Here is a 115,343-nt window from a genome sequence, read left to right as displayed (position 1 = left end):
AAGACCAAGATGTATATTTTAGTAATATTGATAAAAATGACAAATGGACGAAAGCCCAGAATATAGGCTTGCCCATCAATACAAAAGACAAAAATGCTATTTTGGCTATTTCGACGGATGGCACAGAAATTTTGTTAATGAATAAATACCATGAAAATGGGAAGCTTTCTTCAGGAATATCTCGTTCGTTGAAAACGGCTGAAGGGTGGGCTTTCCCAGAAGAAGTAAAAATAGATAATTTCTACAACCAAAGTCCCAATGCTGAGTTTACAGTATCTGCCGATGGAAGAATAATGGTGATGTCTATTCAAAGAAAAAATACAGTTGGGAAAAGAGATTTGTATGTTTCGTTCAAGAAAGCCAATGAGACATGGACAGAACCCAAGAGCTTAGGGAAAACTATCAATAGCATCGAACATGAAATGACGCCCTTTATTGCGGCAGATACCAAGACCTTGTATTTTTCTACACGTGGATTACCGGGATATGGCGATAACGATATTTTTAAAAGTAAGCGATTGGATGATACTTGGACGAACTGGACAGAACCAGAAAATCTGGGTACAGGCGTGAACACTCCTTACTGGGACGGGTATTTCACCTTACCCGCATCAGGTGAATATGCTTATGTATGTTCCTTTAATGGGAGTAACAAGGAAGATATTTTTAAATTGACCCTCCCCAAAACAGTACAGCCAGACCCCGTAGCGCTATTTACAGGCAGGGTGTTGACAAGTACCGACAAACAGCCTGTAACAGCAAAAATTATGATGATTCCGAGGAATAAGTTGCTGAAAAAAGAAGAGAAAGTATATGAACCAGCCAATGGAAATTTCAAATTTGTGTTGCCTTTGAACGAAATAATAGATTTTATACCCAATGCGAGTGGTTATTTAGCCATTAATGAAACAATAGATTTGACAAAGGCAAATTCTTACCAAGAAATCAAAAAAGACTTGTATTTATTACCTTTGGAAGTGGGAAACAAAGGAGTATTAAATAGCCTGACGTTTGAACAAGGTGAGGCTAAATTATTACCTATGGCGATGAAAGAATTAGATAAAATTGTTCAGGCAATGATAGAAATACCGACCTTAGAAGTCCTATTTGAAGGGCATACCGACAATCAGGGAGACTTCCAATTGAACCTTCAGTTATCAGAAAGTAGAGTGGCAGAAGTAAAGAAATACATTACTAGCAAAGGTATTTCGGCCAACAGAATTACTACGAAAGGATGGGGGCAAACGCGCCCAATAGCTAGCAATGCTACAGAAGAACGGCGTCGTTTAAATAGGAGAGTAGAATTTACGATAACCAAGAAATAATGTATTTCTTTGGGTATGCTTAAAAAACCAACTATTTTTGTGTAAACTTAGTCTGACTTTTTTAGATTAAAGTTTATACAGCTAAATACTCAAAAGGTTCTAATGACAACTATCATCAATAATAGCGTTGAATTATTACAAGACTTCAAGAAAATGCAGGGGAGTCTTAGGCTTAAAATTTTAAAAATGTATTTCAATGCGAATGCTGGTCATATTGGTTGTTCGCTTTCTTGTATAGACTTAATGATTGCGTCATTATTGTCTCATAAAGAAGAAAATGAAACATTTATTCTTTCAAAAGGCCACGCAGCGGCTGCTCTTTATGCCTGTTTGCATGAAATCGGTGATATTTCAGACGAGAAGCTTGAGAGTTATTATAAAAACGGTACTGATCTCCCAGCACATCCAGCCCCTAATAAAGTAAAAGGAATCCCTTTTGCTACAGGCTCTTTAGGGCATGGCTTTCCCATAGCTACAGGAATAGCACAAGCGAATAAAATATTAGAAAACAATGACTTTACCTATGTGTTGATGTCGGATGGTGAAACCAATGAAGGCACAACTTGGGAAGCAGGACATTATGCTGTGGCCAATCAGTTGGATAATCTGATAGTAATGATTGACAAAAATGGGCTACAAGGGTTTGGCAATACCAATGCGATTTTAGGCGTTTCGGCTGATGCTGAAAAGTGGAAATCGATAGGTTTTGATGTCATAGATTGCGACGGGCATGATGTTGAATTACTTTATCAGCAGATTGAATATTTAAAGAATCGAAAAAATGGGCTTCCCAAAGTGATAATAGCCAATACTGTGAAAGGAAAGGGCGTATCGTATATGGAAAACAAATTGGAGTGGCATTATTTACCCATGAATGTAGAACAATACGAAAGGGCGCAAGTGGATATTCAAACAAAGTATTTTGATTAACATCATATTACCAAATAATATACATACAAACTTACCATTTCAAAGAAGCTTCTTGGAAATTGAAAATTATTAATAATGACCTACTCAGTAAAAGAAAAAATTTTAGCCCTCAAAGGACCAATTTTTGTTTATGGTGCAAGTGGATTTATTGGAGCTAATCTCTTCAACGAAATTTTTAAACTTAGAAACGATTGTTATGCCTTAACGCATGGTGCACAAAAAGCTTGGCGTTTGAAATTATTGAATGTGCCAGCAGCAAATATTGTTCATTGTGATATCGTTTCTAATTATTCCATTCAAGAAGTATTTAATATCTATAAACCTAAAACAATATTCAATTTAGCTGCTTACGGGGCTTACTCTAAACAAAATAACGTTGGACTTACCTATGAAACCAATGTAATCGGTACGGTTAATTTATTGGAGAATTTAACTCCCGACATGGTGTATGTTCATGCGGGGAGTAGCTCGGAATATGGCTTTAATTGTACTGCACCCAAAGAAAGTGACGCTTTAGAACCCAACAGCCATTATTCTGTATCAAAAATTTCTGCGGCGTATGCTATTCAGTTTTATGCAAATGTTTTTCAGAAAAATGCTATCAATTTAAGGCTATACTCTATTTACGGAGATTGGGAAGAGCCCGATAGACTCGTCCCAAAATTGATTGAACAAATCAGGTTTGGGAAACTCCCTAATTTTGTTTCACCAGAAATTTCTAGAGACTTTGTTTATATCACCGACTGTTTGGAGGCTTTTCTAGACGGAGCATTGAAAATGTCTGATGCAATCAGAGGCAAATCATACAATATAGCTAGTAGTATAAAAACAACCATTGGAGATTTAGTGGAAATCTCAAGAAAAGAGTTTGACATCCTTGAAGAGCCATCATGGGGAAGCATGGAAAAACGCCAGTGGGATTTAGCAGAGTGGTATGGCGACCCTACGGAAGCCGAAAAAGATTTAGGCTGGACTGCCAAAACGCCTTTAAATGTAGGCTTGCGTAAATACTTTGAATGGCAAGAGATGGTCAGGTATGAAGAGAAAGTATTACCAGCCTTTCAAAACCCATATTTGAATCCTGTCATTACGGCGATTATTGCTTGTTATAGAGATGCTCAAGCTATTCCGTTTATGTATGAGCGATTGGTGAAAACCTTTAATGATATGAAGGTTCGTTATGAAATAATCTTTGTAAACGACTGTTCGCCTGATAATACAGAAGAAGTATTGGAGGGAATCTGTAATAAAGACCCTAATGTAATCGGTATTACCCATTCAAGAAACTTTGGGTCACAAGCAGCATTTTTGTCGGGCATGGAAATATCAACGGGTGATGCTGTAGTGCTGATGGATGGCGATTTGCAAGACCCACCTGAGGTAATTCCAAGCTTTTATGAAAAATGGATTAAAGGGTATGAAGTAACCTATGGAGTAAGGGTACAGCGTGAAATGCCAGATTGGTTACATTTCTTTTATAAGACCTTCTACAGAATCTTTAAAAATATGTCTTACATCAACATTCCAAATGATGCTGGCGATTTTTCAATGATTGACCGTAAAGTGGTAAAAGAATTAGTCAACTTGCCTGAAACTGAACAATTCCTGAGAGGTTTGAGGGCATGGGTAGGCTTTAAACAAATAGGTGTTGACTATATACGTCCCGAAAGAATGTTTGGTGTATCCACCAACAATTGGCGTAAGAATATCTGGTGGGCCAAAAAAGCGATTTTCTCTTTTAGCTTTGTGCCATTAGAAATCATGTCTTACGGAGGTGTAATCATGACGTTACTATCCATCTTAGGCATTATTTGGCAGATATTAGCCAAGTATGTATTCTTTCCAGATACCCCTTCAGGTATTTCTACCGTTATTGTGTTAGTGATGTTTTTCGGAGGAATCAACCTGCTTGGTATAAGCTTTTTAGGGGAATATATTGCGAAGATTTTTGAAGAGACCAAAAAGAGACCAAAATTCATCAGAACGCGTGTGCGTAAAGGCGTAAAAAGGTATAATACCTCAGAAGAAATAAAGAGACTAGTAGAAGAACAAAGAAAATAATTAAGCGATTGAACAAATTGCTTTATCAATAATGAGAAGAGAATTTTCAGATGCCATAGAAAAGATAGCCCTCGAAGACGAGAAAGTGGTGTTTATTACAGGTGATTTAGGGTATAATGCTTTAGAAAACCTACAAAAAAAGATGGGCAAACGTTTTATCAATGCTGGAGTAGCCGAACAAAATATGGTTGGTCTGGCAGCGGGAATGGCTTACAAAGGCTTCAAAGTTTTTTGTTATTCAATCGCCCCTTTCGTAGTGTACCGTTGTTGGGAGCAATTTAGGAATGACGTTTGTTTGCATAATTTACCTGTATTTTTAGTAGGCAATGGCGGAGGCTACGGCTACGGAATTATGGGAAGTAGCCACCATGCGATTGAGGATTTGGCAGGACTAAGTAGCTTGCAAAACGTAAAATGCTGGATTCCTGCGTTTTCAGATGAAGTAGAGCCTTTTGTGAATCAGATTATTTCCGAAGGTCGCCCTGCTTATTTACGTTTAGGTGCTGGAAAACAAACGCCTTCACTAGAGAAAGACTTTGATTCAATAAAATTATTGGCAAAGCCAAACAATGCCAAGTCAAGTATTATTGCATTAGGACCAGTTGTAGGGAATGTCATCAAGGTGTTAGAGAACGAGGAATTTAAAGATAAGTTCAACTTATTTACTGCCTATCAATTGCCTTTGAAAGTAGAATCGGAAGCTTTTGCAATCATTCAACAAGCTAAAAATGTACTTGTAGTAGAAGAACACGTAAGTATCGGTGGATTAGCACAACAGCTTTCTATTCAGTTGTTAGAAAACGGGATTTCGTTAAATAAATTTATTAGCCTACGGGCACAAGGATACCCCGATGGTTTATATGGAGACCAAGGTTTTCATCAGGCGCAATCTGGACTAGACGAAAAAAATATTGCTGAAAAGCTTAGATTATTGTTAGCTTAATCGCATGATGCTTGCATGTGAGTCGTCACTCACAAGTCAGAACTCTTACTTAATATGTCAGAAATAAAAAAAGAAACATATTTTTCTCAACTCGATGGTATTCGTTTTTTGGCAGTTATGTTGGTGTTGATTGACCATTGGATGGCAGAAAGAAATCCCCTTCCATTAGGGCATCTTGGGGTAACGATGTTTTTTGTATTAAGTGGGTTTTTAATTACCAGAATTTTAATACAAAGTAAATTAAAAGATGACCGAACAGGGCGAAGCCATTGGTTTTCTGTAAAACAATTTATTGTTAGACGAAGCATCAGAATTTTCCCTATTTACTTTCTCTCAATTTTTGCTTTATATTATTTTAATATTCCCCCTGTTCGTGAAACCCTGATTTGGTGCTTAACCTACAGCACGAATTTATACATTGCTATTAATCAACATTGGATGGGTACGATAGACCACCTGTGGTCGTTGGCTGTGGAAGAGCAGTATTATTTAGTATTCCCTTATCTGATACTTTTTCTACCTACCCGCTACTACCTGAAATTATTGGGTGCAATGATTGTCATTTCTATTGCTACACGGCTGTGGCTGTACTTCAACGGAACGCCTTGGTTAGTGCAATATGTACTGATGCCTACTGCTCTTGATTGTTTTGGTTTAGGGGGATTGATGGCATACTATTTTACCTTCAAAAAGAATGAGGTGTTTGATAAATTAGCCAATACTAAATTTATCGTATTTAGCTTTATTGCTTATGCTATCTGTGTAAGCTTAATTATCATGCAACAAAAGGCAACAGGCGAAGTAGAGAATTTTGGAAAGCTAGTAGTCGAACGTTTTTTAGGGGCAACTTTCTGTTTTTTCCTGATTGCCAAAGCCATTGCTGAATACAAAGGCTTTTTGAAATGGTTTTTTGAGCAACCTATCATTCAATATTTGGGACGCATAAGTTATGGTATTTATTTGTATCACAACTTTGTTTACAATTTTTATCATACCCCTCAGACAAGTATTGTGTTGAGAGGGCTTCATAAAATCCAAAGAATGTTTCCACTGTTTACCCTCAATATAGGTTTTGAATTTCTATATTTTTTAGGGATAACAGTCTTTATTGCAACACTGTCTTGGTTCATTATCGAGAAGCCCATTAACCATTTAAAGAAATATTTTACCTATTAAGCACAAAATATTAAGTTGTTAACGATAAAGTATTATGCTAAAATCGGTTTTGTACCGATGTTTCGATATTTTTGTAGTTTGAACGCTAGCCCTAATTTTCAATCCTATGCTTTTTTTGCTATTATAAATCAATTTATTAAATCTATTTTTACCGAAATACTGAATGAGTATCAAATTAGCCATCGTCATGCCTGCCTACAATGAACAAGATTGTATGGCTGAAGTAGTTAAAATCTGGTCGGATTTTTTAGATAGTGAATTCACTTTAGAAGAAACTAGGCTTATCGTGGTAAATGACGGTTCAAAAGATAATACTGGTGCAATTTTAGATGGATTGCAACCACTATATCCTAAACTTATTGTTGTTCATCAAAAAAATGGAGGGCATGGTAATGCAGTAGTGCATGCCTATCAAAAAGCAGTTGAACTGAATGCCGAATATGTATTCCAAACTGATTCGGATGATCAATTCATTCCACAAGATTTGAAATTACTTTGGGAAAAACGCAATCAGTCTGATTTTATTTTAGGGCATAGAGAAGTAAGACACGACGACCCTTTCAGATTATTTATTACCCGTATCTTGAGATATAGTATGTTTTTTGTGTATGGTACTTTTATCATGGACTCTAACATTCCTTTTAGATTAATCAAAGGTGATTTTCTTAAAAAATTGTTGTCTCAATTGCCTAATCCTGTACCTTTTGCTCCAAATATTTTTCTGGCAATTATGGCAAAAAAGGCTGGGCAAGAGTTGTTCAATATTCCGATAGTCCATAAAGAGAGAGCTACAGGGGAAGTATCTATCCGAAAAATGAAGTTATTAAAAGTATGTTGGCAATCATTCAATGAATTATTGAATTTCAGAATTACTTTAAATAATAATATCAAAAATTTGAAATAGAACCAACAGAAGAATTATGAAACAATACGATTTTGTGATAGTTGGTGCTGGATTGTTTGGTGCAGTGTTTGCTCATGAAGCTAACAAAAGAGGTAAGAAATGCCTTGTAATAGATAAAAGGCCACATCTAGGAGGTAATATATATTGTGAAGAAGTAGAAGGTATTAATGTTCATAAATATGGAGCTCATATTTTCCATACCAATGATAAAGCTATTTGGGACTATGTAAACTCATTTGTTGAATTTAACAGGTATACCAATTCCCCATTGGCCAATTTTGAAGGTGAATTATTTAATTTACCCTTCAATATGAATACTTTTTATCAATTATGGAAAGTAAAAACCCCTGAGGAAGCACAGAATAAAATCAATGAACAGGTAAAAGCTTCGGGCATTACTGACCCACAAAATCTTGAAGAACAAGCAATCTCTTTGGTAGGAACCGATATTTATCATAAATTGATTAAAGGTTATACTGAAAAACAATGGGGGAGAAAGGCGACAGAACTTCCTGCGTTTATTATAAAAAGATTACCGCTTAGATTTACCTTTGATAATAATTATTTCAACGATAAATATCAGGGTATCCCGATTGGTGGGTATAACAAACTTACAGAGGGGTTATTGAAAGATATTGAAGTAAGAACTTCAACAGATTATTTCGCAGACCGTGAGGCTTTTAAGGCAATTGCTGATAAAATTGTTTTTACAGGGCATATCGACGAGTATTATGATTATTGTTTTGGTAAGTTAGAATATCGCAGCCTGCGTTTTGATAATGAGGTAATTGATCAAGAAAATTATCAGGGTAATGCCGTTGTAAATTATACCGAAGCCCATATCCCTTACACAAGGATTATAGAACACAAGCATTTTGAGTTTGGGAAACAGCCCAAAACAGTTATTACTAAAGAATATCCATGTGAATGGACTTCGGGCATGGAGGCTTATTATCCAATTAATGATGATAAGAATACAGAGATGTTTAAACGTTATCGTACATTAGCCTCTGAGGAAAAAGATGTAATTTTTGGTGGTCGCTTGGCTGAATATAAATATTATGATATGCACCAAGTGGTGGCGTCTGCATTAGTGAGAGTAAAAACAGTTTTTGGATAAATCTTTTTATCCATTAAAATGACAACATTATGAAAAATAAGGTAATACTTTTCCTTGCAATAGCCATTTTAGGAATTGGTAGCTATCTTTTTTTTCAAAAGAAAAATCCTTATTTAAGTACCCTAAAACGTTTTGTTCCTGATAATACATTGCTATTATTGGAAACCAACGAACTTTCGGGCTATCCTGAGTCAATCGTTTTTGCTGAAATACCTTTGCTTTCTAGGGTTGAAAACCAGTTTAGCTTGTTGAAGAAAATGGGACTTTCAACAGAAGAAGTAAAAGACTTGTTGAAAGGTAAAATGCTATATTTTGCCTTATTACCAGAAGTAAAAGCAGACTTGAATTATATTACTTATCTGCCTCTTACCCAAAATGATGCTGTTTTAGTCAATAAAATCTCTAAGCTTCAAGAAAATATTTCTGGCAGTAGAATCATTTATCATACCACCCGTGGCTACAGAATAGCAGAAGTAATAGATTCTACCACAAAATCAGTCCTGTCGTTTATCATCCAAAATGATATTTTGATTTTTAGTTCGTCAAGTATCTTGATTGAAGAATCTATCTTGCCTAGCGAAAATACTTGGATTAAAGAAATATCAAATGTGCTAAGCATTAATAATGAGGTAGCAACCACGGCTACACATTTGAATAAGAATGCGATAAGTAAATTTATCAATAAAATATCTATCCATAAAGATAAAGGTGCATCACAGTTTACGCAGTTATTCTCTGATTATTTCTCTGGTTTTGAATCTGATAAATCTACGATTAGTGCAATAGGTATCAATCCCAATGATATTTTTTTTGAAGGACAAACTCCTAAGAAGATAGAGACCTTGAGCATGATTCCCAATACTTCATCATTTTTGTTGCATATCCCGATAGACAATCAAACAAATTTTGAAGAAAACCTCAGAAAATATTTTAGCGATCACAAAGAATTAAATACCTTAAGGAATACCGTTAAGGCTGTATTCAAGGTTAATTATAGTGATATTTATCAAAATTTGGAAAGTGAAATTGTATTTACTGGTTTTGATGAAGGCGATGAAAAATTCAACGGAAAAGCATTAATCCTAAGAAATAATAAGCTGCTAGACATCTTAAAAAATACCTCTGTTGAAGTATCCAAAGAGAAAAATGCCAATGTAGTCAGTGTTGAATACGGTGGTTATTCCATAAAATCTTTGGGAATCAGAGAATTCCCAAGCATGCTTTTTGGGGAATATTTTGCCGGTTTTGAGGAATGCTACTTTACTGAATACAAAAGCAATGTCATCCTGACTAATAGTTTGTTGGCCATGCAAAGCTATTTACTTACTTTGAGCAAAGGCGATGTTTGGAGTAATTCATCCAAGAATCAAGCCTTTATTAAAAAGTGTAAACCTGCCAACTTGACGCTTATTACAGAAACTAATAAAGCATTGCTAGGCTTTAATAAATCATTGGTAAATGCATGGGCTAGTAAATTTGCTGAGAATGAAAGTGTTTTAAATCGTATTCAAGTATGTATTTTTGAAGTCAATCAGCAAAAAACTTCGCTCAGTTTTTTCAAAAATTTATCTTTATCACAACCATCCAAGAAATATTCCAATAAATGGTTGAAACTATCAAGCATTAAGATAGATTCAGCAGCAAAACCATTTTATATTATCAATCCTTCCACTAAAAAACAAGAGGTTTTCGTACAGGATGATGATAATCAAATTCATTATATTAAAGGAGGAAAGCCAGTTTGGTCGTATCAGTTGGCTGGTAAATTAGTAGGAGAAATAAAAAACGTAAAAATATTGCCAAATGTTCAACAGCAATTATTGTTGGCTTGCCCTACAAAAATCTATATACTTACTAAAAACGAAGGAGGTTTTGAGGTACACCCTATTACCAATAATACTGGTACGAGAATAAGCGATTTTATTCTTTTTGATAAAGAAACTGATAGAAAGTTTAATACAACACTTTTTACGGCCAATGCGGCGTCCTTTAAAATAGATAAATCTTCGCTGAGCTTAAAACTTCATTATAAGCCTGTAAGCGGATTACAATATATTTTACCCATCTCTACGGTTATCCTAAGAGGCATTGAATATGCTATTTTATTAGATAAAAAAGGCAAACTTACCTTGCAAGATGCAGATGGCAATGTACCTAATGGTTTTCCGCTTGCCCTAAACCGTACGTTCAATGGGCCAGCGATATTAGAAGGTTCTGGAGAGAAGATTTCAGTAAAGGCTTTGAGCGAAAATGGAGAATTATTTAGCGTGAGTTTGTCTGGAAAAATTATGGAGAAAAAACAGTTGTTAAGACCGAGCATTGAGATTAAATTCTTTTTATGTGCCGACCAACGCAATGCCGATTGGGTCATTATGAAAACGGATGGAAAAGATGTAATAGTACTTGATAAAACAGAACGTGAGATATTTACCATTAAAGAAGAAACCTATGGTGTAAAACGGTTGAAATATTATAATCTGGGCATTGGAGGAAAATACTTTGCTTTGACTAACAGCTATACAAATTATCGTTTTTTTGATGAAAATGGGAGTTACGTAGGAGGGATGCCACTGGTTTCTACGTCTTACCCAGTACTTACTTATTCAGAATCGTATCAAAAATTAATCATTGATATCACAACGCCTACTGCTTTTGAAAATTGGTCGGTGAAACTTCGTTAATATGCTTTTTAATTCTATTCATTTTTTAATTTTCTTTATCATCGTTACGCTTGGCTACTGGTCTTTGGGTTGGAATGGGCGTTGGAGATTACTGCTTTTTGCAAGTTGTTATTTCTACATGGTTTTTCAGCCTATCTATATTTTAATCCTGTTTTTTACCATCATTATCGATTATCTCGCGGGTATTTATATAGAACAATCAAAAGGACATAGCAGGAAACTCCTCCTTATTATCAGTTTGATTTCCAACATTGGCATCTTGGCCATTTTCAAATATTACAACTTTTTTAATACCAATATTACCCATCTCTTACATTTTATTCATGTCAGAAACCCTGCGCCTTATCTGAAAATTCTGTTACCTATTGGCCTATCTTTCCATACTTTTCAGGCAATGAGCTATACGATAGAGGTGTATAGAGGTAATCAAAAGGCTGAAAGACATTTTGGGATTTATGCCCTATATGTGATGTTTTATCCACAGTTGGTAGCTGGCCCCATCGAAAGACCCCAGAATGTGATTCATCAATTTTATGAAAAGCATCAGTATAATTGGGAGAAAGTAAAAAGTGGGCTCATGATGATGGCTTGGGGATTGTTTAAAAAAGTGGTAATTGCCGACCGACTGGCTATGGTGGTAGATGCTGCGTATGGCAATCCTGCTGAAAAAAATGGACTATCGCTTTTGGTCGCTACTTTCTTTTATACCTTTCAGATTTATTGCGATTTCTCGGGCTATTCTGAAATTGCCTTGGGTTCTGCCAGAGTAATGGGCTTTGAATTGATGGAGAACTTTAAAAGTCCCTATTTTTCAAAATCTATTTCAGAATTTTGGCGTAGATGGCATGTTTCTCTTTCTACTTGGTTTCGTGACTACCTCTATATCCCTTTAGGTGGGAATCGTGTAGCCGAATGGCGAAAATATTTCAATCAGTTTGTGGTTTTTATGGTGAGTGGTTTGTGGCACGGTGCTCAGTGGACGTTTGTTATTTGGGGTTCTCTACATGGACTATACTTGGTGATAGCTGCTTTTAGAAATAAATATTTCCCCAAATTAACTTTGCCCCAAAATACGTTAGGGAAAGGCATTAACTTGATTACAACCTTTATATTAGTGATGTTGGCATGGGTTTTCTTTAGAGCAAAAAATACGAAGGATGCCTTGTTGATTCTGAAAAAAATAGTCTTTTCTTCTCCAAACGATTTACTAGAAACGCCTCTGAATGGCGTCGAAATGCTATTTTCTTTGGGGTTGATTATATTATTATTATGGAAAGAATTGAGGTATTTTTATATCAATACACAAAGTAATATCAAGTTTTACAGTTTGGTGTCGGTCATAATGATATTGGTGTATTACTTTGGGGTCTTCAATACCAACAATTTTATCTATTTTCAATTTTGATATGGCTTTCGGTCGTCGGCTATCAGATGTCAGCTTTTATGAGTCCGATAACTGAACTCTGAAGCCCGAAATCCAAAAGCTGAAATCCGACGACTGACAGCCGAAAGCTTCATTCCTATGTTAAAAGGTATTTTAAAATATTCAGTACTCATTTTAGCCATATTTCTATGGCTACAAGCTTACTTTCCAGCCATTTACATGAGTACCAAACTGTTTCCCGACGATTATCGGTTTGGTGATTTGTATCGACTTTCGTATCTGCCTGAGTTTAAACAAAAAGCAGAAAATTGTCATGAAAATTCAAAACCTTTAAATAGCGATACCTCTTATGTACATTTATACATCATTGGAGATAGCTTTTCAGAGGAAGCAAGAGTCAATAAAACAGATTTTAACGCTGGAAAATACACTTATATCCATTGGGCAAAAGATGCCTATATTCAATTAGATAGTACTAAAAGGAATATCTTGATTTTGGAATCAGTAGAAAGGTCAGCGAAAGAACACCTTTCAAAAGATGTAGATAATTTCCGTTGTGAAAAACCTGTAGGAAAAGTGGAAGAACCACACTTAAGTTTCCGTCAAAAAGTAATTAGAGGATGGGATAAAGTTTCCCCTGTAATATTCCCTCCTGGCACAGAAGAACGCCTTGAGCATACCTTATTCAATTATGATATATTTCTCTGGTTCAGAGAATTGAAAGCTAAAATGACATTGGTTTTCTTTGATAGAATAGAGCCTAAAGTAATATTATCGCAAGATAAACAGCATTTATTTTATATGGAGGAGGCCGATAGTACACATGGGCGTTCTGCATTTTTCCCAGTAACCGATGCTCAGATTGATACCTTCGTTACTCATGCTAATAACAGTAAAGAAAAATATTTAAAGGCGGGTTTTGATGAAGTGTATCTATCCATTATTCCCAACAAAGTAAGTGTACAATCTCCCGATTTAGGAAAATATAATCATTTAATAGAGCGTATTCAAAGCAATCCAGCTTTGAGTGTTCCAGTTATCGATACGTATGGAATATTCAGAAAATCCCCTGAAAAGTATTACCTGAAAAGTGATACCCATTGGAATTGCACGGGCAGAAATGTTTGGTTAGGCATTATCAACAAACAGATTATAGGAGAAGGCAAAAAATAAAGAGCCAGCTTGCGCTGACCCTCATCTAGCGGGATAATTAAAAGTGGTATTGCTCAATTACAACAAAGTAATAAAGCTTTTGATAACAGCACCTAAACGAACGGCATCAAATATACGCTGTTCTGTAGCACCGTGAGATTTTACCGATGCTTCGTGCGAAGTAACACACATTTCACAACCATTGATTGCTGAAATTACTAAGCTCAATAATTCAAAGAATTCTTTACCAAGCACAGGGTTCATCATGATTGACATTCTGACACCTGCGGGAATATTATTGTACGTTTCTTTATCCATAAAATGGCGGAAACGATACAATACATTGTTAGCATTCATTAAAGATACGCAAGCAGCAACCTCTAAAAGTTCTTTTTCTTCTGCTCCTTTGCTTTTTGCAAGCTCCTCCAAAGCAGTAATCAAAGTACCTGATTTCTCGTTGATAGCTACTGATAGTGCCAACAAAACAGCTTCTTTCTCTTTCAAAGTCTGTGCTTTCAAAGCGTTAGAAACATTGATTTTAAGGTCTTTGATATAACGGTGGTCGGCTGTGTTTAAGCGATCAAGGAAAAGGCTTTCAAATGTTGAAGGAAGGTTTACTTCTGCCAACAGATTATTTTTAGTTTCACTAACTGTTCCGAACATGATTTTAATTTGAAGAGGTGAAAATTAAGAGGCTTTATGTATTTAAAGCCTCTTAATTAGGAAATTAAACTGATAAAGTTTCTTCGCCTTGTTTCCAGTTACAAGGACAAAGTTCGTCTGTCTGAAGTGCATCTAAAACTCTTAATACTTCGTCAACGTTACGGCCAACAGATAAATCGTTAGCACATACCCAACGGATAATTCCTTGTGGGTCAACGATATAAGTAACACGGTAAGCGATTTTTTCGTTTGCTTCTAAAATACCTAATTCTTCAGCTAAAGATTTAGAAGTATCAGCTAACATTGGGAATTTTAATCCACGAAGATCGTCATGATTGTTTCTCCAAGCTAAGTGAACGAATTCTGAATCTGTAGAAGCACCGATTAAGATAGCATCACGATCAGAGAAATCGTCATATTTTGCATTGAAAGCAGCAATTTCAGTAGGACAAACAAAAGTGAAATCTTTTGGCCACCAGAACATTACTAACCACTTGTCAGCATTCTTGTGATCTTCTGAAGTAATATCGTAAAATTCTTTTCCTTTTTCAAGAGAAACTACTGCTGTTTTTTGGAATTTTGGGAATGTTGAGCCTAATGATAACATGATTTTTTTGTTTTCTGTTTAATTAAAATATTGAAATTGTACAATTTTTAGTTCTTTTAGAAAGAAATTAAGTATTACCGCATTTAAAAAGTAATATTTCTTTTTCTTTTACAAAGTTGCTCACTAATCTCTTTGTAAACAAATTGATAATATTGATATTTACATAGATATTCCTTATAACTTCTTTTAATAACATGACTATTACACAATTAGAATATGTAATTGCCGTCGAAAATCATAGAAATTTTGTGCAAGCTGCTGATAGTTGTTTTGTAACTCAACCAACTTTGAGTATGCAAATTCAAAAACTGGAAGATGAATTGGGTGTGAAAATTTTTGATAGGAGTCGTCAACCAGTAGTAACTACCCAAATTGGATTAGAAATTATTCAACAAGCACGTATTACTATTGCTGAATTTTATAAAATCAAAGATGCTGTCAATTCTGGGAAACACGATGTAACTGGTGAAGTCCGTTTAGGGGTTATTCCTACCATTGCTCCCTATTTGTTACCGCTTTTTCTAGCTAATTTTCTTGAAAAATATCCGAATGTTGAACTAAAGATTAAAGAACTTACTACGGATAGAATTGTACATGGCTTAAAGAATGATGATTTTGATTTGGGGTTAATTGCGACGCCTCTCCAACAGCCCAATATTGTAGAATATCCTATCTTTTATGAAGAGTTAGTTTTATATGTATCAAAAGAAAATGCGATTTATCAGAAAAAATATGCACTTTCAGAAGATATTAACCCCAAGGAATTATGGCTTTTGGAAGAAGGACACTGTTTGCGTTCGCAGATTGAGAATTTATGTGAATTAAAGCGTAAATCTATCGGCAGAAATCAATTTGAATATCAGGCTGGTAGCTTAGAGACCCTCCGCAAGATGGTAGAAAGAAACCAAGGTATTACTATCTTACCCGAATTGGCAACCATGGATTTTGATGATGAAAGATTAAAATTAATACGTCATTTTAAATCACCCGCACCTGTCAGAGAAGTAAGTTTGGTAGCTCACAAAAATTTTGCAAAATTAGGCATCCTAAAAGCCCTAAAAGAATGTATCTTAGCAGCCCTCCCCAAAGAATTGACTGTGGAAAAGAAAAGGAATATAGTGGAGGTAGCTTAGTTTTTCTCTTGGACTTTGGGATTGTAATGTAAGACTTTATGACTAGAGGACTTTATGACTTTAGGATAAAGGACTTTATGACTTTAAGCATGAAAGATTTATGACTTTTCGGATTTAAGGACATGAACAATTTAAGCGTCTCAAAAATTCTAAAGTCCTCTAGTCCTAAAGTCCATTAATCCTAAAGTCTAACAATCCTAAAATACCAAAAATCAACAAACAACAATGAAATTCATTATCACTTTATGCTTCTGTACCCTAAGCTTTTTAGGATTTTCGCAGTTATTCCAACCTAAAAAAGCATATACTCGACAAGACTCGCTTAGAGGAAGCATTACCCCCGAAAGAGCTTGGTGGAATCTTCAATACTATCATCTTAGTGTAAAAGTTCAACCCAATGATAGTACGATCTCTGGGAATAATTTGATTACTTATAAGGTATTAAAGCCCGCACAGGTAATACAAATTGATTTACAAAATCCAATGCAAATCACGAAGGTGATTCAGGATGGACAGTCATTGCATTACAAAAGAGAAGGAAATGCTTTCTTTGTGGAATTACAAAAAAAGCAGGTGACAGGTAAAACAGAATCTATCACAGTGTTTTATGAAGGTAAGCCTAGAGTAGCTCGTCGTCCACCTTGGGATGGAGGTTTTTCTTGGAAGAAAGATGCAGAGGGAAAATGGTTCATTACTACCTCGTGTCAAGGTTTAGGTGCAAGCGTTTGGTGGCCATGCAAAGACCACATGTATGATGAAGCCGACAGTATGCTGATTTCTATTACAGTACCTAAAGGATTACAGGATATTTCAAACGGAAGATTATTGAAAGTTGTGGATAATCCTGACGATACACGTACTTTCGATTGGTTCGTTTCAAATCCAATCAACAATTATGGCGTAAATATCAACATCGGAAATTACGTACATTTCTCGGAAAAATATAAAGGACTAAAAGGCGATTTAGACTGCAATTATTATGTGCTACCGGCAGACTTAGAAAAAGCCAAAGTTCAATTCAAACAAGTGCCTATGATGCTCAAGGCCTTTGAACATTGGTTTGGGCCTTATCCATTTTATGAAGATGGTTATAAATTAGTACAAGTATCCTATTTAGGCATGGAACACCAAAGTTCTGTTACCTATGGTAATCATTTCGCTAATGGCTATTTAGGGAGAGATTTATCGGGAACAGGCTGGGGGCTGAAATGGGATTTTATCATTATTCATGAGTCTGGACATGAATGGTTTGCTAACAATATTACGGATAAAGACATTGCTGATATGTGGATTCATGAAAGCTTTACTAATTATTCAGAAAACCTTTTTACAGAATATTATTACGGCAAAGAAGCTGGAGCGGCTTATGTGAAGGGATGTAGGAAACTAATTGGCAACAAAGAGACAATTATTGGTGACTATGAAGTAAATCAGGGAGGTTCTGGAGATATGTATTACAAAGGAGGAAACATGTTACATACTATCAGACAGGTTATTGATAATGATGAAAAATGGAGGCAAATTTTGATAGGTTTGAACAAAGATTTTTATCACCAAACTGTAGATACCAAGCAAATAGAGACCTACATTTCCAAAAAATCAGGGATTAATTTAAGTAAAGTTTTTGATCAATACCTTAGAAATCCCGAAATCCCGACTTTGGAATATAAAGTAGAGAATGGAGCGGTATCCTACCGCTGGACTACCTGCATTGATGGCTTTAATATGCCCGTCAAGATAGAAAATGCCACAGGTAAGTATCAATTTATTCAGCCAACTACAACGTGGAAAAGCATAAAAGGAATTAAAGACATAAAAATTGATGATAACTTTTATGTGAATTTGAAAAAGGTATAAGCTATTATTTCCCCATCTTTCCTATTAGTAGGTGACTTAAGTCCTACTGATTACCCACAAGTGTATAAATAACTGGTAATCAATAATTTTATCTCTAGCGAGGGACTTAAGTCCCTCGCTAGGAATAAGAGTTTCACGTAGTCAGGCTATGAAATGAGGCGACCAAAGCTCGGTTTGAAAGGCGATTTAAGCTTATTTAAACCAATTTTATCAATAATCTCATCTCTATTTCAACTTTTTAAAAGATGTGTGTAATTGATAGGATTTAAGTCACCTACTAATAGGAATAATTCACGTTAAAAGTTCTTATTATTTCTAATAAACATCTTTTTCAAAGAATTTGTAAATCTTTTGTCGGTTGGATATTTTCTATTAGGGGTAATATTATTAAAAATAATAGCCACTAGAAAGAGAATAAGACAGCCTGAAAGCACAGGCGATAAAACATAAAAATAGCCTAGACTTTTAATCTTATCAGACCCAATCACAGCTAATAATGCCGTTGCTCCGCCCGGAGGATGAAGCGTTTTGGTGATTTGCATCATCACGATAGCACTAGAAACAGCCAAAGGAGCTGTTAGCCAAAGAATATTAGGAAGCAGTTGATAAATAGTTACTCCTATAATAGCGGAAATCAAATGTCCACCAATCAGATTGCGTGGTTGTGCGAGGGGACTCTGAATAGCACCAAAAATCAACACACTTGATGCACCGAATGAACCTATCAGAAAAATGTTGTCATCTGAGGTAAGTTGGAAGGTTTGTAAAAATGAGATGAGTCCAATGCCAATAAAAGCACCAATAAATGACCAGAAATTTTCTTTGTAATCGACTAACGTTTCTTTGTAGATAATGTACCTTGAAATTCTTAAATTTCGTTTTAATTTTTGTCTAACCATTCGTCCATTCTTAATTCTTAGCCTAAGATAGCTTGATAGTTGTGAATTGTTTTGTGAGTTTTGTTTCTTATTTGTAAATCAAAATTAGTATGTAAAAATGATTTTACTATGAGTTAAATAAGTATTTATACTTATTTAACTCTAAATACTAGACAAGACTTTTCGTTAACAAGTTCAATTTTTAGAAATGGTTTTAGTACTACTACTTACTTTTCAAAGCAACTTTCACTAGATTTTCTTTTACCTTAAATTGTATAATTGCTGTCACTAACTCATTGGGAATTGCCTCGTTGAAAGGAAAATGGATGGTTCCTTTAGCAGTCTCATAGTCATCTAATGCCGTTTTAAAAGCTTCGACGGCAGATGCCCCTGGATAAAAGCCTATATGGTTTTTATAAGCAGCAAAATGTGCTAATTTTCCATGAAGTTTAAAAATAGGAATATCATAACTGATTCCTTCCTCAGCATTGGGTGCCGCTTCGGCTATTATTAACCTAAGGGTTTGTAGCTGTTCTTGTATCTTCAAAGGGAAACCTGCGATGTAATCATCAATAGTATTGATTTTAATGATCGAGTTTTTCATGGATTGCTCTGATTATTGGTTTTATCTAACCTGTTAATTTTCAAGAAAATTTAACATAAAAAAAGCCTTTATCCGTCACGGATAAAGGCTTTTTTTATGAAATGAATTGAAGAAAATTAATTCCCCACAATGAATACAGCATTTCCAAACAATAATTTACCATTTTGCCAGAAACCTCTGAAAATAGGGTCATTAGCTAAGTAAACAATTTGTCCACGACCAAAATCTTGTGTCCCGAAAATCATGGAGTTTTTAAGCTTTTCTTGTGCTTTTACACCTACATAGCCCGCTATTAAATCTTTGGTTTTAGTGACACCCACGTTCCAACCATCCGTTAAATATTGGAAATCAGTTGTTTCTAACACCAAACTATAGTAGTTTTTGTCATATCCAAAAGCCAATGGATTGGTATTATCCATTGAAAGTTTGTAAATACTTCCCGGTGTTTCTTCTGAAACAGATTCTCTTTCAGCATTGGCATAAACCTTTAATTTAGCCGATTCGTTTTCTTTGTCTTTATCCTTTTTCTTATCCTCTTCTTTGTGTTTCAACTCAAAACCATCTTTGCCCGCTAAAGCATTCAATGCGCCTTGTATCGCAATCAATTTGCCACCAGCACGTATCCAGTCTTTTACTTTGTTTAAGTTTCTGTCATCCAAAATTTTATTGTATCGACCATCTGCTAAAATCAATACATCATATTTAGATAAATCAACTGTTCCCAACGTGTTTTCACCAATAATTGTAGCAGGATACTCAAGTTGTTTATCAAAGAAATGCCACGTGCCACCAAAACCAGTAGCAGAAACACCTTCACCTGAAACAATAGCCACTCTTGGTGGAGCTAAATACGATACATTATCTGACCCAAAATCTGAACCTTTAGTAGACATACCTGTAGATACCGAATAAAGATTTACTTGGAACTTATCGGCTTCAGCTCTTACAATTTTATCAAAAGAATCACCTAAGCGTTCGTTTCCTGTACGAGTAATTACTAAAGTACCTTCGTTATATGTTTGGTTTTCGATTTCAAAAGGCTTGGCTGCTGAACGAACTTTGATGCCTTTTTTCAATAAAGAAGCCAATAATTTCAATTCACTGAATGCTTGCCATTTTACAATATAAGCATACGGTTTTTCTATTTTTGACGTAGCAGGTACAAACTGAGGCTTGGGTGCTGGCGTAATTTTATCTTTAACAGCAAAGGCACTTAAACCATAAGCATACGGTAACGACCATGACGTAATGTCGTAAGTGACAGAATCTTCAACCATTGTTTTAGGTTCTAATAAAATCTTTAAGAACGTAGAACGAGGTTGGAATAAGTTAATCACAATATCATCGGGGTCGATGGCGAAACCTACATTTTTATCATCCTGATAGCTATAGCCAGCCGCTACTAATGATTTTCCTGCAATACCATATTGGAAGTTCTCACGGTCTAAATAATTCAAGAACTCGCGTGTTCTGCTCTCGTTTCCTTTCGTTTTAAATACAAATGATTTGTATTGACCTACTGGCGTTTTTTGAGCATTATCAAAGAACTTGATAAACTCAGTAACGGTTTTGTCTGCATTCGCTGAAATGGCTTCTAAACAAGAAAAAGAAGTACTTAAGTGGTGGTCGATTCTTTGTTTTAAAGTAAGGGTATCACCATCTCTTTTAGTAACCCCTAAGCCACCTCTACCGCCTCCGCCTTGTTCGTAAGTCATACCGAAGGCACCGTTATAAGTTGGGTAAGTATCACCATAAGAAGGATATAGCAAGTCAAAACGTTCTTTTGAGAAATACAACCATCCATTTTTATCAAAATCACGTTTGTTATAATCACCCAAAATCTTCTGGAATTCTCTTTGCCAGCTAGTAATATCTTCGTGATATGGTTTGGCAGAAGGTGAGAAATAATAAGGGTTTTCTACACCTTGCTCATGAAAGTCGGCATGAAGGTGTGGCATCCATTGACGGTACACTGCCATTCTTTCTTGCGATTCTTTTTGTGTTTGCCATGCCCAGTCACGGTTCAAATCAAATAAATAATGATTAAAACGTCCACCTGGCCAAGGTTCAGCATGTTCAATTGCAGCAGGATTTGGGTTATACACAGCACCTACCTTTTGATTATAAAAGTTTACATAACGGTCGTATCCATCAGGGTTAATGCTAGGGTCTAGGATAACCACAGTATTGGCTAAAATAGCTTTTGAACGCTCGTTAGTAGGGTTCATCAACTCGTATAAGGTAAATGGAGCAGTACTTGTTCCGCATGACTCATTACCATGTACGTTAAAACTCAGCCAAGCAATCGCAGGTTGTTTTTTAGTAGGCTTTCCTTCCAGTAAACCAATTGACTTTAGGTTATTGGTCCTGATTTCTTCTAATTGTGCAAAATTTTCAGTAGATGCTAAAATAGCAATCATCAATGGGCGACCTTCATTAGTTGAGCCATACTGAATCAATTTAACCTGATTAGGACTTTGGCGAGCTACATATTCGTAATAACTCACTACTTGATGATGTCTTAGAAAGCGTTCGCCTTTTTTAAAGTTTAGAAACTCTTCGGGAGACTGGAGCTTGCTTTGTGCTGATGCACAGATACTTAGTAGCAAAAATGCGTAAATTAATAGATTTTTGGGCATGATTTTGAGTTTTGATGAATAGATTCAAACCAAAAATAGAAATAAAAAACTTCCTAAAAAATCAATTGTCCTTTTTTTCACAACAAGATTTTTGTGGTACAGGGTCATAGCCACTACCGCCCCAAGGATGGCAAGAGGCAAAACGTTTCATACCTAAACGAAAGCCTTTTGAAAAACCCCAGATTTGAATGGCTTCAATCATGTATTGCGAACAAGTAGGAGTATAACGACAAGCATTCGGGAAAAAAGGAGAAATGAGTCCTTGATATATACGCACAAAAACAATAAGGATTTTACTAGGGATATTTGCCATTGGTTGGAATGTTTTCTCAAAGGTAAACATCCTTTTTCAAATGCTAAAAAAACAATATAACCTTAGCTTGATATTCTGCTAAAACGCTCTCATAATATGCACAATTCAGATGGGTTTATGCTATTATATGGGGTGTGAATGACCTTGTATTAAAAGATTGGACTATCACATAAGTATCACTAAAATGAGTAAAGTTTGATGTTTCGTTGTGTTTTAAAGGATGAAATATAAATTAGTTTTATATTGCTTTAATATCCAAAACATCTCAACTATTTATCCGTATGAAAAAAAGAACATTTTTAAAAACGTCGTCAATTATGGTAGGAGGAATCGTGCTTTCTCGCTTAGTAGCTTGTAAGTCAGCACCAAAAACGCACCTGAAAAACTGGGCAGAAAATTTAGAATACAGTGCCGAAAATGTCTATTATCCCAAAAATGTAGAAGAAGTACAGGAAATTGTAAAGAAGTGTGATAGTCTCAAAGCGTTAGGGTCGCGTCATTCTTTTAATACCATTGCTGATAGTAGCGAGAATCAGATTTCCTTAAAAGACTTCAATAAAGTAGTCTCATTAGATAAAAAAGCGAATACTGTTACGGTAGAAGGCGGTATAAAATATGGCGAATTAGCCCCTTATTTAGAAGAAAATGGCTATGCCTTACACAACTTGGCTTCCCTGCCCCACATTTCAGTAGTGGGAGCTTGTGCAACCGCTACACATGGCTCTGGCGTTAAAAATGGAAACTTATCTACAGCCGTTACTGCCTTTGAATTTGTAAATGCCGAAGGAGAAGTAATCAATCTTTCAAAAGAAAAAGATGGCGAAAAGTTTAATGGTGCCGTAGTTGGGCTAGGGGCTTTAGGGGTAGTTACTAAAATTACCTTGGCATTGCAACCGAGCTTTAAAATGAAGCAGGTAGTTTATAGAAACCTACCGATGAGTGCCTTAGAAAAGAACTTCGAGACCATCATGTCTAGTGGCTATAGTGTAAGCTTGTTTACCGACTGGAAGAATAAAAATATTAATGAAGTATGGGTAAAAAGTAAAGTAGAAGAAGGGGATACGACGGAAATTCCAGCAGCATTATTTGGCGCAAAATTAGCGACACAAAACCTACATCCGATAGAAGAAATTTCAGCAGAAAACTGCACCGAGCAATTAGGTGTAACTGGCGTATGGTATGAACGAATGCCACATTTTAAAATGGGTTTTACGCCAAGTGCAGGGAAAGAATTACAGTCGGAATACTTTGTTCCTATCGAACACGCTTATGAAGCCATGATGGCAATAGAAAAACTACACGAGAAAGTTAGCCCGCATATTTTTATCTCAGAAATTCGCGCCATTCAGGCAGATGATTTATGGATGAGCCCTTGTTACAATCAAACGTGTGTAGCCATACATACTACTTGGAAACAAGAAATAGATGTAGTAATGGGTCTGCTTCCGCTCTTTGAAGAACAATTAGCACCTTTTAATGCCCGTCCACATTGGGCAAAACTCTTTACGATGGACGCAACGGTTTTACAAGGTCGAATTGGAAAGTTAAATGACTTTAAGGCTTTGGTAAAAGAATATGACCCCAAAGGAAAGTTTCAAAATGAGTTTTTGAAGAAAAATCTTTTTAACAGCTAATGCCGTAAAATGAAACTATAATTCATTTTTCTGAATTTAATCCAAACCAAGAATGCATAGTCTGCGTATATCTGCTAAAATTTCCACATAAAACTATTAGTAGATATGCACTCAAATAAATTTAGACTGTTACTGACAGCCTCCGCTTTTGCTTTGGGTTTCAGTATGTTTTCCTGTAAGGATGACAACGAAAACGTGCCAGCGGTTATTAAACCAGACCAGACGTTCTACGTATTAGCAGATGGTAAGCAATTGATGAAGGTAAATGCCATGAATTCAGAAACTGCTACTGCTACCACCACTATTTCAGGTTTGTTAGCGAGCGATGCTTTGGTATCCATAGATTTTCGCCCTGCCACGGGGGAATTATATGGCGTAAGTACCATGAATAGAATTTATGTAATTAATCAAGAAACAGGTACTGCCAGAGTAATAGGTACTACTGCTCTAAATCCTGTTATCAATGGTACAGCGGTAGGTCTAGACTTTAACCCAACTGTTGATAGAATCAGATTGGTAACCAATACAGGGCAGAATTTACGTTTGCATCCAGAAACGGGTGCAGTTGCAGCGACTGACGGGAGTATTAATGGCGGTGCTAGTCCTGTGATTGAATCAGTAGCTTATACCAACAATGTGGCTGGTGCCAGTAGCACGATTTTATATGACATTGATTCAAAATCTGATAAATTATACAAACAAGACCCCCCTAATAATGGTACTTTAGTTGAAGTAGGTGCTTTAGGTATTGACATAAGTGCTTCGGCAGGTTTTGATATTAATCCAGCAGGTGATGTAGCCCTTACGGCTGTAATGGTTTCGGGTAAATGGGAACTTCATCAAGTAGATATTACAACAGGGAAATTAACAAAATTAGGCAATTTACCTGCTGGAAATATCACTGGTTTGGCTATTCCAACCTCACCAGTGGCTTATGCGGTGGATGAAAGTAATAATTTGATGGTCTTCAATTATATGAATATTGGTACACCCGTTTCAAAAGCAATTACAGGTTTGCAAACAGGCGAAAGTATTGTAGGAATAGATTTCCGCCCTGTTACAGGACAATTATACGCTTTGGGTAGTACCAGTAGATTGTATGTATTAAATACTTCGTCGGGAGTTGCCACAGTAGTTGGTACAGCACCATTTGCTACTGCTTTAGCGGGAACATCCTTTGGCTTTGATTTTAATCCTACCGTAGATAGAATCCGTTGTATCAGTAATACAGGGCAAAACTTACGTTTACATCCAGAAACTGGAGCAATTGCAGCAGTAGATGGTGCTTTGAATCCGGGTACACCGTCTATAACAGCCTCTGCATATACCAATAATTTTGCAGGAGCTACCTCAACGGTTTTGTTTAATATTGATAATGTAACGGATAAATTATACAAGCAAGACCCCCCAAATAATGGTACATTGGTAGAGGTAGGAGCATTGGGGATTAATGTTGAAACCGTGGGAGGATTTGATATTAGTAGTAGAGGAGGAATAGCTTATGCAGCCTTGAAGGTTGGTGATAAATCTTCTATTTACACCATAAATCTTACAACAGGAGCAGCTACAAAATTAGCAGATTTACCAAGCACAGTACGTGCCTTCACGGTAGGAACAGGTTTTTAATATTTGGTGTAGTTTATGATTATGCAAAACCCCAAGGGATTTCTTCTTGGGGTTTTTTGTGTTCATCAATTTATCACAGGTACTGTATCAACCATTCTCTAGCTTCTATATCATTTGAAAATGACTTCATCGGAATAGGAGGTTTCTTAAATTTGAAAAGAATATTCATGATAAATTGAGCCAACCCTGCCTTAGAAACCATCGCCATAGCTTTATAAACATTAGGCAATTGCTCAGTAGAAAACTGACGAGTAGCTTTATCAGGTATAGGCGAATCACACAGATAAATTAATAATGGAACAGTCTTATTATTCGTAATAGACTTCACCAAAGCAATATTATCTGTAATATTTTGAACCGTCCTTTTAATACTCTTTGAATACGAATACAAAATACCGTCACTGTTTAGATAATAGTCAGCGATTTCGCCTTTTATGAGGTCTGCGTTGGGAGGAGGAAGCATAATGTTATTTATCGAATTTAATCTTTATTGCCAATGTTCAACTTAGATTTCGCTTTGTCAACTTTTCAAAAGTTGACAAAGCTCTTAATTTTGTATCATTCCAAATCAACCACTTGTTTCCCCGCTACCAAAGAAATCGTTTTTCCGTTCCAAACAAATCTGCCAGAAAGGTTAGGAGGTAGGGTTATTTCCCCTTGAATACCTGTTTTGCCTTTGCGGTTTAGCTTTACGGTAATGTCTCCATTAGGATGTGGCATTTTGCCTGAGATGTTTTCTAAGGTTCCTAAAGAAGGTTGGATACGTACTTCTTCAAAGCCGGGGGCATCGGGCATGATTCCGCAGATAGTCGCTAGAAAATCATAATTAGGCGATGCCGACCAAGCATGACAGTCGGAGCGAGTAGGGTCGGCTTGTTCTGCAAAAGTGGTTAAACCAATCTTGAGCATATCTCGCCACGGCGTTAGTGTGTCATAATACAAAGAAGCACTTCCTGTTTTTTTGAGGGCTTGTGTTAAATAAAAGCGGAAATAGAAAGTAGCTTGTGTTAAACTTGGGTCATTTAAAATCTTGTCCATAATCGCCTTTTCATTGGCACGTGGCACAGCGTTGGCAAGGATAGCAAAGATATTTCCATGCTGACTAAAAGCCTTTTTATCAGGCGTGTCAGCTACTTCATTTTTGGTAGCATCCCAACATTGCTCGTAGCTTGATTTCGAGAGTAAATCGGCCATTGTACGATAATAAATAGCTTTTTCTTTGTCTCCATAAGTATCAAAAATGGCAGCTGCTTGTCGTAAAGTATAGGCATACTGAAAGCTGATGATAGATGAATTTCCATCTGTTGCTCCATCAGGAATACCACCAATATCCGAAACTGCATTCCATTTCCAAGGCTTAGCCCAATCTACAAACGACCACCAGTTCATCGCTCCCAACATATTTTTTTGAGGGTCTATTTTCCTTTCATACCAACCCAATACTTTTTCTATATTGGGCAAAAGCGTTTTCATAAAGGCATCATCCTTGCGGTGCATCCAATAGTCATACGCCATAGATACCCAAAACAACGAGAAAGTGGGAATGATTTGGGGCGTATTGCATGGGTAACGGCTTTGGGTTAAACCTTCGGATGTCATAGAATTATTGAAATCTGTCAGGGCTTTACGCATCAGACGGTCGTCGCCAGAAACATATAATGATATTAAGGCTTGGATGCGGGTATCACCCGTATATTGCAATTGCTCATAATAAGGGCAATCAAAATAGCTTTCACCTGCACACAAACGTGCCGTTTGCCAGCCTACTTTCCAGATGTCTTGTAGGCTTGGGTCATTACTAGTAAAGTTGGCTTTTTCTTCAAAAGGATAACCCGTTTTTAAGCCATAAAAATCATCGATTGCTAAAGGTTGTTCTTTGGTGATAATCGTAATTTCTATATAACGATAGGTTCTAAACCAAAGAGGTTTGAAACTGCTTTTAGCTTGCCCGTCTGGATGAAAAATATCTTGGATACCAATAATTCTTTTACCTTCAATCTCGTTTCTGTTTCCCTTTACCCATTTATCATCAATCAAAGCCTCCGCATACGTAAAACTAATATCAGCAGATTTACCTCCGCTCACAATTATTTCAGGGTAGGCAACAGTTTCAAATGTTTGGTCTAATAAAATTGTCGTTTTGCTATTGGCAGGAATTGTTAATGAGCCTTTTCCTTTCAACCAATTATCATGCATGGTGATAGTTTTTGTACTCTCAAATCTACGAATGGTATTGATATTTTGATGAATTTCCTCCATTTGTGGAATCGTTCGAGGTACTAAATACCATTCTGCTCCTGAACCTGTTCCCGAAATATAACCATGTTCTAAAGTTCTGGCTGTTAGCCACTGACTATCATCAAATAATGGTTTTTCCCAATTGCTTGGAAACTTTGTGGCATCCACTTCTTCGCCACAGCCTACTACGATATAGGTACGTAACTTTGAACCTTCTACAGGAATAGGTTTATAGGCCTGATTTTGCAATACCTTCCAAGTGTTATTAGTATTGGCAACACTTTCCAGTTCAGTATTCCCTTGGATGATAAAACCCGTTTTATTACTCATCTGTGCGGCAGGCATATATTCGCCAAAATTCCAGACGATGGCAGCAATGGTATTTTTGCCTTGCGTTAAGTATTGAGCAATATCAAAAGTCTCAAAATTCCAGTGCATTAAATCGCTTCGAGCAGGGCCAGCACCAATAAAATGGCCATTGACAAAAAGTCGATAGCGATTATCACCAGAAACATTGATGATAAACTGACTAGGTTTTTCTGTTAAATCGAAATTTTTACGAAAATGATAAACGCCAAAATCTTTAAGACTTACCTGTTGCGGTGCTATCCAATTGGCTTGCCAACGATGATTTAACACCTTAAGACTTGCTTGTTGTGCTGAAAGTGGAAGGGTGAAAATTAAAGAGATGAGCAACGCTTGCAGTACTTTCATTGTCGTTTTTGATTGATTGTGGATAATGAAACTAAAATACAGATTTAGTCTAATATTCCTTGCCTGTTCCTACATGTTATTCCAAATCCTTATCTCTAGTGGAGGTGGAGTTGTTTATGTAAATTTCTTTCTATTAGCGAGTGACTTAAGTCACTCGCTAATAGAAAGAAATTATGAGAGATAGAAAAAGCTTTTATCCCTCATAAAACCCCAGTTTCTTGAGTGAGAGAAGAAAATTTTATTTCTGAGTACAGTTTACAGTAGATAGTATTAAAAAAATAAAGGCTCTTTCCGATAACAGAAAGAGCCTTTATTTCAATCAAAAAACCTACTTTGTACCATATTTCTCAGCATATTTTTTGTACAAACGTTTTTGTTTGTCGTCCAAATCTACCTTGCGACCTTGAATGAATGCTTGTTCTACTTTCGCAGTACGCATATCCAATACATCTCCAGCAGATACGATTAAAGTAGCATGTTTGCCCACTTCTAAAGTACCCACCAATTTATCAATTCCTAAGATTTTTGCATTATTAGCCGTGATAAGCTTCAACGCATCTTCTTTGTCCATACCGTGTCCTGCTACTGTACCAGCCACGAAAGGTAAATTACGCGTTCTCCAGTTTAATCCGATATATGCTAACCCTACTAAAACACCTTTTTGCTGTAATAAGTGAGGCAATTTATAAGGTAAATCCGTATCATCGTCTACTTTATTAGGCAAACGGTGTGTCGTACCGACAATAACAGGTACGTTGTTTTCTTTCAAGAAATCAGCTGCTAATAACGATTCTTCACCACCGATGATTACGATTTTCTTTACACCTTTTGCTTTAGCAAACTGTACCGCTTCGATAATTTCCTTACCATAGTCAGCCGAAATGTATAGATTTTTTGAACCGTCAAAAAGACCCTTCATCGCTTCCATCTTTACATTGATTACCGCAGGATTTTTGATTTGTGCATAAGCAATCGCATCATCAAATGTTTTGTCTAATTCTCTCAACAATTCATCTCTTTTGTCGTTCTTTTTAGTCGTGGCTGTAAAAGTAGAAAAATCAAATTCACGTTTGAAATAGCCAATCCAGTTTACATGCACGCCATCATCTTTCTTCAAAACGGCATCTTCCCAGTTCCAACCGTCTAATTGCATAACAGAAGACATCCCTGTGATAATATCACCTTGTGGTGTTGCTTGTGTCAATAATACGCCGTTGCTTCTTACTGTAGGAATCAACTCTGAGTCTGTATTATAAGCAATCAAAGCACGAACGTGTGGATTGATTGGCCCAATTTCAGCTTGGTCATCTGTTGCTCTTACTGCCTCAATTTCAACCATTCCCAATTGGTTTGCTGGCGAAATTAATCCAGGATAAACGCTTTTGCCTGCTACATCGATTACTTCGGTGTTAGCTTTGTTAAAAGCCGTGTTAGCATCGCCAACAGCCGTAATGATACCTTTATCAAAAACGATTACACCGTTTTGAATTACTTTTCCCGCAGCAGTATGAATCGTTGCACCTGTCAGGGCGATAGCTTTGGTTTGGGGCGAGCCTGCAGCTTGGTTTTGGGCAAACATAGTATTTGCCAACAATAAGCACACTATGCTATATATGTATTTTATGTTTTTCATTGTCTGTTATTTTGAAAAAATGTTTTAAGTCACGTCTATAAGTTCATGAGTTTAAAGTTTATGAGTAAATGTTAAAAACAATTTTAATCACTCATTCACCACTCACTCAATCACAACTATTAATCATGGTCATGACCTTCAGCTTGCGAAACGCCTGTTTCTTTAAATGCACCAGTTTCTTCTGTTAAATCGCCTTCAGAATTACAAACGAATAATCTTGGTCTTCTCACTTCTGGTTTCACGGTAGGAGCACCCCCCGCTTTGGCGTTCAACATCTTCTGTGTAATACGATTGCGTTCAGCAGCAATTTTCAAACGCAATTCTTTGTCTTTTTCAAGGTCGAAATACGTAGCACCGTCGATGATTACTTTTTCTGGTTTGGCATATACCGAAAGTGGATTGTTGTTCCATAATACTACGTCAGCATCTTTCCCAACTTTGATACTTCCCAAACGGTTATCCAAATGCAACATCTTCGCAGGGTTCAACGTAACCATTTTCCAAGCTTGCTCTTCTGTCATACCGCCATACATTACTGTTTTGGCAGCTTCTTGGTTTAAACGACGAGCCATTTCTGCATCATCAGAATTGATTGAAGTATTCACCCCAACTTTAGTCATCAACGCTGCATTAAATGGTATCGCTTCTTTTACTTCCATTTTATAAGCCCACCAGTCAGAGAACGTAGAAGCATTCGCACCATGTTCTTTCATTTTATCAGCCACTTTATAACCTTCCAAAATGTGGGTGAAAGTATTTACTTTAAAGCCTAATGAATCGGCTACTTTCATCAACATATTGATTTCAGATTGTACATACGAGTGACAAGTGATAAATCTTTTCTTGTTCAAAATCTCTACTAAAGCATCTAATTCTAAATCACGTTTAACGGGCCCAAGGCTAGGGTTAGCCGCCGCCGCTTTTGTTGCTTTTTCATATTCTTTTGCTCTTAAGAATGCATCCATCATGATTTGCTCAACGCCCATACGGGTTTGAGGGAAACGGATTCTAGCACGGTCGCCCCAGTTGGCTTGTTTTACGTTTTCACCTAAAGCGAACTTGATAAAACCATCAGCATTTGGAATCTTCAACGCATCTGGTGCTTCGCCCCACTTCAATTTGATGATTGCTGATTGTCCACCGATTGAGTTAGCAGAACCGTGTAGTAACTGAGAAGAAGTAACTCCACCCGCTAATTGACGATAAATGTTAATATCTTCTGAATTGATAACATCTTCCATTCTTACTTCCGCAGTAACGGATTGCGTTCCTTCGTTTACCGATAATAATGCAATGTGCGAGTGTTCGTCAAAAATCCCGTTGGTTAAATGTTTACCCGTACCATCAATTACTTTTGCACCACTTTCCGAAAGGTTTTTGCCTACTCTCGCAATCTTACCATTTTGTAACAAAACGTCAGTATTAGTGATAATACCCTCTTTTTCGTTTGTCCAAACGGTTGCGTTTTTCACTAAAATAGTTTCCGCTTTTGGTTTGTCTTCTGTACCGTAGCTAGTGAAAGGATATGATAATTTTCCGATTACTGGAACTACTTTTTTGGCCGTATCAACTTTAGCAGGAGTTTCTTTGAATGCTTCTTTGAAAGTAGCGGCAAATGCAATCGCCTGTCCGTTAGCATCTAATCCATCTCCTTTAAAATTCTTTCCGTCAAAGTAAGTACTGATACGAGTATCGCCTTTATCTTTTTTAGGGTCTAGTTTGAAAGTCAACGTAAAGTTTTCGCCTGTTCTAATTACTTTAGGAGTCACTTTGATTGAATCTGTTACTACAATCTGAAAATCAGGCTTTTCTATTTTACCTGTTACATTCAACTTCATTCCACCTTTGTTGCCAACTGTCAAGTCGTAGTTCGCACGAACATCGATGATATTCATATTTGAAACCACATAACGCTTTCCTTTTACCCAGTTTTCATAAATTACGTTACCATCTTTAAAAAGATTATCAGAAGTAATCAAAAAGTTGGCCAGCATACCTGCTTTCAATGAACCCACTAAGTTGTCCACCTTCATTAATTGCGCAGGTGTAGAAGTAATGGCTGCTAAAGCTACTTTCTCATCTAGTCCATATTCAATGGCTTTGCGGAGGTTAGTGATAAAATCTGCTTTTGATTTTAAGTTAGACGAAGTGAAAATAAAATTTACACCTGCTTTTGATAAAAGACTAGCATTGGCAGGAGCCATCTCCCAGTGTTTCATTTCTGCTAACGAAACCACCGAAGCATCATAAGGGTCTTCAACATCTGGCGTAGTTGGGTAGTTTAATGGTAAAATCAAGGTAGCACCTGTTGCTTTTACTTCATCAAGACGTTGGTACTCGTCGCCCATTCCTTTAATGATATACTGAACACCAAATTCTTTAGCAATTTTATTAGCACGCAATATTCCTAATTTATCACCTACCTCAAATACTTGTGGAATGCCTTGATTGGCATTGAAAGCATCTAAAGAAATGTTAAACTCAACTTTGTTTTTCGATTTCTTAAACCAGTCTGCATCAAGATATGTTTGGCGAAGTAGTGCTACCGAACCCATCATTGAGTTGGGATAATCTTGGGTAGAAGTACCCTTCGAGAAAGAATAATGAGCAGAAACTTTACTTTTCAATAAAGCATCTTGGTCACGACCGTCACCCAACGTAACAAATGCCGACGTTCCTCTTACGATTCCGTCCTGCACATGGCTAACCGCCGAGCCAAACCCCGCCTTACGTAGTTCGTCAGCAGCAGGAGCGTTGATTGTAAAAACACTGGCAGCATCTACTTCTGGTAAAACTGCTTGATTCCAGTTATAAGCACCTTTTTTCTTAGATTCAAACTGAGGGTCAGCTCTAAAACCTCTTCCGCCTTCACTTTTAATTTCTGGTAATCCATAATTTGAATACGCTTCAACTAAAGAAGGATAAATTCTTTTTCCTTTCAGATCTGTCACGGTGGTTCCGCTCGGAATAACGACTCCCTTGCCAACAGCTTCAATTAATGAACCACGAATTAATAAGGTTGCTCCCTCAATAGTAGTATTAGCGTCCACAACAATTGTTGCATTGGTGAAAGCAAAAAGGTTTAGCCTTTCGTCCTGCACACCGTTGCGAGGAGAGAATTGTGTTTGAGCATGAACTATTGACCCCAACAGTAATATGTTAATGAGGGTAATAAAAAGTTTTTTCATGTTTTGTTGATTTTTGTTTGTGATAAAATAATAAGCTCTAAAAATAGGCTCAAAATTAGAAATATCCTATTTCGCTTTTAGTTTTTCGCTTAAAGAATATTTTACAACGATTAATGAATTAGAAAAGTGATAATGATAAACGTATAGCACAATAAAATTTAACGATTTCAAATTTTTTTAATAAAAGTTTTGCTGTAAACGTTTCCGTAAACGTTTACGGAAAAATATTCAAAAAAAACCTTGAAAAGTGATATTTATTTAATATATCTTTAAGAGAAAATTATACAGATACTTTTATTTTATCTATGATAACTACAAAAAAACTAATCGACGAGGTTGCATTATGGAATGAATTTAGAGCAGGAGACCATGCTGCTTTTTCTTCAATTTATCATAACTATGTTAGTCTATTGTACAATTACAGTACAAGTATTACTGCAGATCGTGAATTAATTAAGGATTGCTTGCACGACTTATTTGTAGAATTGTGGAAAAATCATCGAAATTTAGGTGAAACAACTTCTATTCGTTATTACTTAATGGCTTCTATCAAAAGAAAATTGGTACGCCATTTGGAAACACAACAACGCCATTTCCAACATCAAGAAGCTTATTATCTTGAAAATCCAGATTTTATTACTTCTCATGAAAACCGTTTGGTTGCTTTTGAAGAAGAACAAACTTTTAGTGATACCCTTGCGGAATCATTCAAGTATTTGACCAAACGCCAGCGTGAAGCTATCTCTTTGAAATTTTTTCATGATATGGATACCGACCAAATATCGAGTATGATGAGGATTAATCCGCAGTCTGTTTACAACCTTATTTTTGGTGCATTAAAAATTTTAAAAGAACATATTGCCATAGAAAGACTCGCTTTAGCATGATATAAATCTACTTTTTGTATGAAGAGCCAAAATCACTCGATTTTGGCTCTTTTTTTTGTGAAATATTAGATGTGTTCAATTTTTAAAAAAAATAGTAATAAACGAGTAGAAAACCGATTAAGCAAGCTTTTGCTCATAATACAAGTTTTACTTAAAATATTTATAAAATTGTTTGAGCAGCGATTTACAAAGTATAAAGATTTTATGTCTGAAGATTTTTTATCAGACACTTGCTTTATTGAATGGGTACAATCAGAAAATCATGAAGTCGGTAAAGAATTTTGGCAAGCATTTTTAGAACGTTATCCACAAAAGCAACAAGAAATCGAACTAGCAAAGTCAATCCTCAACCGAACGCATGATGAAAGCTTATCGAAAGATGAAGTAGCATCAATCTGGAATCGAATCAATTTAACCATTTCAATAATTAATTAAACAAATTTATTTTAATCACATTTTAAAAAAATCAAAAACACATGAGTATGAAATCTCTACTAAAATTAAAAAGTAATGTAGGTTGGGCAATTTGTTTATTGCTCCTAACTCATACATTTACTGGTTATGCTCAAGATCGAACAATCGCGGGTAAAATTACATCCTCTGAAGATAATCAGGGAATTCCAGGTGTAACGGTTGCTGTAAAAGGAACAAGTAAAGGAACAACCAGTGATGCTGCTGGTACATTCAAAATTGCTGTAGGTAATAAATCTGTTTTAGTGTTTTCTGCTGTAGGCTTTGTAACGCAAGAAATAGCTATTAATAATCGTACAGCACTTGATGTAGTACTTAAAGCAGATGTTCAATCATTACAAGAAGTAGTTGTAGTGGGTTATGGTACACAAAAGAAAAGTCAATTAACAGGTGCAATTGCTTCGGTATCGGCTAAGCAAATTACAGAAATGCCAATTACAAACCTTGGTCAAGCCATGCAAGGTAGAGTAGCTGGGGTTGACGTATCGCAATCTGGTAGTAAACCAGGTTCTGTACCAAATATTTTGATTCGTGGTCGTCGTTCATTCAACGCTGGTAACAACCCTTTGTATGTAGTAGACGGAATTCCAATGGCAGGCGATAGAAATGAATTAATGTCAAACAGACCATTTGACTTTTCATCAGGTGGATATGAAGACATCAACCCTAATGATGTAGCTTCTATGGAAGTACTTAAAGATGCATCGGCAGCAGCTATCTATGGTGCTAGAGGTGCCAATGGGGTAATTCTTGTTACTACTAAAAGAGGAAAAACGAAAGGTAAAACAACCATTAGTTATGATACCTATTATGGTGTATCAAAAGCCTTGGATAAAGTAAAGCTTTTTAGTGGGTCTGAATTCCAAGAGTTTGTACGTGAGGCATACCGTGCTACGGGTGGTTATAAAGATATTAATGGTAATCCTGTTCCTACGGGTACGTCTGATGCTTATGCTGACTCTAAAGTAGCGGTTTTGGGTGGAGACCCTGCCGTAGCTGAAGGTATAGCTCAGAATAGAAATACTGATTGGCAGTCGTTAGTACTACAAACAGGTATTCAACAAAACCATACGTTGGGTATTCAAGGCGGCAATGAAAAAACACAGTTTTATATTTCAGCAGGTTTCTTTCAAGACAAAGGGATTAACCCTGGGTTAGATTATACGCGTTATTCAATTAGATCTAACATAGACCACCAAATCAACAAAGCTATCAAGGTTGGTATTTCTACTTTTATGACAAACAGTGTGAGAAATGGTGCGAGTTTAAACCCTTATGGTGCAACCTTACAGCAAAACCCACTTGCTACTCCTTATAATGCAGACGGAAGTATTAAATTCTCGCCAACCAATGATGCCTTATTGACAAACCCATTGGCTGAGATTGTACCGGGTGCTCAGGTTGATGAAATTAAGAAATACCGTATTTTTAACAGTATTTATGCAGAGGCTACAATCTTGGATGGATTGAAATACAGAGTTAATTTTGGTCCTGATATGACTATTTCGAGAGCAGGTCGTTTTATTGGGTCAATGACAAATAATAACAAAGGAGGAAATGCTACTGCCTCTGAAAATACACAATTTGGGTTTAACTGGGTATTAGAGAACATTGTTACTTATAACAAAACATTCAATAAAGTACATAATTTGTCTGTTACGGCTTTACAGTCTATTCAGAAAGAAAATTTTGAATACAATACCTTAGCAGTGTCTGGCGTGCCAGCTGAAACACAACAGTTTTATAATCTTGGTAATGCAGGGACAGTTCAAGGCTATGGTAGTAATTTAATTCAATGGGCTATTAATTCGTTTATGGCTCGTATTAACTATGACTATAAAGATAAATACCTCATTACTGCAACAATCCGTCGTGATGGTTCAACTAAATTTGGGGTAAATACAAAATACGGTAATTTCCCTGGAGTTGCTTTAGGTTGGAATATCAGTAATGAACCATTCATGAAAGACTTAACCGTAATTGATTTATTGAAACTACGTGCAAGTATTGGATCAACTGGTAACCAAGGTGTTCAGCCTTATCAAACTCAAGGACAATTAGGACGTACTGCTTATGCTTGGGATGCTACACCAGCTTACGGATACCGTCCGAATACAATTGGTAACCCTGATTTGAAATGGGAAACTTCCACTTCTAAAAACATAGGTTTAGATTTCTCACTTTTAAGAGGTAGAGTATCTGGTTCATTTGAATTTTATCAAACAAATACTACTGATTTATTACTTTCAGATTATTTGCCGGGTTCTATTGGTTTTGCTTCGGTAACTCGTAACGTTGGAGAAACTCAAAACAGAGGTTTTGAAGCAGGCATCACTACTGTTAACGTAGATAAAGGTGGTTTTAAATGGACAACAGATTTTGTATTTACAAAGAATACAGAAAAGATTGTGTCATTGTATAACGGAGCGATAGATGATATTGGTAATAAATGGTTTATCGGTCAACCATTATCAGTAATTTACGATTACAAGAAACTAGGTATTTGGCAAACAAGCGAAGCAGACCAAGCTAAAGCAATGGGAAGCTCTGTTGGACAAATTAAAGTACAGGATACTAATAACGATGGAAAAATCAATGCTGATGATAGAGTAATCCTAGGGTCAGATATTCCAAACTGGAGTGGTGGTATTACAAACCGTTTTAGCTACAAAGGTTTTGATTTAAGTTTCTTTATTTATGCACGTCAGGGACAAATGATTGTAAGTGGTTTCCACCAAGATTTGAACCAACTTGCGGGTCGTTATGAACAAATGAAAGTTGATTATTGGACTCCAAACAACCCTACAAATGAGTTTCCACAACCAAAATCAAACCAAGAGTTCCCTGTAAATAATGGTGCTATTATTAATTTTGATGGTTCATTCGTAAAAGTACGTAATATCAACTTTGGTTATACTGTGCCAACAAAAATTGCTCAGAAAATGGGACTTGAGTCTCTACGTCTTTTTACTAGTATTCAACAACCGTTCATTTGGTCATCATATCGTTCTAAATACAATGGTGTTGACCCTGAAACACAAACGGGAAAAGTTGATAGAAACGTTACACCAGCTACTAGCGTAATGACATTTGGTTTGAATGTTAAATTTTAATTAGCCTTAAGCATTCAGCTGTAAACTATGGGCTAATGTTGACTCAATGACGCTCATAGCAGTTAGTTAAAAACAAAAAAATAAAAAAATGAAAAGAACATATATAAAATCATTGAAATTTTTCAGTCTGCTAACATTTATGTTGGTTGGACAGTCGTGCCAAGATGTACTTAAGGAAAATGTAATATCAGGTATTAGTAATGATTATATCAGTACTCCTGCTGGTTTTAACGCAGCCATTAACTCGGCATACGCTACTTTAAGAGGCTTTTATGGTACACAGCAAGGGCTAACAGTAACAGAATATGGTACTGATTTGTATGCAACTGGTGCAGATGGAGGCTACAAAGGCTTTCATTTCTATGATGCCCAATTGAATTCTCAGGTAGACTGGTTAAAAAATATTTGGGATGAATTATATAGAGGAATCAATACTTGTAACGCAGTTATTGAAAGAGCTCCAAGTGCCACTGGCATAACTGATGCTTTGAAAAAACAAAGAGTAGCAGAAATGAAGTTTTTACGTGCGCACTATTATTTTCTTTTATTGCAACAGTGGGGCGGAGTGGATTTACGTTTAACAGAAACTTTAGCACCAACTAAAAAAACAACTAGAGCGAGTGAAGCAGATATGTATAAAGCTATTATTGCTGACTTAGAGGCCTCTCTGCCTGATTTAGAAAATAAAGCTAAATCATCAGACTATGGGCGTGCTACTAAAGCTGCTTCAGAACATTTGTTAGCTCGTGTTTATTTAGCAAAAGCGATGTCATCATCAAAAGCTGCTGATGATTATTCAAAAGCCGCTACGTATGCTTCCAATGTAATTAATAATTATGGGTTCAAATTGCTTCCAGATTTTGCAAGTGTATTTGCTCAAGGCGCTGGTGAAATTAATAGTGAAGTTATTTTTGCAGTACAATATACTGTTGATCCATTGACAAATACAGCTCCTCCGCCATTAGATAACACCGGAGACGGTAATACTTTTGGTAACAACTTACACTTGTTTTTTGGTATGCAATACGATGTTCAGGCAGGTATGGTTCGTGATGTTACTTATGACAGACCTTTCAAGCGTTTACGCCCTACTAAATATTGTACAGAAAATGTTTTTGCTTTTGCTGATCGTGTAAACGATTCTCGTTATAAAAAAACGTTTAGAGATACTTGGTTATCAAATAACCCAGGAACATACAATACTGCTTTTGATAATTCTAAAGCTAAAGTAACTTTTAAAACAGGCGATACAGCCATTTACATTCCAGGATACGAAATGTCAGTTGCTGAACGTGCTAAGAAACCATATCAAGTATTAGTACCAAGTGCTTATACAGAAGCATTATTCCCTACGCTAGTTAAGTTTATGGATCCACTTCGTCAGGATAAAACTTATGCTCCGGGTAGTCGTGACTTTTTATGTTTCCGTTTAGCTGATACTTATTTAATGTTAGCAGAAGCTCAATTAATGCAAGGTAAAGTAGCAGAAGCAACAGAAGCAGTAAACGTGGTTCGTCGTCGTGCGGCTTGGCCAGGAAAAACTGCTGCTATGGAAATAACGCCTGCTCAGATGACTTTCGACTTTTTAGTTGATGAACGTGGACGTGAATTATGTGGAGAACAGATTCGTTGGATGGATTTAAAACGTTGGGGTAATTTGGTCGATAGAGTTCAAAAAAATAATCCTCAAGCGGCATCAAACATCAAGCCGATGCACTTGTTAAGACCAATCCCTCAGTCACAAATTGATCGTACAGAAGGAGGGGCTGCATCTTTCCCACAAAACCCTGGGTATTAATCTTTAGAATAGTATAATAATAAAAAGCCTGACGAGTTGGAAACTTGTCAGGCTTTTTACATAAAATCGAGTACTACTATTAACTCAATCTATCTTTGAAGCTTTCGTAACCAAAGGTTTTTACTAAATCGAAAGTTTCATTTTCTCTCCAGATACCTATAGAAGGTAAATTAACCCCATTGAAGGTTGTTGTTTTTACCATGGTATAATGAATCATGTCATCAAAAACGATGGAATCTCCAATTTTCAAAGGCTCGTCGAAAGAATAATCTCCATAAAAATCACCTGCTAGGCAAGTCATTCCCCCGAAACGATAAGTATGTTTGCCTGCTACGGGTTCTTGGTGTGCCCCCAGAATTTTTGGCTTATAAGGCATCTCTAAAGTATCAGGCATGTGTGCGGCAAAGCTTACATCAAGAATCGCCACATTAATTCCTTGAGAATCGATGATATCTAATACAGTAGACGTTAAGTATCCTGTTCTCCAACCCACAGCCGAACCTGGTTCTAGGATAATTTTTAGGTTCGGGAACCTACTTTTCAAACCTTTTAATACACTAATTAAATGCTCAGGTTCATAATCAGCACGTGTTATTAAATGTCCTCCGCCTAAATTCAACCATTTAGCTTGTTTCAATAAATCTCCGAAACGTTCTTCGATAGCCTTTAAAGTACGTTCAAGCGTATAAGAATCGTTCTCGCACAAAGTATGCGAGTGTAAGCCTTCAATGCCTTCAGGCAAAGTATCACCTAATTGATTGCGGGTAATACCCAAACGCGAACCTGCAATACATGGATTGTACATATCTGTCTCTACCTCAGAATATTGAGGGTTAATACGTAGCCCACAACTGATGCCATGCTGAATAGTTCTTTCTTTAAATTTATCAAACTGAGCCAATGAATTAAAAGAAATATGTGAAGAGTAAGACATCAACTCGTCAAATTCTTTATCTAAGTAAGCAGGAGAATAAACGTGTGCTTTTGAGCCCATTTCTTCAAAAGCCAAACGTGCTTCATGCAACGAACTTGCCGTTGCTCCAGCCAAATATTGGCGAACCATCGGGAACGTAGAGAACATCGAAAAACCCTTTAATGCACAAATGATTTCGATGCCAGCTTGCTGTTGAACGTATTGAAGGAGTTCTAAATTTTTACGTAACAACCTATCTTCCAATACATAACATGGAGAAGGTATTTGAGAAAAATCAATCATTTTTTGTTGTATGAATGGTTTATTTATTCACAAAATTGCCCGTACTTTTCAATACGGGCAAAAAAGAATTTTATTGTTTTGAAGAAATGCTTATAACTTTTTCTTAAGCTTTTCAACTCTTTTCAAAGGCACATTTAAAGTATCAGCAATTTGTTGAGCTGTCAATAAATTTGATTGAAGCAATAAGATGATGTTATTATCAAGGGTTTTTTCTTTTCCTTTTTCTTCACCCATTGTCATACCTTGTACGTAACGGATGTCTGTTTCTAAGTCATATACAATGGGCATAATGGCAGTCTGTTTTACGGTTTCATCTTGTAAATTACGAAGTTTAGCTAACACTTCCAATTGCTTTAGATACTTACCAAAACGGTTATGCCCTAAGAATTCTCCTTTAAAATTCTATCATATTCGTTAATACTCATGCGGAAGAACGCCGTTAATTTCTTCGTTCCAAGGTAAACCATGAATATTCAACATTGCCATGAATGGATCAGGATTCATTTCTTCACAGTTCCAAACACCCGGTTTCATCCACTCGCCAGTAATCATCATCATCGCACCAATCATGGCTGGTACACCTGTTGTATAACTTACGCCTTGCGCTTGTACTTCTCTCCAGCAATCTTGATGTTTACAGTTGTTCCAAACATAATATGTTTTTTCAACACCGTCTTTAATCCCTTTAATTTGGCAACCGATTGATGTTTCGCCAGTATAATTTTCACCTAAAGAACCTGGCTCAGGAAGTACTGCTTTCAAAAATTCTAATGGTACGATATCAATTCCTTGGAATTTGATAGGAGTAATAGAAGTCATTCCTACATTTTCCAATACTTGTAAGTGTGTAATGTATTGTTGCCCGAAGGTCATCCAGAATCTTGCACGTTTCAACGTTGGAAAGTTTTTAACCAACGATTCCAATTCTTCATGGTACAATACATACGATTCTTTTGGTCCGATTCCCGGATATTCGATAGGTTTATGGATTGACATCGCATCAATTTCTACCCATTCGCCATTTTCCCAATAACGTCCTTTCTGAGTAATCTCACGAATATTAATTTCAGGGTTAAAGTTGGTTGCAAAAGCTTTTCCATGGTCGCCAGCATTACAGTCGATGATGTCTAAATAGTGCATTTCATCGAAGTGGTGTTTATTTGCATAAGCAGTATAAACCTGTGTAACGCCTGGGTCAAAACCACAACCTAAAAGCGCCATCAAACCTGCTTCTTTAAAACGCTCTTGATAAGCCCACTGCCAAGAATATTCAAATTTAGCAACATCTTTTGGTTCATAATTAGCAGTATCCATATAATGAACGCCAGTTTCCAAACAAGCATCCATAATTGTTAAATCTTGATACGGAAGTGCTACATTGATAACCATAAACGGTTTCACCTGATTAATCAAGGCTACTAATTCTGGTACATTATCAGCATCTACTTGCGCAGTTTCTACTTTGGTTGGTAGCCCTATTTTAGCACATTCCTCAGCAATGGCATCACATTTACGTTTTGTACGGCTTGCTAAAACTACTTCAGAAAATACTTCTGGATTCATGGCACATTTCTTTACAACTACGTTTCCTACGCCTCCTGCACCAATAATTAAAACTTTCTTACCCATTATTTTTTGATGTTATCTGTTAGATGTTGCCCACAAATACATTACATATTTACGACATACATGAATATAGTTGCAAAATTAGTTAAAGCTTAGAAATTATAGGAGTTATGAAGATTAAATTTGTTAATGATTATCATAATACTATAAGAGAGATATAAAATTTACCCTTAGGATGATTTAAAATGGTTCAAAACACCTATTTTTGTTTTATACCCTGCTCTTGAATGGTGATTTTTTAAGCGTATGTTTTTTTTGATAACAAAATTTTCACTTAAAAACTTTACAATATGCTTCCAAACATAGGTATTCTCTTTAACAATTTCAATACTTTGATTATCAAATATTGGCAGAATAGATACTGGTGTATTAGTATCAGTATATTAGTTTTTCTAGTTTTTTCTTTGATATATTTCCCAGAAGTAATTAGAAAAAGGGTGCATGACGATTGGACGGGAAATGATGTGTTGGTTCAACAATTTGTCAATAATAAGATTGCCAATCCCTTTAAACCAACTGAAAATCTTTTACCGCACGACCATTTCAGTAAAAGAGACCTAAGGATAACGCCTTATATCCTTGCAAATGCCTTTGGGTTAAATTCTCTTCGTTTATTCTATCTCCAGATTTTATTGCTTCCCCTTTTTATTTGGCTATCTGTCAAGGTAATCTATAAAGCCACCAACAATTATGTATTGGGTTTTTGGGGAACTATCGCCCTGCTGTTTTCGTATGTGGGCAATTCCTTTAATTTTGATACCCTATTTTACGATTCTTACGCTTATTTTGGGTTGCTACTTTCCTTATATTTCTATAAAAATCCATTAGGTATTTTATTTTTAGTAGCTAGCTATTTTGTAGATGAAAGGAGTGTGGCTCCATCCCTAATTATTCCATTGTTTGCAGGGCTGACTATCTATCCTATACACAGCACTAATAAAGATTTTGCGACAATTTTTCAGAAAATGATTGTCCAGAATAGAACCTTATGGCTTGTTTTTATTAGTTTGGTCATTTATGCCACCATCAGAATCATTTTTTACTTGCTTTATCATCTGCAAACCCCCGTTGGCGAACATAGTGGCGTTACCTTGGGTTTGGGTTTTATTCATGGTGCAAAGATTCCCTATGCTATTTTTTCATCTTTGAAATTAAACTTGCTTTTAATTATTTTTGCTTGCTTTTATCTCTTCAAAAAGAAATATTATATCGTAGCTGTATGGTTTACAGGCGTTTTCCTTCTTTCTTTTTTGGTAGGTACTGCTGTTGAAGACGTTACCCGAAGCTTGGCTTATTCCTTTTTGCTAGTGTATGTAGTGTATTTATTAGTGGCACAAATCAATGAAAAAGCAAGTAAGTTTATCTACCTAATAGCTTTTGTAAATATTCTGACGCCAACTTATTCTTTGCTTTTAAACTTATATAAAGTAGAGGCTTTTAGCTGGCTCATACATTTTCCCCAACATTTCTAAATTTTAGGAAACGCTTTGTTTTTCTTTAAGTATTTTCATGAATCAAACCAATACCGTTTTTATCACTGCTTTGAGTATTATTTTAGTAGGGTATTTTCTGAAACGCCAAAATGTTGTCTCTGAAACAGAAGGCAAAGTCGTTTCTAAGCTATTGATGCACACTACTTTTCCTGCTTTGATGTTCTTGACAATGAGGCGTGTACATTTTGAGTTCAACTTGCTATTACTTCCTGTTATTTCTTTTTGTTTTTCATTATTGACTATGTTTACGGCGGCATGGTTATTCAAAAAACAAACCCAGAAAATGAGGGCAATCTTAATTATGGGGAGTGGAGGTTTCAATCTTGGGCTTTTTGCTTATCCACTAATTGAAGGTATTTGGGGACAAGCGGGAATGGTCTATGCCGCCATGTTTGATTTTGGTAATTCCTTTGCCATTTTCGGATTAGTGTATGGAACAGGTGTATTTTTATCAGATAAAAATGAAGGAGCGACCATCAGTCAAAATGCGAAAAAAGCTATTTTGAAAATCTTTACTTTAGTGCCTTTTCAGGCTATTCTATTGGGTGTTTTTGTTAATTTGGCTAAGATAGAACTCCCAACGATTGTGATTGATGTCTTGGATGTAATGGCTAGGGGAAACAAAGTTATTGTATTATTAATCATGGGGATTTACTTGAATCTTTCCATTTCTGGCGAAATATTCAAGAAGGTTTCCAAGGTGCTGATGATTCGTTATTTCTGGGGATTTTTGTTGGGTTTTGCTTTTTTTTACTTCTTGCCTGTTGAGCAACTGTACAGAAATGTATTATTAATAGTGCTAATAATTCCTGTCGGAATGACGCTCTTGCCTTTCTCTGACGAACTCAATTATGATACTAAGATTGCAGGAATGTTAGTGAATGTTTCCATGCTGATTAGCTTTGCGATGATGTGGGCTTTGGTAATTGGCTTGAAATTGGCTTAAAACGGCCTGCTGGCTTTAGCAAAACAACTCATCCAAAATTTAGTAAAAAGATTATCTTCTCTGATACCTTTTGATGAGGAGGCATGAATAAACATTACTTCTTTATTGCTTCGCAATTCTGTAATCATGCCCGCATGATTGATGTTGCTGACGTTGCCTTTGTTGGTTACAAAAAATACCCAGTCGCCAGGGCGGAGGTCGTCAAGGGAAATTTCTTTGCCAAAGTCTGATTGCTGATACGAAATTCTTGGAATTTTATAGCCCAATTGCGAATAAACACAAAACAACAAACCCGAACAATCCATGCCATTTCTATCGGCTCCGCCTGCTCGATAAGGCACACCCGTATAGCTTCTTGCCGTTGAAACAATGTTATTGATGGTTTTATTATTATAAACCTTATTGTTGTTTGCTGGTCTAGCGACAGGCTTGGGACGAGCAGCAACATTATCTTGCTCTTTCCTACGGAATAATTTACATGAATCTAAAAAGACAGCTAAGCTTATCAGTAAAAAAAAACGATAAAAAATATTCAGGCAGTTTTGTCTCATAAAAATCAATAAAATATGTTTATAGCTGAATAATATTGTTTTTGGTACTCTTCAATACTTTCACGGTGACGTAAAGTTGCCCCGTATGGCGTTGTGTATGTTCGGCCGAATGAAACAGCAGTCCAAGTACATTACTAGGAATTTTCTTCCTTCCAATACCCCGTGGTTCTAGCAACGTTTTTTCATTCGTATTTTTTAATTGTGTAAGTGCTTTGTTTACTTGATTGTTAAAACGAGTAAGTAGTGTCTTTACGTTTATATTAGGTTGATTTTTTACAGATTCTAGTTGTAAAAGTTCTAATTGGTCTTCATTAAGGGCTTGATCATTGGCATAAGTAAACAGTCTATCTAATACGCCTGACAGATGTTGCAAATGAAAAGCTACTGATGCACAGCCCGCAGGAGATTCCCAAAGTAATTCTTCGGGGAAGTCAATCATCATCAGGTTTACTTCTTCTCGTGCCTGTAAGATTGCGTGAGCCACTGGTTGTAATAATGGAGCCAACCCCGCAATGGGCCCACGCATCCATACTTCTAGGTTGTTGGTTTGTTGATTCATTTTTTTTGTGTGGATTTTGTAGACTTTAGGACTGGAGGACTTTAGGAACTGTGAACTTAGGATTGAAGGACTTTAGGATTGACGATGCTCATTTAAGTTCTAATTCTTTTCTATTAGCGGGTGACTTAAGTCACCCGCTAATAGAATTTTTTTGAGGATTATCTTATTAAAAAAGCTATTTCAATAGCTACTTATGTGCTTCATTTACGACTTCTATTCTAAACCTAAAGTCCTAAGTCCTCCAATCCTACAGTCCAAACGTCCTTTAGTCCTAAAAATCTAAACCGCCTTCATACTCAAGGCAATTCTTTTACGTGCGATATCTACTTCCATTACTCTTACCTGTACCTGTTGTTGTAATTTCACCACTTGGTTAGGGTCAGAAACGTATTGGTTGGCTAGCTGAGAAATATGTACTAAACCATCCTGTTTTACGCCGACGTCCACAAAACAGCCAAATGCCGTAATGTTAGTGACGATACCCGGAAGTACCATTCCCTCATACAAATCCTCTACCTTCTTCACATTTGCATCAAATTCAAAAGCCGTTAATTGCTCACGTGGGTCACGTGAAGGCTTTTCTAGTTCTTTCAGAATATCTTGAAGCGTCAGCAAACCGATTTTTTCGTTGGCATAAGCATTCAAATTTAATTGTTTTCTTAATTCCGCTGAACTCATCAGGTCTTTTACAGAGCATTTTAAATCCTTCGCCATTTTTTCGACGATAGGATACGTCTCAGGGTGAACCGCAGAATTATCCAACGGATTTTCAGCGTTCTGAATCCTTAAAAAACCCGCACATTGTTCAAATGCTTTGTCGCCTAAGCGAGCAACCTTTTTAATTTGCTGGCGAGATTTAAAATCACCATTTTCCTGACGATACTTCACAATGTTAGCAGCCAATGATGGCCCCAGTCCAGCTACGTAACTTAGCAAATGTTTTGAAGCTGTATTCAAATTTACGCCAACCGCATTTACACAACTCTCCACCACAGTATCCAGCGTGCCTTTTAACATCGACTGGTCAACATCGTGTTGATATTGCCCCACACCAATAGATTTCGGGTCTATTTTTACTAACTCTGCCAAAGGGTCCATCAATCTTCTACCAATAGAAACGGCTCCGCGCACAGTAACATCTTTATCAGGAAACTCTTCGCGGGCAATAGGAGAGGCCGAATAAATAGAAGCACCCTGTTCAGATACTACAAAAATTTGTGGTACTTTCTTAAAAGGCAATTTCTTGACAAAATCTTCGGTTTCTCTGCCAGCAGTCCCGTTTCCAATAGCCACGGCCTCTATTTGGTATTTTTCAGAAAGCGTCAAAACAACGTTTTGGGCTTCCTGTACTTTATCGAATGGGTAAATAACGGTATCGTGTAATAAATTTCCTTGACCATCTAACACTACGGTTTTGCAACCAGTACGATAGCCTGGGTCGATGGCCAATACTTTTTTCTGACCAAGGGGCGATGCCAATAACAACTGACGAAGATTCTGTGCAAAAATTTTGATGGCTTCCGCATCAGCTTTTTCTTTTGAAAACCCTGCAAACTCGTTTTCAATCGATGGCTTCATCAACCTTTTGTAACAGTCGGTGATGGAATCTTCCACAATCTTTTTCGCATCAGGCAAGCCCTTCAAGAAAATTCTATCCAATGCACCTAAAGCATTATCTTCATCAGGTGAAATACTTACGCTCAGGAATCCTTCTTCTTCACCCCGACGCAAGGCTAACAACCTGTGCGAAGGTACTTTTTTCAAAGGTTCGTAGAAGTCAAAATAGTCTTTATACTTGATTCCTTCTTCCTCTTTTCCTTTTTTTACTTTGGCATATACCATCGCCTCACGCTCAAATACCTTTCTTACGGCATTTCTGGCATCCACGCTCTCATTAATCCATTCAGCAATAATATCCCTCGACCCTTGCAGGGCTTCTTCTACATTACTTACTTTATCATTCAAATATGCTTCCGCTTTTTTAAGGATATTGGCTTCTTTTTGCTCAAAAATAAGTTTTGCCAAAGGCTCCAATCCCTTTTCAATTGCAATGCTTGCTCTGGTCTTACGCTTTTGTTTATAAGGTAAATAAAGGTCTTCTAATTCTTGTAGGTAATAGGCATTGTTGAGCTTTTCTAACAACTCTGGCGTCATTTTTCCTTGCTCTTCAATAGATTTAATAATGCCTTCACGACGTTTATCTGCTTCTTTTAGTTTCCCCCAAAGCTCTTTAATATCCAGAATCTGTACTTCATCCAAACTCCCCGTAGCCTCCTTTCTATACCTCGCTATGAAAGGAACAGTTCCTCCTTCTTCTAATAAATTGATTGTATTCTGTACTTGGGTAATGTTTACGCCAACGGTTTTGGCAATAATTGAAAGCTGTGTTTTATTCATGAATTTGTATAAAAAATAATCTTGGTGATAGTAGCACGAGTCGCTAAACCTACCGTGTTTAATGCTTGTTTTTGGTCAATTGATGTTGAGTAATAAATGATGATTTGGCGTTTTTTGTTCGCTAAAATACGGATTTGTTTTATTCAATCCTTAACATTTCTATGTGTTCTATGTCGTCTTCTAAATATATTTCACTAACTTGTTGAAAGCCAAAAGATTCATAAAATTGCTTGAGATATAATTGTGCTCCGATTCTGATGGGGCTTCCTGCAAAGATTTTCTCCATCATTTCAATAGATTTTATCATCAATGACTTGCCGAAGCCTCCACCACGTGCCAATGGTGAAGTAACCACTCTGCCAATAGACGCTTCTTCATAAGAAATGCCGGGGGCTATTAGTCGAGTATAAGCGACAATCTTTTGGGTCTCGGTATCAAAACCCATAAAATGAAATGAGACAAGGTCTTTGTTGTCCAAATCTTGAAAAGGACAATGCTGCTCAACAATAAAAACTTCATTACGGAGTTGTAGAATTTGGTATAATTCGATTGTAGTTAAGTCTCTGAAATGCTTGAGGTACCAGTGAATGTTCATTATGAAATTAGTTTTGATGAGTAATTGATACAATCGTGAATATACAAAGTTTATTATCTTTGTAAAACTCAAATTTTCAAATATGCTAAATAGATTCATCTGGATTTTAATCATACTGTTTACTTTTCAAGTAGGGAAGGCTCAGAATACAGTTTCTGAATATGAGCAAGCTTATAAAAAAGCATTAGAATTATACAAAAATCATGAGTACGAAAAAGCTAAAATAGCCTTCACACATCTTGCCAACAATCATGTAGCGACGGCCCTTGTACCCAATACTTTTTACTTTGCCGCCTTGAGTGCCATCCAATTAAAAGAATTTACTGGAGCAAAAACTACGCTGAAAAATTTAATAGCAGCTTTTCCAAGCTGGGCAGGTAAAGCAGACATTAACTTTTTGTTAAGTGTCTTGGCTTTTGAAGAAAAAAAATATACGGAGGGTTTTGCGATAGCTCAAAAAATTCCTTCGGATTCCCTTCAAAATGAATTAACGGAGATGAAAATATTTTATACCCGTAGGATAGATTCACCGAAACTTATACAAGAGCTATCAAAGAAGTTTCCTAATGAAACGGTTTTGTCTGATAAAGTTGAACAAAATTTAACCATTAGTGCTACTTCCGCAGGCGTTACAAAGTCGAGAACATCTAAAGGATATTTTAATTTTGCTTTATTAGTGCCAGTCGAGATTAAAAATATGGGTATCGACAGGGTCAGGAAAAATCAATATGCCTTGGATTTGTATCAAGGTATGAAATTGGCAAAAGCACAATTATTGAAAGAAGGAGTGACGATAAATTGCTTTGTATATGACATGGCAAACGAACCCGACGAGATGCTTGAGCTGGTCAATAATCGTTCCTTTCAGATGATGGATTTACTCATTGGACCACTTTATACAGAGACCAACAAAATTGCTTCTGTTTATAGTGAAACCAATCAGATTCCTATCGTGAATCCGATGTCGAATAATCAGAAGATTTTGGAAGATTATAACTTATCGTTCTTGGCTCAGCCTTCGGCAGCCATGCAGGCAATGAAGGCCGTTGAGTTTGTTAGTCGACAAGCTTTTATGGGTAGAGACGTAGCCATCTATTATTCAGATGCTACCAATGATTCTGTCACAGCGGAGGTATATCGAAAGCAAATGGAAAAAATTGGTTATGATATTGTTAAGTTTGAAAAGATAAAGTCTACTGCTGAAGATATTATGGCGAAACTTCCTGAAAAAAGAGTGAGCCATATTTTTATGGCTACTTCTGAAAAGAAAGCAGGACTTTCGATGATTACAGCCTTGAACAAAAAGGAAATAATGGCTCCGCTGATTACAACTGCGGAGGCTTTCAATAGTTATAATTTAAGTAATGGAACATTGGCGGGCAGAGAAATCTATTGTATCAATCCTGAGTTTATTGACAATGATAAGCCAGAGGTGGATAGTTTCCGAAAAGAATACTTAGCAAAGTATGGTATTATTCCTTCTTATTATGCTTTTCATGGGTATGATTTAGCACTTTTCTGGGGGAGACTCTTCGGGAAAAATGGATATGACATCCGCAAAGGCTTGGATACGCCAGCTACTTACAATAATTCATATACTTTATTAGGCTTTAATTATTTCAAATCACAAGACAACCAAATTTGCCCAATCACGACTTTGCAAAATTATAAGTTTGTATTGGCGAAGTAGGTTCTTGGGGAGACTTTAGGACTTGTAGACTAGAGGACTTTAGGAGTTTTAGACTTTGGGATTGAAGACTTTAGGATTTTGAGACTAGAGGACTTTAGAATTTTATGACTTTATGACTTTAGGATTGAAAACTTTAGGGCTATGAGATTATAAAATTGATGTCTTTAAGATTATGATTTTGGAGAACGAAGTATTTTAAGTTGCACTTAACTTAAAGTCTTTCAGTCTCAAAATCCTAAAGTCTTCAATCCAAAAGTCTTCTAGTCCCAAAATCCTAAAGCCCTCAATACCAAAGTCTAAAACTCCTAAAGTCCTATAGTCCCCCAATCCTAAAGTCCTTTTTAAAAAAACAACAATGACACAATCAGAACAACTTTTTCAGAAAGCTAAAAATTTTATTCCCGGAGGCGTGAATTCGCCAGTAAGAGCATTTCGTGCAGTAGGGGGAAACCCGATATTTATAAAATCAGCAAAAGGAGCCTATTTATATGATGAGGATGGGAATGCTTATATTGAATTAATCAATTCATGGGGACCAATGATATTAGGTCATGCCCATGAACTAGTAGAAAAAGCCGTTTCAGATGCCATTCAAAGCGGTTTTTCATTCGGAGCGCCCACACGCAGAGAAGTAGAAATGGCAGAATTGATTTGCTCAATGATTCCTTCGGTTGAAAAAGTGCGCATGGTAAACTCAGGTACAGAAGCTACGATGTCGGCAGTGAGAGTTGCCCGAGGATATACAGGCAGAGATAAGATGATTAAGTTTGAAGGTAATTATCACGGTCATGGCGACTCCTTCCTTATCGCAGCAGGTTCTGGCGTGATGACATTCGGAAGTCCAGATTCACCAGGCGTAACCAAAGGCGTAGCCAACGATACCCTGACTGCACCCTATAATAATTTAGAAGCCGTACAGACGTTAGTAGATGCTAATAAAGGGAATATCGCCTGTATCATCCTTGAGCCAGTAGTAGGAAATATGGGTTTGGTAAAACCAGCCGAAGGTTTCTTAGAAGGTTTGCGTGCTATTTGTGATAAAGAAGGCATTATCTTGATTTTTGATGAGGTAATGACAGGCTTCCGTTTAGCCAAAGGAGGTTTCCAAGAGCGTTGTGGCGTAACACCAGACATGACCACGATGGGGAAAATCATCGGAGGAGGAATGCCCGTAGGAGCTTATGGCGGTAAGAAAGAAATCATGGACTGTGTATCACCAGCAGGACCAGTCTATCAAGCAGGAACACTTTCGGGTAATCCGATAGCGATGGCCGCAGGGTTAGCAATGTTGAATCATTTAAACGAAACACCATCTGTTTATACCCGTTTGGAAGAAGTGGGGACAAGATTAACCGACGGAATGAAAGCCAATATGAACAAATTAGGGTTGAATTATACCTTAAATCATGTAGGCTCTATGTTCACGTTGTTCTTTACCGACAAGGCCGTAAATAATTTTGAAGATGCCAAAACATCTGACACAGTAGCTTTCGGAAAATATTTCCAAGCGATGTTAAAAAGAGGCATATACTTGGCACCATCACAATACGAAGCCATGTTTCTTTCAACAGCCTTGACAGACGAACATATTGAAACTATTTTGCAGGCTAATTACGAAAGCTTACAAGAAATTCAGTAGGTTGAGTTTCCAAAAGAAGTTCAGTAGGTCGAGTTTCCAACTCGACTTATCGTCTTCAAGTCGAGTTGGAAACTCAACCTACAAATAAATCAACTTAGAAACTCGACCTACAGATTTTATGGAAAACAGCAAAAAAATATTACTCATAGAAGACGATAAGAGGGTTTCTGATAGTGTAAGAAATGGATTAGAGAAGAAAAACTTCATCGTTGAACCTGCCTATGATGGTTTTATGGGGGCTAGTTTGGCGACTAATAATACTTACGATTTGATTTTGTTGGATGTAAACCTACCTCTGATGAATGGTTTTGAAGTTTGTAAAATTATCCGACAAAATAATATCCTCACGCCCATCCTAATGCTGACTGCGATGGGTGAGGTAGATGATAAAGTAAAGGGCTTAGAGCATGGTGCGGATGATTACTTGGTAAAACCTTTTGAATTCAGAGAGCTGATGGCTAGGATTCAAGCATTAATTAGGCGAGCTAATCAACAACAGGATGTCAGCACAGAAATATTGCGAGAAGCCAATCTGGCCTTGAATCTGAGAAGTAAGACCGTCACCCGTGATGAACAAAGCATTGAGCTAACAGCGAGAGAATTTGAGTTGTTGGAATATATGCTGAGGAATAAAGGACGGGTTTTATCAAAAATGGATATCGTAGAAAACGTGTGGGACTTGAATTTTGATACCAGTACCAACATCGTAGAAGTATATATTAATTACCTCCGCAAAAAAATTGATAGGGAGTTCGAACCTAAATTGATTCATACCAAAACGGGCTTAGGATATGTATTAAAAACCTTGTAATACATGCAAATCAGGTATAAAATAGCCATTCAATTTACCATCATCGTAGCGATTATCTTGCTGATTTTTTCTGCTATTGTCTATCTAAGGGCTGAAAATCAACAACAAAAAAACTTCTATGACCGCCTACAGGCTCGTTCAAATACTACGGCTCGTTTACTCGTAGATGTACAGGAATTTACCCCAAGACTGTTGAAATTGATTGATAGAAATTCTTCATTGCGCCTTGCTGATGAGGAAGTATTCGTCTTTAATTTTAAGAATGAATTGCTTTATTCAAACGTAGAGCATCAGGCTAATTATATCTCTAATAGCTTGTTGGAAAAGATAAGACAGGAAGGCAAGGTGACTTTCAATAGCGATGAGCGACAAGTGGTGGGAGTATTGTTCGCTGGCAAATTTGATAGATTTGTAGTAGTAGCTTCGGCTACTGATAAAATTGGTATTTCGCAGAAGGAAAATCTGATTAAAACCTTGACCATTGGTTTATTATCTGGTATTTTAATTACGATTGTTTTAGGGATATTTTTTGCCAGTCAGGCACTAAAACCTATTCAATCAATTAATGAAGAGATTTCAAGAATTACGGCACATAACCTCAAAAAACGATTGGACGAAGGGAATGGAAAGGATGAAATCGCCGAGCTTTCTGTCAATTTTAACGATATGCTTCAAAGGCTGGAAATGGCTTTTATCCAACAAAAACAGTTTGTTTCACAGGCTTCGCATGAACTCAGAACGCCATTGGCAGCCCTGAAAACTGAAGTACAAGTTGGTCTGGAAGAGGAACATTCTATGGAAGAATATCAGCAAATGCTAAGGAATATTTTGAACGATACCGAAAGGTTGATTCAATTATCCAACGGACTTTTGCAGTTAGCCAAAACCATAGATGAAGGCGAAAAGTTTGTATTTGAAGTCTTGAGAACGGAGGAAATATTATTGAATGCTCAAAAAGCTGTTCAAAACAGTCATCAACATTATAAAATCATCTTCGGCTTTGAGATGATTCCCGAGGAAGATAACCTTACTTTAATCAATGGAAACGAAGTATTGTTAGAAAACCTCTTTGTGAATCTGCTGGAAAATGCCTGTAAATATTCTTCCAATCAGCAAGCGAATATTTTGTTGAGTTTTGATAAAAAGTATTGCATCATCAAAATAAAAGATAAAGGTATTGGTATTTCAACAAGCGATTTACCCTACATTTTTAATCCTTTCTACCGCGCTAGAAACACTAGCAATATCAAAGGCTTTGGCATTGGTTTGTCGGTAGCCAAACACATCATTGAACTTCACAATGGCATCATACAGGTAAAAAGTAAGCTAAACTTGGGCACAGAGTTTATTGTAAAGATTCCGCACTGTTAATTTTTAGCTTTCTAAGGAAATTCTAATATTAGATTAAGCTATTCTTAAGGTTAAAACAAGACCTTTGTCATGTAACAACAGCATACTAGACCATTGATACATTAATGAAATGATTGCTCAGGAGAAATTAAAGTGTCGATGAAAGGATTACTGTTATAACGTAGTAGAATAATTTGATCTGTTAGCGAATCACCGTTAGTCATGCTGGCGGTGATTTTTGTATATTAATTTTTTTATCTCAATATTTAGCCATTTAATGTTATTAGCTTAAACCATATATATGCAGACTTTACTGATTATTACTTTTGTAATTGGCTATTTGGCCATTGCTTTTGAACACCCTATTCATCTTAATAAAACCGCTACAGCCTTGATTACAGGGGTTTTATGCTGGACAATCTACATCCTCTTTGCTGATGAACCAACGTTGGTTGGGGAGGAACTGTCCCACCATTTAGGGAGTGTTTCTGAAATCCTCTTTTTTCTATTAGGAGCCATGACGATTGTTGAGTTAATAGACGCTCATCATGGATTCAAGATTATTACTGATAAAATTACTAGTAAAAACAAGGTTGTTTTATTATGGATTATCGCACTCATTACTTTTTTCTTGTCTGCTGCTTTAGATAACCTTACTACGGCTATTGTGATGGTTTCTGTGTTGAGAAAACTGATTAGGGACAAAGAAACTAGGATGCTTTTTGCAGGGGTTGTGATTATTGCGGCTAATTCAGGGGGTGCTTGGTCGCCGATTGGTGATGTTACGACTACGATGCTTTGGATTGGCGGACAAGTTACTGCTACTGCTATCATGAAAGGCCTGTTATTACCAAGTTTGGTTTCGCTCATTGTGCCTCTGATTTATCTTTCTTTTACGATGAAAGGAAATATCCAAGCCTTTGATTCAAAAGATATAAAGGCCGACAAGAATATTCCGTTGGCTCGCAAGCATTCTATTATCATGTTGATAGCAGGCTTAGGAATGCTATTATTAGTGCCTGTTTTCAAAACGGTTACTCATTTACCTCCTTATATGGGCGTTTTGTTAGGGTTAGGTATTGTTTGGGTGGTTTCTGAAATACTCCATCATGGCAGAGATGAAGCCGAACGCAAGCCCTATACGGTGGCTTATGCATTGAGTAAAATTGATTCTTCGAGTATCTTGTTTTTCTTGGGGATACTCTTGGCAATTGGCTCTTTAGAGGCTACTCATCTGTTAACAAATTTGGCTTCGTGGATGGATACTACTATTGGTAATCAAGATATTATTGTCATTACAATCGGCTTGGCATCGGCCATTATTGATAATGTTCCTTTGGTGGCGGCTTCGATGGGAATGTATGATTTAGCAAGTTTCCCCACTGACTCTAAGCTCTGGGAATTTATGGCTTATTGTGCTGGAACGGGCGGAAGTATCTTGATTATTGGCTCAGCTTCGGGTGTGGCAGTGATGGGAATGGAAAAGATAGATTTTTTGTGGTACTTAAAGAAAATCAGCTTTCTGGCTTTGATAGGCTATTTCGCAGGGATTGTTGTTTATTTGTTGTAAGATACTCATGGCATGACTTACAATTAATTGGTAATTAGGATAAACCTGACAGAGTCATGCCAAGAGTATTTTTTCTATTAGAGGGTGACTTAAGTCACCCTCTAATAGAAAGTTTTTCACCGCTCAGAAGTTAATTTGCTTTTTAAGGATGCAAAATTTCCGCCTACTGGTACTGGCTCTATTTTTATCATAATCTGTGCAACTACCGCATCATTTTCTTCTGTCAAGGTAAAAGATGCCTTGTCTTGAAAATTTAATAAAAGGCGTTTTTGCAGATTCTTCATTCCCACGCCTTCGTCACTGGTTTTGTTGATGAGCTTCCCTGTATTAATCACTTTCAGGGTAAAAATATTTTGCTTATAATCAGATACAATCATCAGTTTGCCACCTAACTTATTTTTACCAATGCCATGCTTAATGGCGTTTTCTACTAATAACTGCACCGACATAGGAGGGACGCTTAGGCTAAGTGTTTCGGGTTTAATATCAAAAGAATATTCGAGTCTTTTTTCATACCTTATTTTTTCCAGAAAGAGATAATCTCTGACCAACATCAATTCCATCTCAAGCGATACCAATTGCTGATTGCCCATTGTGAGGGATGTCCTGAGTAATTGTGATAATTCAGTCAATGCTTGGCGAGCAAGTTCTGGGTCAAAAATAGTGAGCGCCTTAATGCTATTGATAGCATTAAAAAGAAAATGAGGATTGAGTTGGTTTTTCAGGTTTTCGAGCTCAGCCGTTTTCAATGACATTTCAGCATTCGCCAACTGCAATTCTTTTCTTTGTGCATTCCGATTGCTTAAGAAAAGATGGAAAAATAAAAACCAAATAATTACATAACGGATTGACTCTAGGTAAAACTGATAATAATCATACGCTTCAAGTTCGATACCCAAACTCGGTTTTCGATATCTTTGAAAACCAAAAAAATAATCAATTAAAAAAAAGCATAAGCCTAATAGCAAAGTAGCTACCAACGGAAAAACAATCATTTGTCCGTTTTCTCTTTCTCGTTTTAAATAAATTTTTGAATAAAAGTGCGTAAAAAGAATTCCTACGATGAAATTAACGCTCAAGTAGGAACCCAGGTGCATAGGGTTTTCAAAGTATTTAGTTAAAGGTTGTCTAAGAACAAGTGTTGTAAAAAGCCACCAAGAAATTTGCATTACCCAGTAAACCCTATAAGAGAAAAAACTCATGTTAGATGCGCATCGTTGAACTGATTGATTATAAATCAAACATAAAGAGTTTTTTGTTAAAAACCAATATCAATTACTAAAGGTTGAAAGATAAATTGTCCTTTATTAGGAAGATAAATTCCACGGCAACCAGCTTCAAATTGTTGAGAGAAACGCAAAAGGTGGAATTGTGCGGTGAAATCAAAACCAATAGAGGTGAAGTTGCCCGTATCCGAACCTTTGTAAGTAACTGTTCGTCCATTTTTTGTTTCAGTCCAATTATAATTGGTTTCACCTTGCCCTAAATCCATAAACAGATTAGCTTTCAATCTTTTTAGGTAAACCAATCTCCCCAAATTCCAGTCAGGGTCAAATAAAGGTAGCCTGTATTCTACCGAGCCTGTCGTCAAATCTTCAAAGGCTCTGTAGCCATACCCACGAGGGAAAAAGGTAGGGCTAGCGAAAAGATATAGATTACTGTTTGGTGCACCAATGGCATTTTTAAAGCCAGCTTGATGTTGGAATGCCGCTCTCAAACGAAGGCTATGATGCGGAAAAAATCCCGGTAGATACATACTTCCTTGCACAACCGTGAGACCTCCTTGTAAGCTACCGCCAAAGGGTAAATTCCTTGTATAAAAACTTATGCTTTGTCCCCAACGTGGTGCTATATCTCTGACCGCTCTTTTCAATTGTCTGCTATAGGCAAATGTATAAATCATCGAGCTCAACGTACCGTTAAAGCTTTCTGAAAGATAACGGTCTTGTAAATCATATCCTGATACCTGTGTGATTGCCGTATTTACGCCAACCTCTAACGATTGGTAATATTTAGAACGAGTAAAGTTAAACGGCAAAGTAACGCCAACGACGATTTGCTGTTGATTCCATTTGTCCGACCGTAGGCTATCCAAAGGGTTAGCCTTATCGATATAAATATTGGTTTGTCGCTGTCCGTTGGTATAATTGACATTTATTTTCGGATACCATGCTTCAAAGCTCAAATCTGCAAAGAATTGCCCTGTCTTCTCGTTAGCATTGTATGAATACCCTGTACTGATGGCAGTAGTACTTAGCAAATCTTGCGAAGTAATTCCCACATTCAGCTTGTTATTATTCGAGCTAAACACAGCTCCCCAACTATAAATATTAAAGATGTTGGCTTTGCTGTATGGTTTAGTGTCAAAAGTCTGATTCCCTACACTTTTAAGCAAATTTTCTCCTGCTTCTTGTCTCAATAGTGCTCCAAAAAGCTTCACTGGCTTGTTGAGGGTTTCATCAAAGGCTAAAAATTGATTGGGACTAAAAGGCATCTCTACAACTCTATGGCCATTTTCAGTAAAATCATTAAAATACAATAGCTTTCCATCAGCCGAAACAGCGGGGTTGAATGCCCCAAATTTGCGATTAGTTACCTGATAACGCTTGTTAGTGGTAATGTCGAAAGCAAAAATATTATCAATCCCCGTTACACCAGAATTGAACAAAACATAGTTCCCCGACTTGACAGGATGTGCAATGTTTTCAGTAATAGGGCTAAACAATTCTTTTTCAGCATAGCTGTCAGCGTTGATGCTAACTATATTTTTCTTGCCATTCAGTAGCTTTACTGCCAATATTTCATTGTCAGGCGTCCAGCGTGGGTGGATGTAAAATGCATTGTTTGGATTAGGAATTCTTGCTATTTCTTTACCGCTTTCAGTTGCTAGTACGACTAAATTATAGTTGTTTTCCGCAGTAGTTTCTACGACTACTATCTTGCTGGCATCATTTGATAGGGCAGGGGCTGCAAATTTGGTTTTATGGGTTATCGTTTTGGTGGTTTCCGTATTAAAGTCATACACTTTGATAACAGAGTAATCTCGCTGTCCCCAACGAACATCAAAATTAAATTCTGCCCACGCCACTTTAGTCCCAGCCACCGATAGCATACCCGCATTATTAAAAATGCCTAGTTCAATTACTTTTTCTTCCGTATTTTGTTTATCCAGCATAACAAACTGCTGAATATCTGAAAGCCCCGATTTTAAAGCTAGTATCCTGCCATCTGGTAAAATCTGTGGAAACTCATAATTGGTAAAAAACTTGTTTTTATTGGTTTGAAGACTAGCAACGGGTGTTTCTTCAATGTCTTTCAACTGCGTTTGCCATCGTTTTTTGGCATCCTCAAAGGCATTTGAATAAAGCTGTTCTGCTGTTAACCCTGTTACTTTTTTAATGTTGCTAGAGAAAGAAAAAGGGTAGAAAGGCATTCTATAAGTACCCTCCAAAATTTTATCCCAAGCATCAGCACCATATTTGGTCTTCATGTAAGACGTCATCAGATAACCATTCACATAATGATTCGGGATGAAATTTTTATATGAACCGCCAACTGCTTTGGAATAGCTGTAAGCCCCTTTGGTCAACAATTGCGTGCGCAAAGCCATGTCAAAAGCAGGGATTTTCCCTCTGCCCGAAGTCGTTAACGCTGATTCTGTTCCCACGGCATCACCCTCTGCAAACCAGTTTGGCACGGCCAATGAGTTGATGATTCCTAAGCCATTGTTCCCAAAAATGGTATAAACTAGTTTCGTAATGCCCGTAAGGGCTTTATCATACTGTACTACGTGTCTGAATTCGTGTACTGCCAATAAATCTAGCCAATTGTTTGTGCCAAGCAGGGTATAGTCTTGCGGAGGAGTAGTGTAAAATTCTGAACGACGCGGAAATAACGAAACAAAACCATTGGAAACTGTCGTTTGATTTTGAAGAAGGATAGAAATCGGACGCGGATTATGCCCCAGACTATTACTGACGGGCTGATAAACGGTTTCTAATACATTGGCCGTTCGTTGTCCTATCGACTGGATATTGGTCGGGAAAATTAAACGAAAGTGCGGTGTTTTTATCTGCGACCATTTTAAGGAGGCAGGATTTTGAGATAAATTAACTGAGTTTTCTTGAGCAAAAATTTGGCATCCCCCCAACAGGGTAAATAAAAAAATGAGTACTCTTTTCATAGATTTTACACAGTAAAAATGGATTAGGAATGTTGGAATTTGTCACGACTTCAAGACATGCGCCATAAGTATTTTTAGGAAACGTATTGCTGACGCCTAGCATGTTGGAGATAACTCCAACATCGGCACCTTACTCATTACTATTAGCGGGTGACTTAAGTCACCCGCTAATAGTAATGAGTATATAATAGGCTGTTTGTCAGTTGTTTAATTCTCGTTGACAAACTTCTCAAAGCTCAAAACTCATCACTCACACCTACAAATACTCCTCAAACCTTTCATATAAATTTATAATATAAGCTTTGTTACCATTAGGATTTTTTAAGCTCTTTGTAAATTCATACCAGAAACCATCACCAATCGAAAGAAATTTTCCTGCCGTTTTAGGGTCCGCTTTACTTGCCTTATCAGTAATAAAATCACCAATAAAAATATGTTGTAGCAAATCGCTGGCTTCTTCCCACGAAATCTTTTTATGGTCTAATACGTCCGCAATGCTTGTTGACGCCTCTACGGTTCTGTTGGTATAATGTAAATTCAATTCAAAAGTCGAAGTGCTTTTATCTTTTTCTATCTTTTTAAATATCAATTTAAAAGGCGCCTCCTTGCCATAGGTTTCATATACCGCCTGCGTAAGCTCTTGTAGTAAATATTCCCAAGCATCGTGATTAATCGGATTGCCCTTAACCTTTTGATTAATCGTAATTTCCAGAAAATTCTGTTCTTCTTCCAACGCCTTCGTGTTGAATTTTTCAGGAGTTTTGCTCAGGAGGTTTAGGATAGGTGCTTCCCATGCTTTCGACAACTCGCCAGCCCATGCCAAATCTTCATTACCTGTAAATCCTTCTTCCAAAATCTCCTCGTCGCTCAATTCGTCTCGATAAGTATAGGCAATTTCAAATTTGGTATCAATAAAGTTTTCCTTGAAATCTAAAGTCAGGAGAATTTGATGAGAGAAAGGAGGAGGCAAAATATCTGCCGTCTCGAATTTGATTTCTAATTGTGATAATTTATCTACTTTCATGCTTTTTATTAAGTAATTGAGTGATTTAATGAATGAGTGTTTTAGCGATTAATATATTTAAAATGAATACATTAGCCTTTTTTGTTAGGTCGTTTAATGTTACCTCATTACGTAAACCTCAATGTTTTTTACAAATTTAATCTTTTTATGGTGGCTTTTTTATCAATTTTTCCTGTGGGTGTTTCCGAAAAACTAAAAATCGTAAAAATGTTTTTAGGAACCTGATACGTATCTAAATCATTTTTCACATTTTCAAGCAACGTCCGCTTAATGTCGTCGCTGAGGTTATCGGTTTCAACGACTAGAATTAACTTTTGTCCAAGTCTATCATCAGGAATACCAAAAGCAAAAAATCGGTTGATAGGCAAGGGCTTTAAATAAGGCTCAAAGATATTTTCTACTTTTTCTAATTGAATTTTTACGCCACCGCTATTAATAATATTATCATATCTGCCCGTCAGTTTAAACTGATTATCGGGTAAGATTTCCACTAAATCATTGGTTTGTATCAATTCAAAATTAGTAGCCGCCGCCACGATGTTTAAACAGCTTCGTTCGTCGATACCAATCTTAACACCTTCTAATACACAAAAATGTTCGTTGCTATTGCTTCCATTTAGTTTTTTAATGGCAATGTGCGATACCGTCTCCGTCATGCCATAGGTACTATACACAGGAACTGATAATTGTTGAATTTGTTCAGCCAGTTGATTATTGGTGGCAGCTCCGCCCACGATGATAGCCTTCATCTTGTTCAATGTATCTATTTGTGCTTGGTGTTGGCTCTCTAAGATGCTTTGTAATTGCAGGGGCACAAAAGCGGCAAAATCAATAGCCTCGTTTGAGACAGCTCCAAGGGGATTATTACTAGGTGGAACAATAATCAGTTTTAAACCTAATACCATGCCTCGCACCAACATCATCGTGCCTGCAATATAATCTACATTAAGACAAACTAGCGCTACATCACCTTTGGTTAAACCAAAAGTTTTTCCAGTAAGCACGGCACTCGCCTCCATTTGTGCTCTGGTAAGGGTAATGGGCTTGGGTTCACCTGTTGAGCCAGACGTCTTTAATATAAATGTCTGTTCTTGGCTCAACCATTTTTTACAAAACGCTATTACTTTTTCGTCATACTCCGAATCTGGATTCGGTAAATGATTATAATTATCAATGATCATGGGATAGAAAAACAGAAACACTCCTAAAAACGCTAAAGATAGCATTTTTGAGGAGTGTTTTAAGTAAAAACACAATCGATTTTCTAAGAAACCTTTATTGTGTTTTTGGTACTATCAAAAACGGCGGCGAATTGTGTTAGTGGACTGACGGCTGGCCCATTGAGTACTTTTCCTGTCAAATCAAAGTTTGATCCATGATTTGGACAATTAAAACGGTTGTTATCGGGTTCAAAACTTATAGTCGTTCCTTCATGCGTACATGCCTTAGCTACAGCAATATACGTGCCAGTTTTCGTACGTGCTACAATTACATCACCGCTCACTATCGCTTTTCCATTGGTCTTTAAATCAGCAAAGCTTGCACTAGATAAATCTATCGTAAAATCGATTGTTCCATTGGCTTTTAAGTTGTTGCCTGTTATGCCGGTAGTCGTTCCTCCGCCATTGTTCCCTCCAGTATTGCCACCGGTATTAGCAGGGGTGGGTGTCGAATCGTTTTTACAACTTGTCATACAATTTTGTAAAATTATCGCCCCAACACTCACTCCGACGAGCGATAAAAATTCTTTACGTTCCATAAGATGATGATTTTAAAAGTAAATTGAGTAAGATTTAGTTTATTGCCTATACGCCAAAAACTTTGGCATAGTTGCGTTGGTTATATTAATTAACATAGAGCATGATTTAGAAAAATCGTCCATTAGTGTTCAATATTAGGCCTAATATGTCTTTATTTTGTAGGAAAAATGTCTTTTTGACAATCGTTTTTGTAAAACATTTAATTGTTTAATCTGTATTTTGTCTATTTTGTAGATTTATTATCTATATTATTAATCAATAATAAATATATTATCCATATTTATTAGTTTTGTTAGAGGTTTTTAGCAGTTTTAGTATAATACCATTATCAAATTTTATTAAAACAGGCAGCACTACGTGTTCTGGACAATCATCATTCAATAAATTAATACAAAGCCATGGCAGAATCTGAAGATAAATTTTTAAACCCTATCAATAAAGATAAAGTAGCCGAAAATCCGGGGCTACTTCCTTATGCACATACCACGGGGAGTGCCGTTATCAAACCTGAGGATTTGGGCAAAACCAAAGGGAGGTCGGTGCTGGCGATGCGTCAACAGACTGATAGACAGATGAATCAGTTGTACGAACAGATGGAGACACTCGCACGTCAGGCAAAACTATTAGCACAACGTAAAGAAATATCTGAACGTATTTATGATGCCGCTATCGGCTTTGAACCAATTATCAACGAAACCTATTATATGTACGAGAAAGAGAATGGTACAGATTTACTATCGTTGATAGCACCCAACGAATGGGGACGTTCTTTTAAATATAGTCGGTACTTGGCAAAGTGTTTATTGCTCGCCGACCACACGTGGGATGTACATTATAACGAAGAGCTTAACAAAGAATAATTGGAGCTTTGTAAATGAGTGATTAATTTTGGGTTCATTTACTTTAGAATAGCTTAAACATTTTAATATTATAATAATATGCAGTGGGAAACCCTTAAAGAATACAAAGAGATTTTATTTACTTTTCATGAAGGAATCGCCAAAATCTCAATCAATCGTCCGCAAGTGCATAATGCTTTTACGCCCTTGACGGTAAAAGAAATGATTGATGCCATGAATATTTGCCGTGATACAGAAGAAATTGGCGTAATTATTTTGACAGGTGAGGGTGGAAAAGCATTTTGTTCTGGTGGTGACCAATCTGTGCGTGGACACGGAGGGTATATCGGTGATGATACTGTACCAAGACTAAATGTGCTAGACTTACAAAAACAAATTCGCTCTATTCCTAAGCCAGTAGTGGCGATGGTAGCGGGCTGGGCTATCGGTGGCGGACACGTCTTGCACGTAGTGTGCGATTTGTCAATTGCGGCTGAGAATGCTCGTTTCGGACAAACAGGACCAAACGTAGGTTCGTTTGATGGTGGTTTTGGAGCGTCGTATTTGGCAAGAGTAGTTGGTCAGAAGAAGGCACGTGAGATTTGGTTTTTATGCGACCAATACAATGCACAAGAAGCATTAGATATGGGTCTAGTTAACAAGGTTGTACCATTAGAGCAACTAGAAGAAACAACCGTAGCTTGGTGTAAGAAGATTTTAGAAAAAAGTCCATTAGCACTAAGAATGTTGAAATCATCATTCAATGCTGAACTAGACGGACAGGCAGGTATTCAAGAATTAGCAGGCAATGCCACACTGCTTTATTATCTTTCGGATGAGGCGAAAGAAGGTAAAAATGCCTTCTTAGAAAAACGCAAGCCTGACTTTAGTAAGTTTCCAAAGTTTCCCTGATAATAAATTCCGAAAGCCTCCTAAGCTTTCGGAATTTTTATTTAGTTTTGAACCGAAGGGTATAGGCTTTGATAATTAATTATAAAAAATACTCATGGCATGAGTGTAAGGTTACCCCTTTCTATTAGCGGGTGACTTAAGTCCTACTGATTACCCACATCTTTTAAAAAGTTGAAATGAAGATATGATTATTGATAAAATTGGTTTAAATCGCCTTTCAAACCTCATCCCCCAGCCCCTTCTCCTTCAGAGAAGGGGAGCAGACTTTGTAGCTTAAAGCTCCCCTCTCTGAAGGAGAGGGGTTGGGGGTGAGGTTAATTCACATTGATTATCAATTACTTATGTACTTGTGGGTAATCGATAGGACTTAAGTCACCCGCTAATAGAAAATGATTTTTTCTAACCCATGGTCTGTGGCACACAGAACACGGGGTTAAAGAGAACAAAACAAGCACTTAGTAACCTAGCTCATTCCTAGCGAGGGACTTAAGTCCCTCGCTAGGAATGAAGGGGTTTATACCACAATTTCAATCAATACAAAAAACAAAAAAAATACCATACAATTATGAATTATTGGCTCGTAAAATCAGAACCTTTCAAATATTCTTGGGATGATTTCGTTAAACAAGGCACAGGGATGTGGGATGGCGTCCGAAATTTTCAAGCACGCAATAATTTAAGAGCGATGCAAGTAAACGACCTCGTGCTTTTCTATCATTCAAATGAAGGAATGGAAGTAGTGGGTATTGCCAAAGTAGTAAAAGAAGCTTATCAAGACCCTACGACCGAAGATAAAAACTGGGTGGTAGTTGACCTTGTCCCTGTTGAAAAACTGCCTAAAACAGTTACATTAAAACAAATGAAATCTGATGAACGACTCAAGGATTTATCACTAATCAAACAATCAAGGCTTTCAGTTACACATATTAAGCCCGAGGAATTTGATATTATTCTTGGACTTGCTCATGAGTAAACAAGCTCAATTAATTAATTTAAAAATATGAAAACCGTCTTTTTTAAAAGTATTGCTTTTTTTGTATTGATGATTACCACTATTCAATTCGCACAGGCTCAGAGCTTAAAAAGAGTTGAAATTCCGCTACCATCAAACAATTCTGAGCTTTTTACCATTCCCATCAACGAACAAGGGGTTTTGGTACTATCTCAGGTGAATAAAACTAATTTTGTGCTTTCTAGGTTCGATACCAACCTAGATCAGGTATGGTCTATCAATGGAACAATTGATGGAAACTTAGATTATGTAAAGCATAGCTATGACGGCAAAAGCCTGTACTTACTTTTTAGCCGCTATAGAAGTAATGTGTACGAGGTCATAAAAGTAAACATAGGACCAGGCTTTATCGAAAAGTATCAGATAATGTCTGTAGATAGAATGGAAGTGTCTGATTTTCAAGCTATCAACTCTTCAGTTTTTATCGCAGGGATGGTCAATAATCAACCTGTCATTTTATTTACTAATCTGGACGAACGCAAAACAAAGGTATTACCAAGTGCCTTGAAAAGTCAGGCAGAGATACAATCGATGGAATTGGACACTAGCACGGCTATCGTCAATGTAACGTACGCAGTGGGTACGCGTGGAAAAAATTACCAGTTGGTCGTAAAATCGTTTGATGAAGATGGCAAGCAAATCTCGCAAGTGGTGATGAACCCAGATAACGAATTTGCCATGATGAACGGCAAGCTAAACCTTCTCTCTGATTCAACAGAGGTAATGTTCGGAACGTATGGGCATAAAAGCTCGATAGGGTCGTCGCGTGGGCCTACTTCACAGGGTATTTATTTCTCAAAGTTGACTGACAATGAAATCACCGATTTGAAATTCCATAGCTTTACCGAATTTAAAAACTTCTTTAATTTCATGGGCGAACGCCAAAAGGAAAAGCAAGAGAAAAAGATTCAGGATAAGAAAAATAAAGGAGAAGATTTACGGTTAGACTATCGTTTGTTAGTACATGACATCATCAAGCAGGACGATAAATACATTATGGTAGCGGAGGCGTTTTATGCAGATTACCGTTATAACAATTACAATCCTTTCGGAATGTATAATGGCATCGGTAGTCCTTATAGTTCGTTTTATAACCCTTACCGTTGGGGCTATGGCTATTATGGTTTGTATTCACCTTTTAGCTCGTATTATAGTCCGTGGGGATGGGGAAACAGATACTACGGCAATCAGCAGACGTTTGATGGCTGGATTTATACCCATGCTATCGTAGCGGCATTTGATGAAAAAGGCAATTTGCTATGGGATAACAGCATCGAAATGAAAGATGTGAAAGAACAAAAACTGAGCGAGAAAGTAAAAGCTTCGATAAAAGGAGACGAAATTACGCTTTCGTACAGCAATAAAGGGCAAATTTTCACTAAAATCATCAAAGGTGATACCATTCTTGAAGATACGCAAAGCTCGAAAATAGGTACGCAAATAGAAGGAGATAAGGTAAAACAAACAACTTCTGATGCTATCGACTATTGGTATAAAAATTACTTCATTGCTTCTGGTTATCAGCGTATTACGAATGATAGCGAAGGCGGACGAAGAAATGTATTTTATATGAATAAGATTTCATTTTAGTTCAAATAAAGGCTTTTGATTAACTTGCAGCGGTATTTCAAAATAAGAGTCCGCTAGACATTATTAACCTCACCCCCAACCCCTCTCCTTCAGAGAGGGGAGCTTTAAGCACTAAGGTCTGCTCCCCTTCTCTGAAGGAGAAGGGGCTGGGGGATGAGGTTTTACAAAATAATATCTAGCGACATTCTTATTTGGGATACCGCTTTTTTTGTTGATGACAAAATCAATATAGATTCCATAGACAGCACAATTTATGCAACAAGAGATTATAAAACTTGAAACGCCCCAAAACTGGAAAGAATATCAACTGATTGATACTGGTGGTTTCGAGAAATTAGAGAAATTTGGGAAGTATATCCTGCGTCGACCAGAGCCACAAGCCGCTTGGGATAAGTCTATGCCGGATTCAGAATGGGAGAGGAGTGCCCACGCCACTTTTAAAAAAGATAAGGGTTCACAGGAAAAAGGAGAGTGGATTGTAAAAAAAGGCGTAGAAGAACGTTGGTTTATGCCTTACAAAACCAATGCCTTGGATTTGAATTTTAAATTAGCCCTTTCGTCCTTCAAACACGTCGGGATTTTTCCAGAACAAGCGTCTAATTGGGAATTTATCGTTGATAAAGTAAAAAAACTTCCTGTCAAGACCCCTAAAGTACTAAACTTGTTCGCTTATACAGGCGGGGCATCAATTGCTGCCAAACAGGCAGGTGCGGATATTACCCATGTTGATTCTATCAAGCAAGTAATTTCATGGTCGAGAGAGAACATGGAAGCGAGCAATCTTGAAAATATTCGTTGGGTAGTAGAAGACGCTTTGAAGTTCGTAAAACGCGAAGCCAAGCGTGGCAACGTTTACCAAGGCATAATACTAGACCCTCCAGCGTATGGCCGTGGCCCCGATGGTGAAAAATGGATTCTGGAAGAGCAAATAAATGAATTACTCAAAACGGTAGCACAAATCCTAGACAAAGAAAATTATTTCTTAATCTTGAATATGTACTCAATGGGCTTCTCTTCGCTAATCGTTGAAAATTTAGTAAAATGTTCTTTCAGCCAAACTCAAAATCATGAGTTCGGAGAGCTTTATTTACTAGATGACTTCAAAAAGAAACTACCTCTTGGAGTATTTTACAGATTTGCGAGTGTTTAATGAGCCAACACTTCAATAGCTTTTAGGAATACTAAAAAAAGCACGAAATAGTACACTTTTTTCATGGGTATGTATAAATTATTAGTGGTTAATTGTTTGGTACAAAAGTAGTTACATTATTATCGTTTTTCAAAATTTAATTTGCAGAAAAAACAATAATTTATGAAAAAATAATTTTGTACAAACAACTAACCACCAATGATTATACAAGCCCTGTTATTTATTACGATAGACTCTTTCGTAAAACAGTGGGAAAATGAACAATGTCAGTACTGTTGCACCAACCAACCCTCCGATTACAACAATTGCCAATGGTTTTTGTGATTCCGAACCAATGCCTGACGAAACTGCCGCTGGCAACATCCCGAAAATACCCATCAAGGCGGTCATCATTACAGGACGTACCCTTGATTGAACTCCCTGCAAAATAGACTCATGCAAGGATAGCTTTCGATGCAGGTTATCTTTGAATACTTCAATCATAATTACCCCATTCTGAATACAAATCCCGAACAAAGCAATAAAACCAATACCTGCCGAAATACTAAAGTTTGTCCCCGTCACTAGTAATGCCAACGAACCCCCAATAATGGCAAAAGGCACATTGGTAAATACCAACCCAGCATCTTTCAAACTTCCGAACATCAGGTAAAGGATAAAGAAAATAGTAATCATCGAAATCGGCACTACTTGTGCCAAACGTTTAGATGCTCTTTGTTGGTTTTCAAAATCACCCTTCCATTTCATCTCATAACCCTTCGGCAATGCATGAATTACTTTGTTTACCTCTGTTTGGGCTTCTTCAATGGTACTACCCATATCACGACCACGTACCGAGAATTTCACTGCAATAAAACGCTTGGTGTCTTCTCTGAAAATCAAACTTGGTCCTGTCAAGGTACGAATCACGGCGATTTCCTTGATAGGAATTTTCGTGCCGTTCATCGTCGGAACCATCAAATCTCCAATTTCGGCTTCCGACTTACGGTATTCTGATTGGAAACGGATACGAATATCAAACTTACGTTCTCCTTCAAACAACTGACTAGCCGTTTGCCCACCAATCGCCATTGACACTACGGCTTCAGCATCTGCCGCCTGTACGCCGTATAAGTCCATTTTTTGTTGGTCAAGCTCAATGCGTAGCTCTGGCTGTCCTAAGTTTTTGATGATACCCAAATCTTCAATACCTTTAATCTTCTTCAATACATCATTTACTTTCTCCGCTTGTTTCTCCAGAAACTCAAAGTCTTGTCCGTAAATTTTCACCGCAATTGAACCTTTCACCCCCGATACGGCCTCCTCAACGTTATCCATAATCGGTTGCGAGAAACCAAGACTTACCCCTTGAAATACATCCAGTTTCTTTTGCATTTGCTCAATCAACTGTGCTTTCGTCAGATGGCTCTTCCATTCTTTTTGAGGATAGATATCAACGTGAAATTCTACGTTATAAAAACCCGTAGGGTCAGTACCATCGTTCGGTCGCCCAGCTTGCGACATTACCTGACGCACCTCTGGAAAACTTTCAAATACTTTTCGCATATCATTAGCATATCGCACCGACTCGTTCAAACTAATACTCCGAGGCATCGTCGCCCTTACGTAAATAGAACCTTCGTTGAGTTGCGGAAGGAATTCTGTACCATGTATGGTCAATGTCCATAACCCAACAACAGTGATGATCGCAGTAGTGATAAACGTACCTCTTTTGTGCGAGAAGCAATAATTGAACAACATCATCGAATATTTCAAGACGCCATCTACAAAGAAATTTGATTTTTCTTTGACGTTCTTATCCATCAAAATACTCACCATCACTGGCACAAGGGTCAATGTAAATATCAATGCTCCCAACAAGGCCGCCCCTAGCGTCCAAGCCAAAGGAGTAAACATTTTACCTTCTACTTTCTGAAAAGCGAAAATTGGCAAAAGAGCTACCAAGATGATTACTTTAGAGGTAAAGATGGCCTTACCCATAGAAGTACCTGTGCGTTTTATCAAAGAAAGCTTGGCTAGTTTATTAAAACGCTCCATGCCCACTTCGTGTGCTTTGTGGGAAAGTACTACAATCAATCCTTCAACGACGACCACCGTACCATCAATGATAATCCCGAAATCGACAGCCCCTAATGATAGCAAGTTTACCGACATGCCCATCAACTTCAAACAGGTAAAAGCAAAAAGCAACGCCAGCGGAATAATCATCGCCACAATCAAAGACGCACGCCAGTCGGCTAAGAATATCAATACCATCAAGGTAACCAACACAATACCTTCTAAGAGGTTATGCGAAACCGTTTCGATACAAAAATCCAACAAGGTTTGGCGGTTATAAAACGTCTTGATATTAACATCAACAGGAAGAATTTTGGTATTCAATTCTTCTACTTTATCGTTCAAGCTCTTGATTACAGCCGAAGGGTCTTCGCCTTTACGCATCACCACGATACCCTCAACGGCATCGTTGTTGTTGCCTCTGCCTACTTGCCCAAGTTTCGGTAAAGCCGATTCGCTGACGGTAGCCACTGTTTTTACATATACAGGTACACCGTCGATGTTTTCAACCAAGATATTTTCAATGTCTGAGATGTTGGCTAACAAACCTATCCCACGCACTACATAAGCCTGATTATTTTTCGTAATTACATCCCCTCCAACGTTGATATTACTTTTTTGTACCGCTTGAAATACATCCAACGGTGTGATGTTATACGCCTGTAAAAGGTTTGGGTTTACGCTGATTTCATACGTTTTTACCTCACCTCCAAAGCTCACAATATCCGCCACACCAGGTACAGACCTTAAATTTCTATCAACTACCCAATCTTGAATTTCCTTTAATTTTCTGGCACTCAGCGACTTTGAATCAAGGGTGTACCTGAAAATCTCACCCGTTGGGCCATAAGGTGGTTGAATTTCTGGTTCAACGTCATCGGGCAAACTTAGTCCCTGTAAGGCGTTGTTGATTTGAATACGGGCAAAATTGTTATCTACACCATCATCAAACATCACCACAACCACTGATAAACCAAAGAGGGTAGTAGACCTTACTGTGGTTTTTTTCTGTACTCCATTCATCGAAATCTCAAGCGGGGCAGTCACAAACTTTTCTATTTCTTCCGCACTTCGTCCCGGCCATTGCGTAATAATCGTTACTTGGGTATTGGTAACATCAGGAAAGGCATCAATGGGTGTATTCAAAAAACTAAAAATACCCCCAACCACAATGACAGCCGTGAAAAAAAACACGGCAAATTTGAATTTAAGCGATAAAGCCAATAATGTTTTCATGGTATCGTATCCTTAGTTATTTAAGGCGTTATAGATCATTAATTGATTTTTTATAATTACTCTTTCTCCTTCTTTCAATCCGTTGAATACAAAAGTCTTGTTGCCTAATACTTTGGCTACTTGTACCCTACGTGCTTCTACCTCTTTTGAGTTTTTATAAACAATTACAAAATTTCTGTCTTTGTCAAAAATGATTGATTCAGACGGAATCGATACTATTTTCTGATTATCGGCATAACTAATGGTTACTTTCGCAAACATTTCTGGCTTCAACAATTTCTGTGGGTTCGCCAGATTGATGCGTACTTGCATCGTCCTAGTTTGTGGGTCTAGTACGTTATTGATTTTATCTACTTTTCCTTCAAATACTCTGTCAGGATACGCTACCAGTCTGATTGACGCCTTGTATCCGTCCTTGATTTTCGCAACGTCCGATTCATACACGTTGGCAATTACCTGTACTGTCGAAAGGTCGGCTACTGAAAAGAACGGGCCGATGTCGCCTTCGCGATACGCCATTTTTTCAGAAATGTTTCTGTTTACATCCACGATATAACCATCAATAGGCGCTTTTACGGTATAGAACGAGTTCTTTACACCATAAATACCCGAAATCTCGTTGGCTCTTCTTAGTGTTCCTTCGGCTTTCAACAAATCATTTTGAGCAATGATGATGTCTTTTTCCGAAGCCAATCCCGACTTATACAAGTCTTGTTGCACCTGTAGGTTCTTTTGTGCCGTCAAGAAATCTGATTTTGCCCCAACAATCTGGTTTTCCACATCAGCTACTTCCGAACTATGGATAATCGCCATTGTTTGCCCTTTCTTCACGTAGTCGCCGAGGGTAACAGATATTTTTTCGATGACACCATCTACCAAAGGCGATACCTTTACTTGTTTTTCTTCAAAGGGCGCTAGTTTACCCGTCAATTGTAATTCACTTGATATATTTTCAAGCACCGCAGGAGCCAAGACTAATTCCTTACGAACTTTGTCTGATAGCTCAAATTCCTCAGAGCTTTCCTTGTTTGCTTCTTCTTTCTTTGATTGGCAAGCCATGCACGTGGCAACTATCATTAAGCCTGCAATAATGTTATTAGTTTTCATTTTCTTCTTGAATTTTTTTTAGCAAAAAATAGTGGTTTCTAAAGTACTTTTTTCCCGACAACAAAATTGAGTTCTTCTACCGAACGCATCCTATCACTTTTTAAAGAGTTAAGTTCAACAACTGAATTTTTGTAAGATTCTACAAAATCCACAAATTCAATCAACGAAATATTCCTTTTCTGATAGCTCGCTACTACTCCCTCAATCAGCGTATCGAAACTACTAATGAATTTGCTGTCGATACTCTGTTCCAAACGGTTGTTCTCTTGCACTTTCAAATACGCACGCAGCACGTCGTTTTGTAGGCTAGTTTGTCCTTGTTCAAAAGTCTTTCTGGCTGCCTCTATTCTCGACTCCGAGCTTTTGATGTTCCCTTGGTTTTTATTAAACACGGGTAAATCTATTTGTAAAGTCAGGGCGTGATAATTTGGAATATAGCTACCGTTGCGGTCATAAGAATACCCTAGTCTAAGGTCGGGCGTAGCCAAGGCCTTTTGTAAAAGCAGGTTTTCTTTTTCGTATCTCATCGAAGCGTCCTGCATTTTTAAATCATAGCGATTCTCAAAAGCCGTGGCTGTCAGTTGGTCTAGCTTTAAATTATTGATACCCAAGCTATCCAGCGTTTTCTCGTTGATGATAGGTGATATAAAAGCGGCGTCACGCGTATTGAGCAATGTTCTTAAGATAGCCTGTTTCTCAATAAGTTGCTGACGCAACTCGTTTTGCTCTTTTTTCAGGGTCAATAAAAATGCTTTTAGCCTGATTACCTCCTTTAAAGGAATATTGCCTTTGGCATATTGTTCGTCGTAAGCACCTACTAATTTCTGGAAGGTCAGCATCTCTTCGTCATACATCGCCACAGACTTTGCGATAAAGAAGATGTCATAAAAGTTTGTGCGGAGGTCAACGGCCAACGTCCTCAGCAAATCGTAATAATTGTATTCGCTTGCTTCGGCATTAATTTTTGCCAACTCAATTTGTTTATTACGTTTGCCTGCTAGTAAAAACAGTTGTTGAATCTGGAAAGCCCTTTGTCCTTGGCTTCCTAGCGGAACAGGCACTTTGGTTTGTTGATTATATAGTTGCTGTTCTCCCGAAAAGGTTGGGTTGTCCCAAAGTTTGGCTTGAATAATTTGAGCTTTTGAGGCCTCAATATTAAACTTTTGGGCTAACAGCAGGGCGTTGTTTTTTAGAAAAATGGCTTCTGCATCTGCTAAGGTGAGTCTTAAAGAATCCTGTGAAAAGGAGTTATAATACACCAAACACAGCAGGAATAAGCATAAACGTTTCATTTTATTGAAGTTTATTATGAGAATTAAATAATTAAGCAATATGATGTGGGACAAGAAATAGGAACATTTCTTGACACAAAGGTATCAATACCAACATTTTATACAAGCGTTTTGTTTGCTGTTTGTATGCTGATTATTGAACTTTATACAGAAGTAATGGGATAAATCAAAGGCGGAGTATCCTGATTTTGAGGTAAATTTTCTGGAGGTAACTGAAAGTTATTTTGCTGGTGTAGACATAGCTTACACTGCTATGGTTGATATAAACGTGGTGGTCATCTTTGCTAGTTCTTGGAAACCACAACGCATAATAGTCGTCATCTTCCGAATCATCTGATTCTTCAGAATTAATATGACTGGTCGCTACAAAATCATCTACGACATCAGGCGAATCTGAATGTGTACTTCTAGTAGGGATTTTGAATTTGGTGACTTTTGAATTGTCAATTTGTTTGTACCCCTCAGCACACAAAATTCCCTTTATTCCTAAAGTTAGGAAAATAAAGGGAATTAGATATTTGATTAATCTGAATTTCACAAGATGTAAGCAATGCTACAATTAAGTAGAGCAAATAAGAGACCAAAATTGAATTACAGCATTAAAATGTGTAATTTCTTCCTAATGAAGCTATTTATTGACCATAAAAACTATTAATCACTAAATCACCATTCACTAAATCGCTCAATTGCTTCAATATTATTTTTTCTTTTCTTTCGGAGAAAACATAATTGACATTCTTTTTCCTTCCAAACGTGGTAGTTCGTCTGCTTTGCCTACTTCTTCTAAACCTTTTGCAAAGTTTAGTAACAAGATTTCGCCTCTTTCTTTGAATACAATAGAACGTCCGACGAAGTGTACATAAGCTTTCACTTTAGCACCTTCTTTCAAGAAGTTAATAGCATGCTTTAATTTAAAATTAAAGTCGTGGTCATCGGTATTAGGCGAGAAACGAATCTCTTTTAATACTGTCTTAGCAGCGTTTGCTTTAATTTCTTTTTGTTTTTTCTTTTGTTCGTATTTGAACTTGGCGTAATCGGTAACACGACAAACTGGAGGATCGGCTTTTGGAGAGATTTCTACCAAATCAAGCCCTTGTTGAACAGCGATGGCCATGGCCTGCTTGATGTCCATAATGCCTTGCTCAACGTTTTCACCAACTAAACGTACATTTTGTACTCCTTTGATGAGACCGTTTATTCTATAAGGCTCTTCTTCTCTACGATTATTTCTAAAATTGTTATTCGGGCGTAACGCCATATTATCTAAATTATTTGTTTTAAAATGATATCAAAAGCAGGTTTGAGAACTCAAAAATTAACTGCTAGTGCTAATTTAACGGAAAATCCGCATAAAAGGTTACAAATTAACGCTTTAATTGCGAATCTTCCGAAAGCTAATTCAAAAAATAAAAATATGCAAGTTTAATTTTTAGTTATTATTCTTTAAATCGTACAACATTTTTATTTATTTCTGTCTGCATTATGCTAATAAACTGGTCGATTGGCATCATTCCCAAGTCGCCTTCGCCTTTTTTGCGGACTGAAACCATCCCTTGTTCGGATTCTTTTTCACCCACAATCAGCATAAATGGCAGCTTGTTTACTTCTGCATCACGAATTTTACGACCAATTTTTTCGTCTCTGTGGTCGATGTATCCACGTAAGTCACTTTCTTGTAAACGCAAGAAAATCTCGTTGGCGTAGTCTTCGTATTTCTCTGAAATCGGCAATACTGCCAATTGTTCTGGCGATAACCAAAGTGGGAAATTACCTGCGGTGTTTTCAATCAGGATAGCCACAAAACGTTCTAACGAACCAAATGGCGCACGGTGAATCATCACTGGGCGGTGTTTTTGGTTGTCTGAACCTGTGTATTCTAATTCAAAACGCTGTGGCAACTGGTAATCTACTTGAATAGTTCCTAACTGCCATTTACGTCCCAAGGCATCTCTCACCATGAAATCTAGCTTAGGGCCATAAAATGCCGCTTCGCCTAGTTCCACAACGGTTGGTAAACCTTTAGCTGCCGCCGACTTGATGATGGCTGCTTCGGCTTTGTCCCAATCTTCGTCTTTACCGATGTATTTCTCTTTATTCTCAGGGTCACGTAGGGAGATTTGAGCAGAGTAATTATCAAAGCCTAAGGCCTTGAACACATACAATACCAAATCAATTACTTTCATAAATTCGTCCTCCACTTGGTCGGGGCGACAGAAAATATGGGCATCATCCTGTGTAAAGCCACGTACACGTGTCAATCCGTGCAATTCACCCGATTGCTCGTAGCGATATACCGTTCCGAATTCTGCCAAACGCAAAGGTAAGTCTCTGTAACTACGAGGCTTAGTCTTATAAATTTCGCAGTGGTGCGGACAGTTCATAGGTTTCAACAAGAACTCCTCATCCTCATCTGGCGTATGGATTGGTTGGAACGAATCTGCACCATATTTCGCATAGTGACCAGACGTTACGTACAATTGCTTTGAGCCAATGTGTGGGGTAATCACAGGAGAATATCCTGCACGCACCTGCGCTCTACGTAAGAAATTCTCAAGGCGTTCACGCAACATGGTGCCTTTTGGCAACCACAACGGTAAGCCCATGCCTACTTTCTCAGAGAAAGCAAACAATTCTAATTCTTTTCCTAATTTACGGTGGTCACGGCGTTTGGCTTCCTCCAACAAAGTTAGGTATTCGTCTAACTCCTTTTGTTTTGGGAAAGTAACGGCATACACACGCGTCATTTGCTTGCGAGAAGTATCTCCACGCCAATAAGCCCCAGCCACAGACATTAGCTTTACTGCTTTGATAAAACCAGTGTTGGGTATATGTGGCCCACGGCACAAATCTGTAAAGTTTCCTTGCTGATAGAACGTAATAGAACCGTCTTCTAAACCTTCTAATAGTTCAAGTTTATATTCGTCGCCTTTTTCTGTAAAATATTGAATAGCATCCGCCTTCGAAACCTCCGAACGTTGGTATTGGTTTTTCTGGCGAGCCAGTTCCAACATTTTTTCCTCAATCTTCTTAAACTCGTCTGCACTAAGGGTTTTATCCCCCATATCGATATCGTAATAAAAGCCCGTTTCGATGGCTGGTCCGATACCAAATTTTGTTCCAGGGTGCAATGCCTCGATTGCCTCCGCTAATAAGTGGGCTGAAGAGTGCCAGAAAGTAGCTTTACCGTCAGTATCATTCCATGTTAGCAACTGGAAGTCGCAGTCATCATTGATTGGCAGAGAAGCATCTACTACTTTCCCATTTACTTTAGCCGCTAATACATTTCTGGCTAGGCCTTCTGAAATGCTGAGGGCAATGTCCATCCCAGTTGTTCCCTGAGCATACTCTCTGACATTACCGTCGGGTAATTTAATTTTAATCATGAGGATTTTGTTTGTTTTGAGCCTTGTTTTGGAAGAAAATGTTCTACAAATAACATTTCTTATCAAAACGGAATCTCAAAAAGCTTGTTTTGTTTGTGTTGAGTAATATCTTAAAAAATATTGGGGCAAAAGTATCTGTTTTTATTCAAAATACAAGGTAATGTTTGCTTAGTTGTTCAGAATTCCCTTCGGTTTCAAAGGGCGGATGCTAGTAGTATCCACTTTTCGGGCAGGAGCTTCAAAGTTTTGATACGACGCAGTATCGAATTTTGCATCTACACCCGCTGAATAAGCCCCATATTTTTGTTTGTGTTGAGTACGATATACGCCATTCAACGCCCTGTAATCCTGGCTATTAGCCGCCAATAGTTCGCTATAATAAGTCTCAGCCAATTCAAAGTTGCCCGTATATTCCAAACACTGTGCCACAAAGAATTTGGCTTCAGGATATTGCGGATTGTGCCTAAAGGTGCGTTCAAAAAAAGGCAGTGCCAAGCGATACGCCCGCGACTTGAAATAAATCAGCCCCGTGTTGAAACTTGCTTCTACCAACGAACTATCCAATTGGATAGCTCTATTAAAACACAAAATAGCGCTATCTAGTTTCCATGATTTTTGGTAGGTATTGCCTTTTTGCAAATACAGATTGCCGTTTTTAGGATGATAACTCAGTCCCTTGTTGGCATATAGCAAGGCTACATCATACTCGCGGAGGTTGGTATGAATCTGGGCGAGCTTTAAATAAACAGGCAAAAAGCTAGGTTTTAAGCTCAACGTTTGCTGATAATAGCCCAAGGCTGTGGCAGTATCCGCCATTTTGGCCGATATTTCGCCTTGCACAAAATAGGTTTCACCGTTGTTGGGTGAAATTTGAAGTGCCTTCCTTAAATATGCCTTGGCTTTGTCATACATATTGAGTTGCTGGTACAAATCCCCCAAGAGGGTGTACAGCTCTGGCGACTCGGCATTGAGTACTTCAGCCTTTGAGGCCGCCTCAAGGGCTAGTTTTGGTTGGTTTGAAGCCCGCAATATAAGGGCCTTCGCTTGAAAATAAGTACCGACGTTGGGTTTGATACTGATAGCCGTATTGACGTCCTCAAGGGCCTCCGTTATTTTGTCGTTTTCTAAATATAATAACGAACGTTTGTAATAGTTTTCTGAACTATTGGGCGATGCATCAATGGCATCCGTCAAGAAAGCGATGGCTGCGTCTCTGCGTGCTTTTTCTGTTACCTCTGGCACCGCAGGAATATTTATTCCTTTTTTAGATTCAGAAATACAGGCACTTACCAAACACACTATTAATAGAAGATAGAGAGATATGTTCCGATTTTTTTTCATTACTCAAAATTACAAACTTAGGGGCTGAAATGATACCTTCAAACCAAAAATCTTTCAAATAAAATAGGCAGACAAGGCATTTTATTTGAATTCAAGGTATTGTCTATCATATTTTTTCGTATCTTTGCAACCTATTTTACAAAATTTATATTTTTCATTTAAAACGTTTAATAAAATGCCAAAAATTAAAACCAAATCTGGAGCGAAAAAACGCTTTAAGGTTACAGGAACAGGCAAAATCAAGCGTAAGCACGCTTTTCATAGCCACATTCTTACAAAAAAATCTACTAAACGTAAGCGTAACTTAGTTCACGATACATTAGTAAGTTCAGCTGATATGGACAGAGTAACGTTGATGTTAGTAATGTAATACTCGTTTCTTTAGGATTATCCATTGAAACACATTAAAATTTAGTTATTGTTCAACCAGAAAATTGGCTCAATAAGTGTTAATCATTAACCGCCATTTTTCAAAAAACAACCAAGATTATGCCACGTAGCGTCAATCACGTAGCGTCGAGAGCAAGACGTAAAAAGGTGCTCAAATTAGCTAAAGGTTTTTACGGAAGAGGTAAAAACGTTTGGACGGTAGCGAAGAACAAAATTGAAAAAGGTCTTCAATATGCTTACCGTGACCGTAAGGTTAAGAAAAGAGATTTCCGTGCTTTATGGATTCAGCGTATCAATGCTGCTGCACGTCAAGAAGGTTTATCTTACTCAGCTTTGATGGGTAAATTAAACAAACAAGGTATCGAGTTAAACAGAAAAGTATTAGCTGACTTAGCAATGAACCACCCAGAGGCGTTCAAAGCGGTAGTAGCGAAAGTAAAATAGAAAGATTAGAGCGATTCACTGAATCGCTCTTTTTTTTATATAGTCTATTTTATATTAGACGTTTTTTCCTCTTATTAAGACCTTACTTTTCTTCACTAGGCGTGCCCGTCAGACACAAGAAAAGTAACAAAAGAAAGTCAAGAAATTCCAATCGCATCGGCGAACCGACTCGCTCCGCTCAAACAGTGGAATTTCGGAAAAATGCTGACGCCATCAACTTCAAAATTTCGATTTATAAATATTTTAAAGTTTAAGCATTGTATTCTAAGTTTCTATAATAATTGTCTTTACACCCACCCATTTATTTTCTTCATAAATTCCGAATAAATATACACCAATTTCTACTTCGCCTATTTTTAATACCTGTATGTCTTTTAGGTGTTCGGTCAGTAGGGCTTGTAGTTTTATGGCATCGTCCACGTATTTTTTTTCTTCTTCACCAAACCAATCTTCCACTTTAGTCAATGGCGCAAAGAAATCCTCAACCGTTATGCTGTCGATAGATTTATCGGGTTCAATGCCATTAAATAGTTTAAAGTCTTGGATACCAATACTTTCTGAAGTAGTATATTCCATCTCGAAATACTCAATAGCCTCATCCGACTCACTCGGGTATCGTAAATCATCAATTAAAGGCAGTATTTGTTCTTTCAGCGTATTCACCGTGTTATTATCTGAGGTTGTTTCAAGCATCGCTTTGTTTCTTTTAGTATTTAGAAATCTTCTATAATAATGGTTGAAATTAGAAAAATCTGTCTATAATTGCACTCAAAATTTTTAAAACTGATAAAAACAATTCCCTATGTTAGAACAATTGATGGGTCTTATCAAAGATCATTCTCAGGAAGCTATCGTTAAAAATCCTGCTATACCTAACGAAAAAAACCAAGACGCCATGCAAACTATCATGACCGCCGTGACAAGTGGCTTGAAAAACCAAGCCCTAAGCGGGCAAGGAGGCATGGGTGCGTTAACTAGCCTATTGGGTGGACAAACTGGCTTGAATGCAGGTAGCTTGATGGCTAACCCTATTGTGGCAAATATTGCGCAGCAAGCCATTGGTAGCTTGATGCAAAAATTTGGCTTAGACAAAACTGCGGCTGCGGGTATTGTTTCGCAAGTTTTACCACAGGTAATGAATAGCCTGATTACAAAGACAAACGACCCTAACGATACTTCATTTAACATGAATGATATCACAGGTGCTTTGGCCGATGGAAATTTGGATATGAATGATGTAAAGAATATTGCAGGAAAATTCATGAGTGATAGTGGCGGAGCAGGTAATGGTATTGGTGGAATGCTTGGTGGGCTTTTTGGAAAGTAGGGTTCTATTCTTCCTATTAGCTGGTGATTTTTTGTTTTTATTGATTACCTACAAGCATATAAATAGTTGATAGTGAATCTCTTATACCTAGCGAGGGACTTTAGTCCCTCGCTAGGTATAAGAGATTCATGTAGTAAGGCTGTACCCTGAGGCGACCAAAGCTCGGTTTGCAAGGCTATTTAACCCCATTTCAACCAATTTTATCAATAATCACATCTTCGTTTCAACTTTGTAAAAGATGTGGGTAATCAATAATCCTTAAGCCACCAACTAATAGGAAAAAATATTAATGTAGTTATTTATTTACCCAACATTTGTGTGCTGTGTGCCACAAATCACCATCAAGAGCGGACGTTTTCCATACGTCCCAACGATGTTATTCCTACTTTCCATTCTTCGTTATGGATAAACGATTAGGTGTTTGGCTAGCTCAAAAGGATTTGATATATTTAGGTAATTATCTTATAATCCTTTCATCTTCAACAATTTTGCTATGAACAAACCCTTTTTACTCTTCTTATTAATCTGTTCTTTTATCAGCCAAGCCCAACAGTTTTCGGTCACCTATGGCGAAAGTCTCAGTAAGACTCCCTTAGATGGCAGGCTCATGCTGTTTCTTGCTGATAATGATAAAAAAGAACCTCGCAAACAAATTAGTGATGATGCCGACAGTCAATTAATGTTTGGGATAAATGTAGATAACTGGAAGCCCAACCAAGTACAATTGATAGATAGCAAAGCCTTCGGTTACCCTATCAGAAACATCAAGCAAATTCCTGATGGCGTATATTATGCACAGGTTTTGCTACACAAATATGAAACTTTTCACAGGGCCGACGGTCATACTGTAAAGCTACCCATGGATAGGGGAGAAGGTCAGCAGTTTAATGAAGCCCCTGGGAATATTTATAGTATCCCTGTCAAGATTACCTTTAAAAAAACTCTTAATCAGGTCATAAAACTAAAGATAGAGAAAGAGATTCCGCCCATTCCTGCTCCACAGGACACCAAGTATATCAAACATATTAAAATGAAAAGCGAGCTGCTCAGTAAATTCTGGGGAAGAGATATTTACTTAGGGGCAAACATTTTAATACCAGAAGGCTTTGATACCCATCCACAAGCACATTATCCTTTAGCCATTTTTCATGGACATTTCCCTGCTGATTTCTCTGGTTTTAGTGAAACACCTCCACCCGCCGATATGAAAACAGATGATTATTCAGCCCGATTTAATATTTATGGGTATAACAAAATTGTAAAAGAGGAGGCCTATAATTTTTATAAGCAATGGACAAGCAAGGATTTTCCAAGAATGTTAATCATTGAAATTCAGCATGCCAATCAATTCTATGATGATTCTTATGCCGTAAATTCAGCCAACATTGGGCCTTATGGCGATGCCATTACGTATGAGTTGATACCTTATATAGAAAAGCAGTTTCGAGGGATTGGGCAAGGTTGGGCTAGGTTTATGTATGGAGGCTCTACGGGTGGTTGGGAAGCCTTGGCAGCACAAATATTTTATCCTGACGAATACAATGGATGTTTTGCGGCTTGTCCCGACCCAATCTCTTTTGAAGCATACTCTTCGATAGATTTGTATAAATACCCTAATGCTTATTATTATGAAAGCCCTTGGAAAAGAACCGCTATTCCGGGGAAACGAGATTATTTAGGGAAAGTGAAATGTACAGTAGAGGATATGAATTACCATGAATTAGCCATCGGCGATAAAACGCGTTCGGGTGGGCAATGGGATATTTGGGAGGCTGTATATTCGCCTGTGGGGAGTGATGGCTATCCACAAAGGATTTTTGATAAGACGACTGGAGTCATCGATAAAAAGGTAGCGGAATACTGGAAAGAGCATTTCGATTTGCTACATATCTTAAAAAGAGATTGGGCAACACTTGGCCCTAAACTGCAAGGCAAAATCCATATTTACTGTGGCGACATGGATAACTATTACTTAAACAATGCCGTCTATCTGATGGAAGACTATCTGAAAGGAGTAAAAAATCCTACCTATGACGGTGAGGTAACCTATGGCGACCGTGCCGAACATTGCTGGAATGGTGACCCTAATCAGCCCAACTATATTTCAAGGTTACGGTATAATACCATGTATATTCCCAAAATCTTAAAGCGTATCGAGCAGTCAGCACCCAAAGGGGCAGATTTGACTAGTTGGAAGTATTGAGTGTCACAACGGGGCTATTCTTTTTGGAAATAGCCCCGTTGTGTACTACTTATCATGATAAAATTATTCAATGATTATTTAATTTGTCATTCCACTTACTCCACTATGATAAACTTTGCCATTTTTATCTATGATAAAAGGAGATGCAAACGTTTGGTAAAAGGTTTTATTAAATTCCCATATTTTTTCTCCTGTTTTAGCATTTAAAGCATAAGTTTTACTGCCTCTGCCTATTATATACAAAACGCCTTCAAAAACTACAGGACTAGACTCCACATAAGCATAACTATAATCTGAGGGTGAGCCTATTTGATACTTCCATTGAAGCTCTCCCGTTTTTTTATTAAAAGCATATACAAAACTATCTTTACCATAAATGTAAACGAAATCTTGGTCAACAATAGGGCTAGAATCTAATATAGCTCCTGTTTTATATTTCCATTTCAATGACCCATTAGTTGCATCAAGCGCATAGAAATTTGAATTATCATCTCCAAAATAAATAATCCCTTCAGACTCTGTAGGACTAGATGTGGTACCGTTGCATTCTCCAAATTTCCATTTTATTGCACCAGTATTAATATCAAATGCTTTGAAAGAATATGAGCCACTTGTAATAACAAGATTCTCAAAGGTACATGCATTGATAAATCCAGACATGTTTCCATTGATAGTATTTGTTTTCCATTTTAGAACGCCTGTTTCAGCATCATAAGCATTAAAACAGCTTCCATTTTTAACAGCAATAAAAACATTTCCTTTATAAACTGTAGGACTAGCGTCTGCCCAATATACTACACTTGTAGCCCATTTTTCTTTCTTTGTTTTTAAATCAAAAGCTTTTAACAAGCCAGACTCACCTGTACCATAATATAGCACGTTATTAACTATTACAGGGCTTGAATACGAATGGCTAGTTTCTTGTATTTCACCATTGAGAACACCTGTAGAAGCATTAATAAATTTAACGCCTTTAGAAACTAAAACAATGTTACCATCATATATGGTAGAGTTCGCAAATAATATTCTCCCATCGTTATCATAATTCCAAATTTCTTTTCCTGTAGATGCATTTAATGCATATAAGGTAGAACTACCGATTACATACACAACATTTGTACTAGGGTTATTGCCCGATTTTATCGTAACCGCTTGAACAGGAGGGGCTTCTTTTACTAAAGTAACAACATACGATTGACTACTACCATCTTCTGCCGTGACCATAAAGTTGACTGGTTTTGAAAAATCTATCACGTTGCCAGAAACAGGGGTTACAAATGCTTTGTCAGAAATGCTGATTGTTGGTTTCAGCTTTGTTAAATCCGCTGTTGAGGGCAAAGTAGCGGTAATAGCTTTGGTAGTCGGGTCAATTTTTGCAACAATAATGGGGGAGAAGTCGGTAAAACTAAACGCTAAAATATCCTTAGCACCACTTCTTTCTCGCCTTACGGTTACTTTATAAGTCACTTCTGTGCCATCTTCAGCTGTGACAGTGTAAGCGACCTCTTTACTAAAATCCTGTTCTTTGTCTGAAACTGGAGATACTTTTGAGCCTGGCGAAACGATAATAGTAGGACTCAGTTTGGTAATATCTGCTGTTGAAGGTAGTGTAGTTGTAATTCTTTTGGTAGTTTCATCTATAGTTGCTTCTATGATAGGATTAAACTGTGAAAAAGAGAATTTAACGATTGCTTTCGCTGAACTTTTTTTAACTACCAATTCTTCACCACAAGAACAAATGATAACCAAAACGAAGATTAATAAAGTGTAATTTTTGTACATGATAAATATTAAGGTTTTGAAATATGTAGAAATCTAAAAGAAATACAATAAAAAACGAATGCAACATACTACAATTTTTACTAAAGTCCTCAACTTTTTATAGAAACTTATTGAATGGTATGTTGGATATTTTTTGTGTTGAAAAATATCATTTGCAAAGGAATTACACGAAATTCAGACCCTAGCCTTTAGCCTACTTAGGGTTTCTTGAGAGATATTTAGGTAAGAAGCCACCATTTTATTAGGCAAACGCCTTACTACCATAGGGTTTTGGTCAAGTAGTTGTCTATAGCGTTCGGTGGCATCTTGGGTAATAAAAGACATCAGTCGGTTGGTGTTGTTTATATAAGCTTTCTCTAGGTAACCTCTGTAAAACTTTTCCCATTGAGGAATAATATCGAGTAAGTGATAAAAATCTTTATGGTTAATATAAAGTAGCTTAGTATGTTCTATGGCTTGGATGTATTCTTCGGAAGGAACATTGGCAATAAAACTATTCAAGGCGGTAGCAAACTGATTTTCAAAGGCAAAATACCGTGTGGCTTCTTGTCCGTCATGATTGATAAAGAATATCCTCAAACAACCTTTGCCAACAAAAAAAGTTCGCTGGCTGGTTTGTCCCTGACTAAGCAAGGTTTCATTTTTCTTAGCTTCCAAAGGCTTGAAATAAGAAAGAATGGTGTTTAATTCTACTTCATTAACGTTGATTATATCGTTAATGTAACTAATCAGTTGTTCGTACATTCAAAATTAATAATCTTTTCAGCTCCCAAATTATGGTTTTGAAGCTACTTTTTCAGCCAATTTACGGGCATTAGGAATGATAATGAATGCAGAAATGTAGGCTACGGGTAACATTACACTCCATGCTTTTAGGAATTTCATGAACCAATCTTCGCCAAAGCCATAGTTACGCATCAGGCCGACAAATGCCATAATCAACGTCATAGGGATTACTACAAAAAGAGTATTGATATACTTAAAATGTTTTTGTTTCATTGTTTAAATTGTTTTAATAATTAATGATGCTACAAAATTGCAACAATCTTTATTGCCAAAGATTGATGTAGGTCAAAAAATGATTTTATTAAAATCAAAATTTACTGAGTACATCCCACATCACCCGTAATACCTATTTTGTGCACAAACTAATTACCAATAATCCTCTTTCTGTGTTCAAGTCCCCAATTAGCAATAACGCTAGTTACCTGTTTTAAAGTAGCACCATATTCTGTGATTTCATAAACTACGCTGATAGGTTGGGAATCTATCACTGTACGCGTAATTAATTGATTTACTTCTAGTTCCTTTAGCTCACGGCTAAGCATCTTACCTGAAATGCCGTTTATTTCCTTTAGTAAATCCGTATATCGCTTCTTTTCAAAGCAAAGGCATGCTATGATTGAGACTTTCCATTTGCCACTCAGAATATCCATTACATCATGAATCGCCATGATAGTTTTAGTACAGTCTTTGATGGTGGGTCTCTCTGCTATTTCCATCATTTGTCAGTTAGTTACTTTTTTGTCACTGTTACTTTTGGTAACAAAGTTACTATTGTTTGTGTTCATAATTAAGTGTTATAACATTGAATTTTTAAAAAGACAACAAATGGAATTATTAAAAGCTTTAGAGTGGCGTTATGCAACTAAGAAAATGAACGGTAATGTCGTTCCTCAAGAGAAAATAGATTATATCCTTGAAGCTGCCAGATTGGCTCCTTCGTCCTCAGGACTACAGCCTTATCAGGTATTCGTAATTTCGAACAAAGAGCTTTTAGAGAAAATAAAACAAATAGGTTTCAACCAAAGCCAGATAACAGATGCTTCGCACGTATTGGTTTTTGCTGCTTGGGACGGTTATTCATTAGAGAAAATCGATAAAGTGTTTGCCAGAACCATTGCCGAAAGAGGTTTACCTGCTACGCAAATGGATGATTACAAAAAAATGCTGTGGGGCATGTATGAGCCACTTGGGCAAGAATGGCACGCTACGCACGCAGCAAAACAAGCTTATATTGCCTTTGGCTTGGCGATTGCAGCAGCCGCAGAACAGCAGGTAGATGCTACTCCAATGGAAGGTTTTATCCCTGCTGAGCTTGATAAATTATTAGGATTAGAAGCACTAGGCCTTAAAAGTACTGTGATTTTACCATTAGGGTATCGCGACGAAGCGAACGACTGGTTGGTAAATATGAAAAAAGTAAGAACCCCGAAAGACGCTTTTGTTACTGAGATTAAGTAATAGATTACTATTAGCTTAGTCAATTTTCACGTCAGCTTAGTCAACTTTTTAAAAGTTGACTAAGCTAATCCCCAAAGAGCTACTCTAAATTCTTATTATCAATATCCAGTCTGCTAAATGCAGATTAACAGAAGAGGAAGAAAACTATATATTCTTGTCTCGAATAATATGTGCTAGTTTTTTTGCATCATTTTTAAAGGCTTCTATTTCCCCAATGTGCGATGCTGTAAATGCTAACAATGCAGGATTAGCCTCTGTCATATCAGTATATTTTTTAGCTTTCAAGTTTTTATAGATAGCCATAGGTGTTTTGAAAATGCCGTTGGGTATACCCCACAAACCTAATAATAGCGTTGAAAAAATGGCATTATTATTTGTTTTGTCTAAACAACTAGGACAAGCAATGACGGCTTCTGCTGTAGTGTAGGTTAAAATTATCATGCTTTTTACTTTATATGCCAGTGTTCCATTGAGCTTTTGTGTTGTAGAACCACAAATTGGGCAAGGTAAGTCTCTTAAAATATTTGAATACCTTTCTATTTCTTCCAGTGAAAATTCTTGATTCTGAGCTTTGGCAGCCTTTAATAAATCAGGATTAAGGTTTCTTTTTTTATTTCCTTTTCTATGATTTTGTACACTTCTGGCCTTAATCCGTATGCATCCTTTGAGGCAATTTGCTCAATTTTTTCATCAGACATGCTCGCATAGTTTTCTTCAATTCTTTTAAGGTCAATTCCTGACATATATTCTTAGCGTTAAGTTTTGATGGGGAAGTTAAAGTAAGTCTTAGCAGATACATAAAAACGTTGCATTAAATCTTTGTCATAGTGATCATACAGTCCATACAACGTAGTTGGATATTTTGCTACAGTATTTTTATCAAAATCCCTTAGCAACGAAATATTGAGTTGATAGGATTTATCCGCAATTTTAGATTGAAACGCATAAACCGTATTGTTATACAATCCGCCTTCCGACTGCTTTTGAGCAACAGCAACACCAGATAAAGTGAGCAAGGATGAAAACAGGAAAAAGATAGTAGCGATATGATTTTTCATTGTTTGAAGGTGTGTAGATGGATTTATTTAATTGTCCAGATTTTTTTAACGTTGATTTTTACAAAAAACAAGAGAGGCACTATGTGCGTAAAACTTTCATGAAAATAGCGATTTTTTTTTGAAAAACAAAATATTACCACCAAATTTTTGGGCCATGCCTAGCGTTTATTTCAGCATATATTTTTTAAAAAATCATCTAAGTAAAATATTTTTAACAGCAACAACTTCTTTATTATTATTGTTGTTGTTATTGTTTTTACTGTTTTAATAGTTTTCTATTGTTTTATTATACTAGCATTGCTTTGGCACTGCTTTAGTAAAGTAAGCGCTTTGGTATTGCTTTGGTAAAATTTACCAAAGCACGGGCAGGGCAAATTGAGTAAATAAAGTACCTTTTGAACAACATTTCCGTAACCTCAAAAGATTAAATATAAAATATATAAACAAATTTATCCAACAAAATAGTTCTCCAATCTGAGCTTTTTATTAATAAAAAAACACTAAAATTACTACCTATAAAATATCGTTAAAGTGTCTAACGATTATATTATACGTTATTGAATTGAGAGATACTTTTAATCATAATTCTCAAAAAGACTTACCCAAAAACTTTCATAATAGCTAAAAAATGTGTAATTTAGAACCACAGTTACACCTTAATACACCCTCTATAATGAATCCACAATCAGGCTCATCGGCTATAAGTAGGACGAGTTTCCAACTCGTAAAAATCCAACAATGTTTTATCGTATTGCTCCAAGCCTAGCATGGTATTACTTAGCCATATTTCGCCTTTGTTGGTCTAGGCGACCCCGTAAAAACACCAACAAAGGCTAATAGCAATGGGTCAATCATAAAGCAAGTATCAAATCAAGATAATATCTCCGTAAAAGATGTTCCAAACGGCTTTTACTTATTACTATTAGAAAGCGGAAAAGAGCAACAAAGTTTTAAAATAGAGGTTTTGAAATAGTGGCTGACGTTAGTAGGGGTAGAGGGTCAAGAAAAGAAGAAGATGTTAAAAGAAAAAGACTGATGAATAAATTTATTATCATAATACTTGGAATTATTTTTTCTTGTTGTGGAAATCAATCGGAAAAAATCAAGTTATATGCAGGAAAACAAATAGTTACGTGCTATTATTATCAAGTAAATTATTTTCAAGACGATTTGATGTGGTATAAGCAAATAGATTCACTTGCAAAGAATATATTACAGAAGCAGATGTATGAACTACTATTAAATACAGATATTGATACCTTTCATTTTGGAGAAGTTAATGCAGGTGAAATTGATGATGAAGACCTAATGGGATTGTTCAAAATGAGTAGAATGTATTATGATTTCCCTGGAGAAGTGAATAATGTAAATTTCACACGAGTATCTTTTGGTAGTGAAGCTAAAGAAGGCTTCTTTCGGATAAAGCCAGTTTATAAAGAAGATGTTCATGCTATTATTGCTACTTACGTATTAGATGAAGATGTAACAGGAAAGAATTTAGATAGATTTATTTTGTCTTGCCTTAAAGAAATTGATAAGTATAAAGAAAAAGGAACTCGAAAAAAAATATGCTTCTTTCTTGTAGACGAAGATTTAAAAAAGATATGTAGCCTGACACAAGAGAAAAATAGTGCTGGTGAGTTAAAAGAAGGATATATGTTTAAATTTGAATAAGTCTGATTTTACCCTACACATTTTGAATAACGATAACATAAATAATACTACAACCCCAACTTTACACAATCTTGAAATCTACTTTTACCAAAATTATATTTTTCTACCTGCCTATTATGATATTACTAGTGGCTTGTAAAGAAGAACTTACAGTGTCTTTAAGCACCGAAAAAGCCATTACAAAATTTAGCTTTTCAGGCCTAACGCCAGTGGTTGATGCCACGATTGACGAAGCCAATAAAAAAATAACGGCAGTTGTTCCCCCTGCGACAGATATTACCCAACTGACTCCCTCTATCACTGTATCCGATAAAGCGATGGTTTCACCTGCCTCTGGGAAAGTACAGGATTTTTCAAGGGAAGTCGCCTATACCGTTACTGCCGAAGACGGCTCAAAGGCTATTTACAAAGTACTGATAAGTCGCACTAAATTCACAGGGAAAGACATCCTAAGCTTTTCATTCAATGATTTGTCACCAGTAGTAACCGCTACCATAGACCCTGTTACCAAAATAATCACCGCGACCGTTCCAGCCACGGCAGACTTATCAAAACTAAAAGTAACCACTACATTGTCTGAACGTGCCAGCATCGTTCCTGCCTCTGGGACAATCTTAGATTTTTCCAAGCCCGTTAGTTTTACCGTTACTGCTGAAGATGGCACTACGCAGGTTTATACGGCAAATATTCAGCAGCAAATAGTTACCACCATAAAAGATAACAAGACAGTCTTTATCTCAAACATCAACGGAGATGCTTATGCTATTGATGCAGAGACGGGTGAACTAAAATGGAAAGTCAGCATAGGCTCAGGCACAAGCAATAGCCCGATTCTTGATAATGGCGTGGTATATTTTTCTGATAGATATGTTCTTTATGCGTTAGATGCAGAAACTGGCCAACAGAAATGGCAATTTAAAGACGATATAAATAGTATAGGAAGTACGCCTCTTATCGCTAATGGATTAATATATGTTGGGGTGGCTACCAAAATGGTAGCCTTGGATGCATTGACAGGCAAGAAAAAATGGGAGTTTGAAACTGACTATAATATAAGAGCTAGCCCTTGCATAGAAAATGGTACATTGCTTGTGGGTACTTCTTCTTTTCCAATGGTAGGGGTAGATTTACATACGGGCAGTTTATACGCATTAGATGCCATTACAGGAGCAAAAAAATGGAAGTTTGATGTTAAAACACCCGTAACAAAAAATCCATGTGTCGTAAATGGAATTGTTTGTGTGTGTGGACGGAGCCTAATATCAACTAGTTACATATATGCCATCAATGTAAATACAGGAGTATCAATATGGGAACAGAGTAAATATACGGCTATTTCCAGCCCTACTGTATTGAATAATGGACTCTATTTTTCTGGGCAGGAATATTATGTGCTTAATACCAATGATGGGTCGTTAAAATTCAAATATAATAATACAAAATTCTCTATTAGCTACTCATCAACCTCTAGCCCAATGATTTACGATGGGCTGATTTACGTAGGTGCTTCTGATAGAAATCTCTATGCATTCTCTGCAACAGATGGTAAAATTGCGTGGGAATTACAGACGGGAGATTATATATCTTCTAGTCCATGTGTTGCTAATGGTGTTGTATATGTAGGAGGTCAAGATGGTAAATTGTATGCTGTAGATAGTAAAACAGGGAAGATAATTTGGAGTTTTGAAACCAGCTATGAAATACAAAGCAGTCCATGTGTAATGGATAAAAAAGGCAAGGGATACCACACAGGTGAAAGTGGATTTGTGAATTAATTTACTGTGCTGTAGGGACGAATTGCATTCGTCCTCGTATTGTACGGCATTTATCTCTATACAGCATCATATTGTTGCAACTGCATATCAATCAATCATGAATAAATCCCTAATCATTGTCTTACTAAACATTGTTTGTTTTATTGTAATGCGATATTTAAACATCTTTCTAATCTTTTTGATGGGAGGCTATGCCAGTAATATGTACAAGGATTCTTATTGGTATTTTCTCCCTTTATATTTATTGCAGGTGCTTATTTTGATACATTTTGCCTATAAAAACCAGAAAAAATTATACTATGTTGTTATCATTATTATTAGTCTTTTATATGTAGGTTCTTATTTGCGACTTATTTCAAGTGTTATTTTACCATATTAAAAGATTAGTATTATAGTTTTAAAAATGTAAAGGCACTGTTTGACGATTTCTTTGATTTTAGTAACAGCTTCGATGGACGTAAGACGTAGCTTTAATCGCTCTAACAATTACCCAGACGAATAGGCATAAAAATAGGGAAGATATCGCTAGACATACTTCCCTAAATTCATTGTACAGAGGTTTAGTTGTATTACCATAGTCGTTAATGTTTTAAGATTAACGAGTAGCTACAACTACGTCACGGTTTGTGATAAGGTTTGTTTTGATCTCAAAAGTTTTTGATTCAATCACGTTAACATTTTGGCTAATTACTTCGATAGTATATTTTCCATCAGCTAAGCTAGAGAAATCAAAAGTTTTTGCGAATTTACCACCTTTAGTATCAACATATTCACGGTGAATTTCGTTTTTGTCAGCATCAGTAACTACGATTACTACTTTTTTGCTAGCTACGTTATCAACCCAAACATTGAAGTTTAAAGAGTTATTTACTTGAGCGATTTTGCTTTTTACTAGGCTTGCAGATTCATCAAGATTTGAAGCGAATGTATTTACGTTTGATAAGCAAACCATAGTAACTGCTACGATAAATGCTTTGATTGTGTTCTTGTTCATGACTTTATATTTAATTGTTATTAACGATAAATTTATTAAATGGATAATTTGTATTTTTCTAATATTTTGTTTTCAATATTCAAAAGAATTTTCTATCTGGACGTCACTCAATAAAAGATACTTAATTTAATTTTCAACGCAATTCTTAGAACTTTATTCGTGTCATTTGTTTGACGATGTAAACTTATAAAAGGAATTTGATAACTCAATCATACAATGACAATTATTTTCACTTTTTCAAGAAAGTTCCTATTAAAAAAATCATATTTATTGGAATAGTACAATTATTGTAAATGCTAGTCTATAAAATATCAAAATAGTGATATGAATTTTTTGTATATAATATTGATTGATTTTCAGTGTATTAAGTGTTAATGGCTATTATGGGATGCTAAATATTTATCTAGTCGACTTATTTTAAAAAAAATACGAATCACAAAAGATTACTCATTGCTTAAAATAAGTCAAATTGATAAAATCGTTTCTCGGACACTTTACAAAGTATTCTTTATATCATCCAAAGCAGTGAGCGTTCGAACAATGAAGATAGGAGTGAGGTAATAATTGAGAATGTATATGAAGCCTGAAATAGTTTGCTAAAGCGGTATTGTAGTATTTATGATGGGATTGTACTAAACTAATATTTTATATTAAATGAAACCCGTGGAATAAGACAAGAATAGTAGGATAATTAAGTAGGGACGAATTGCATTCGTCCACATTAAATTTAAATAGAAAACCCCTAAGTTTAACCATTATGAAAAAAGAACAACTATTAGCAACTATTAATGAAAATGTTAAAACCTTTTTCCAGAAACTATTAATAGACAAAGAGTTTTCGACAGCATCTATTTACTTTGAATTCAGTCCGAGTGCGTCTATGAATTTTATATTGTTAATCAATAAAGAAATAACATATCTAAGCATTTTTAATTTAGATGATGAAGTTATAGATAGCATAAAAAAATACTTCAAAACTCAATTTATTCAATTTCACCCTTCTTTAGGATTTAAGCCTGATATTGAAAAGTGGAACAAAGCAGTTTTTGAGTATTTTAAAGATGAAACATTGAATACTAGCTATGTTTGGGATCAAGGATTGTATATAAAAAAGATGAAAAGAGCTGCTTATAATTTTAGCCATTGGGTGCAAGGTAGGCTTACCACAATGATGTTTGAAGAAGGCGGTTTCGATAAACGTAAATGGCATAGGGCTACAGGTGAGTTTTGGATTACTAATAATAATGAAGTTACGTTTGTTGGGAGGGCTTTTAACAAACGGAATACAGAACATCCAATTAATATAAACTTAGATAGCTGGCATGTGAGAGAATCTTTTATTGAACATTATGAAATGACTAACCATGGGCTTTTAAAAGAGTTTTGGAAACCTTGGAATAAACTAACTATTCGGGTATTTTATGACGATTATTTCAGAGAATTAGAACATACAGATTATTCACTTGATAATGGAAATGGAATAGCTGAAAAAATAGAGGGTTTACCTGTAGAGTAGATTTTTTTCACTCTTGTTGGTGTTAGTTCACCAACAAGACAAGCGTCAGCAACAAACCAATTAATAACACTACAAAATTTAATCTTATGAATTATCACTATATACAGTTCTTTACAGCTACAATTCTATGGTGGAAACCCTTACTCAAACCAGATAAATATAAACAAATCATTATTGATAGTCTCAAGTTTTTGGTTGAAAATCATCGAGTGAAAGTATATGGATTTGTGATTATGCCGAACCATATACACTTAGTTTGGAAAATCAATGAGAGCTTTTTACTAAAAGATGTACAACGAGATTTTCTCAAATATACTGCACAACAAATCAAGTTTGATTTAATGGCGAATCATCCTGCCGTATTACCTCATTTTGAGGTGAACATGAAGGATAGGCAATATCAATTTTGGGAAAGAAATCCTTTGAGTGTAGATTTGTATTCACGAAAAGTTATTGAGCAAAAACTATCATATATTCATGCTAATCCCTTAAAAGGAAAATGGTTGTTAGCAAATAGCCTTGATGCATATTGGTTTTCATCTTATCGTTTTTATGAAATGAATATTGATGAGTTTGGTTTTCTAACTCACTATCTTGAGGATTGCTAATTGACGAGTTGCTGACGCTCGTCTTGTTGGTGAACTAACACCAACAAGGGCGGAAATATTTTATATTAAATGAAACGCGTGGACTAAGACAAGAATGGTAGAATAATTAAGTAGGGACGAATTGCATTCGTCCGTTTCGTTGTCTAGTCTATTTCTGATTTGCCTTTGTTTATTGTTTGACAGTTGGTTACGAATGCAAAAGGACGAATGCGATTCGTCCCTACTTTTATGGCTAACCTTTTTGTTTTTTATGGTTTATTCTATAGTAATCATAATGTTCGGAAAAGGATGATATATAATTGTTATTTACTAATAAACTTAAAAAGAGTTTATTTTCTTCGTTCTTTTTAATTTTTGCTTTTGAACTTTTATCGCCAATTGCAGTATATTCATTTTCCATATTTTTTAGAAAAAGGTCAATAAATGGAAAATCATAATTTATAAATTGTTTGTTGAACAACTTTATTCTTATAGAAGAAATTAAATACTTTGTTGTGAGTACTTTTGATATGATATTTTCATTCAGAGAAATAGATTCTTCTTCTAATAAAATTGAACACAGAGAACTTAAATTATTGTAATGGTTTATTACATCATCACCATGAACATTTACAATTTGTAATTTTTCTGTATTATTTAAAATATTAGATTTGAAAACTAACTCTAAATCATCGCTGTCAAAAGTTAAATCATCAACGATTTCAAAATATTCTATTTTTCTTTCTTCAAGTAACCTAATATTTAATGCATTAAAAGAATCTTTTAATGCATTATAATTAGTAATATCTGCAATTAGGCAATTATTATTAATTAAAGAGAGTAATTTACTTTTAGAAAGTTTTGATAAATCTAAAGTATTATAAGACCAAGGACTAGATTTTGTAATTAAGTCATAAGCTTCATCACTTATTTGATTATTTTGAAGCATTTTTTTCCAGAATGTTCCGTAAATATTTTTTGAATTAACTTCTATAGGGATTTTTACTTTTGATAATTTTTCTGCATTTTCAATCAAATTGATGTATTCAATGCTACTCTCTGAAATAGGTTTATCTGATACAAGTGTTATCTCATTATCTTCTGTTTCTTGTAAAACATAATTATCATATTCATGAAGTAAATTTTCCCATTTAGGCATAATTCTGTTGTTTTTTAGCAATAAGGAAAACAATTGAACTTTATTAATTGAAGTCAAATAGGTTATTTTAGTTTGGACTTTCCCGATAACTAATTCTCTATTTTTAAAATATAAATCATTGTTATTGAGGAGTTCAATCAAGTATTCTTCTTTTTCATTAATATTTGCATCAATTTTTAAATAGCAGTTTTCAACATACTCGTTAATATTTTCTTCAACGTATATTATTAATTTATCTGCTTTTGATTCTTTTATAAATGAATAATTAGCATTATCAAACTCAATTTGATTAAACTCTCCATATTTTTTGATTAATGAAACGATGAACAGTATGTTGATTTTATAGTAATCATTTTTATAAATGAAATCTATCATTTCAGGTGGAGAGAGGTCAAAATCGAGATTTACAAATTTGATTTTAAATTCATTAATGATATTTTTTAGCTTTTGATGATCTTCAGAAATGCAAAGGAAATATTTATTTGATATAATTCTTTTTATTAAGCTTGATTGAAGTGATATTGCTTTAATAGAGTCAATGTCAGCAAATTCAATAATGCTTTCAAATATTTGATTTTTTACTTTTGATTCAATTGTTAGTTCTTTTTCAATGACATTCCAAATGTTGCTCCAATGTTGACATAGAGTTTTTATAAAAAATGGAAGATTAGGTGTAATTGAAAAGTATCCTACAATAAATTCTACAGATGCTTTTGATTCATCAGCCAGTTTGTTAAACATTAAATTAAGATGTCCCTTATAAGAGTTATTATTTAGCAATAAATAATCTAAGAGATCATAATTTAGTACATATTCTTTATCAAAATCAATGAGATTTATTTTTGGAAGTAATTTGTCTATTTTGAATAGCTTGTATTCATATGGTTGGCATATTTCATTTTTAACGTTTATATGATATTGATAGTCTGCTCGTGTAATACTTTCTTCATGAAATAATGAAATATAGTCGATATAATCTTCAGCGATGTAACCGTTTTTTATTAAAATGTAAATAAAATTTTTATTCAAATTTTTAACTGTATCAAAATCAATCATTTGATTTGATTTTATTAGTTCTGTAAACTTGAAGCTCCTTATTTTATTTTTTTGTTTCTCTAAATCTAAAATTTTATTTCTTAATTCTTTAATTACTCCATTCTTTAATTCAATAATCTCTTTTTCTTTTTCCTTATACGATTTATTTTTATCAACAAATTGTTCAATTATATTAAAATTTTCATAGCTTGGAGATTGATTGTAATGTGAATATCGATTACTATATCCTTCAGAGACGAAATAATTAAAGCTAAATTTAGAGTTTTTTAAATACTCAAAATTTTCATCACTTGTAGCCTCCTCAATAGTTAGAATTTGATTCTTAATATTAAAAGATATAAATCCATCGAGGGTATCTATGATTTTAGCAATATAAAGCACTCTTAAATCCTTAATATTTCTAATAAATAAATTATTAAGGTCACTGATTTTCTTTTTTGCTTCTTCTATTTCAGCTTCAATACTAATTATGATATTTTGAATATATCGAGATTTAGAATCAATAATATCATATAATTCTCCTTCATTACAACTTAATTTCATAAAATCATTTGGATAAATATTTTTATAGGTAATTATGGCAAATAATTTATCATGATTTAGATTTTCATTAAGTTGTTGTTTATACAAGTAAAACTCGTTTGTGATGTTATGGAGTAGCCTCATGTCATCAATAAACAAGGAAATATCTTCAATCAAGTTATCACTTAAATTGTATTGAAAATCTTTTTTCTTTTTTAAAAGAATTTCACTCGAATTAGATGAATTAATTACAGGGATTACTGGGATGATAAAATCAAAGAACTTAGTTCTTTCTTTATCGGTAAACATATCATCTCTAACAGCATAAATAAATACTATTTCTTTGCTTTTAGTTTTTTCAGAACTATTAAGCAAGAGATTTACCTCTCTTAATTTAGTGAAGATTTCAGTTTCTTGAAATCTGTCTAAATCTTCGATTATAACAACATTATATGGACAGACTGAAAAAAAGTATAATATTTCATCAATGTGATGATTTAAAACTGATTTGTTTAGTTTATCTCCAACTCCAATTTCTGCATTTTGAAATTTTAAATTATTGATTGTAAGTGTACTAATAACTCTTACTGAATTAAAAATTATTATAAAAACTCCAACCAAACTTATCAATATTCCACCTAAATGAATCCACTTATATGTTGGGTCGCTGAATTGTAAATTTTTGAAGATACTTTGAATAAATGATGGATTAAAGAAATCATAGAAAGCTATTAAAAATAAAAGATATCCCAATGAATACCAGAATAGCTTTTTCCCACTATAGCTTTTAATCTTTTTGAATCGAGAATCAGGTATTTTTTTGTCTTCTTCATGATAGAAAATTTGTTCGAGGATGCTAACTTCAATTAGTCTTAATAAGTTATTATCATCAACTTTAGAGTCTTTTCCACTATCATCATTTTTCTTTTTTTCCTCTTTAAAAGTTGCAAGTGAAATAGGTAAGAATTTTAAGTCATTCCCTTTATAATTTTTTTGAAATGTTTTTAAGATAGTACTTTTACCAGACCCATAAGGTCCAGTCAACGCAATATTTTTTATATCTTCTTTTTTCCTATTTGTTAAAGCCCATAATAGAGCATTTGAATAATGACTACCTTCATCTCCATTATCAATTGGTGATAAGGATGAGTACGATGAATTTAAGTTTTTAGTAGAATATTTGAACTCTATTGATTCTAACCATTTAATAGTAAACTTTAATGATTTTAATAGTAGATTATATTTCATAATTGGTTATAGTATATGTTTAATATTTAAAAAATGTTGAGCAAAACAATATTTTTTAAATATACATTAATTATATGTTTACTTCAGTAAGTGAGAAAGAATTATCTAAAAAAAGAACCCCTTCTCTGAAGGAGAAGGGGCAGGGGATGAAGCGACCGACGCCTGGTTAAAAACACCATATTTTTATAACAACACTACTACATCTTCCCATTCTCAACAACCTTCACAACAGGCACAACCTTCTTCTCAATCTTCGCCCCAACGCCCGTAGTATGTACAGCAATATAAGGTGCGATTACTAAGGATACGATTGACATTAGCTTAATCAGAATGTTCATAGATGGGCCAGAAGTATCTTTGAATGGGTCACCAACGGTGTCGCCTGTTACAGATGCTTTGTGTGGCTCTGATTTTTTGTAGTACATTACACCATCAATCAAGACGCCTTTTTCAAACGATTTTTTGGCATTGTCCCAAGCACCGCCTGCGTTCGACTGGAAAATTCCCATCAATACGCCTGATACTGTTACTCCTGCTAATAAACCGCCTAATACTTCTGGCCCCATGGTGAAGCCGATGAGCACTGGTGTAATTAAGGCAATTGCACCTGGCAAAATCATTTGCTTGATAGATGCTTCGGTAGAAATCGCTACGCATTTTTCATACTCTGGTTCAGCCTTGTATTCCATAATCCCCGGTATTTCACGGAACTGGCGACGTACCTCGTTTACCATCTCCATAGCGGCTTTCCCCACTGCCGAGATACACAAGGCACTGAAAATAAATGGAATCATCCCGCCAATAAATAAACCTGCCAATACGTCGGCTTTATAAATATCAATGGCCTTGATGCCTGCGATACCCACAAAGGCAGCAAACAATGCCAACGACGTAAGTGCTGCCGAAGCAATGGCAAATCCTTTACCCGTTGCGGCTGTAGTGTTCCCTACGGCATCCAAATTATCGGTACGCTCGCGCACTTCTGGAGGTAGTTGCGACATTTCGGCAATACCGCCCGCATTATCAGCGATTGGGCCAAAGGCATCAATGGCTAATTGCATGGCCGTTGTCGCCATCATACCTGCTGCGGCTATCGAAACGCCGTATAATCCTGCAAATTTATAAGAGAGAATAATACCGCCTGCCAATACGATAATAGGCAATACTGTTGATTCCATCCCTACTGCCAAACCGCCGATGATGTTGGTCGCATGACCAGTTCCCGATTTTTCGATGATGGATAATACTGGACGTTTGCCCATTGCTGTATAATATTCTGTAATCATCGACATCAATGCGCCTACGACTAAACCAACGACAATGGCATAGAAAACACCATTAGATGTAAATTCAAAGCCACGTAAATTAAGGGTTTCGGGCAGGATGTTTTTTACTAAGAAATACGAAGTAATAAACGTAATGAGGATAGATACCCAGTTGCCTAAGTTAAGGGCGTTCTGTACTGATGATGTTTCATTTTTAATCTTTACGAAGAAAGTGGAAACTAAAGATGCTAACAAGCCTACGCCTGCAATCAACATCGGTAATAGGACAGGCGAAAAGCCTTCGTAGTTATCAATTACTTCAATTTCTTGTCCGAGTACCATCGTCGCTAAAATAGTGGCTACATACGACCCAAACAAGTCTGCTCCCATACCTGCTACGTCTCCTACGTTATCACCTACGTTGTCTGCGATGGTGGCAGGGTTACGCACATCGTCTTCGGGAATACCTGCTTCTACTTTTCCTACTAAATCCGCTCCTACGTCAGCTGCTTTGGTATAGATACCTCCACCTACACGGGCAAAAAGGGCGATAGATTCTGCTCCTAATGAAAACCCTGCTAATACTTCAATAGCGGTTTTCATTTCGTCAGAGGTCAATGCCTGACCTTGTGCAAAAATATTATAAAAGGCTATAAACAAGCCTCCGAGACCTAAAATGGCTAATCCTGCTACGCCCATACCCATTACGGAACCTCCTGTGAAGGAAACATCAAGGGCTTTCGATAGCGACGTGCGGGCGGCTTCTGCCGTGCGGACGTTGGCTTTGGTAGCAATTTTCATCCCGATGTATCCTGCTGTAGCTGATAGCAAAGCACCAATTAAAAATGCGATGGCTATCAGGGGTGACGAATGAATAGGATGTTCGGCAGAGCCTTTGTCAGACCCTAACCAAAATAATAATACTGCTGTTGGAATGGCAAAATAGGCTAATACTTTCCACTCAGCTTTTAAGAAGGCAATAGCTCCATCTGCTATATAACCAGATAATTTTTGCATTTCGGCATTGCCAGCGGGCTGATTAGAAACCCAGCTAAAACGCCAAGCAGTGTAGATTAATCCTACTATTCCGAAGGCTGGTACTAAGTAAATAATGTCATTCATAATGGTAATGGAAGGTTTTTAGTTTAAGATTTACAATTAAAATTCATAGCTACTGTCACAAATATACATTTTTAAGTTTCTTATAAAAAAACTATTTCAAGAAAAAATTGGACTTAAAATATCTATCTGACAATAAAATAATGTTTAATTCTAATTAATTTTGTTTTTGAGAAGTGTTTTGAATGCTTTTTTACGACCAATAATTGATAATGGGCTAAAAACGCTATTTTTTGAACTTAATTCGTTAATACTTTATCTATAATTCTTCTCAAATTTGTACCATCAGAATTTTAATTATTAAATATAATATGCAACCAACAACATTATTCGACAAAGTATGGGATGCCCACGTTGTTCGTAAAATCGAAGACGGCCCAGATGTTTTCTTCATCGACCGTCATTTTATCCATGAAGTTACTAGTCCAGTTGCTTTTTTAGGCTTAGAAACAAGAGGTATTGGTGTGATGTTTCCAAACCGCACTTTTGCTACTGCTGACCATAATACTCCGACGATTAACCAACACCTTCCCGTAGCTGACCCTCTTTCTGCTAATCAGTTGAAAGCTTTGGAAACCAACTCGGCGAAATATGGTATTTCTCACTGGGGCTTGAATAATCCTAAAAATGGTATTGTACACGTGGTTGGCCCAGAAAATGGTATCACTCTTCCGGGGATGACTATCGTTTGTGGTGACTCGCATACTTCTACACATGGTGCTTTTGGTGCAATTGCTTTTGGTATTGGTACTTCTGAGGTTGAAATGGTGCTTTCGTCACAGTGTATTATGCAACCGAAGCCTAAGAAAATGCGTGTAAACGTAAATGGTAAATTGGGTAAAGGTGTAACGCCGAAAGACGTTACTTTATACATCATTTCGCAATTGACTACTGCTGGTGCTACTGGTTACTTTGTAGAGTATGCTGGTGATGTATTTGAAAATATGTCGATGGAAGGTCGTATGACGGTGTGTAACATGAGTATCGAAATGGGTGCTCGTGGTGGTATGATTGCTCCTGACCAAACTACTTTCAATTACCTTGAAGGTCGCGAACAAACGCCAAAAGGCGAGGCTTGGGATAAAGCTTTGGCTTACTGGAAAACATTGAAAACGGATGCTGATGCTGTATTTGATAAAGAATACACCTTTGATGCTACCGACATCGAACCGATGATTACTTATGGTACTAACCCGGGTATGGGTATGGGTATCTCTAAAAATATTCCAACGGCTGAATCTGTAGAAGGCGGTAAGGCTACTTATGATAAATCATTGAACTACATGGGCTTTGGCGAGCAAGAGAGTATGCTTGGCAAGCAAGTGGATTATGTGTTTATCGGAAGTTGTACAAACGGTCGTATAGAAGATTTCCGTGCTTTTGCTTCTATCGTAAAAGGACGCAAGAAGGCTGATAACATCACTGCTTGGATTGTTCCGGGTTCACACATTGTGGAGGCTCAAATCAGAGAAGAGGGTATTTATGACATCTTGACTGAGGCTGGTTTCCAATTGCGTCAGCCAGGTTGTTCTGCTTGTTTAGCAATGAATGACGACAAAATTCCTGCTGGAAAATATGCAGTAAGTACTTCAAACAGAAACTTTGAAGGTCGCCAAGGACCGGGTTCTCGTACCTTGTTAGCTAGTCCATTAGTAGCTGCGGCTGCGGCTGTTACAGGCGTGGTTACTGACCCGAGAGAATTATTATAGTAGGCTTTTTATTGCATTACACAGAGTTCCACAGCGTTAACAATTGAGATACACCGAGAGGTAAGATGGAAAATAATGAGATTACTGGAAAAATTATTGGCTGTTGTATTGAAATTCATAGACATTTAGGACCAGGCTTATTAGAATCTGCTTATGAAGAGTGTTTAGCTTTCGAACTTAATGAAGCAGGATTACTTTTTGAAAGACAGAAGGTTGTTCCTGTCAATTACAAAGAAATCTATCTAGAATATGGTTACCGCATGGACTTTTTGGTTGAACGAAGAATAGTGGTAGAATTGAAAAGTGTTGATGTGTTGCATCCAATTCATGATGCTCAGATTTTAACTTATATGAAGTTTGCTGATAAGAAAGTAGGGCTGTTAATAAATTTTAATGTTCCTATTTTGAAAAACGGTATCAGAAGATTTATAAGATAATCATTCAACTCTGTGGTTCTCATTTAATCTCTATTCACCTCTGTGTAAGATGATTGCCTAGTACAAAAAATTAAGATAATCAAACAAAAATATGGCTTACGACAAATTTAACATACTTCGTTCTTCTGCCGTTCCAATGCCAATTGAGAACGTTGATACTGACCAAATCATCCCTGCTCGTTTCTTAAAAGCTACGAAACGTGAAGGATTTGGCGATAACTTATTCCGTGACTGGCGTTATAATACCGACGGCTCACCAAAACAGGATTTCGTATTGAACAATCCTACTTACACAGGGAAAATCCTCGTAGGTGGTCACAACTTCGGAAGTGGTTCAAGCCGTGAACACGCCGCTTGGGCTATTTATGATTATGGTTTCCGTTGCGTAGTATCAAGCTTCTTTGCTGATATCTTCAAAGGAAATGCCATCAACGTAGGTATTCTGCCAGTACAAGTAAGCCCTGAATTTTTGAATAAAATCTTCTTGGCCATCGAAGCCGATTCAGCCGCTGAATTGGAGGTAGACCTTCCTGCACAAACCATCACCATCGTTGCTACAGGCGAACAAGAAAGCTTTGCTATCAACGGTTATAAGAAAAATAACCTTATCAATGGCTTTGACGACATTGATTATCTTCAAGCAATGAAGGCGGAAATAGGTGATTTTGCAGGTAAAAGTATTTATTAAGAGCTTTAAGCTGTGAGCCTTCAGCTATGAGCATCGAGCTATAAGTTTTGAGTATTAAGCTTCAGTATTAGTCTATTAGGAGTCTCCTATGGTTTATACATATAGCTTAAGAATCATAGCTTATAGCACACACAAACCTCATAGCTCATAGCTCATAGCTCACAGCTCATCGCTTACAGCAAATATATGCGACATATAGAAATAATGGATACGACACTTCGCGATGGAGAACAAACCAGCGGAGTGTCTTTTTCGGCTACTGAGAAACTAGCAATCGCTCAATTATTATTGAAAGAAGTAAAAGTCGATCGCTTAGAAGTAGCTTCTGCAAGAGTATCCGACGGTGAATTTCAGGCGGTTAAAAAAATTACTAGCTGGGCAAGCGAAAACGGATTGATTGATAAAATCGAGGTGCTGACTTTTGTTGATGGCGAGACGTCGGTAAACTGGATGATTGATGCTGGAGCAAAAGTGATGAATCTCCTTACCAAAGGGTCGATGAATCATTTAGTACATCAGCTTAAAAAAACGCCTGAGCAACATTTTGCTGAGATTGCGGAGGTATTTACGCTAGCTCGTTCTAAAGACATTAAATGCAATGTTTATTTAGAAGACTGGAGTAATGGCATGCGCAACTCGCCAGAGTATGTGTATCAGTTTCTAGATTTCCTAAGTACCCAGCCTATCGAAAGAGTATTGTTGCCCGATACGCTAGGAGTGCTTACGCCACGTGAATGTTATGATTTCCTATCGGCGATTGTAACGCGTTATCCAACTCAACACTTTGATTTTCACGCACATAACGATTATGATTTAAGCATTGCCAACGTGATGGAAGCAGTGCGAGCAGGCGTACATGGCTTACACTTGACAGTCAATGGCATGGGTGAAAGGGCAGGGAATGCTCCGCTAGCAAGTACCATCGCCGTGCTGAAAGACTTTATGTGTGATGTTGAAACGACGGTAGTGGAAGAGTCGCTTTATTCGGTTAGTAAACTGGTCGAAACTTTTTCTGGGTTTAGAATCCCCGTGAATAAGCCTGTAGTAGGTGAAAACGTTTTTACACAAACTGCTGGTATTCATGCAGATGGGGATAATAAAAACAACTTGTATTTCAACGATTTGATGCCCGAACGTTTTGGCAGAGAACGTAAATATGCCTTGGGAAAAACTTCTGGCAAAGCGAATATCGAGAAGAACCTTCAGAAACTGGGTATCAAGTTATCGCAAGCGGATTTGAAAAAAGTAACACAGCGAATCATTGAACTTGGCGACCGTAAGGAGGTGGTTACACAAGAAGATTTACCTTACATTATCTCAGATGTGATTGATAGCAATACCATTGAAGAGAAAGTGGAGGTAATCAATTATGTGTTGACACATTCTAAAAATCTTCGTCCTTCGGCTACCATCAGGGTGAAAATTGAAGGGCATATTTTTGAAGAAAATGCACAGGGAGACGGTCAGTATGATGCCTTTATGAATGCTTTGAAGAAGGTGTATCTAAAGAAAGAAGTAAACCTTCCGATGTTGACAGACTATGCTGTGAGGATTCCCCCAGGTGGAAATACCGATGCACTTTGTGAAACCATTATTACATGGGAACATAAAGGCAAAGAATTCAAAACCAGAGGACTAGATTCTGACCAAACGGTATCAGCGATTAAGGCGACACAGAAAATGTTGAACCTTATCTAGTGGTGAGTTAGTGAATTGTGAATGAGTGATTTTGAGTAAGTTGTGAGTTAGTGAATGAGTGATTAAATTTTTACTCTTCAAATCATTCCTAGCGAGGGACTTAAGTCCCTCGCTAGGAATGGAAAAAGGAGAAAGAGGTATTTATTGTATCTTACAAATCACAAAATCCAATAGTCCAACGTCTAAAAATAAAATCTTTTTAGTCATTAGTCAATCCTTTCTATTAGTGGGTGACTTAAGCCACCCGCTAATAGAAAATGATTTTGAGGATGTAGAAATTCAAAAATTTATAGTCCTCAAATTGAGCGTCTAAAGTCTAAAAATCTAGCGTCTTGTGTCTAAAATCTAATGTCTAAAGTCCCAAAATCCTTTAGTCCTAAAGTCTAAAATCTTAAATCTAAAAAAAACCTTGAGTCCTAAAGTCGAAAGTCCTCAAGTCCAAAAAAATGAAATTAAATATTGCAGTATTAGCCGGAGACGGTATCGGTCCAGAAGTAATTGAACAAGCATTAAAAGTAGTTAATGCAATCGGTAAAAAGTATAACCACGAAATTAATCTGACACATGCTTTAACAGGAGCAGTAGCGATTGATGCAACGGGTAATCCATATCCAGACGAAACACACGAAGTGTGTATGCAGGCAGATGCAGTATTGTTTGGTGCGATAGGTCACCCACGTTTTGACAACGACCCATCAGCTAAAGTTCGTCCAGAGCAAGGTTTGTTGGCGATGCGTAAAAAATTAGGATTATATGCCAACATTCGTCCTACATTAGTATTCCCTTCATTATTGCACAAATCTCCATTAAGAAGAGAATTGATCGAAAATGCAGACTTCGTTTGTATTCGTGAACTAACAGGCGGTATTTATTTCGGCGACAAAGGAAGAAACGAAACACGCGACAAAGCTTGGGACGTATGTGAATATACGAAGCCAGAAGTTGATAGAATTGTACGTTTAGCGTATGAATATGCGATGAAGCGTCGTAAGAAAGTATGTATCGTTGACAAAGCAAACGTATTAGAAACATCAAGACTTTGGAGAGAAGTAGCACAAGGCATCGAAAAAGAATATCCAGAAGTAGAAACTGAATATTTATTCGTTGATGCTGCTGCAATGCGTATTATCCAATGGCCAGAAGGATTTGATGTAATGGTTACTGAAAATATGTTCGGTGATATTTTAACAGACGAAGCATCAGTAATTTCTGGTTCAATGGGCTTAATGCCTTCAGCTTCTATCGGTACACATACATCAGTATTTGAGCCAATCCATGGAAGTTACCCACAGGCTGCTGGCAAAAACATTGCTAACCCACTAGGAACAGTACTTTCAGCAGCGATGATGTTTGAATATGCTTTCAAATTGATGGATGAAGCAAACGAAATCAAAGACATCGTGAACAAATCATTGGCAGAAGGCGTTGTAACAGTTGATATTGCTGATGGCGGAAAAGCATTCTCTACTTCAGAAGTAGGAGATTGGTTGGCTGCTCAGATTGGGTAAAATTTTTATGTTATTATAATTTCTTCATTCCTGTTTAGGCGAGATATATGTATCGCTCTAAACAGGAATGTTTTTTTATGCCTTTCGTAGTCTCTCGATGAATACAGTAAAATCAAAGTATCTAATCCCGAAGGGATGGAATGATTATAGAAAAGATAATTGCCAGTAATCCTAACCTCAAAGAGGTGACACATAGTAACAAGAACCTGTCACTCCTTCGGAGTTTATATAATTGCTTTTATCTGGGATTTCTATAATCCTACCATCCCTTCGGGATTTAACGCTTATTTCCCCCCATTGTAATATCCTTCAACCATGCCGTATAATCAACGTGTATCAATCCCGAAGGGATGGTATGATTATAGGGAAAAAATAATTGTCAATACCCACCAAACCCCGAAGGGGTAATATAGCAGTAAGATTCCCTTTCAGAACATCTTGAAGAGCAACTATTAAAATATAAATTAAATAATATGAAGTATCATTTTAATAATTAAACCTTTTCGTCCGTTCTTACTCTAAGAGGTATCTCATTTTAAACTCGACGATATTATGAATAAGGAAAAATCCATCCAGCACCTTATATGGCGAGCGGGCTTTGGCGAAAAGCCTGAAGTGATTACTCAGCTTGGCCATAAGTCTATCAAGAAGAATGTTAAACAGTTATTGAAAGACGCTGAAAGCTTTGAACCCATTTATACGGTTGATAAAATGGATATTTATTCAGAGCTACAAATGATAAAAAAAGATACTACCCTTACCACACAAGAACGTATCAAGCAGTTGAACAAGATGGTAAAGGAGGAGGAGGGACTACTCAATACTACTTGGATAGACAAAATGGCAAATTCAAAGGGCGTCTTGCGAGAAAAAATGGCGTTGTTTTGGCACGGACATTTTGCCTGTAGGACACCCAATCCACTATTTGCCCAAAGTTACCTAAATACCATCCGTCAACATTCATTAGGGAAGTTTAGCGACTTGCTGATGGCGGTCTCCAAAGAGGCGGCTATGCTCCAGTTTTTGAATAATCAACAAAATAAGAAACGTAGCCCTAACGAAAACTTTGCCCGTGAAGTAATGGAACTGTTTACGCTCGGTAGGGGGAATTATACAGAACACGACGTAAAAGAAGCCGCCAGAGCATTTACGGGCTGGGAATTTGATAGAAAAATAACGGGGTTTTATTTCAATACTAAACAACATGATGATGATACGAAGGTGGTCTTTGGAAAAACGGGCAACTTTACGGGGGAAGACATCATCAAAATGATTTTGGAACGAAAGGAAACTGCCAATTTTGTTGTTACCAAAATCTACAAAAACTTTGTAAACGAGCAGGTGGATACTAACCGTGTCAGTCAATTGGCAGATGAATTCTATAAAAATGAGTACAATATTGCCGATTTGATGGAGACTATTTTCAATAGTGCATGGTTCTACGAAGAGCGTAATGTTGGTACACACATTAAATCTCCTGTCGAGCTTATCGTGGGTTTACAGCGAACTACGGGTTCTAACTTGGTCGAAAAACAATCATTACTTTTTGTGCAACGTGTATTGGGACAGGTATTATTATATCCGCCGAACGTGGCGGGCTGGGCTGGAGGTAAAAGCTGGATAGATAGCTCAAGTTTGTTATTTAGGATGCAGTTGCCCTATTTAATGTTTAATAATACGGTGATAAAAACCGTTGCGAAGTCGGACGGAGATGTAAATACAGATTTTCAAACCCGCAAGGGAAAGAAAAATACCCTTGAAACCGATATGAACTGGGAAGTATTTTCAACATATTTTACCCAACAAAATCGGGAAACGTTGTTAGATACCCTCGAGGCATACATTTTGCAAGTGCCTATTAATGAGGATGTAAAAAAAGGATTAATCGCTAAACTGGGGAAAGAGAGTCAGCCAGAAACCATCAAGAAAATGATGATAGCCTTAATGACCCTCCCCGAATATCAGTTGTGTTAAAGTGGCGGTCAATCAAGCGTCAAATAACAATATTGTCTATAAGGCTTAGTATTAAAGCCATAAAGATTTAAATACTAAACTCATCACTCACAACATTATGGTCAACCGCAGAGAATTTCTCACACGTTCGGCATTGGCAACAGTAGGTGGCTTAATGATTCCGAATTTTCTAAAAGCTTTTGAACAGCAATCTTTAGGGAGTGCAAAGGGTGCTCCTGATAAAATATTAGTCATTATTCAACTCTCAGGTGGGAACGATGGCCTTAATACGGTTGTGCCTTACCGTAACGATATTTATTACCGTGAACGCCCGACGATTGCTGTCGAGAGAAATAAAGTACTTAACCTGAATGATGAAATAGGGTTGAACCCAGCCTTGGAAAAGCTAAGACCTTGGTATGACAATGGTTTTATGCGAATCATCAACAATGTGGGGTATCCCAATCCCGACCGTTCACATTTCCGTTCGATGGATATTTGGCAAACGGCATCTAATCCGAATGAATATTTACAAACGGGTTGGTTAGGGCGTTATTTAGATGCCAATTGTTCGGGCGACTGTGCCTCTTACAACGTCCTTGAAATAGATGATACCCTTAGTTTGTCTATGAAAGGGGAGAAATTAAAAGGTTTGGCTGTATTAGACCCCGAAAAACTATACCGACAAGTGCATGGAGATTTTATCGCTAAAATCGCTAAAACACAACCTGCCGACCATTCAGATAATGTGAGTTACCTGTATAAAACCTTGGCAGAAACCTCCTCTTCGGCAGAATACCTTCATGCCAAATCGAAAATTTATCAAACAAAAGCTACTTTCCCCAATGGGGAATTGGGGCAACGGTTAAAGACTATCTCCGAACTGATACTCTCGGGGATGCCGACCAATATCTATTATGTCAGCATTTCAGGGTTTGATACCCACGTCAATCAGGTAAATCAGCAAGAACGTTTGTTAAGAAATTATGCCGAAACAATGGATGTATTTTTGAATGAACTCAAACAAAACAACAAGTTGGATGACGTGGTGATGATGACATTCTCTGAATTTGGTAGAAGGGTAAAACAAAATGCCAGCGGAGGAACTGACCACGGAACGGCGAACAATGTGTTTTTGATGGGGGGAAAATTGAAAGCTGATAAAATCCTCAACGAAGCGCCTAATCTAACTGATTTGGATGAAGGCGATTTAAAGTATTCGGTAGATTTTAGAAAGATTTATGCTACCCTGCTCCGTAATTGGTTACTTGTCAACGATGAAGAAATACTAGGAAAACGCTTTGATGTGTTGGATTTTGTTTGAAAGACATCCTTGATCAAGGGGAAAACTTGAGTATTGACAAATGTATGATGATAAGTAGTTTATGAAAAGTTAATTAAAACCTAAACCTAAATGATGGCCTCTAAAAACCTTGATAATACTACAACTGATAATTCATCAACTAAAAAAGTTCATAATTATCCTATTAAAGATGTGGTTTCGATTCCCCTTGAAGAAATTGTGCATACGCTTCAAGGGGATTTAACAAACGGACTGGCGGAGGGGAGTATCAACAAAAGAATAAAGACGTATGGGCTGAATCGGTATGAAGAGCAGAAGCAAAAGAGTATTTTTTTGCTGTTGATAGAACAATTCAAGAGTCCTATTATTTTGTTGTTGGTCTTGGCCAGTGGTGCGTCTCTTTATTTTAAAGATTGGCTTGAAGGTTTTGCTATCATTGGCGTAATATTCATTACGGCAGCTTTGGGTTTCTTTATGGAACTCCAAGCTCGAAAATCAATGAATCAGCTAAAAAGTATGGATGTCAGTCTGTCGAAAGTTTGGCGAGATAATACCTTAAATGAAGTCCCTTCTGAGAAGCTAGTGCCAGGAGATATTTTAGTGCTAGAAGCTGGGGATATGGTATTGGCAGATGCCCGATTGGTAGAAATCAACCAATTTGAAGTAGATGAATCGCCCCTGACGGGGGAATCAATGCCCATTACCAAAACCCTAGAACCCCTCGATAAAGATACCAGCCTAGCCGACCAAACGAATATGATATTCAAAGGCACGTCGGTCATTAAAGGAAATGCCAAAGCCATCATTGTTGGAACGGCCTTGCATACTGAATTAGGGAAAATTACGGCACTGGTTGACAATGCCAAACAAGTAACGACGCCACTCGAAAAAAAACTACAAGGACTTACTACCAAATTGATGTGGCTTACCGCCATATTTGCCGCCATATTTATCATCACAGGCTTTTTACAAGGCAAAGAACTTTACCTGATTATTGAAACAGCCATCGCCTTAGCCGTGGCCGCCATTCCCGAAGGACTGCCTGTAGTATCTACCATTGCCCTTACGTATGGTATGTTGCGTATGGCAGAAAAAAAGGTGTTGATTAAAAAATTAGCATCTGTAGAGACCCTCGGGGGAATAAACACCATTTTTACCGACAAAACGGGTACGCTGACAGAAAACAAAATTCAGGTAAATAACATCTCGTTTTTTGATAATACCTTCAAGGTAGAAAATAATACCGTTGGCGAAGCAGACGCTAAAGCCAATCAGGCAAGTTTAGAGAAAATCTTGCTGATTTCGCTATTATGTAATAATGCCGTAGTTGAGAAAAAGGAGAAGAAAAAAGACAAACAACTCGGCGACCCTATCGAAATATCGCTATTAAATTTTGTTGGACTAAACAACGTAAATATCTCGCAAATACAACAAGAATACCCCCGTATTGCCGAAGAAGCCTTTAGTTCAGAAACAAAGTTGATGGGGACGTTGCACAAAAAAGGTGATACCAATTTCGTAGCGGTAAAGGGAGCGATAGAGGCCATTTTACAACAATGTAAATCCTTTTATAAACAAGGTGAAATAGTTTCGCTAACGGAAGAAGATAAGAATCAATTCCTACAAAAAGCAGAAGAAATTCAGGCACAGGGGACACGTGTGTTGGGTTTTGCTTTTAATGAAGCCAATAACATTTCGAATGATAACATGGTAAAAGAGTTGACCTTTGTCGGGTTCATTGGGTTTTTAGACCCACCACGTTTAGACATATCGGGCGCTTTGCAATCGTGTAGAAATGCAGGCATCAAAGTAATCATGATAACAGGAGATCACCCTGCGACAGCCCTTAACATTGCTGAGACGATACAACTTTCAGATGCTGAGAATGTAGTAATTACAGGCAAAGACTTAGAGAGTAAGCCTGATAAAAAGCAATTGTTTGCTGCCACGATATTTGCAAGGGTGACTCCTCAGCAAAAGCTAGATATGGTAAGTCTCTATCAAAAAAGGGGCGACATAGTAGCGATGACAGGCGATGGCATTAACGATGCTCCTGCCTTGAAGAAAGCAGAAATAGGGATTGCGATGGGTAGGAGAGGTACGCAAGTAGCGATTGAAACGGCTGAGATGGTGTTGAAAAATGATTCTTTTAAATCAATTGTCGTTGCCATAGAGCAAGGAAGGGTGATTTTTCAAAATATCAAGCGGTTTTTGGTGTATTTACTTTCATGTAATTTAAGCGAAATCGTCATTGTATTTTTGTATGGCTTGCTTAACTTTCCGTTTTCAGTATTGCCACTACAAATTCTATTTCTGAATCTGGTAACGGATATTTTCCCTGCCTTGGCATTGGGCATGGGCAAAGGTAATAAGTTGATAATGAGCCTCTCTCCACGTAATCCGAAGGAACCCATTGTCGTCAAACAGGATTGGATAAATATACTTGTCTATGCCAGTTTGCTAGCCCTTCCTATCATTGGCGTTACGTGTTATTGCAGTGTTTACTTGCAGATGGATGCTAAAATTTGCAATAATATCACCTTCTTTAGCCTCGCCTTTTCGCAGTTGTGGCATGTGTTCAACTTGTCATCTCGCAAGATATCTTTTTTCAAAAACGAGATTACCGAGAATAAATTTGTGTGGGCCGCCTTGGGTTTATGTATCGTAATTATGCTTACGTTCTACTGGGTAAGTCCGCTTAATAAAATCATTGGACTTCAAAAGCTGGATTTTACTATCTGGTCAATCATCCTTATTACTAGCTGGATGCCAGTAGTCCTTGTTCAATTGCTGAAACGATTTTTGAAGGTGATTAGTTAACTAGAAAAATAAAATGTAGGGGCGTATTGCATACGCCCACATACACGTACAAATGGACGAAATAGGACGAATGCGATTCGTCCCTACCTAAGTTGCCCAATCTCTAGTCGTAGGTTATCCTACGACTCCAAACGATTAAGTGCGTAACGCTCAACTTATTTTTGTCTGCAATGTTTTCCAACCGTTTACTTTGTATCAAGGGAATTTTTACTAAAATGTTACTAACTTAGAAACCACAATTACATTTGATAATTATTTTTCAACATTAGATTTACACGTTGGTGAAAGACTTAATATAATAGCATGAAAATTAGCATTAGACTTGATAAAACAAGTGAACTCATCTTTAATAATAATAATAAGGGGAAAAATGCTTGGACTGGTGTATTAGGCTATTTATTAATAAATATGTATTTTACATTTGGAAATGTTTAGTGAAAATGATTTTGTAATGGAATTGTACCCCATCAATGCATATGATTTTTTCATAAGAATCTTCAAAAACGCCTTATCTAGTATCAACAGATGACGAATATTTTGATAAAATAAATACCTTTTACGCTGAGCATAAGGTATTACCGCCGTGGTTGGAAGAAGATAATAAAAGAGGGTATGTACTTTAAGCTGTTCCTATTCCTAGCGAGGGACTTAAGTGTCTCGCTAGGAATAATGGTTGTAAGTTGTTGATAGTCAAAGTGTAATAGGTAACTTGTCGTCGTAGTGTATTAAGATTACTATTCTTTTTATTCGTTCTTCGACTTAGCTTCTTTGAGATGCCATTTGGAAAATGTTAAAGAACGAAGATTTTAAATTTCGAGTAAATTATTAATAAGTCAAATAATAAATTATGGTAAACTATCTTGATTTTTATAAATCTGCAAAAGAATATTTAATTAAAATAAAAAGTGCCTCAGAACAAGATTTTAAGTCTGTAGAAGAGTCTGATATCTTAGAGATAGAAAATTTAATAGGTAAAAAAATCTCTTCCTCATTGCGCTGTTTTCTGAATATTTTTGGTAAAACAACTAAACGTATTCCAGATGGATTACCTATAAATTTAGATAAGATAAAAGATGCTTATTATAAATCAAGCGAGAAACTATCAATTTTAGAATCTACTGATTTTAAAGTGTATACTGATGGAAAAAAAATAGTTGATGGGAAAGTTGTTGAAATTGATGATACGATTGAAGGTGCACATCTAGAAGTAGTTAATTTATTAGAATTATTAGATATTGAAGATTTTCTCTTTTTAAGTATAAATGAGAATACAACATTTATTAATTCAAAAGAGGAAGACCCTATAATACATTACTTTATTGGTACTTCTGCATTAACCTCGAGTATGCTCCCTTTAAGTGCACATTTTAGAGCTATGCTTTTTAATGAAATTTTGCCTAAACTGGGATGGAATCCCAATATTTATAAGGACAAAAATGGAAATCTAAAAAACGACTTATCACCTTATTACAAAGAACTTTTTAGGAAAATTAGTTCTATTGATATTTCAAATTTACAATGGGCATCAATATACGATAAAATTTTTATGGAAGGATGGCCATATGACTCACAATTTCCTATTCATATTTTTCAAGAACGTCGTAGAGAATTTTACCACATAAACTCCATTGTTGAAAAACAAAATGGATATATACTGACAATAGATGAATTTGAATGGAAATTCATAGATTTCTTAAAACAACAAGGATATAATCTATAGAATTAATGTTAAGTAAAGAAGGGGTTATGTAGAGATTTTAAAAACTTATTAAAATGACAGGAAATGCAACACTTTTTTCACGAAGTTTTAATGTGAAAAATTTTAAAGAGATTATTGAAAAAAATAAGGGATATTTCTTTGA

The 115,343-nt window shown here is 36.6% G+C and carries 89 protein-coding genes (1 of these 89 running past the window's edge); 49 read left to right on the top strand and 40 right to left on the bottom strand.

Annotated features, from left to right (window positions below):
• The 10 genes from J2Y60_RS19575 to J2Y60_RS19530 form a co-directional block, all read left to right on the top strand.
• Positions 1 to 1,325, top strand: the 3' portion of a protein-coding gene (locus tag J2Y60_RS19575; RefSeq protein WP_309922831.1) for an OmpA family protein. The gene continues 697 nt to the left of window position 1, outside the view; the window shows 1,325 of its 2,022 coding nt (coding positions 698-2,022); its start codon lies off the left edge, out of view; its stop codon occupies positions 1,323 to 1,325.
• 102 nt (positions 1,326 to 1,427) lie between these two features.
• Positions 1,428 to 2,255, top strand: a complete 828-nt coding sequence (locus J2Y60_RS19570) for a transketolase (protein ID WP_309922829.1) — start codon at positions 1,428 to 1,430, stop codon at positions 2,253 to 2,255.
• Between the two features lie 75 nt (positions 2,256 to 2,330).
• Positions 2,331 to 4,316, top strand: coding sequence for an NAD-dependent epimerase/dehydratase family protein (locus J2Y60_RS19565; protein WP_309922827.1), 1,986 nt, complete (start codon positions 2,331 to 2,333; stop codon positions 4,314 to 4,316).
• Between the two features lie 31 nt (positions 4,317 to 4,347).
• A complete protein-coding gene (locus J2Y60_RS19560; protein ID WP_309922825.1) occupies positions 4,348 to 5,259 on the top strand; it encodes a transketolase in 912 nt (303 codons plus the stop codon).
• 54 nt (positions 5,260 to 5,313) lie between these two features.
• The gene (locus tag J2Y60_RS19555; protein WP_309922823.1) at positions 5,314 to 6,435 is read left to right on the top strand and encodes an acyltransferase; all 1,122 of its coding nucleotides are present in this window, start codon (positions 5,314 to 5,316) and stop codon (positions 6,433 to 6,435) included.
• A 163-nt stretch (positions 6,436 to 6,598) separates the two neighbouring features.
• The gene (locus tag J2Y60_RS19550; RefSeq protein ID WP_309922821.1) at positions 6,599 to 7,339 is read left to right on the top strand and encodes a glycosyltransferase family 2 protein; all 741 of its coding nucleotides are present in this window, start codon (positions 6,599 to 6,601) and stop codon (positions 7,337 to 7,339) included.
• A 16-nt stretch (positions 7,340 to 7,355) separates the two neighbouring features.
• The gene (gene glf / locus J2Y60_RS19545; RefSeq protein WP_309922818.1) at positions 7,356 to 8,459 is read left to right on the top strand and encodes a UDP-galactopyranose mutase; all 1,104 of its coding nucleotides are present in this window, start codon (positions 7,356 to 7,358) and stop codon (positions 8,457 to 8,459) included.
• Positions 8,460 to 8,488: 29 nt separating this feature from the next.
• Positions 8,489 to 11,140 (top strand): hypothetical protein, encoded by a 2,652-nt coding sequence (locus tag J2Y60_RS19540; protein ID WP_309922816.1) that lies wholly within the window; start codon positions 8,489 to 8,491, stop codon positions 11,138 to 11,140.
• Between the two features lies 1 nt (position 11,141).
• Positions 11,142 to 12,545, top strand: coding sequence for an MBOAT family O-acyltransferase (locus J2Y60_RS19535; RefSeq protein WP_309922814.1), 1,404 nt, complete (start codon positions 11,142 to 11,144; stop codon positions 12,543 to 12,545).
• Between the two features lie 117 nt (positions 12,546 to 12,662).
• Positions 12,663 to 13,697, top strand: coding sequence for a hypothetical protein (locus J2Y60_RS19530; protein WP_309922812.1), 1,035 nt, complete (start codon positions 12,663 to 12,665; stop codon positions 13,695 to 13,697).
• Positions 13,698 to 13,754: 57 nt separating this feature from the next.
• Here the strand turns inward: J2Y60_RS19530 and J2Y60_RS19525 are convergent, their stop codons facing one another.
• Positions 13,755 to 14,339, bottom strand: a complete 585-nt coding sequence (locus tag J2Y60_RS19525; protein ID WP_309922810.1) for a carboxymuconolactone decarboxylase family protein — start codon at positions 14,337 to 14,339, stop codon at positions 13,755 to 13,757.
• A gap of 64 nt (positions 14,340 to 14,403) precedes the next feature.
• The gene (locus J2Y60_RS19520; protein WP_309922808.1) at positions 14,404 to 14,946 is read right to left on the bottom strand and encodes a peroxiredoxin; all 543 of its coding nucleotides are present in this window, start codon (positions 14,944 to 14,946) and stop codon (positions 14,404 to 14,406) included.
• Positions 14,947 to 15,140: 194 nt separating this feature from the next.
• On the opposite strand from J2Y60_RS19520, the gene J2Y60_RS19515 reads away from it, so the two are divergent.
• Positions 15,141 to 16,079 carry a hydrogen peroxide-inducible genes activator gene (locus J2Y60_RS19515; RefSeq protein WP_309922806.1) on the top strand — a complete coding sequence of 313 codons (939 nt, stop codon included), beginning with the start codon at positions 15,141 to 15,143 and terminating at the stop codon, positions 16,077 to 16,079.
• A 225-nt stretch (positions 16,080 to 16,304) separates the two neighbouring features.
• On the top strand, positions 16,305 to 17,936 hold the full coding sequence (locus tag J2Y60_RS19510) for a M1 family metallopeptidase (RefSeq protein ID WP_309922804.1): 1,632 nt from the start codon (positions 16,305 to 16,307) through the stop codon (positions 17,934 to 17,936).
• A 296-nt stretch (positions 17,937 to 18,232) separates the two neighbouring features.
• On the opposite strand, the gene J2Y60_RS19505 is transcribed toward J2Y60_RS19510, so the two are convergent.
• From J2Y60_RS19505 to yidD, 4 genes are all read right to left on the bottom strand, one after another.
• A complete protein-coding gene (locus J2Y60_RS19505) occupies positions 18,233 to 18,835 on the bottom strand; it encodes an HPP family protein (protein WP_309922802.1) in 603 nt (200 codons plus the stop codon).
• Positions 18,836 to 19,037: 202 nt separating this feature from the next.
• Positions 19,038 to 19,418 carry a DUF1801 domain-containing protein gene (locus J2Y60_RS19500; RefSeq protein WP_309922800.1) on the bottom strand — a complete coding sequence of 127 codons (381 nt, stop codon included), beginning with the start codon at positions 19,416 to 19,418 and terminating at the stop codon, positions 19,038 to 19,040.
• Positions 19,419 to 19,534: 116 nt separating this feature from the next.
• Positions 19,535 to 22,057 (bottom strand): M14 family metallopeptidase, encoded by a 2,523-nt coding sequence (locus J2Y60_RS19495; protein WP_309922798.1) that lies wholly within the window; start codon positions 22,055 to 22,057, stop codon positions 19,535 to 19,537.
• A 61-nt stretch (positions 22,058 to 22,118) separates the two neighbouring features.
• Positions 22,119 to 22,370 carry a membrane protein insertion efficiency factor YidD gene (gene yidD, locus J2Y60_RS19490; protein ID WP_309922796.1) on the bottom strand — a complete coding sequence of 84 codons (252 nt, stop codon included), beginning with the start codon at positions 22,368 to 22,370 and terminating at the stop codon, positions 22,119 to 22,121.
• Positions 22,371 to 22,651: 281 nt separating this feature from the next.
• On the opposite strand from yidD, the gene J2Y60_RS19485 reads away from it, so the two are divergent.
• Positions 22,652 to 24,004: an FAD-binding protein gene (locus J2Y60_RS19485; protein ID WP_309922793.1), complete on the top strand. Its 1,353-nt coding sequence runs from the start codon at positions 22,652 to 22,654 to the stop codon at positions 24,002 to 24,004.
• Between the two features lie 105 nt (positions 24,005 to 24,109).
• Positions 24,110 to 25,630 (top strand): DUF4394 domain-containing protein, encoded by a 1,521-nt coding sequence (locus J2Y60_RS19480; protein WP_309922791.1) that lies wholly within the window; start codon positions 24,110 to 24,112, stop codon positions 25,628 to 25,630.
• 73 nt (positions 25,631 to 25,703) lie between these two features.
• Here the strand turns inward: J2Y60_RS19480 and J2Y60_RS19475 are convergent, their stop codons facing one another.
• From J2Y60_RS19475 to J2Y60_RS19460, 4 genes are all read right to left on the bottom strand, one after another.
• On the bottom strand, positions 25,704 to 26,093 hold the full coding sequence (locus J2Y60_RS19475) for an STAS/SEC14 domain-containing protein (protein WP_309922789.1): 390 nt from the start codon (positions 26,091 to 26,093) through the stop codon (positions 25,704 to 25,706).
• A gap of 95 nt (positions 26,094 to 26,188) precedes the next feature.
• Positions 26,189 to 28,582 carry an alpha-L-rhamnosidase N-terminal domain-containing protein gene (locus J2Y60_RS19470; protein WP_309922786.1) on the bottom strand — a complete coding sequence of 798 codons (2,394 nt, stop codon included), beginning with the start codon at positions 28,580 to 28,582 and terminating at the stop codon, positions 26,189 to 26,191.
• A 328-nt stretch (positions 28,583 to 28,910) separates the two neighbouring features.
• Positions 28,911 to 30,215 carry an amidohydrolase family protein gene (locus J2Y60_RS19465; RefSeq protein ID WP_309922784.1) on the bottom strand — a complete coding sequence of 435 codons (1,305 nt, stop codon included), beginning with the start codon at positions 30,213 to 30,215 and terminating at the stop codon, positions 28,911 to 28,913.
• Between the two features lie 119 nt (positions 30,216 to 30,334).
• The gene (locus tag J2Y60_RS19460) at positions 30,335 to 33,403 is read right to left on the bottom strand and encodes an amidohydrolase family protein (protein ID WP_309922783.1); all 3,069 of its coding nucleotides are present in this window, start codon (positions 33,401 to 33,403) and stop codon (positions 30,335 to 30,337) included.
• A gap of 305 nt (positions 33,404 to 33,708) precedes the next feature.
• Here J2Y60_RS19460 and J2Y60_RS19455 point away from each other — a divergent pair, with 305 nt between their 5' ends.
• The 4 genes from J2Y60_RS19455 (at position 33,709) to J2Y60_RS19440 (ending at position 39,672) form a co-directional block, all read left to right on the top strand.
• Positions 33,709 to 34,290, top strand: a complete 582-nt coding sequence (locus J2Y60_RS19455; protein ID WP_309922781.1) for a sigma-70 family RNA polymerase sigma factor — start codon at positions 33,709 to 33,711, stop codon at positions 34,288 to 34,290.
• Between the two features lie 204 nt (positions 34,291 to 34,494).
• Positions 34,495 to 34,725 carry a hypothetical protein gene (locus tag J2Y60_RS19450; RefSeq protein WP_309922779.1) on the top strand — a complete coding sequence of 77 codons (231 nt, stop codon included), beginning with the start codon at positions 34,495 to 34,497 and terminating at the stop codon, positions 34,723 to 34,725.
• Between the two features lie 47 nt (positions 34,726 to 34,772).
• Positions 34,773 to 37,874: a TonB-dependent receptor gene (locus J2Y60_RS19445; RefSeq protein WP_309922777.1), complete on the top strand. Its 3,102-nt coding sequence runs from the start codon at positions 34,773 to 34,775 to the stop codon at positions 37,872 to 37,874.
• 88 nt (positions 37,875 to 37,962) lie between these two features.
• Positions 37,963 to 39,672: a RagB/SusD family nutrient uptake outer membrane protein gene (locus tag J2Y60_RS19440; RefSeq protein WP_309922775.1), complete on the top strand. Its 1,710-nt coding sequence runs from the start codon at positions 37,963 to 37,965 to the stop codon at positions 39,670 to 39,672.
• Positions 39,673 to 39,751: 79 nt separating this feature from the next.
• Here J2Y60_RS19440 and nspC read toward each other — a convergent pair whose 3' ends face one another.
• From nspC to J2Y60_RS19425, 3 genes are all read right to left on the bottom strand, one after another.
• Complete coding sequence (gene nspC, locus J2Y60_RS19435; protein ID WP_309922773.1) at positions 39,752 to 40,888, bottom strand: carboxynorspermidine decarboxylase; 1,137 nt, start codon at positions 40,886 to 40,888, stop codon at positions 39,752 to 39,754.
• 90 nt (positions 40,889 to 40,978) lie between these two features.
• A complete protein-coding gene (locus J2Y60_RS19430) occupies positions 40,979 to 41,230 on the bottom strand; it encodes a hypothetical protein (RefSeq protein ID WP_309922771.1) in 252 nt (83 codons plus the stop codon).
• Between the two features lie 72 nt (positions 41,231 to 41,302).
• Complete coding sequence (locus tag J2Y60_RS19425) at positions 41,303 to 42,517, bottom strand: saccharopine dehydrogenase family protein (RefSeq protein ID WP_309922769.1); 1,215 nt, start codon at positions 42,515 to 42,517, stop codon at positions 41,303 to 41,305.
• A 287-nt stretch (positions 42,518 to 42,804) separates the two neighbouring features.
• Here J2Y60_RS19425 and J2Y60_RS19420 point away from each other — a divergent pair, with 287 nt between their 5' ends.
• A complete protein-coding gene (locus J2Y60_RS19420; protein WP_309922767.1) occupies positions 42,805 to 43,986 on the top strand; it encodes a hypothetical protein in 1,182 nt (393 codons plus the stop codon).
• Positions 43,987 to 44,023: 37 nt separating this feature from the next.
• Positions 44,024 to 44,953: an AEC family transporter gene (locus tag J2Y60_RS19415; protein ID WP_309922765.1), complete on the top strand. Its 930-nt coding sequence runs from the start codon at positions 44,024 to 44,026 to the stop codon at positions 44,951 to 44,953.
• On the opposite strand, the gene J2Y60_RS19410 is transcribed toward J2Y60_RS19415, so the two are convergent.
• The 4 genes from J2Y60_RS19410 to J2Y60_RS19395 all read right to left on the bottom strand — a co-directional run bounded on the left by J2Y60_RS19410 (position 44,950) and on the right by J2Y60_RS19395 (position 49,055).
• On the bottom strand, positions 44,950 to 45,504 hold the full coding sequence (locus J2Y60_RS19410) for a C40 family peptidase (RefSeq protein ID WP_309922763.1): 555 nt from the start codon (positions 45,502 to 45,504) through the stop codon (positions 44,950 to 44,952). The two genes, J2Y60_RS19415 and J2Y60_RS19410, sit on opposite strands and share 4 nt — an antisense overlap.
• 19 nt (positions 45,505 to 45,523) lie before the next feature.
• Complete coding sequence (locus J2Y60_RS19405; RefSeq protein ID WP_309922761.1) at positions 45,524 to 46,063, bottom strand: DinB family protein; 540 nt, start codon at positions 46,061 to 46,063, stop codon at positions 45,524 to 45,526.
• A 279-nt stretch (positions 46,064 to 46,342) separates the two neighbouring features.
• Positions 46,343 to 48,460, bottom strand: coding sequence for a Tex family protein (locus J2Y60_RS19400; RefSeq protein WP_309922759.1), 2,118 nt, complete (start codon positions 48,458 to 48,460; stop codon positions 46,343 to 46,345).
• 139 nt (positions 48,461 to 48,599) lie between these two features.
• On the bottom strand, positions 48,600 to 49,055 hold the full coding sequence (locus tag J2Y60_RS19395) for a GNAT family N-acetyltransferase (RefSeq protein ID WP_309922758.1): 456 nt from the start codon (positions 49,053 to 49,055) through the stop codon (positions 48,600 to 48,602).
• 82 nt (positions 49,056 to 49,137) lie between these two features.
• On the opposite strand from J2Y60_RS19395, the gene J2Y60_RS19390 reads away from it, so the two are divergent.
• The 5 genes from J2Y60_RS19390 to nhaD all read left to right on the top strand — a co-directional run bounded on the left by J2Y60_RS19390 (position 49,138) and on the right by nhaD (position 56,115).
• The gene (locus J2Y60_RS19390; protein ID WP_309922756.1) at positions 49,138 to 50,745 is read left to right on the top strand and encodes an ABC transporter substrate-binding protein; all 1,608 of its coding nucleotides are present in this window, start codon (positions 49,138 to 49,140) and stop codon (positions 50,743 to 50,745) included.
• 355 nt (positions 50,746 to 51,100) lie between these two features.
• Positions 51,101 to 52,384 carry a glutamate-1-semialdehyde 2,1-aminomutase gene (gene hemL / locus J2Y60_RS19385; RefSeq protein WP_309922754.1) on the top strand — a complete coding sequence of 428 codons (1,284 nt, stop codon included), beginning with the start codon at positions 51,101 to 51,103 and terminating at the stop codon, positions 52,382 to 52,384.
• Between the two features lie 118 nt (positions 52,385 to 52,502).
• The gene (locus J2Y60_RS19380) at positions 52,503 to 53,195 is read left to right on the top strand and encodes a response regulator transcription factor (protein ID WP_309922752.1); all 693 of its coding nucleotides are present in this window, start codon (positions 52,503 to 52,505) and stop codon (positions 53,193 to 53,195) included.
• Positions 53,196 to 53,198: 3 nt separating this feature from the next.
• Positions 53,199 to 54,566: a HAMP domain-containing sensor histidine kinase gene (locus tag J2Y60_RS19375; protein ID WP_309922750.1), complete on the top strand. Its 1,368-nt coding sequence runs from the start codon at positions 53,199 to 53,201 to the stop codon at positions 54,564 to 54,566.
• Between the two features lie 280 nt (positions 54,567 to 54,846).
• Positions 54,847 to 56,115, top strand: coding sequence for a sodium:proton antiporter NhaD (gene nhaD, locus J2Y60_RS19370; protein ID WP_309922748.1), 1,269 nt, complete (start codon positions 54,847 to 54,849; stop codon positions 56,113 to 56,115).
• Between the two features lie 116 nt (positions 56,116 to 56,231).
• Here the strand turns inward: nhaD and J2Y60_RS19365 are convergent, their stop codons facing one another.
• From J2Y60_RS19365 to J2Y60_RS19345, 5 genes are all read right to left on the bottom strand, one after another.
• The gene (locus J2Y60_RS19365) at positions 56,232 to 57,317 is read right to left on the bottom strand and encodes a histidine kinase (protein ID WP_309922746.1); all 1,086 of its coding nucleotides are present in this window, start codon (positions 57,315 to 57,317) and stop codon (positions 56,232 to 56,234) included.
• 56 nt (positions 57,318 to 57,373) lie between these two features.
• A complete protein-coding gene (locus J2Y60_RS19360; protein ID WP_309922744.1) occupies positions 57,374 to 60,298 on the bottom strand; it encodes a hypothetical protein in 2,925 nt (974 codons plus the stop codon).
• 256 nt (positions 60,299 to 60,554) lie between these two features.
• Positions 60,555 to 61,322 (bottom strand): hypothetical protein, encoded by a 768-nt coding sequence (locus J2Y60_RS19355; RefSeq protein WP_309922742.1) that lies wholly within the window; start codon positions 61,320 to 61,322, stop codon positions 60,555 to 60,557.
• A gap of 128 nt (positions 61,323 to 61,450) precedes the next feature.
• A complete protein-coding gene (locus J2Y60_RS19350) occupies positions 61,451 to 62,548 on the bottom strand; it encodes an AMP-binding protein (RefSeq protein WP_309922740.1) in 1,098 nt (365 codons plus the stop codon).
• A 38-nt stretch (positions 62,549 to 62,586) separates the two neighbouring features.
• Entirely contained in the window at positions 62,587 to 63,081 is a 495-nt protein-coding gene (locus J2Y60_RS19345) for a Rieske (2Fe-2S) protein (protein WP_309922738.1), read from the bottom strand.
• A gap of 399 nt (positions 63,082 to 63,480) precedes the next feature.
• On the opposite strand from J2Y60_RS19345, the gene J2Y60_RS19340 reads away from it, so the two are divergent.
• The 5 genes from J2Y60_RS19340 (at position 63,481) to J2Y60_RS19320 (ending at position 68,585) form a co-directional block, all read left to right on the top strand.
• A complete protein-coding gene (locus J2Y60_RS19340) occupies positions 63,481 to 63,942 on the top strand; it encodes a DUF2452 domain-containing protein (protein WP_309922736.1) in 462 nt (153 codons plus the stop codon).
• Between the two features lie 78 nt (positions 63,943 to 64,020).
• On the top strand, positions 64,021 to 64,833 hold the full coding sequence (gene menB / locus J2Y60_RS19335; protein ID WP_309922733.1) for a 1,4-dihydroxy-2-naphthoyl-CoA synthase: 813 nt from the start codon (positions 64,021 to 64,023) through the stop codon (positions 64,831 to 64,833).
• 565 nt (positions 64,834 to 65,398) lie between these two features.
• Positions 65,399 to 65,806, top strand: a complete 408-nt coding sequence (locus J2Y60_RS19330; RefSeq protein WP_309922730.1) for an EVE domain-containing protein — start codon at positions 65,399 to 65,401, stop codon at positions 65,804 to 65,806.
• A 27-nt stretch (positions 65,807 to 65,833) separates the two neighbouring features.
• Positions 65,834 to 67,435: a hypothetical protein gene (locus J2Y60_RS19325; RefSeq protein ID WP_309922727.1), complete on the top strand. Its 1,602-nt coding sequence runs from the start codon at positions 65,834 to 65,836 to the stop codon at positions 67,433 to 67,435.
• Positions 67,436 to 67,688: 253 nt separating this feature from the next.
• Positions 67,689 to 68,585 carry a class I SAM-dependent methyltransferase gene (locus J2Y60_RS19320; protein WP_309922724.1) on the top strand — a complete coding sequence of 299 codons (897 nt, stop codon included), beginning with the start codon at positions 67,689 to 67,691 and terminating at the stop codon, positions 68,583 to 68,585.
• 216 nt (positions 68,586 to 68,801) lie between these two features.
• On the opposite strand, the gene J2Y60_RS19315 is transcribed toward J2Y60_RS19320, so the two are convergent.
• The 5 genes from J2Y60_RS19315 to infC all read right to left on the bottom strand — a co-directional run bounded on the left by J2Y60_RS19315 (position 68,802) and on the right by infC (position 75,536).
• The gene (locus J2Y60_RS19315) at positions 68,802 to 71,879 is read right to left on the bottom strand and encodes a CusA/CzcA family heavy metal efflux RND transporter (protein WP_309922721.1); all 3,078 of its coding nucleotides are present in this window, start codon (positions 71,877 to 71,879) and stop codon (positions 68,802 to 68,804) included.
• Positions 71,880 to 71,891: 12 nt separating this feature from the next.
• The gene (locus tag J2Y60_RS19310; protein WP_309922717.1) at positions 71,892 to 72,986 is read right to left on the bottom strand and encodes an efflux RND transporter periplasmic adaptor subunit; all 1,095 of its coding nucleotides are present in this window, start codon (positions 72,984 to 72,986) and stop codon (positions 71,892 to 71,894) included.
• A gap of 38 nt (positions 72,987 to 73,024) precedes the next feature.
• Entirely contained in the window at positions 73,025 to 74,278 is a 1,254-nt protein-coding gene (locus J2Y60_RS19305; RefSeq protein WP_309922711.1) for a TolC family protein, read from the bottom strand.
• Positions 74,279 to 74,444: 166 nt separating this feature from the next.
• Complete coding sequence (locus tag J2Y60_RS19300; protein ID WP_309922708.1) at positions 74,445 to 74,816, bottom strand: hypothetical protein; 372 nt, start codon at positions 74,814 to 74,816, stop codon at positions 74,445 to 74,447.
• Between the two features lie 159 nt (positions 74,817 to 74,975).
• A complete protein-coding gene (infC, locus tag J2Y60_RS19295) occupies positions 74,976 to 75,536 on the bottom strand; it encodes a translation initiation factor IF-3 (protein WP_309922705.1) in 561 nt (186 codons plus the stop codon).
• 24 nt (positions 75,537 to 75,560) lie between these two features.
• Here infC and J2Y60_RS19290 point away from each other — a divergent pair, with 24 nt between their 5' ends.
• Positions 75,561 to 75,704 carry a hypothetical protein gene (locus J2Y60_RS19290; RefSeq protein WP_309922702.1) on the top strand — a complete coding sequence of 48 codons (144 nt, stop codon included), beginning with the start codon at positions 75,561 to 75,563 and terminating at the stop codon, positions 75,702 to 75,704.
• Between the two features lie 10 nt (positions 75,705 to 75,714).
• On the opposite strand, the gene thrS is transcribed toward J2Y60_RS19290, so the two are convergent.
• Complete coding sequence (gene thrS, locus J2Y60_RS19285) at positions 75,715 to 77,661, bottom strand: threonine--tRNA ligase (protein WP_309922698.1); 1,947 nt, start codon at positions 77,659 to 77,661, stop codon at positions 75,715 to 75,717.
• A gap of 168 nt (positions 77,662 to 77,829) precedes the next feature.
• The gene (locus J2Y60_RS19280) at positions 77,830 to 79,002 is read right to left on the bottom strand and encodes a tetratricopeptide repeat protein (RefSeq protein ID WP_309922695.1); all 1,173 of its coding nucleotides are present in this window, start codon (positions 79,000 to 79,002) and stop codon (positions 77,830 to 77,832) included.
• A gap of 175 nt (positions 79,003 to 79,177) precedes the next feature.
• Here J2Y60_RS19280 and rpmI point away from each other — a divergent pair, with 175 nt between their 5' ends.
• Positions 79,178 to 79,372 carry a 50S ribosomal protein L35 gene (rpmI, locus tag J2Y60_RS19275; protein ID WP_109744687.1) on the top strand — a complete coding sequence of 65 codons (195 nt, stop codon included), beginning with the start codon at positions 79,178 to 79,180 and terminating at the stop codon, positions 79,370 to 79,372.
• A gap of 119 nt (positions 79,373 to 79,491) precedes the next feature.
• Positions 79,492 to 79,836, top strand: a complete 345-nt coding sequence (rplT, locus tag J2Y60_RS19270) for a 50S ribosomal protein L20 (protein WP_184136617.1) — start codon at positions 79,492 to 79,494, stop codon at positions 79,834 to 79,836.
• Between the two features lie 264 nt (positions 79,837 to 80,100).
• Here the strand turns inward: rplT and J2Y60_RS19265 are convergent, their stop codons facing one another.
• Complete coding sequence (locus J2Y60_RS19265) at positions 80,101 to 80,529, bottom strand: nuclease A inhibitor family protein (protein ID WP_309922692.1); 429 nt, start codon at positions 80,527 to 80,529, stop codon at positions 80,101 to 80,103.
• A 109-nt stretch (positions 80,530 to 80,638) separates the two neighbouring features.
• Between J2Y60_RS19265 and J2Y60_RS19260 the strand changes: the two genes are divergently transcribed.
• The gene (locus J2Y60_RS19260) at positions 80,639 to 81,163 is read left to right on the top strand and encodes a DUF937 domain-containing protein (RefSeq protein WP_309922689.1); all 525 of its coding nucleotides are present in this window, start codon (positions 80,639 to 80,641) and stop codon (positions 81,161 to 81,163) included.
• A gap of 493 nt (positions 81,164 to 81,656) precedes the next feature.
• Positions 81,657 to 83,366, top strand: coding sequence for an alpha/beta hydrolase-fold protein (locus tag J2Y60_RS19255; RefSeq protein ID WP_309922686.1), 1,710 nt, complete (start codon positions 81,657 to 81,659; stop codon positions 83,364 to 83,366).
• Between the two features lie 78 nt (positions 83,367 to 83,444).
• Here J2Y60_RS19255 and J2Y60_RS19250 read toward each other — a convergent pair whose 3' ends face one another.
• The 4 genes from J2Y60_RS19250 to J2Y60_RS19235 form a co-directional block, all read right to left on the bottom strand.
• Positions 83,445 to 85,148 carry a PQQ-binding-like beta-propeller repeat protein gene (locus J2Y60_RS19250; protein ID WP_309922684.1) on the bottom strand — a complete coding sequence of 568 codons (1,704 nt, stop codon included), beginning with the start codon at positions 85,146 to 85,148 and terminating at the stop codon, positions 83,445 to 83,447.
• A gap of 174 nt (positions 85,149 to 85,322) precedes the next feature.
• Positions 85,323 to 85,892, bottom strand: a complete 570-nt coding sequence (locus J2Y60_RS19245) for a Crp/Fnr family transcriptional regulator (RefSeq protein ID WP_309922683.1) — start codon at positions 85,890 to 85,892, stop codon at positions 85,323 to 85,325.
• A gap of 30 nt (positions 85,893 to 85,922) precedes the next feature.
• Entirely contained in the window at positions 85,923 to 86,147 is a 225-nt protein-coding gene (locus tag J2Y60_RS19240; RefSeq protein ID WP_309922681.1) for a DUF2798 domain-containing protein, read from the bottom strand.
• Positions 86,148 to 86,296: 149 nt separating this feature from the next.
• Complete coding sequence (locus J2Y60_RS19235; protein WP_309922679.1) at positions 86,297 to 86,653, bottom strand: helix-turn-helix domain-containing protein; 357 nt, start codon at positions 86,651 to 86,653, stop codon at positions 86,297 to 86,299.
• Positions 86,654 to 86,759: 106 nt separating this feature from the next.
• Here J2Y60_RS19235 and J2Y60_RS19230 point away from each other — a divergent pair, with 106 nt between their 5' ends.
• The gene (locus J2Y60_RS19230; protein WP_309922677.1) at positions 86,760 to 87,392 is read left to right on the top strand and encodes a nitroreductase family protein; all 633 of its coding nucleotides are present in this window, start codon (positions 86,760 to 86,762) and stop codon (positions 87,390 to 87,392) included.
• Between the two features lie 144 nt (positions 87,393 to 87,536).
• On the opposite strand, the gene J2Y60_RS19225 is transcribed toward J2Y60_RS19230, so the two are convergent.
• From J2Y60_RS19225 to J2Y60_RS19215, 3 genes are all read right to left on the bottom strand, one after another.
• A complete protein-coding gene (locus J2Y60_RS19225) occupies positions 87,537 to 87,833 on the bottom strand; it encodes a hypothetical protein (RefSeq protein ID WP_309922676.1) in 297 nt (98 codons plus the stop codon).
• Positions 87,834 to 87,973: 140 nt separating this feature from the next.
• A complete protein-coding gene (locus J2Y60_RS19220; protein WP_309922674.1) occupies positions 87,974 to 88,135 on the bottom strand; it encodes a hypothetical protein in 162 nt (53 codons plus the stop codon).
• Between the two features lie 12 nt (positions 88,136 to 88,147).
• Entirely contained in the window at positions 88,148 to 88,450 is a 303-nt protein-coding gene (locus J2Y60_RS19215; RefSeq protein WP_309922673.1) for a hypothetical protein, read from the bottom strand.
• Between the two features lie 972 nt (positions 88,451 to 89,422).
• Here J2Y60_RS19215 and J2Y60_RS19210 point away from each other — a divergent pair.
• Positions 89,423 to 90,124 carry a hypothetical protein gene (locus tag J2Y60_RS19210; protein WP_309994728.1) on the top strand — a complete coding sequence of 234 codons (702 nt, stop codon included), beginning with the start codon at positions 89,423 to 89,425 and terminating at the stop codon, positions 90,122 to 90,124.
• A 116-nt stretch (positions 90,125 to 90,240) separates the two neighbouring features.
• A complete protein-coding gene (locus tag J2Y60_RS19205) occupies positions 90,241 to 91,899 on the top strand; it encodes a PQQ-binding-like beta-propeller repeat protein (protein ID WP_309922669.1) in 1,659 nt (552 codons plus the stop codon).
• Positions 91,900 to 92,494: 595 nt separating this feature from the next.
• Here J2Y60_RS19205 and J2Y60_RS19200 read toward each other — a convergent pair.
• On the bottom strand, positions 92,495 to 92,893 hold the full coding sequence (locus J2Y60_RS19200) for a hypothetical protein (RefSeq protein WP_309922665.1): 399 nt from the start codon (positions 92,891 to 92,893) through the stop codon (positions 92,495 to 92,497).
• A 757-nt stretch (positions 92,894 to 93,650) separates the two neighbouring features.
• Here J2Y60_RS19200 and J2Y60_RS19195 point away from each other — a divergent pair.
• Both J2Y60_RS19195 and J2Y60_RS19190 read left to right on the top strand, forming a co-directional pair.
• On the top strand, positions 93,651 to 94,409 hold the full coding sequence (locus J2Y60_RS19195) for a hypothetical protein (protein ID WP_309922663.1): 759 nt from the start codon (positions 93,651 to 93,653) through the stop codon (positions 94,407 to 94,409).
• 86 nt (positions 94,410 to 94,495) lie between these two features.
• Positions 94,496 to 95,017: a transposase gene (locus tag J2Y60_RS19190; RefSeq protein WP_309922660.1), complete on the top strand. Its 522-nt coding sequence runs from the start codon at positions 94,496 to 94,498 to the stop codon at positions 95,015 to 95,017.
• 232 nt (positions 95,018 to 95,249) lie between these two features.
• On the opposite strand, the gene J2Y60_RS19185 is transcribed toward J2Y60_RS19190, so the two are convergent.
• Together J2Y60_RS19185 and J2Y60_RS19180 are read right to left on the bottom strand one after the other, a co-directional pair.
• On the bottom strand, positions 95,250 to 98,981 hold the full coding sequence (locus J2Y60_RS19185; protein ID WP_309922656.1) for a hypothetical protein: 3,732 nt from the start codon (positions 98,979 to 98,981) through the stop codon (positions 95,250 to 95,252).
• 197 nt (positions 98,982 to 99,178) lie between these two features.
• The gene (locus J2Y60_RS19180) at positions 99,179 to 101,368 is read right to left on the bottom strand and encodes a sodium-translocating pyrophosphatase (RefSeq protein ID WP_309922653.1); all 2,190 of its coding nucleotides are present in this window, start codon (positions 101,366 to 101,368) and stop codon (positions 99,179 to 99,181) included.
• Positions 101,369 to 101,676: 308 nt separating this feature from the next.
• Here J2Y60_RS19180 and leuC point away from each other — a divergent pair, with 308 nt between their 5' ends.
• The 9 genes from leuC to J2Y60_RS19135 all read left to right on the top strand — a co-directional run bounded on the left by leuC (position 101,677) and on the right by J2Y60_RS19135 (position 115,201).
• The gene (gene leuC, locus J2Y60_RS19175) at positions 101,677 to 103,074 is read left to right on the top strand and encodes a 3-isopropylmalate dehydratase large subunit (protein WP_309922650.1); all 1,398 of its coding nucleotides are present in this window, start codon (positions 101,677 to 101,679) and stop codon (positions 103,072 to 103,074) included.
• A gap of 65 nt (positions 103,075 to 103,139) precedes the next feature.
• Positions 103,140 to 103,511: a GxxExxY protein gene (locus tag J2Y60_RS19170; protein WP_309922647.1), complete on the top strand. Its 372-nt coding sequence runs from the start codon at positions 103,140 to 103,142 to the stop codon at positions 103,509 to 103,511.
• A gap of 91 nt (positions 103,512 to 103,602) precedes the next feature.
• Entirely contained in the window at positions 103,603 to 104,199 is a 597-nt protein-coding gene (gene leuD / locus J2Y60_RS19165) for a 3-isopropylmalate dehydratase small subunit (RefSeq protein WP_309922645.1), read from the top strand.
• 186 nt (positions 104,200 to 104,385) lie between these two features.
• Positions 104,386 to 105,897 (top strand): alpha-isopropylmalate synthase regulatory domain-containing protein, encoded by a 1,512-nt coding sequence (locus J2Y60_RS19160; RefSeq protein ID WP_309922642.1) that lies wholly within the window; start codon positions 104,386 to 104,388, stop codon positions 105,895 to 105,897.
• Between the two features lie 446 nt (positions 105,898 to 106,343).
• The gene (gene leuB / locus J2Y60_RS19155) at positions 106,344 to 107,405 is read left to right on the top strand and encodes a 3-isopropylmalate dehydrogenase (protein ID WP_309922639.1); all 1,062 of its coding nucleotides are present in this window, start codon (positions 106,344 to 106,346) and stop codon (positions 107,403 to 107,405) included.
• A 552-nt stretch (positions 107,406 to 107,957) separates the two neighbouring features.
• Positions 107,958 to 109,379 carry a DUF1800 domain-containing protein gene (locus J2Y60_RS19150; protein WP_309922637.1) on the top strand — a complete coding sequence of 474 codons (1,422 nt, stop codon included), beginning with the start codon at positions 107,958 to 107,960 and terminating at the stop codon, positions 109,377 to 109,379.
• A 97-nt stretch (positions 109,380 to 109,476) separates the two neighbouring features.
• The gene (locus J2Y60_RS19145; protein WP_309922634.1) at positions 109,477 to 110,682 is read left to right on the top strand and encodes a DUF1501 domain-containing protein; all 1,206 of its coding nucleotides are present in this window, start codon (positions 109,477 to 109,479) and stop codon (positions 110,680 to 110,682) included.
• 90 nt (positions 110,683 to 110,772) lie between these two features.
• Positions 110,773 to 113,481 carry a cation-transporting P-type ATPase gene (locus J2Y60_RS19140; RefSeq protein ID WP_309922631.1) on the top strand — a complete coding sequence of 903 codons (2,709 nt, stop codon included), beginning with the start codon at positions 110,773 to 110,775 and terminating at the stop codon, positions 113,479 to 113,481.
• Positions 113,482 to 114,328: 847 nt separating this feature from the next.
• A complete protein-coding gene (locus J2Y60_RS19135) occupies positions 114,329 to 115,201 on the top strand; it encodes a hypothetical protein (protein ID WP_309922628.1) in 873 nt (290 codons plus the stop codon).
• Positions 115,202 to 115,343 lie beyond the last annotated feature (142 nt).

Origin of the sequence: Arcicella sp. BE140 (genome assembly GCF_031456255.1) — a bacterium.
Classification (GTDB): Bacteria; Bacteroidota; Bacteroidia; order Cytophagales; family Spirosomataceae; genus Arcicella; species Arcicella aquatica.
The sequence above is the reverse complement of the archived record's forward strand: the minus strand, read 5'-3'. Positions and strand labels throughout refer to the sequence as shown.

Bases quoted from the DNA above. Each gene is read 5' to 3' on its own strand.
- J2Y60_RS19570 (WP_309922829.1), top strand. From the start codon at position 1,428: ATGACAACTATCATCAATAATAGCGTTGAATTATTACAAGACTTCAAG.
- J2Y60_RS19565 (WP_309922827.1), top strand. From the start codon at position 2,331: ATGACCTACTCAGTAAAAGAAAAAATTTTAGCCCTCAAAGGACCAATT.
- J2Y60_RS19560 (WP_309922825.1), top strand. From the start codon at position 4,348: ATGAGAAGAGAATTTTCAGATGCCATAGAAAAGATAGCCCTCGAAGAC.
- J2Y60_RS19555 (WP_309922823.1), top strand. From the start codon at position 5,314: ATGTCAGAAATAAAAAAAGAAACATATTTTTCTCAACTCGATGGTATT.
- J2Y60_RS19550 (WP_309922821.1), top strand. From the start codon at position 6,599: ATGAGTATCAAATTAGCCATCGTCATGCCTGCCTACAATGAACAAGAT.
- glf (WP_309922818.1), top strand. From the start codon at position 7,356: ATGAAACAATACGATTTTGTGATAGTTGGTGCTGGATTGTTTGGTGCA.
- J2Y60_RS19540 (WP_309922816.1), top strand. From the start codon at position 8,489: ATGAAAAATAAGGTAATACTTTTCCTTGCAATAGCCATTTTAGGAATT.
- J2Y60_RS19535 (WP_309922814.1), top strand. From the start codon at position 11,142: ATGCTTTTTAATTCTATTCATTTTTTAATTTTCTTTATCATCGTTACG.
- J2Y60_RS19530 (WP_309922812.1), top strand. From the start codon at position 12,663: ATGTTAAAAGGTATTTTAAAATATTCAGTACTCATTTTAGCCATATTT.
- J2Y60_RS19525 (WP_309922810.1), bottom strand. From the start codon at position 14,339: ATGTTCGGAACAGTTAGTGAAACTAAAAATAATCTGTTGGCAGAAGTA.
- J2Y60_RS19520 (WP_309922808.1), bottom strand. From the start codon at position 14,946: ATGTTATCATTAGGCTCAACATTCCCAAAATTCCAAAAAACAGCAGTA.
- J2Y60_RS19515 (WP_309922806.1), top strand. From the start codon at position 15,141: ATGACTATTACACAATTAGAATATGTAATTGCCGTCGAAAATCATAGA.
- J2Y60_RS19510 (WP_309922804.1), top strand. From the start codon at position 16,305: ATGAAATTCATTATCACTTTATGCTTCTGTACCCTAAGCTTTTTAGGA.
- J2Y60_RS19505 (WP_309922802.1), bottom strand. From the start codon at position 18,835: ATGGTTAGACAAAAATTAAAACGAAATTTAAGAATTTCAAGGTACATT.
- J2Y60_RS19500 (WP_309922800.1), bottom strand. From the start codon at position 19,418: ATGAAAAACTCGATCATTAAAATCAATACTATTGATGATTACATCGCA.
- J2Y60_RS19495 (WP_309922798.1), bottom strand. From the start codon at position 22,057: ATGCCCAAAAATCTATTAATTTACGCATTTTTGCTACTAAGTATCTGT.
- yidD (WP_309922796.1), bottom strand. From the start codon at position 22,370: ATGGCAAATATCCCTAGTAAAATCCTTATTGTTTTTGTGCGTATATAT.
- J2Y60_RS19485 (WP_309922793.1), top strand. From the start codon at position 22,652: ATGAAAAAAAGAACATTTTTAAAAACGTCGTCAATTATGGTAGGAGGA.
- J2Y60_RS19480 (WP_309922791.1), top strand. From the start codon at position 24,110: ATGCACTCAAATAAATTTAGACTGTTACTGACAGCCTCCGCTTTTGCT.
- J2Y60_RS19475 (WP_309922789.1), bottom strand. From the start codon at position 26,093: ATGCTTCCTCCTCCCAACGCAGACCTCATAAAAGGCGAAATCGCTGAC.
- J2Y60_RS19470 (WP_309922786.1), bottom strand. From the start codon at position 28,582: ATGAAAGTACTGCAAGCGTTGCTCATCTCTTTAATTTTCACCCTTCCA.
- J2Y60_RS19465 (WP_309922784.1), bottom strand. From the start codon at position 30,215: ATGAAAAACATAAAATACATATATAGCATAGTGTGCTTATTGTTGGCA.
- J2Y60_RS19460 (WP_309922783.1), bottom strand. From the start codon at position 33,403: ATGAAAAAACTTTTTATTACCCTCATTAACATATTACTGTTGGGGTCA.
- J2Y60_RS19455 (WP_309922781.1), top strand. From the start codon at position 33,709: ATGATAACTACAAAAAAACTAATCGACGAGGTTGCATTATGGAATGAA.
- J2Y60_RS19450 (WP_309922779.1), top strand. From the start codon at position 34,495: ATGTCTGAAGATTTTTTATCAGACACTTGCTTTATTGAATGGGTACAA.
- J2Y60_RS19445 (WP_309922777.1), top strand. From the start codon at position 34,773: ATGAAATCTCTACTAAAATTAAAAAGTAATGTAGGTTGGGCAATTTGT.
- J2Y60_RS19440 (WP_309922775.1), top strand. From the start codon at position 37,963: ATGAAAAGAACATATATAAAATCATTGAAATTTTTCAGTCTGCTAACA.
- nspC (WP_309922773.1), bottom strand. From the start codon at position 40,888: ATGATTGATTTTTCTCAAATACCTTCTCCATGTTATGTATTGGAAGAT.
- J2Y60_RS19425 (WP_309922769.1), bottom strand. From the start codon at position 42,517: ATGGGTAAGAAAGTTTTAATTATTGGTGCAGGAGGCGTAGGAAACGTA.
- J2Y60_RS19420 (WP_309922767.1), top strand. From the start codon at position 42,805: ATGCTTCCAAACATAGGTATTCTCTTTAACAATTTCAATACTTTGATT.
- J2Y60_RS19415 (WP_309922765.1), top strand. From the start codon at position 44,024: ATGAATCAAACCAATACCGTTTTTATCACTGCTTTGAGTATTATTTTA.
- J2Y60_RS19410 (WP_309922763.1), bottom strand. From the start codon at position 45,504: ATGAGACAAAACTGCCTGAATATTTTTTATCGTTTTTTTTTACTGATA.
- J2Y60_RS19405 (WP_309922761.1), bottom strand. From the start codon at position 46,063: ATGAATCAACAAACCAACAACCTAGAAGTATGGATGCGTGGGCCCATT.
- J2Y60_RS19400 (WP_309922759.1), bottom strand. From the start codon at position 48,460: ATGAATAAAACACAGCTTTCAATTATTGCCAAAACCGTTGGCGTAAAC.
- J2Y60_RS19395 (WP_309922758.1), bottom strand. From the start codon at position 49,055: ATGAACATTCACTGGTACCTCAAGCATTTCAGAGACTTAACTACAATC.
- J2Y60_RS19390 (WP_309922756.1), top strand. From the start codon at position 49,138: ATGCTAAATAGATTCATCTGGATTTTAATCATACTGTTTACTTTTCAA.
- hemL (WP_309922754.1), top strand. From the start codon at position 51,101: ATGACACAATCAGAACAACTTTTTCAGAAAGCTAAAAATTTTATTCCC.
- J2Y60_RS19380 (WP_309922752.1), top strand. From the start codon at position 52,503: ATGGAAAACAGCAAAAAAATATTACTCATAGAAGACGATAAGAGGGTT.
- J2Y60_RS19375 (WP_309922750.1), top strand. From the start codon at position 53,199: ATGCAAATCAGGTATAAAATAGCCATTCAATTTACCATCATCGTAGCG.
- nhaD (WP_309922748.1), top strand. From the start codon at position 54,847: ATGCAGACTTTACTGATTATTACTTTTGTAATTGGCTATTTGGCCATT.
- J2Y60_RS19365 (WP_309922746.1), bottom strand. From the start codon at position 57,317: ATGAGTTTTTTCTCTTATAGGGTTTACTGGGTAATGCAAATTTCTTGG.
- J2Y60_RS19360 (WP_309922744.1), bottom strand. From the start codon at position 60,298: ATGAAAAGAGTACTCATTTTTTTATTTACCCTGTTGGGGGGATGCCAA.
- J2Y60_RS19355 (WP_309922742.1), bottom strand. From the start codon at position 61,322: ATGAAAGTAGATAAATTATCACAATTAGAAATCAAATTCGAGACGGCA.
- J2Y60_RS19350 (WP_309922740.1), bottom strand. From the start codon at position 62,548: ATGCTATCTTTAGCGTTTTTAGGAGTGTTTCTGTTTTTCTATCCCATG.
- J2Y60_RS19345 (WP_309922738.1), bottom strand. From the start codon at position 63,081: ATGGAACGTAAAGAATTTTTATCGCTCGTCGGAGTGAGTGTTGGGGCG.
- J2Y60_RS19340 (WP_309922736.1), top strand. From the start codon at position 63,481: ATGGCAGAATCTGAAGATAAATTTTTAAACCCTATCAATAAAGATAAA.
- menB (WP_309922733.1), top strand. From the start codon at position 64,021: ATGCAGTGGGAAACCCTTAAAGAATACAAAGAGATTTTATTTACTTTT.
- J2Y60_RS19330 (WP_309922730.1), top strand. From the start codon at position 65,399: ATGAATTATTGGCTCGTAAAATCAGAACCTTTCAAATATTCTTGGGAT.
- J2Y60_RS19325 (WP_309922727.1), top strand. From the start codon at position 65,834: ATGAAAACCGTCTTTTTTAAAAGTATTGCTTTTTTTGTATTGATGATT.
- J2Y60_RS19320 (WP_309922724.1), top strand. From the start codon at position 67,689: ATGCAACAAGAGATTATAAAACTTGAAACGCCCCAAAACTGGAAAGAA.
- J2Y60_RS19315 (WP_309922721.1), bottom strand. From the start codon at position 71,879: ATGAAAACATTATTGGCTTTATCGCTTAAATTCAAATTTGCCGTGTTT.
- J2Y60_RS19310 (WP_309922717.1), bottom strand. From the start codon at position 72,986: ATGAAAACTAATAACATTATTGCAGGCTTAATGATAGTTGCCACGTGC.
- J2Y60_RS19305 (WP_309922711.1), bottom strand. From the start codon at position 74,278: ATGAAACGTTTATGCTTATTCCTGCTGTGTTTGGTGTATTATAACTCC.
- infC (WP_309922705.1), bottom strand. From the start codon at position 75,536: ATGGCGTTACGCCCGAATAACAATTTTAGAAATAATCGTAGAGAAGAA.
- J2Y60_RS19290 (WP_309922702.1), top strand. From the start codon at position 75,561: ATGATATCAAAAGCAGGTTTGAGAACTCAAAAATTAACTGCTAGTGCT.
- thrS (WP_309922698.1), bottom strand. From the start codon at position 77,661: ATGATTAAAATTAAATTACCCGACGGTAATGTCAGAGAGTATGCTCAG.
- J2Y60_RS19280 (WP_309922695.1), bottom strand. From the start codon at position 79,002: ATGAAAAAAAATCGGAACATATCTCTCTATCTTCTATTAATAGTGTGT.
- rpmI (WP_109744687.1), top strand. From the start codon at position 79,178: ATGCCAAAAATTAAAACCAAATCTGGAGCGAAAAAACGCTTTAAGGTT.
- rplT (WP_184136617.1), top strand. From the start codon at position 79,492: ATGCCACGTAGCGTCAATCACGTAGCGTCGAGAGCAAGACGTAAAAAG.
- J2Y60_RS19265 (WP_309922692.1), bottom strand. From the start codon at position 80,529: ATGCTTGAAACAACCTCAGATAATAACACGGTGAATACGCTGAAAGAA.
- J2Y60_RS19260 (WP_309922689.1), top strand. From the start codon at position 80,639: ATGTTAGAACAATTGATGGGTCTTATCAAAGATCATTCTCAGGAAGCT.
- J2Y60_RS19255 (WP_309922686.1), top strand. From the start codon at position 81,657: ATGAACAAACCCTTTTTACTCTTCTTATTAATCTGTTCTTTTATCAGC.
- J2Y60_RS19250 (WP_309922684.1), bottom strand. From the start codon at position 85,148: ATGTACAAAAATTACACTTTATTAATCTTCGTTTTGGTTATCATTTGT.
- J2Y60_RS19245 (WP_309922683.1), bottom strand. From the start codon at position 85,892: ATGTACGAACAACTGATTAGTTACATTAACGATATAATCAACGTTAAT.
- J2Y60_RS19240 (WP_309922681.1), bottom strand. From the start codon at position 86,147: ATGAAACAAAAACATTTTAAGTATATCAATACTCTTTTTGTAGTAATC.
- J2Y60_RS19235 (WP_309922679.1), bottom strand. From the start codon at position 86,653: ATGATGGAAATAGCAGAGAGACCCACCATCAAAGACTGTACTAAAACT.
- J2Y60_RS19230 (WP_309922677.1), top strand. From the start codon at position 86,760: ATGGAATTATTAAAAGCTTTAGAGTGGCGTTATGCAACTAAGAAAATG.
- J2Y60_RS19225 (WP_309922676.1), bottom strand. From the start codon at position 87,833: ATGATAATTTTAACCTACACTACAGCAGAAGCCGTCATTGCTTGTCCT.
- J2Y60_RS19220 (WP_309922674.1), bottom strand. From the start codon at position 88,135: ATGTCAGGAATTGACCTTAAAAGAATTGAAGAAAACTATGCGAGCATG.
- J2Y60_RS19215 (WP_309922673.1), bottom strand. From the start codon at position 88,450: ATGAAAAATCATATCGCTACTATCTTTTTCCTGTTTTCATCCTTGCTC.
- J2Y60_RS19205 (WP_309922669.1), top strand. From the start codon at position 90,241: ATGATATTACTAGTGGCTTGTAAAGAAGAACTTACAGTGTCTTTAAGC.
- J2Y60_RS19200 (WP_309922665.1), bottom strand. From the start codon at position 92,893: ATGAACAAGAACACAATCAAAGCATTTATCGTAGCAGTTACTATGGTT.
- J2Y60_RS19195 (WP_309922663.1), top strand. From the start codon at position 93,651: ATGAAAAAAGAACAACTATTAGCAACTATTAATGAAAATGTTAAAACC.
- J2Y60_RS19190 (WP_309922660.1), top strand. From the start codon at position 94,496: ATGAATTATCACTATATACAGTTCTTTACAGCTACAATTCTATGGTGG.
- J2Y60_RS19185 (WP_309922656.1), bottom strand. From the start codon at position 98,981: ATGAAATATAATCTACTATTAAAATCATTAAAGTTTACTATTAAATGG.
- J2Y60_RS19180 (WP_309922653.1), bottom strand. From the start codon at position 101,368: ATGAATGACATTATTTACTTAGTACCAGCCTTCGGAATAGTAGGATTA.
- leuC (WP_309922650.1), top strand. From the start codon at position 101,677: ATGCAACCAACAACATTATTCGACAAAGTATGGGATGCCCACGTTGTT.
- J2Y60_RS19170 (WP_309922647.1), top strand. From the start codon at position 103,140: ATGGAAAATAATGAGATTACTGGAAAAATTATTGGCTGTTGTATTGAA.
- leuD (WP_309922645.1), top strand. From the start codon at position 103,603: ATGGCTTACGACAAATTTAACATACTTCGTTCTTCTGCCGTTCCAATG.
- J2Y60_RS19160 (WP_309922642.1), top strand. From the start codon at position 104,386: ATGCGACATATAGAAATAATGGATACGACACTTCGCGATGGAGAACAA.
- leuB (WP_309922639.1), top strand. From the start codon at position 106,344: ATGAAATTAAATATTGCAGTATTAGCCGGAGACGGTATCGGTCCAGAA.
- J2Y60_RS19150 (WP_309922637.1), top strand. From the start codon at position 107,958: ATGAATAAGGAAAAATCCATCCAGCACCTTATATGGCGAGCGGGCTTT.
- J2Y60_RS19145 (WP_309922634.1), top strand. From the start codon at position 109,477: ATGGTCAACCGCAGAGAATTTCTCACACGTTCGGCATTGGCAACAGTA.
- J2Y60_RS19140 (WP_309922631.1), top strand. From the start codon at position 110,773: ATGATGGCCTCTAAAAACCTTGATAATACTACAACTGATAATTCATCA.
- J2Y60_RS19135 (WP_309922628.1), top strand. From the start codon at position 114,329: ATGGTAAACTATCTTGATTTTTATAAATCTGCAAAAGAATATTTAATT.